Source organism: Brevibacterium sp. K11IcPPYGO002 (assembly GCF_050920635.1).
Classification (GTDB): domain Bacteria; phylum Actinomycetota; class Actinomycetes; order Actinomycetales; family Brevibacteriaceae; genus Brevibacterium.
In genome coordinates this window covers 1,838,439-1,952,744 of record NZ_CP131929.1, presented here as the reverse complement: position 1 = coordinate 1,952,744, position 114,306 = coordinate 1,838,439, and the positions used below count along the sequence as shown (strand labels likewise).

Below are 114,306 nucleotides of genomic sequence, written 5' to 3'. Positions count from 1 at the left end.
CCGCGCGGCGGACCCTGGAAATACTGCTGCAGCAGGCCCACGACCTGCGGGTTGAGGAATCCCGAGCCCAGCCCCATGGTCACGCGGGAGATATTGAGCGTCAGCGGGTCCGGGGCGATTCCTGCGACCAGCGAGGAGAGCCCGAAGAGACCGACGCCGATGACGAACAGCTGGCCGCGTCCGAAGACGTCCCCGGCCCGTCCGGCGGCGACGAGGACGACGCCGAAAGACAGCGCATACCCGGTGAGCACCCATTGCAGGGCCGAGGTGGAGGCGTCGATGCCGGCGGCGATGGAGGGCAGAACCACATTGATGCTCGAGACCGACAGCAGGGACATGAAGAGGGGGACGAGGCCGATGATGAGGATGCGCTTCTGCGTCTGCGTCATCGTCGTGCTCTCGCTCACTCAGTCTCCCCTGATGGTGACATGTCGCTTATGGTGATTCGTCTCCGATTGGTCTCATCATACGTTCGCAGCTGGTCCTACGACGGTGCCCTTCAGTGCGCACCGGCAGGCACCCATCCGAGAGCCGGTGCGACATGCTCTGCGAAGGACTCGAGGAGGTGCAGGTTGTAGTCGACGCCGAGTTGGCTGGGGATCGTGAGCATGAGGGTGTCGGCGGCCTGGATGGCCGCATCGGCCTGGAGCTCCTCGATCAGCTTGTCCGGTTCACCTGCGTAGGTACGGCCGAACGTCGAGCGTGTGTCGTCGATGATGCCGATCTGATCGCCCTGGCCGGCCCCACGCCGACCGAAATAGAGGTCGTCGAGATCGGTGGTGATCGGGAAGATGCTGCGGCTGACGGACACTCTCGGAGTCCATTCGTGCCCCGCGGCGCTCCATGCCTGACGGTACCTGGCGATCTGCTCGGCCTGCAGGTCTCCGAATGCGGCGCCGGTCGCCTCGGTGAGCAGAGTCGAACTCATCAGGTTGACACCCTGCTGTGCCGCCCATTCGGCGGTGGAGGCAGATCCGGCTCCCCACCAGATGCGGCGTTCGAAGGCAGGGGAATGCGGTTCGATGCGCAGACGCTTCCCCGGACCGAACTGCTTCGGATCGGCCGGGGCAAGTTCCTCGCCGCGGATGGCGCGGAGGAACCGATCGAACTTCTCCCTGGCCATGTTGGCTGCCTTCGGCTCGGTGGGATCCTCGTAGCCGAAGGCTTCCCATCCGCGCAGGGCCGGCTCCGGAGATCCGCGACTGATGCCCAACGCCACTCGCTGGTCGGAGAGCAGATCGAGGGCGGCGGCCTCTTCGTCTCGATGCTTGCCGAGGTCCGCTGCTTCCGTATGTTTCACACTCAAATTGTCGGCATCAGCGGCCTCAAAATGCATACGTGGTGTTCTTGAACAGTGCGTATGAATTTTGAACCCGCGGGTGCTGGCGTACCGGAGTCGGCTCCGGAGACCCTCCGGCAACGACGAAGGCCCCGTCCGTGATGGACGAGGCCTTTGCTGCTCCCCCGGCTGGGCTCGAACCAGCGACCCTTCGATTAACAGTCGAATGCTCTGCCAACTGAGCTACGGAGGAATGCCGCAGTTTCCTGCGGGCGTGTTCCAGCTTAGCAAACCTCCGGGCAGACGAACAAAACCATGGCGAGTGCTTTAGCTCACAGCGTTGAGGGCGCTTCGGCCACAGCGCGGAGGGTTTCCCCACCCGTTGCCGCAGGGTTGCCTTACAGTCAGGACAAACACAGTCCGGGGCCATCTTCGCGGCCGTCCTGCGCGATAGACTCAAAGCGATCCCCATCCCAGAACCGCACCGTCGAAACCGGAAGTCTCAACGTGACCATAGCGGCAATCGCCCTCGCCGTCCTCGCGGCCGTGGCACTGGCCTATGGCGCCTTGTATCAGCATGAAGCCGTTGCCGGGCAGGATGACTCCCACAACGGACTGAGCTGGGCACATTTCACCGACCTGCTGCGCAATCGCCGTTGGCTGCTCGGGCTGACCATCCTCGGCGTGGGAACGGCGGGCAATTTCATCGCCCTGGCTCTGGCCCCGGTGATGGTCGTCCAGCCGATCGGGGCATTCTCACTCATCGTCTCCGTACTGCTCGGCATCCGACACCGCGGTCTCAAGGTCAACAGACGACTCGTCCAGTCCGTGATCTGGTGCACCGCCGGGGTGACGGCCTTCGTCGCGCTCTCGGCCACGACCGCACAGTCGGAGGTCCACCTCGGCGCCGATGCGATGCCCCTGTTCTGGATCACCGCCATCGCCGTCGCGATCGGCCTGGTGATCGTCCTGCTCTTCCGCCATGCCCCGCAGCTGGTTCTCATCATCGCGGCCGGCCTGCTCTTCGCCTGTGTGGCGACGAATGCCCACCTGGTCAGCGTCCAGTTTCTCCGGGCCGGCCTCGACCAGGTCACCTGGATCAATGTCGCAGCATTGGTGGCGGCCGTTGCCCTCGGTTCCCTGTTCGTCCAGAACTCCTATGCGGCAGGACCCCCGGAGATGGTCATCGCCGGGCTGACAGTCATCGACCCGATCGGTGCCGTCATCCTGGGCACCATCGTCCTCGGCGAGGCGGCCCACTCCCCCGTCTGGCTGATCCTGATCATCACGCTCACCGGATTGGTCGCCTGCGCAGCCGTCGTTGTATTGTCGCGGTATCATCCCGATGTCAGAGACCGAGAAGCTCAGCGCAGGAACGCCCGCCGTTCCGACACCATGACCGACACCGAGGAGAGTTGAATCCTGTCTGCGCACCGTCCCACTCCGAAACGCCGAATCCTGATTCCGGCAGAGACGTACGCACCCGAAGTCAACGGTGCCGCGAAGTTCGCCGAACGTCTGGCCGAGGGCCTCGCCGCCCGCGGCAACGATGTCCATGTCGCCTGCCCTTCGGCGACGGGCAAACCCTCGGTCAGCGTCGAGAACGGGGTCACCGTTCACCGACTCACCGCTCACCGCTGGCCGCTGCACCCGACGTGGATGATCTGCATGCCGTGGGAGACGAAGCCCGAGCTCTCGCGACTCCTCCACAGCGTCCGCCCCGACGTCGTGCATACACAGGCTCACTTCGTCATCGGCCGCTTTGCCTTCTCCGAATCGATCAAGCGGGCTATCCCCGTCGTGGCCACGAACCATTTCATGCCCGACAACGTCCGGCCCTACCTCAGAGCTCCGAAGCCCGTTCTCGACGGCGGCACCGCCATCGCCTGGTGGGATCTGCGCCGGAAGTTCCAGTCCGCCGACTTCATCACGGTGCCCACACAGTTGGCGGCCGATCTGCTCACCGAGAACGGCTTCTCCTCTCCCATCCGAGCAGTCTCGTGCGGGATCGACCTGGAACGCTTCGCTCATCTGCGCGAACTCGACTGCGCCCAGTCACGGGCCGTCCCCCCGCGCGTCCTCTTCGTCGGACGCCTCTCCTCGGAGAAGCATGCCGCAGACATCGTCGAGGCCGTGGCGAAGACCGATCCGGAGCTGGGGCTCGAAGCCGATATCGTCGGCGGCGGTGACCAGGAGGAACCGCTGAAGCACCTGGCGGAGGAACTCGGCATCGCCGACCGAGTGCATGTGCTCGGAAAGATCAGCGACAAAGCGCTCATGGACGCCTACCAGCGCTGCACCTTCTTCTGCATGCCCTCGACCGCTGAGCTGCAGTCCATCGCCACCTTGGAGGCGCTGGCCTCGCGCAAGCCCGTGGTCCTTGCCGATGCGGTGGCCCTGCCGCACCTCGTCCGCGACGGGGTCAACGGGTATCTGTTCCCACCGCGTGACACCGATGCCCTGGCCGATCGTTTCACCCGCATCTGCCGGATGCCCGAAGCCGAACTCGATGACATGTCGAAAGCGTCGCTCGACGTCGTGGCCAAACACGATATCGAATACACGCTCGACACCTTCGAATCCATCTACGACGGAGTCATCCGAGACGCCGCCGACTCGTCGGCGGCCTGACGCACGCGCGAGCTGACGAACAGGCGGCCTGACGAGCACGCGGGCTGACGTACGCGGCCTCAGGAACCCACAGGTGGGACGAAGACCGTCGGTGCGGTCGGCATCCCGGTGAAGTCGGCACTCCTGATCATGTCGTCGACGGACCTCCACCGGGATCCGATACCGTCGAACCCCAGTGACTGCTGCATCCAGGCGAAGACGTCCTCGACGCTCCACCCGAGGCTGCGCAGCTGCTGATAGGTCACCGCGCCGTCGCGTTTGGCCAGCCGCTGGCCGCTGTCGTTGACCACCAGGGGCACATGGACCCAGCCCGGTGCGGGCAGACCCAACAGCTGTGCGAGATATGCCTGCCGCGGTGCAGAGGAGGCCAGATCGTCCCCGCGCAGGATCTCGTCGATTCCGCTCGCTGCGTCATCGACGACGACGGTGAGGTTGTAGGCGTAGACGCCGTCGCCTCGCCGCAGCACGAGATCGTCGACAAGGGCCTCCACTCGGCCCAGCAGCACATCGGCGATGCTGTGCTCTCGGTTGTCCGTGCGCAGACGCAGCGCCGGCTGCCGGTTGTTCGCCTCGAGTCTCCGCCGGGCCGATTCCCGCTCTCCCTCGCCGAGACTGCGACAGGTCCCGGGATAGGCCCCGGGTGGTGCGTGGGGTGCGCTCGGGGCCTGAGCGATGTCCCTGCGTGAGCAATAGCATTCGTAGACGAGACCGTCGGCTGCCAGCCTCGCAATCGCGTCCGAGTATTCCGCGGTGCGTTCGGACTGGACAAGGGGAGGCTCGTCGGGAACGACTCCGAGGTCGGCGAAGACCTCGAGCTGCGATTCGGCCGCGCCGGTCTGCACCCGATCGAGGTCTTCGACCCGCCACAGGAACCGGCGGCCCGTCTGCCGGGCACGCACATAGCTGAGCAGTCCGGTGCGGATATTGCCGATGTGGAGGTCACCGCTCGGGCTCGGAGCGAAACGCCCGGCTCCGCCGACTGAGTGGGTGCCGGTCACTGATGGGCTACGAGGTCGCCGTATTGCGGAAACCGTTCGAGGTAGTCCTGCACATAGGAACAGGTGGGCACGATCGATGTCCCATCCGCGCGGAGGAGGTCGAGCACCCGGGTGACGAGGGTGCGGGCGAAACCGCGGCGGGAGAAGCCTTCGGAGATGATCGTGTGCTGCAGCTCCAGGGTGTGCTCATCGATGACCTGGTAGGCGAGGAACCCGATGAACTCCTCCGGGGTCTCTTCGGAGAAGAGTTCGAAACGTTCGCGATCGATGTTCTTCACGACTCGGACCGGTGTGGGGCTGAGTTGGGGCTGTGGCATTGGTGCACTCCTTCATAGCCGACTCCTCTGTGAACGATACATGGTCGCGGCAGGGTCTGTTCGCGACTCCAGCCCCTGCCGGGACCGCGCCCGTTGCCCTCAGGCTCCGGCCGAGTGAGTGAGCTCTTCGCCTTCTCGGCGCAGCTCGACTTTGCGGATCTTGCCCGACACCGTCATCGGGAACGACTCACGAACCTCGACATAGCGTGGGATCTTGAAGTGGGCGAGCTTGCCCGAGCAGAACTCACGGACCTCGTCGGCGGTGAGCGAGTCGAAGCCGTCTTTGAGGATCACCCACGCCATGAGCTCTTCGCCGTACTTCTCGTCGGAGATGCCGACGACCTGGACGTCGCGGATCGCTGGATGGTGGTAGAGGAACTCCTCGACCTCGCGCGGATAGATGTTCTCGCCTCCGCGGATGACCATGTCCTTGATCCGTCCGGAGATGTCGACGTAGCCGTCATCGTCCATGATGGCCAGGTCGCCGGTGTGGATCCACCGGGCAGCGTCGATCGTCTCGGCCGTCTTATCCGGCTGATTCCAGTAGCCGAGCATCACCGCGTAGCCGCGAGTGCAGAATTCGCCCTTCTGGCCGCGCGGGACGGTCTGCCCGGTGACGGGGTCGACGATCTTGATCTCCAGGTGCGGCATGACCCGACCGACGGTCTCGGTGCGCTTCTGCAGGGAGTCGTCGACGCGCGTCATCATCGACACCGGCGAGGTCTCGGTCATGCCGTAGCAGATGGCGACCTCGGACATGTTCATATCGTCGATGACTCGGCGCATCGTATTGACCGGGCAGGGCGATCCTGCCATGACTCCGGTGCGCAGAGTGGAGAAGTCGAATTCTGCGAACTGCGGGTGCTCGAGTTCGGCGATGAACATCGTCGGCACACCGTAGAGCGAAGTGGCTTTCTCCTCGGTGACCGCCGCCATCGTCGCCACCGGGTCGAAGGCCGGTGACGGCAGCACGACCGCCGAGCCGTGGCTGAGCGCGGCGAGGTTGCCGATGACCATGCCGAAGCAGTGGTAGTACGGCACAGGAACGACCACGGTGTCAGCGGGGGTGTAGGAGAGCATCTCGCCGATGAAGAAGCCGTTGTTGAGGATGTTGTGGTGGCTGAGGGTCACACCCTTGGGGAATCCGGTCGTGCCGGAGGTGTATTGGATGTTGATCGGATCATCGGCCGAGAGATCGTCGATGACCTGCTGCAGCCGCACCGCGTACTTCGCTCCTTCGTCGTCGAGCATCTCGCGTCCCTGCTCGATGAGGTGAGCGAAGGATTCGCGCTCGCCCACGGTGACGCCGCCGATGAGGTCCTCCGAGACCGTGTCGAGGAATACGAGGTCGAGGCTGGGGACCTTGGCGGCCACCTCGGTGGCGATGGCGTGGAAGTCCGAGTGCGGGGGTGCGACGATCTGCGAGATCATCAGGCTCATTCCGGACTGCTCGACGACGAACTCGAGTTCGTGGCTGCGGTAGGCAGGGTTGACATTGACGAGGATCGCTCCGATCTTCGCCGTGGCATACTGCACGAGCGCCCATTCGCCGACGTTCTGCGCCCAGATGCCGACGCGGTCGCCCTTCTTCACTCCACGCTCGATCAGCCCGATGGCCAATGCGTCGGTGTCACGATCGAAGTCGGTGTACGTCCATCTCCGATTCGAATGCCGGTCGACCAATGCCAGCGCTTCGGGATTCTTCGCTGCCGTGCGTTTGATGTGCTCGGCGATGGTGATCCCGAGCAGCGGTTCCGTCGATGTTCCCGACGAGTAGGACAATTCGGACACTGCGCTGTGCTCCCTTGCATGCCAATTTTCACTGTGACTGATTGCACACTATTCCGTCACGGTCCCGCATGCAAAAGCTGGCGAGGAATTCGGCGCCCTCACCTGCGGCTTCGGGGTCGACTTGCCCGACGGGAGCCGAGTGGACGACGGCTCCGCCCTCCACCAGGATCAGCGACTCGGCCAGAGCGGTGACGTCATCGACGTCATGGGTGACGAGCAGTGCGCTGCGCCCGTTCAGCAGCCGGGACAGCACCCGACGGGTCTCGACAGCGACATCCACATCGAGTGCGGCCAGCGGTTCGTCGAGCAGCAGCAGCTTCGGTTCGACGACGAGCGCACGGGCAAGCGCGATGCGGGCGGCCTGTCCCCCGGAGACGGCGTCGGGTCTGCGGTGCGCGCACTGCCCCACGCCAAGGCGGTCGAGCATCGCCTGCGCCTGTTCACAAGCGACGCGGCGAGTCGCACCGTGAGCCCGCAGACCGAATCCGACGTTGTCGATGACGGTCAGGTGGGGGAACAGGAGGGGGTTCTGTGCGAGATGGACGATTCCGCGGTCGTGGACCGGCGGCCACAGTCCCGCAGCGATGTCGAAGACCGTGTCCTCCCCGAGGCGCAGCCGTCCCGAATCAGGCACCAGGGCGCCGGTGAGCACCTGGAACAGGGTGGATTTTCCGGCCCCGTTGCGGCCGATGATCGCGGTGGTCCCCGGCAGCGCGGAAGTCAGGTCCAGATCGATCCCGCGGGCAGTCAGCTGAACTTCGGCGCTGATGTTCTGTGCGGGTCTCGCAGGTTCCACGGACCGCGGCTCCGGTTCGGTCGCTCCCCCGCGTTTCGGGACGTCGCCCTCGACGGATGGGACCGCCTCGGTGGGGATGGTGTGCGGGGATCTCAGCCGGGGAGCGTGCGGGGACCGGTAGGCGGCGATGATGATGACCACGGCGATGACGATGAGCAGGAGCGAGAGTCCGATCGCCGCCTGCGGATCGGATTCGCGCACCAGGTAGATCTGCAGGGGCATCGTCCGGGTGACGCCGGACAGAGATCCGGCGAAGGTCAGCGTGGCCCCGAACTCGCCGAGTGAGCGGGCGAAGCACAGCACGGCGCCTGTGACGATTCCGTGTCGGAGCAGCGGCAGAGTGACCGTGAAGAACACACGGTTGGGTTTCGCACCGAGCTCGGCCGCGGTGAGTTCATAGCGGCGGCCGAGGCCCGCGGTGGCGGTTTCGACGGACATGACCATGAACGGCAGAGAGACGAAGACCTGCGCCATGATCACCGCCGAGGTGGTGTAGGCGAGACTGAGGCCCGCCGCTTCGAGTCCCCCGCCGAGGATGGCCGACCGACCCCAGGTGTAGAGCAGTGCGAGACCGCCGACCACCGGCGGCAGCACGAGAGGCAGCAGGATGAGGGTACGCACAATGCGCTGGCCGGGGAACGGCCGGGTGGCGAGCAGGTACCCGAGGGGTAAGCCGATGATGACGCTGATGAGAGCCGAGGTCACCGAGGTCTGCAGGGACAGCCTCATCGCCAGGCGGGATTCCTCGGCGGTGATGACGGCGAGCAGGCTCTGCGGGTCGACCCGAGTGAGCATGCCGATGATCGGCAGAAGCAGGAGGACGATGCCGATGACGGCGGGCACCCACAGCCAGCCGGGGATGAGCGAATCCGATCTGGGCCGCCGCGGTGGGCGGGACGGGGACGCCTCCTGACGGATCGGAGCAGGCCAGGTCATATCAGCCCGCGGCGAATCCGGCGTCGCGCAGCAGCTTCTGGGCCGTATCGGAAGCGAGGAACTTCACGAAGGCATCGGCCTGGTCCTGGTTCTCACTGGCCTTGACGGTGGCGGCCGGGTATATGTTGATGACCTTGTCGGCGCCGTCGAGATCGACCTGTTCGACCTCACCGTCTCCACGGGCGATATCGGTGACGTAGACGATCCCGGCGTCGGCCTGCCCGGCGCTGACCTTGCCGAGGACATCGGTGACCGAGTTCTCTTCGCTGACCGGATCGAGTGCGACGTCATTGAGATCGGCCCACTTCTGAGTTGCAGCACCGCAGGGCACTTGAGGCGCGCAGACGACGAGGGAGTTGCCGGAGAAGTCCTGAGAGCTCTTGATCGCCTTCGGATTGCCGTCGGCCACGGCCAGGGTGAGCGTGTTCGAAGCGAACATCTCAGGCTCGCCGGCGAGCAGATCGTCGGAGGCGAGTGTGTCCATCGTCTTCTCATCGGCGGTGGCGATGACGTCGGCGGGGGCGCCTTCGGAGATCTGCGAAACGAGGTCGGAGGAACCGGCGAAGGAGAACTTCACATCGGGTGCGTTCGGATCGGCGGCGGCGAACTCATCGGCGATGTCTTCGAAGACTTCGGTGAGTGAGGCCGCGGCGAAGACGGTGATCTCTTCCGACTGGTCCGCTTCGGCTCCCGAGTCAGATCCCGATGAACAGGCGGTCAGGGTCAGGGCTGCGACGGTGCAGAGTCCCAGTAGGGTTTTCTTCATACTCCCATTGAACCCGCAAATGCGACTCCGTGTCGACTTCAGTTCCGATTATGAGACTCTACGGTCGCGTGCTGCCCGGCACGGCCGGCCCTCACGAACTCGGAACGGTGTCGATCGACACCATCGTCGCCTTCACCGAGGCGGTCGCGAGGCTGCCCGGTTCGAGCCCGAGTTCGCGGCAGGCTTCGGCCGACATCAGCGACACCACGCGGAAGGGACCGCACTGCATGCTGACCTGGGCCATCACTCCGTCGATGCTGACATCCGTGACGAGACCGGCGAAGCGGTTGCGTGAGGAGCTGACGACTCCGCTGGGGTCCGGCAGAGCCTCGGAGGACGATTGGGCGAGAGCGGCGAGCTCACTGCCGTCGACGACCGCCCGATTCGAGGCGTCCTTGTGCTGGGAGAGTCGACCGTCGGCGACCCACCGGCGCACGGTGTCATCGCTGACGCCGAGGAATCGTGCCGCATCGCTGATCCGCAGTCCGGTCATTCGAGAGCTCCTACCCATTCGTCGCTGCCATCGCTGAAGTGCTGATGCTTCCAGATCGCCACCCGTGTCTTGACCTCGTCGATGAGTTCGCAGCAGGCGAGGAAGGAATCCCTCCGGTGGGCTGAGGCGACGACCGCGGCCAGTGCCACGTCGCCGATCTCGAGGTCGCCGACGCGGTGGACGACGGAGAGCCTGACCGAAGGGTGCCGGGCGGCGATGTCCGCAGCCACCTCGGCGATCTGGGTGGAGGCCAGGGGGTGGGATTCGTAGTGCAGACGAGCGACTCCCCGACCCTCGTCGTGGTCACGGATGACTCCGGAGAAGCTGACAACGGCACCGCAGGTGTCCGTGAGGACCTCGGGTTCGAGTTCCTGGGTCGAAATCGGGGACTCGATGACTCCCGTGGTCACGACTGTGCCGGTGCTCATGACTCTCGCGTCCAATCGCCGCTCTTTCCGCCGGTCTTCTCGACGACCTTGATGTCGCCGATGACTGCCTGGTTGTCGACGGCTTTGATCATGTCGAAGATCGTCAGCGCGGCCGTGGTCACAGCCGTCAGCGCTTCCATCTCGACGCCGGTCTTCGATACGGTCTTCACCGCGGCGGTGATGGCCACCGCGTCCTCACGGAGTTCGAACTCCACATCGATTCCCGTCAGCGGCAGCGGATGGCACAGCGGGATGAGGTCGCTGGTGCGCTTGGCGCCCATGACGGCGGCGATGCGGGCCACGGGCAGAGCATCGCCCTTGGGCAGTCCCGCCTCGGCGATGAGGTCGATGACCTCGGCACGAGTGGTGATGAGGCCGGAGGCAACGGCTCGGCGCTTCGTGACGTCCTTGTCGCCGACATCGACCATCTGGGCGGTTCCGGATGCGTCGACGTGGCTGAGTTTCATGCGATCTTCCACGTCAACAGCCTATCTCCCACAGCTGAGAACGGATCGTCTGCTCCCGCGTCCTCGGGCGAGACGAAGACGAGATGAGTGGCTTCGGCATAGCTGTGGAGCAGGTGGGACCGGGAGTCGCCGACGAATTCGAGGCCGGCGTCGGTGAGTCTGGCGCGGCGAACCTGCAGCTTTCCGGCCGGAGGGTCTTCGTCGAATCCGTGGGCCAGTCGGTGGCGGCCGGCCTCGCGGGGCGGTTCGTGGTCGACCAGACCGAGCAGGGCGGGGCGGATGAAGAGTTCGAAGCTGATGAGTGTGCTCACCGGGTTGCCCGGCAGCGCCACCCACGCATGGTCGGCCAGGCGTCCGCAGCCCTGCGGTCCTCCGGGCTGCATGGCGATCGGTTCGAAGGTCATCGCGGAGTCCGCATCGAGGTCGGCCGCGAGTTTGACGACTTCGTGCGCTCCCTTCGAGATGCCCCCGGTGGAGATGACGAGCTCCGCATCGCTGTGGCGGACTCGGTCGAGCAGCTGCTGTGGGTCGTCGGGGACGAACGCCACCTCGGTATCGACGCCGAGGCGACGCAGCCCGGCCTTCAGCGTCACGGAGTTCGCGTCGTTGATCCCGGCGGCCGCCTCGGCGGCGATCTCATCGCCCGTGCTCACGACGAGGACGCGCGGGAGACCGAGCACCGGAAGTTCATGCACGCCGCAGGCAGCGGCCACGCCGAGGTGGGCGGGCGTCAGCATGGTGCCCGCACTTAGCACGGTCTGACCGGTGCGGACGTCGGATCCGCGGCGCCGGACGAAGGTTCCCGGGCGTGGTTCGACCGAAGGAGCCAGCGTGGTGGCCTCGGCTCCGAAGCGTCCCGGGGAGGTGTCCTCGATCTTGACGACCATATCGGTGCCCGCAGGCAGCGGCGCCCCGGTCATGATCTCCACTGCGGTGTCCGGCTGCACCGGCTGTCCGTGCGCACCGGCTGCGACACGCCCGTGCACGGGAATCGGGTGCTCGCGCATCTCTTCGACGGTGGCAGAGGCCAGGGCGTAGCCGTCCATGCTCGAGTTGTCGAAGCCGGGCACATCGATCGGCGATTCCACATCGGCGGTCAGCCGCCTCGGCGTCTCCAGCAGGGAACTCAGCGGCAGGCTCACGGGACCGGTCAGGGGCGCAATCATCTCGGATATCCGCTCACGGTGCATCTTCGCAGTAGTCATGGGACGATGATATCGACACGCTTTTCAAGGAGGATGACGCCATGGAGAAGATCGGCCTGCCCATGCCGGTGCTCAGAACTCCGACGGTCGACCCGGGCGAGGAGTTCACCGCCCACACCGAGGAGGCGCTGCTCGACACCTTCGACCGCCGCGCTCGCGACCTCCGCATCTCCCTCACGGACTTCTGCAACCTGCGCTGCACCTACTGCATGCCGGAGGAAGGCGTCGAGTTCATGTCCCGCGATTCCGCGATGACCGGTGACGAGATCGTCCGCTTCGTCCGCATCGCGGTGGAGAAGTTCGGCGTCGACCAGGTCCGGTTCACCGGCGGCGAACCCCTGACGCGCAAGGACATCAACGAGATCATCGCCGGTGTCGCGGCCTTGGAGCCGCGACCGAACATCGCGTTGACGACGAACGCGATCGGTCTGGACAAACGTGCCGCACGGCTGAAGGACGCGGGACTCGACCGCATCAACGTCTCGCTCGACACGATCGATCCGGAGACCTTCGAGTCCATGACCCGACGTCCGTTCCTCAAACGGGTGCTCGAGGGCATCGACGGGGCGAAGGCCGCCGGACTCGAGCCCGTGAAGATCAATGCCGTGCTGCTGCCCGGTGTCAACGATGCACAGGCGCCGGATCTCCTGCAGTGGTGCCTCGAGCAGGATCTGAGTCTGCGGTTCATCGAACAGATGCCCCTGGATGCCGGACATTCCTGGGATCGGACGTCGATGATCACCGCCGCTGACATCTTCGCCCTCCTCGAGCCCCGCTTCGTCCTCACCCCGGATTCGGCGCCTCGCGGCGGTGCTCCGGCCGAGAAGTTCCTCGTCGCCGATCGACGTCGGCCCGATACGATCCTCGGCACCGTCGGAATCATCGCGTCGGTCACGCGTCCCTTCTGCGCGGACTGCACCCGCACGCGGCTGACCGCGGAGGGTCGTGTGCGCACCTGCCTGTTCTCTCGCACCGAGGTCGATCTGCTCACCGCGATGCGTGAGGGGGCCTCGGACGATTCGATTGCGAACCTGTGGAAGGGTGCGCATTGGAAGAAGCTCGCCGGTCATGGGATGGACACGGATTCGTTCGAGCAGCCACAGCGCCCCATGAGCGCCATCGGAGGATAAGTGCCCACCATCACCGTTCGGTTCTTCGCCGCAGCCCGGGAGGCCTTCGGCGCCCGCGAATCACAGATGAATGCCGGGTCCGTCGATGAGCTCGTCACGACCCTCGCCGAGGCGGCCGATACCCAAGCCGCGACCGTGCTGTCGCGCTCGAGTTTCCTCGTCAATTCCGTGGCCGCGACCGATCGGTCCGCGAAACTGGCCGATGGTGACACCGTCGATGTCCTCCCGCCGTTCGCGGGCGGGTAAGGTCACCCGCCTTGCTGCGAAGCCGGTTGAGAGAGATAGGCGAGGTATCCGCCGTTGACCGAGGTCACCGCGGTGCCCTGTGAGCGCAGCTGTGCTGCGGTCTTCGCCGAGCGCACCCCCGACCGACAGTAGAGTGCGATCTCTGACTGCTGCATGGGATCCGACCCGACGGGCAGTCTGCCGGGGTCGGCGAGGAGCTCCTCCATCGCAATGTGAATAGCGCCGGGGACCATCCCCGAGGCGACCTCGTCGTCGTCGCGGATGTCGACGAGGATGGAGGTTTCGTCAAGCTCCGACCAGGTGACAGTGGCCGGTCCCAGAGGACTCTCCCCTGTGTTCGTGCCGGCTGTGCTCTCGGTGCTGTCGTCGGTGCCGAGCGAGTCGAACGTGTGCTGGGCGTAATCGCTGCGATGCATCTCGAGGTCGGTGACCGGAGTTCGGCCCGGGATCGGCTGCACAGGGACGGTCTCCCAGCCGGCATCGAGGCTGCTGTGGATCGCCACGCTGTTGTACAACGGTGTGCCGATTCCGGTGAGCACCTTGATGGCTTCCATCGCCATGGCGGAGCCGATGCTTCCGCACAAGGGGCCGAGGACTCCGGCGACCGAGCAGTCGGGCACGCTGCCCGGAGCCGGAACGTCGGGATAGAGGTCGCGCAGGGTCGCGCCGTGTTCGACGTCGAAGACGGCGACCTGTCCGTCGAAGCCGAGGATCGTCCCCCACACGAGTGGGAGCCCCAGAATCTCACAGGCATCGTTGGCAAGGTAGCGGGTGGCGAAGTTGTCGCTGCCGTCGACGACGATGTCGACGCCGTCGAAGAGGTCGAGAGCGTTGTCCGCAGTGAGCAGCTGGGCAATCGTGCGCACCTCGATCGACGAGTTGATCCCGTTCATCCGCTGCCGGGCGGAATCGATCTTACGAGTGCCGACGGCCGCCTCGGTGTGGATGACCTGTCGGTGCAGATTGCTCAGCTCGACGATATCGGGATCGACCACGGTGATCGTGCCGATGCCGACGGCAGCGAGGTAGCTGAGGATCGGTGCGCCGAGTCCCCCGGCGCCGATGACGAGGACGTGCGAGTCGAGCAGCGCCGCCTGCGCGCTCTCTCCGAACCCGGACAGTCGAAGCTGCCGAGCATACCGGGCCCGGTCGGCGGGTTCGAGGGGTGACGTGGACATGGTGCCATCCTAGTCGGCTGAGTTGTTCGCGGGCTGTCTGCGCCGGTGTTCCGGCATCAGCACTCGAGGTAGTCGATGATCGTGCCCGCGCTGACCTCTTCAGAGCTTCGCGGGGAATCTGTGCGGCGCGGGATTCTGATGACCATATCGGCGGTGGCGAAATCCGGGAGTCTGGCCCGATCGGCGGCAAGGATCTCCCCCGATTCCGTGAAACTGCCGGGGCGGAAAGTGACGGCGTTTGCGTGTGGTCGCAGGTCGGGTCCGGCGAGAATGCCCTTCCGCCATCTCTGTCGCAGGCTCTTCCCCGTCAGCAGCGAGCCGACGAAGAGGTGGAACGCGACGAAGGCGCCCTGAGGTGTGCCGGGCAGATGGATGAGCGGCAGAGTGCCGAATCGCCCGCAGCCCTGCGGGGATCCGGGTCGCATGTCCAAGCGACGGAAGGTCGAGTGGTCGGGTTCCAGGGTCTGGCGGACGACTTCGAAGGCACCGGCGCTGATACCTCCGGTCGTCACCACGAGGTCGGACTCAGTCCGCATCGTCGTGAGCCTGCGGCGCAGCTCGTCGATATCATCGCTGCTCGTGGCTTCGATGGGTTCGGCACCGAAGCCGCGGACGGCAGAGGCGAGCATCGGCAGGTTCGAGTTGAAGATCGAGGCGGTGGCCGCCTCGGTGAGGGCCGCATCTGACTGATCAGCACCCTGGATTTCGTCTCCGGTCACGATCAGGCCGATGCGGGGTACGCGGGTCACTGCGATCTCGGTGATGCCGAGCATCGCGAGCGTGCCGACCCCGGCGGCGGTGATCCGCTCCCCCGCACGCAGAACCATGTCACCTCGATTCATGTCCTCGCCGACTGCACGGATGTTCCAGCCAAGAGGCACTGACTCGGGAAGAGAATCGATTCGGATGGCCTCGGGGGCCGGACCGGCCTGCTGAGCGTCGGTGAGCTCGACGGGAACGACCGCCTCGGTGTCGGTGGGCACGGGAGCACCCGTCATCACCCGCACCGCGCATCCTCTCTGCAGGGCGACGGGTCCGTGGCCGGCGGGAATGTCGCCGACGACGCGGACAGCCTCTCCGTCGCGGGCGGCGTTCAGGGCAGCGCCGTCGAGCGCGAACCCATCCATCGCCGAGGCGGCGAAGCCGGGCACCGATCGTGGCGCTGAGATGTCCGTCCCCGTGGTGCGTCCGGCGGCAGCCTGCACGGGCACCACCTCGGTGCGCTGCAATGATGCCAGTTCGGCGAAGAGCTCGGAGCAGATGAGCTCGGAGTAGTCCTCTGGGTCCAATGATGTCCTTCCCTCGCTCCGATCCTACTTGCGATTCGGAACGGCCAGGCCCGATGGTCCGGTGCGAGTCGACGCAGGTCATCCAGTGCGGGGCGGGCCGTGTTCGTCTACAGTGTGGAGCGTGGACACTGACCGAGCAGTAACCATCGAGTCCTCACAGCTGAAGTCGATCAGCTGGGAGGCTGCCGCGGCTGCTCTGCTGGCGGTCTCGGCTGTTGTGCTCTTCGGTGTGGGAACGACGTTTCCGCAGGTCCGCGCCTTCGGATACGTTCCGATGCTTGCTGCTCTGGTCACCGCGTGGAGTGTCAATCGGCGCTTCGCCAGAGACCTCAGCATCATCGCCGCCTGTCTCGCACTCATCTCGGCGATCTCGGTCGAGGCCGATATCTCCTGGACGAACATCGCCCGCATGGGTGTGGTGCTCTCCGCCGTCGTCATCGGCCCGTGGCTGGTGACCCGGTACGTCTTCCATGACCGGACGATCCGATTCCCGCTGCGGCGCGGCCAGCCCTGGTCGCGGCTGGAGTGGGCATGGCTGGTCTTCGTCGTCGTGGTCGCATGGGCGGTGCTGCCGCAGTACTTCATGCGCACCGGGGTCTACCTCAACTGGCCGCCGCTGACGAACTGGTCGGAGATCATCCGACTGTTCTTCGGGGTCAATGCCGTGGGCATCTGGGATGAGCTGTTCTTCATCTGCACGGTTTTCGCCCTGCTGCGCACACACTTCTCGTTCTGGACGGCGAACGTGTTCACCACGATCATCTTCGTCTCGTTCCTCTGGGAGCTCGGCTACCGGTCGATCGGGCCGCTGCTGACGATCCCCTTCGCGCTCGTGCAGGCCTTCATCTTCACCCGCACGAAGTCACTGCCCTATACGGTCACGGTGCACCTGCTCTTCGACGCGCTCGTGTTCCTCACGATCGTCCACGCCCACCACCCCGACGCGCTGCCCATCTTCATCGGCGTCTGACATCGTCATCAGAGTCTGAGGCGAGGCAGGCAGCCACTCGACGCCCGGCGTCCCTCGCCGGAACTCGCATATCCGACAGCTGGCCCCGCGCCCTCCTGCTGCAACGCGCTGAAGAGACACTTTCGGGCAGCGATGGTCGCCCCGGATGACGCAGGTCCCTCCGAGTCGGTGACTCAGAGGGACCTGCGTGCGGTGGTGACTGTTCGCGCGGCAGCGGACTCAGCGGATTCCGCGCAGCAGCCTCAGCATCGGCTTCGTCAGGGTGAGAGCGAGCAGGCCGAGCACGACCGTCGAACCGCCGACAGAGAGCCAGTACGGCGCCTGATTGGCAGTGTCGAAGTAGCCGCCGAGCACACCGGACAGTGCCGTTCCCACGCCCGAGGCGAGGAAGAACACGGCGATCATCTGCGACTGGAAGACCTTCGGAGCGACCTTCGTCGAGAACGAGAGTCCCACCGGCGAGATGAGCAGCTCACCGAAGACGAAGACGGCGAGGGTCAGAGCCACCCACAGCAGCGGCGTCTCATTGGGACCGGCCTCAGCGAAGGGCAGGAACATGAGGAAGCCGATGCCGATGAGCACGAGAGACAGTCCGGCCTTGACCGGTGTCGAGATCTGCTTCGGACCGAGCTTCATCCACACCGTGGCGAACAGCGGGGCAAAGACGATGACGAAGAACGCAGGGATCAGCTGGATCCAGTTGATCGGCATCTCCCACCCGAAGATCGAGCGGTTGAGCTGGGTATCCGAGTAGACGGTCAGAACACCGAAGATCTGCTGGTACATCGACCAGAAGATGACGACGGTGATGAAGAACGGGATATAGGCAATGACGCGGGAGCGCTCGTCGCCATTCGTCTGCGGCGAGGTGTACATGACGATGAAGTAGCAGGCGGCCGCACCGGCAGAGACTCCGGCGATCCACCAATCGAGGTTCTCGGGGTTGACGATCTTCGTCATCCACAGAATGACGGAGAGGAGAACGACGACCACAACGGCCACGAAGAAGAGGTAGAGCTTGTTCTTCGGCAGCGGATTGACCGCGACACGGGACTCCGGCGGCAGACTCCTGCGACCGGTGAGGTAGATGATGAGGCCCAGGGCCATGCCGACCGCGGCGGCCCCGAACCCGTAGTGGAATCCGATGTTCTTCTGCAGCAGACCAGTGAGCAGCGGGCCGAGGAGAGCGCCGATGTTCACGCCCATATAGAAGATGGTGAAGCCGGCGTCACGACGCGGGTCCTTCTCTTCGTAGAGTTCACCGACCAGTGCCGAGGCGTTCGCCTTCAGACCGCCGGAGCCGAGTGCGACGAGGATGAGGCCGACCGCCACTCCCCCATAGCCGGGGATGAATGCCAAGCAGATGTGGCCGATCATGATGATGACGGCCGAGTAGAAGAGGACCTTCTCCGCTCCGGCGAGGCGATCGGCGAGCCAAGCGCCGAGGATGGTGGCGAGGAAGACGGCACCGCCGTACGCACCGACGATCCCCACGGCCGTGCCCTGCTCCATCCCCATGCCGCCGTCGGTGACGCTGAAGTAGAGGTAGATGGCGAGGATGCCGTTCATCCCGTAGTAGGAGAATCGCTCCCACAGTTCCAGGCTGAACAGCTGCATGAGCGGCAGAGGGTGTCCGAAGAAGCGGGTATCGCTGCGAACGGCCTCGGTCGTCGAGGTGCTTGAAGACATTGTGTGCTTTCCGTAGTGGTGTGAGAGGCCACGATCCGTGGCGCACTTCACGATGGACCAGCGGACATCCTACTCCTCGGTTTTGCCGTGGTCACACCTGGCAATGCCTGGGACGCGCCGTCCCAAAAAGCGGAAAGTCAGAGTGATTCAGATCTCTTCTTCGGCCTCTGTTACGCGCCTGCGTGACGGCTTGTCAGCGTTACGATCGCGGTTCCTGCCGACGAACAGATTGAGGACACCGGCACTCAGGACGATCGCCGAGGCGGCCACCGGAACAGCCATCGCCACGGCCGTCCCCAGATCCTCGGCGAGGATGCCATTGACCGCCGAGGACACCGATTGGCCGACGATGATCGCCGACCCCGCCATCGACATCACGGTCGCCGACCGCCCGAGCGGGGCGCGTTCGGCAGCGAGGCTGAACAGGGTCACCAGGCTCGGTCCGATTCCCATGCCCATGAGCAGCAGTGCCATGACGATGACCGGCATCGACTCCGTCGACGCGAGGATGATCGACCCGGTGACCATAATCGGCGCGAAGCACAGCAGCCGGGCCCACAGCGCGAATGATGAGGGGAAGAGCGCCACCGAGATCGCCAGGACCGCCGAGCCGATGCCCATCACCCCGTAGATGAGACCGGCCTCCTCCGGTCGTCCGATGTCGTTGGTCAGCGCGGTCAGTGCGGTCAGCGTCGAACCGAACACCATTCCGACGCCGAAGACGCCGAGGATGATGACGAAGACACCTGAGGTGAACATGTCCTTGGCCGGGGCACGCTCGCCGAGGCTGCTCGACGTCCCGGTCGTCCGGGCCCGCCCCGTCGGGTGCAGTGCGAAGGCGGAGACGAAGATCAACGTCATCACGATCGCCCCGATGATGGGCGCGACCGGGGTGAAGAACGTCGCCAAGAGTCCGACGAGGAAGGGCCCGAAGACGAAGATGACCTCATCGGCGGCGGATTCGTAGGCCATCGTGGCGTTGAGCACCTTCGGCCGCCTCGGCGACGGCAGCACCGACATGACGATGTCGACGATACGTGACCGCGACATCGGGGCGACCTGGGGCGAGGTGGCACCGATCGCGAAGGCGGCGATGAAGACGACGAGATCCGGCAGCGGGCTGAAGACGACCCACGCCATGAAGGTCAGTGCCGCACAGTTGAGGATGCCGGCGATGAGCAGCACGTAGCGCTGCCCCCAACGATCGGCGGCCGCCCCGATGAAGGAACCGAACAGTGCCGTGCCGAGTCCGACCATGGCGGAGTTGATTCCGCCCAGGCTCAGGGATCCGCGGCCGGCCACAACGAGGGTGAGGACACCGACGACGATCATGGCGAACGGCATGCGGGCAACGAAGGCGATCGGAAAGTAGCTGCGTCCGACGGCCGAGAACAGAGTCGGTGAGGACTGCTGAGCGGCTGGGTGGCGGACCGAGGCGGGTATGTCGCTGTCTGTCATATCAATCCAGTTTCTGCTCCCGCTCGTCCGGGAGATCGTGCCGCCGTGGTGACCTGGATCAAATCACTCGGTAGATGCACGCTGTTGGTCTGAGAAAGTCGAACCGGAAGGCTCGTCTTCAGGCTACTGCGTTTGTCCGCCCGATTCGAGTGGCAGCGCACCCCGCGGCGTTGAGTTTCATCACCATGGCACAGACCCCATTCCCATCCGCGACTCAGAAAGAACGCAGATCGGTCTGCGAGGATGACGCATATGAACTTCTTGTCTCGCGTCATCGTCAACGCATGTGCGATCTGGGTGGCCGCCTGGATTCTGCCGGGCGTGACGATCACAGGGAACCGGGTCGTCGAGGAGCAGGCCGGGGCCATCCCGGCGATGATCATCTCCTACCTTGTCATCGGCCTCATCTTCGGGTTGGCGAACGCCTTCATCAAACCGATCCTCAGCTTCGTCTCGGCCCCCATCACGTGTCTGACTCTGGGACTGTTCTCCATCGTCATCAACGCGATCATGCTGGCACTGACGAGTTGGCTCAGCGGGTTCACTCCGTTCGTCTTCACCATCGATTCGTTCTTCTTCTCCGCCATCCTCGCCGCGATCATCGTCTCGATCGTCTCCGCGCTGCTCGGATGGCTGGTCCCGGAGCGAAGCGCCGACCACGACCGGAGATGAGCAAAGTCCTCTACGCGATGTAGACTGTTGCTGAGAGTCAGCTGACCACCAGAAACTGTGCCGGAGGAGACCATGTCCGATATCGCCGCCCCGAAGAGAACCCGCAATTCCGCATCGTTTGCCGATGTCATCGTCTTCATCGTCGCCTTCGCGCTCTTCGTATTCGGGCTCTACCTCTTCGGCGCCGCGTTCTCCTCACCCGAGGGAACCGAGTTCTGGGTGTTCTGGGGCGGTCTGCTCGCATCGAGCTTCGCTTTCCTCGTCCCGATTGTCTACCGCTGGGCTCGCGACTCCCGCCGCTGATCTAAGAAATGAGAAGGGCCGCTGCGCATCAGCGCAGCGGCCCTTCTCGTCGATTCATCGGCTTTCTCTTCGCCTTGTCACGCGCCGCATCACGCGTCGATTCGCCGGTGACAGAAATCCATGATCGCCGAGGCGGCTTCGACCGAACGCTCATAGTGCACCAGATGGCCCACCGCGCCCAATTCCACGAATTCGACATCGGAGAGTTCGGCGACGAATGCGCGGGTAGGCTCGATCGGCGCGATCGCATCCCTGTCGCCGGCGATGACGAGCATGGGCATCGTCAGGTGGTCGGCCACCTCGGTGACGGTGTGTGCGACGGATGTCGCGAACGCCTCCGACAGGGACTGCCGGTCGGCGAACGACGAGAAATGCCGCCTGTGCTGATCGTGGATGTAGCGACGCAGCCCGGGATCGCGGGTCGTGGCCATGGCCACGCTCATGGCGCGGACGATCGCAGGGCTGCTCAGCAAGGACCGGCCGGTTCGCGCGGGAAGCCGCGCACCGAGGGCGTAGTAGGCGCGGGTGACCGCGGTGAGGAACCGCGCGGGACCCTCCAGAGCGGGGCTGGTGATCGGGTTGATGAGCACGAGCTCGTCGATGACGTCTTTGTGAGATGCCGCGAGATGGCTGACCAGGATCGATCCGAAGGAGTGCCCCACGAGGATCGGAGTCAGGCCCCGCTGTCTGCCGACCTCGGCGCGCAGTCCTGTGAGGTAGTCGACGAAGGCCGACAGCGACGAGCCTGAGTCCAGCGGACCAGTGAGCCCGAATCCGGGCAGATCGGGCACGATCACCTCACGGTCGGTGATGCTGCCGGCGATCAGCTCCATTCCATGATGGTCGCCGCGGAATCCATGCACCATCAGCAGAGGACGCCGACGCCGGTCACCCGGGTGGAGCCACGCGGCTGTGCTGTGCGAGCCCAGCCGGATGTCCGTCCGCTGTGATTGTCGTGTCCGCACCTCAGTCGGTTTCGTGGGTACGCAGACGACTGACGGCCCGGCGAGGGACGACCACGACGGGGACGGGAAGCACACGCAGAAGCCGGCGGGCTCGCGCACCGACCGCGACCTTGCCGCCGCGGCCCAGGCGACTCGAGCCGATGAACGCGAGGTCTCCGGGCTGCCAGTCGATGGTCTCGGCCGCCTCTTCGATGTCGGCACCAGCCTTGGTTCTCACTGTGGCGCGGGCCGAGGTCAGCATCTCTGATGCTCGATCCGCCAGCACCGCTCCCCCGTACTGTTCGGCGAATTCGGTGATCTCGGCGACCTCGTCGTCGTAGAGCCCGTCGTTCTCGATCAGGGACAGCAGTCTGAGGTCGACGTCGAGGCCGACAGCCGATTCGATGGCGGCACCGATGAGTGCCGAGGCGCCGGGGCGAGCACCGTAGAGTGCGGTCACTCGCGAGATCGGTCCGATATCCGACCGCCCCGACGGGGCGAGCACGACGGGCACCGGCGACGAGTGCAGCAGAGACGAGGCGACCGTGCCGATGCGCAGCTGTCGCATCAAGGTGGTGGCCCGCGCGCCGATGACGATGCCCAGTGCGCCTTCCTTCTCTGCGACCTCCATGAGGCCCTTGGACTCGTTCGAAGCGATGTGGATGGAGCCTCTGGCGCGGACGTCGTCGGGAATGAGGGCCAGGGCTTCGCCAAGCCAGTCGTCGATCTGCTGGGCCACGATCCCCGCGCCGTCCTTCGGCACTGCGCTGCCGGCGAGAATGGTCGATGATTCGGGACGGATGATGGTGACCACGAGCTCGACGTCGATGGAACGCGCGATCGAAATGGCCAGCGAGATCGCATCCCGTCCCCGATCCGTGGCGATGTATCCGACGACCAGGCGTCTGGTGGTGGCGGTCTCTGACATCCTCAACTCCTCAAGCTGCGTGTCCGACTGATGCACGTCTCCTCTGATTCTACGTCGGCCCAAACAGCGCTTCGACCAACAGCTTTCACGAACTGTCTTTCTCACCCGAACAGACGAAGTGAGAATTCTTTTGAGAAAATAATGAACAAAACTCCCACGCGCGATGAAAGCTGTGCTAAATTCGACAGTGCAATTACGGATTCGCAGACACCACCCTGATTGCACCTTGACAATTGCGGACGTTGACGCCGTCCTCACGAGATCCACGACCATGAAAGGAGAGCAGTGACGATGATGAATTTTCTTGCAGGCCCTGACCTTCGAACGCCTTGGCATGAATATGCTGCCTGCCCGATTGGCGGACAAGGACTCGTCGGCTGACACAGCCGTCTCTCGCGTCTTTTCCACCGGTTGGCTTCCGGCCACCGTTGTCCTCTGAGCCACCGGTTGCCTGATATCCGGCATTCTTCACGCCTGGCTTGTGGCCAGATCACTTTCGGCATCCCTGCTGTGCTTCGGCACCGCCAGTTGCCGCACCTGATCCGGCCACCTCATGCCGACATCATTGAGCTCGGCATCCGATCAGCTGCATTCGCACGACAGCGCCGCACCTCCTTGCGCTTTCCGCTGAGCAGTCGACCGGCTCGGATTCCCCAGCGAATTCCTTTGCCATCTCAGTGAATCTGTCATTTCAACGACCTATTGCCACAATGACTATTAATCGCTTTTGTCATATGCATCCTTATGCCGACGATTCATCGTCATTGTGACGGCTTTTTCGGCAATAGTTCATTAATCGTCATTCCGGGATATCTCCTGCCCATTTGCGGATATCCCCTGCCCGAAAACCACGAGGAAGAATTGTGTCCACCACGTTCCCATTCACCTATCCACGACGCTGGGCCCTGAGCACCGGAATGAAGCTCATCCGGTGGGCGCGCCGCCCAGCCCCAACCCCCGAGACCCGCCGTCTGAAAACGGCCCGCCGTCAGCAGGCTCGCCTGCGCGAACACGCTCGCGAGGAGCGTGTACGTGAACTCCGGGAGCGGGATATCGTGCGCTACCTCAGCCAGGTCCGGCCGTTCGTCTGATCCGCCGCGGAGATTCCTCGGCGGATAGCTGACTCGCCGCGGCCCGAGTTCATCGGACTCGGGCCGCGGGGTCGTGCCCGATCAGTGCCTGAACACGGGGATCCAGCATTTCCGCCCTTGTGGCGAGCGTCACTCTCCGCCGATTTGGTCTCTCACCCACACCTGGGTAATATTGATCAGGCAAGCGGGGGTATGGCGCAGTTGGTAGCGCGTCTCCATGGCATGGAGAAGGTCAGGGGTTCGAATCCCCTTACCTCCACCGCTGAAGGGCCGGGATCCGAACAAGGATCCCGGCCCTTCTTGCTACCTGACGGGGGCCCAGCAACCTCGCGCCAGGTTGCTGGGCCCCCGTCAGGTAGTAATTAGGGGCGGGATTCCAGGGTGAGCAAGGTGCGCTTCTTCTCCTCTCCCCATGCGTAGCCGGTCAGAGATCCGTCCGCTCCGATGACGCGGTGGCAAGGGACGATGATGCTGATGGGATTCTTTCCGTTGGCCGCCCCCACCGCCCGAGCCGCCCCGGGCCGCCCCAGCATTTCAGCCAGCTGACCATAGCCTGCGGTGCTGCCGTAGGGGATCTGTGTCAGCGCTTGCCACACCGAGCGTTGGAATTCGGTCCCCTTCGCCGCCAACGGCAGATCGAACCGGGTGCGTTTTCCCGCGAAGTACTCCCCCAGCTGTTCCTCGGTGCGGTGGAAGATCTCCAGGCCGTCTGCCGGAGTCGGTTCGATGCCGAACGCTCTGTCGAGTCGAGCATCGATCGCCTCGGAGACCTCCAAGTAGAGACCCGTCAGGTGGTCCCCATCGGAGGTGAGCAGGATCGACCCCAGTTCCGTGTCGAGGATCGTCGAATACACCGGCGCCGAGGCGATCGGCAGGTCGATGCTCACGTTGAGTTCTTGTGCGGCGTCGGGTCGGGTCTGTGTTGTGGCCGAGTTGGTCATGTCAGCTTGTCCTTCGTGTGGGTAGGGCGTGAGGTCGGTCATTCATTCGTGGTGCAGGTCAGCTTTGAGCGCTGCGAGCGTGATGAGCCCACAGCAGGTGAGTGAGGTAGGAGCGCCAGGGACTGCAATTCATGGCAAGCTGCTTCCAATCGGCGGGCGCCGATGAGTCCTCATCGAGTTCGGCCATAGCCTTCTTCACGCCCAGGTCGGAGGCCATGAAGACATCGGGGTCTCCGAGGGCGCGCATCCGGATATAGCCGTTGCTCCACGGACCGATTCCGGGAAGCTCCAGCAGGTTCCGGCTCGCGTCCTCGCGGTCACTGCCGGCACCGAGGTCCACACTGCCGTCGGCCAGGGCCGCGGAGAGTGCGCGAATCGTCCTGATCCGACTCGCCGGCAGGGCCCAGTCGGAGGCGGGGACTGCGGCAATCGCCTCGGCGGTGGGAAAGACCCGCTCGACGCCGTCGGAACTCAACTCCTGCGGCAGCGATTCTCCGACTCCTGCGACGAGGCGCTCCAAGTGAGTGCGGGCAGCGGCCAAGGAGATCTGCTGGCCGAGGACTGTCCTCACCGCCAGTTCGACAGGGTCGCTGTGGCCCGGCGAACGGATTCCCGGATAGTCGTCGACGAGTCCGCGCAGGCCCGCGGACCGCAGAGTCGCGGCGATCGCCTCGGGGTCGGCATCGAGGTCGAGGAGGCGCCGAACCCGAGCGACCGCGCTGCCGAGGTCGCGGGTATCGGCCAAGCGGAGTCGACATTCGACGAAGTCCCCGGCTCCTTGCCGCACCGTGATGACTGCGGGACCGTGCGCGAGCCGCATCGACCGAGTGTAGGCGTCGTCCGCGACGTGCTCGACTCCGGTCACGGCTCTCACCGCCAAATACCCGAGCAGGTGCGAGAAGTCGAACGGCGGACGATACGCCAACCGGAGCACGACTTCGTCGGCGACCGAATGCTCGGCGCCGACTCGGCGCAGCTGTCGTGGGCTGATCGCGTACATCGTGCGGACGGTGTCGTTGAACTGTCGGATACTGGAGAAGCCGGCGGCGAAGGCGATGTCGCTCATCGGCATCGAGGTGGCCTCGATGAGTGTCCTGGCAGTGCGCACCCGTTCGGTGCGAGCCAGGGCCAGAGGTCCGGCACCGAGTTCAGCATGGAGGAGCCGCCCGAGCTGACGACTGCTGTAGCCGAGTTCGGCGGCGAGGGCCTCAACTCCCCCGCGGTCGACGGCGCCGTCGCGGATGAGACGCATGGCCCGGGCCGCGACGTCGCCACGGGTGTCCCATTGCGGCGAATTCGGACTGGCATCCGGACGGCACCGTCGGCAGGCCCTGAAACCGGCATCTGCCGCGGCCGCAGCGGTCACGAAGAAGTCCACATTCTCCCGCCGAGGAGTCCTCGCCGGACACGACGGACGGCAGAAGATCCCGGTGGTGCGCACCGCGGTGAAGAACATTCCGTCGAAGCGTCGGTCCCGGGAGGTGACTGCCTGATAGCACTGGTCGGACGTGAACATGGTTCTATTCTCCGTCGGAAGAAGACCGATTACTAGCGGATTTCGGTCACGACAGTGGCGGGCACCGGGGACGCGGGAAGACGCGGATGTGGCCGATCAGTCGGATTCGGGCCAGTAGTGGGAGTCCGGCAGCGCCCGTCGACCGAAGATGGCCTGTCCGACGCGCACGCAGTCTGATCCCTCTTCGATGGCGACCTCGAAGTCACCGGACATGCCCATCGACAGCCGGCCCGGGCCGAGGAGGTCAGGATCGGTTTCGCGAACCTGGTCACGCAGTCCGGCCAGCAGCTGGAAGCAGGAGCGGACGCGATCGATGTCCGAGGAGAAGATCGCCAAGGTCATCAGGCCCTGCACCTTGAGACTCGAGAATGCTCGCACTTCTCGGAGGAAGCCGGGAAGCTCTTCCGGGGGCATACCGAATTTGGAGTCCTCGGAGGAGGTGTTGACCTGGACGTAGACGTCGAGACTGCGCCCCTCCCCTTGGAGTCGGCGGTCGAGTGCCCTGGCGACCTTGAGCCGGTCGAGCGCCTGGAATTCACGGGCGAACGTCGCCACGTCCTTGGCCTTGTTCGATTGGAGATGCCCGATGACTGCCCAATCGATGTCGAGATCGGCCATCTCCTCGGATTTGCGGTGGGCTTCCTGCACCTTGTTCTCGCCGAACTTCGCACATCCGGCGGCAACGGCCAGACGGATGCGCTCTTGGGGAACGGTCTTGCTCACGGGCAGCAGCTCGATGTCGTTCCGGTCACGGCCGGCACGCTCGGCGGCAGCGGCGATCCGGCGCTCCACCTCGGCGATATTGGCTCGGAACTCCTCGACGGTCGTCGCCGTCGAGTACCGCTCGTCATGACTGAGTCCGCTGTCATCTCCCATATTGTCATCGTACTCAGGTTCTCGGCCCGTGCCGGTGGTATTCACGCCACGATGCGAGCCCGACGGGTCGGCCCTCGTCCGGTCATCGCTTTGGCTTCTTCCCACGCAGCGGCCAATCGCGGCCCGACCTGTTCCAATTCGGGCTCGGGCACCGTGTAGGGCAGGCGCATCCATCGATCGAGTCCACCGGCCGGGGCGAAGTTCGGTCCGGCGACGAGGCGGAGACCATGGTTCCTGGCAGCGATCGAGAGCGCCGCGGATCGAGCCTCCGGAAGTTCGGCCCACAGCGCCATTCCACCCGACGGGACGATGAGCTTCCAATCCGGCACCCATGACCTCACCTGAGCGGCAAGCAGGTCGCGGGCGGATCTGAGCCGGGAACGAGTGTCGGCGACGACTGCATCATGGCTGTCCATGAGTTCGACGGTGACGAGCTGTTCGAGCACCGGAGCTCCCAGATCGAGTCCGAGTCGGGAGGAGGCGAAATGGTCCACCCGGTGGCGGGGAATGCGCATCCATCCGATCCGCAGCCCTCCCCAATAGATCTTGCTCACGCTGCCGACCGTCACCGAGTCGGGGATGAGCGCGGACATCGGGGAGGGCATCCGACCTCCCTCCAGTCCGAGTTCGACGAGGGATTCGTCGAAGACGGGAACGACGCGATGTCGGCGAAGAGCGTTCGCGAGATCGCGGCGCTGGGCCTCACCCATCAGGGCACCGGTCGGATTGTGGAAGTCGGGGATGAGATAGGCGCTGCGCGGACGCATCTGCCCCATGAGCTGATCCATGGCGTCGGTGTCCCAATGGTGCCCCTGGGGCCCGAACTCGAGGGGGTAGGTCACGAGAGCGGCGCCTGCGCCTTCGAGCGTGGCGATCGCGTTGGGGTAGGTGGGGCTTTCGACGAGGACTCGGGAGGTCGACCGTGCCCCTCCGAGGCGCGCGGCCTCATCCGGTTCGACGTTGAGGAGGGCGCGGACGGCGATGGCCGCACCGCCGAACGCCCCGGAGGTGATGAGGATCTGGTCGGGATCGGTCGGTGCGCCGCGGCGGGTATAGCGGTCGGCGATGATCTCACGCAGGACCGGCAACCCGGACGGATAGTATCCGGTGCCGGGAAGATAGGCACCCAAACGAGACAGCGCCCTGTCATAGGCGCCGAGGATGTCCGGGGCCGCGACCGGCGCGGTGCAGGTCAGGTCGATCTCCGTGTCATCCGCGCCAGCAGGTGAGAGCAGGTGGTCGATGCGGCCGCCGGGGACTGTCGGCAGCTGCACGATGCTGCCGGAGCCACGGCGGGTGAGGATGTACTCCTGTTCCCGCAGTTGGGCATAGGCGCGACCCGTCGTCGTCCGGGACAGACCGATCACGGCAGCAAGCTCCCGTTCGCTCGGCAGTCGTGCTCCGACAGGGAGCCGCCCGTCGGTGATCGCCGCGGCAACCGCAGCGGCCAGCGATTCGAAGGCAGGCGCCCTCCACGGACCGTCGCCGATGATGCCGACGAGTCGTTTGGCTCCCAAAACCGGTGTGCTCATGGCTCAGACCTCATGGGACCACTTTCCGGCAAGTGGCTATTTCGCGCAAGACCAATTTCGGCCATGATGGAGCTGTTCCAGTGATCGCACCCCAGAGAAAGCCGCCGGATGAGCACGATGAGAGCACCGAAACGTCAGCTGGCCAATGTCGGTCCCATCACACAGCTGCGCGGCGGACGGCTGTGGCGGCGCCTCCCCCAGTTGGTCCTCGGCCTCTACCTCTTCGGCGCCTCGATGGCGATGATGGTCAACGCCGGTTTGGGCATGATGCCCTGGGACGTCCTCCACTCCGGCATCCAGAACCATGTGCCCCTGACGTTCGGCACCATCATCACCATTCTCGCGTTTCTCGTGCTCCTCATCTGGATCCCGCTGCGCCAACAGCCCGGCATCGGCACGATCCTCAACGCCCTCCTCGTCGGCCCCGCACTCGATCTCACCCGCCTGTTTCTCCCCCGCCCCGAGGAACTCGGGTGGAACATCGCACTCATGGTCACAGGAGTCGTCCTCAACGGCGCCGCCTCGGCGATGTACATCGGCTCCCAGTTCGGGCCGGGTCCGCGCGATGGCCTGATGACGGGGCTGTCCCGAGTGACCGGACGGTCGATCCGACTGGTGCGCACGCTCATCGAGGTCAGCGTCGTCGCCGTCGGTTGGCTGCTCGGTGGAGTCGTCGGCGTCGGCACGGTCCTCTATGCGCTGGGGATCGGCCCGATCACTCAGGCGCTGCTTCCCGCATTCACCGTCGAACTCCGCCCCCGGTCGACGCCTGAGACCAGCGCCGAGGATGTCCCCGAGGACTGAGCGACCGTCTGCGTGAACCTCCGAAGATCGAGGACCTCGATGAAGGGCGGAACCCGCCCTGGAGGTGACGCTCACTCCATCGAATCGAGGATGTCGGTGAGATCATCGAACGTCGTCAGCGGATTGACGATGGCGAACCTGGCGTTCGGTCGCCCCTGGTGCGAGCTGGGCACCACGAAGGCACGCTGGTCCTCGAGCAGGCGATCCGACCACGCATCATAGTCCGATCGCTGCCAACCGTCGCGTTCGAACACGACGACCGAGAGTTCGGGTTCGCGCACGAGTCGCAGATGCTCACGGTGCTTGATCTCCGTGGCGATCTCGCGGGCAAGATCGATCGAATGGCCGATCGCCTCCCGGTAGGTTTCGGCTCCATAGCTGGCCAGCGAATACCACAGAGGCAGCCCGCGCGGCCGGCGCGTGAGCTGGATGGCGAAGTCCGAGGGACTCCAGTCCTGAGCGTCGGTGAGCGTATCGAGATATTCGGCCTTCTGCGTATGCGCTCGCCGCCCCGAATTCGGGTCCCGATAGATGAGCGCGCAGGCGTCGAAGGGAGCGAAGAGCCATTTGTGGGGGTCGACGATGAGCGAATCGGCCTGCTCCACCCCGGCGAACTTGTGGCGTGCCCGCGCTGAGAGCATCGCGGCCAGACCGTAGGCGCCGTCGATATGGAGCCAGAAGTCGAATTCGTCCTTGAGCGCGGCGATGCCGGCGATATCGTCGATGGTTCCGAAGTTCGTCGTCCCCGAGGTGGCCACCACCGCGATGACGGCATCCCCGTGTTCGATCAGGGCCTCGCGCACCCCGTCGGGCCGCAGGATCCCGTCGTCGCCGGTGGGCACGGGGGCGATGTCGACGTCCATGACTTCGGCCGCGGAGGCCACCGACGAATGGGCCTCGGCGCTGCACACGATCACCCAGCGTCCCGGCCGAGCCTGGCCGAGCTTCTCCTTCCGGGCGCTGCGGGCGGCGACGAGAGCGGAGAGGTTGCCGATCGTGCCGCCTTGGACGAACACTCCTCCGGCGCCCGTCGGCAGCCCGAATTCTCCGGCCAGCCACCGCAGGACTTCGTTCTCGGCGTGGACGACTCCGGCGCCTTCGAGCCACGATCCGCCGTAGAGGGCACTGGCGGAGACGACGAGGTCGAAGGCCACCGCGGCCTTCGTGGGGGCGCTGGGAATGAACGACAGGTACTTCGGATGATCGGTGGAGATGCAGGCGGGGGCGAAGATGTGTTCGAAGATCGCCAGCGCCCGAGCTGATCCCAGCCCCTCCTCGGTGACAGTCGGCCCGGCGAGTCGACGCAGCTCGGCCTCCGATGTCGGATGGTCGAGCGGGGTGTCCTCGGCCAGAGTCCGGCGGCGCGAGTACTCGAGTACGAGATTCACGAGGTTTCGGGTCTCATCGGAGACGACGTGCATGCGGGAATGAAGACTGTCGGTCATGGGTGCTCCTCGGCGGGCTCGGTCAGGATGGGGATCTTCCACCGTGTACGACATTAACGGCATACGCACCGCCGTGGGTGAAACCACAGTCTGATCGCAAGTTTTGATTTTCAGTCACTCGATCTTGCGATCAGCGGTCGAATTGGGGTAGGTTCGCCTCATGAGCGGTGATCAGCCTCCCGAGGCGACTGCGGATCGGGCACGCCGAGCCATCGGCCGCAGCGGCCTGTCCCAGAGACGCGTTGCCACGACGATCGGCATCGACGAGACGAAGCTGTCCAAAGCCCTGTCGGGTCGTCGCCGGTTCACGGCCGAGGAGCTCCTCGGCTTGGCCACGGCCACCGGGGTGACCGTTCGGTGGATCCTCGGGGACGAGTCAGAAGTCTCCGCACTGCCGCCGAAGCAGACGACCGAGGCCGCCGATGCGTCCGAGGAGGAGACACCGAAGCGCACCATCGTCGAGGCGGCGTGGACACTGTTCGGCCGTCGCGGCTTCGATGCGGTGCGCATCGCCGACGTCGCCGAGGCCTGCGAGGTCTCGACCGCGAGCGTTCACTACTATTTTGCGAACAAATCCGACCTCTTCGACGCCGCCCTCGACTACTCGGTCAAACTCGCCTTCGACCGGCAGATCGCCTGGCTCGACGACATCGACGATCCGGCGCTGAGACTCGACCGGCTGCTCGAGCTGCAGTCGCCGCTGGGGCGCACCGAACGCGGCGAATGGTCGATCTGGCTGCAGACCTGGGCTCGCCTGTCGCTCGAGGGCTCGACGTTGTCGAACTATCCGCTCAGCTATGAACGCTGGTCGAAGACCGTGCAGACGACGATCGAGGACGGGCAGCGCACCGGCCGCTTCCGCTCCGGTGACCCGCGGGCCATGGCCGATGAACTCACCTCTCTGCTCGACGGCCTCGGCATCAAGGTGCTCACCGGAGTGATGGACACGGACACCTTCGCACAGCGTCTGCGCTCCTACCTCGACCGCTCGATCAGGCATCCGTCGCCCGGACCGGCCACACCGACCACAACAGCCACACCGACCACCCCTGAACGCCCAACCGAGACCACCGCAATGCCAGTCACCAACACCGATCGATCCAAGGAGTCATCATGAACCGCAAGGTCGTCCTCACCTGTGCCGTCACCGGCGCCGGAGACACCACCGGCAAGAGCGAGCACGTTCCCGTCACACCCGAAGAGATCGCCGACGACGCGATCGCAGCAGCACGCGCCGGCGCCTCGGTCGTCCACATCCATGTCCGCGACCTCGAGACCAGACAGGGCTCACGCGAGGTCGCCTACTACCGTGAGGTCGTCCGCCGCATCCGCGCCTCCGACGTCGACCCCGTCATCAACCTCACCGCCGGAATGGGCGGCGACCTCGTCATCGACCCGCAGGACCCTTTGACCACGATGCCGGGCACCGACCTCATCAACGCCCTCGACCGACTCCCCCATGTCGAGGAGCTGCTGCCCGAGATCTGCACGATCGACTGCGGCAGCCTCAACTTCGGCGAAGGATCGAACCTCTACGTCTCGACCCCTGACATGCTGCGCGAAGGGTCGAAGCGGATCCAGACCCTCGGCGTGCGTCCGGAGATGGAGATCTTCGACACCGGCAATCTGTGGTTCGCCAACGTCCTCGTCGAGGAGGGCCTCATCGACGCCCCGCCGCTGTACCAGCTGTGCATGGGCATCCCCTACGGTGCTCCCGCCGATCCGGGCCTGCTGGCGGCGATGGTGAATATGCTGCCCAAGGGCGCCCAATTCACGTCGTTCGCCATCGGCGCCAATCAGCTGCCGTGGGTCGCCCACTCCGTGCTCGCCGGCGGTCATGCTCGTGTCGGGCTCGAGGACAACCTCTACATGTCCAAGGGCGTCAAGGCCACGAACGCCGACCTCACCGCGCGCGCCGTCGACATCATCGAGAGCCTCGGGGCGGCCGTGGCCACCCCGGACGAGGCCCGCGAGATCCTCGACCTGCGCGTGCAGACCCCGACCATCACCGGAGGTGACCTGTGACCGATTCCACCCCCGCAGACCCCGTCACCGACTCGCCTGCCTTCCCCGACTTCGCCGCGATCGACACCGTCACCTGCGTCGGCGCGGGAACCATCGGCGGCGGTTGGGCCGCGTACTTCCTCGCTCAGGGCTTCCGGGTGAAGATCTGGGACCCCGCCCCGGACGCCGGCGACAAGTTCACACGACTCCTCGACGCGGCATGGCCGGCCCTGGCCGAGCTCGACATGGTCGAGGGAGCCGACCGGACCGCATGGTCGATCCACACCGATCTCGCCGAGGCGATCACCGGCACCGGTTTCGTCCAGGAGTCCGCTCCCGAAGATCTCGCGCTCAAGCGCGGACTGCTGGCCCAGATCGATGGGCTCTGCCCGCCGAATATCGTCATCAGCTCGTCGACCTCGGGATATTCCATGACCGAGATGGCCACCGAGGCGGCCCACCCCGAGCGCCTCGTCGTCGGCCACCCGTTCAACCCGCCCTACCTCATCCCCTTGGTCGAGGTCGTCGGCGGTCAGTCCACCTCGACGGCGGCCGTCGACTGGGCCGCTGAATTCTTCACCCACATCGGCAAGTCCGTCATCCGCATGGACCGTGAAGTCCCCGGCTTCATCGCCAATCGTCTGCAGGAGGCCCAGTGGCGGGAGGCCCTTCACATGGTCGCCCACGGTGAAGCCACGGTCGAACAGATCGACCGCTCGATCACCGACGGCCCCGGACTGCGTTGGCCGTTCCAGGGACCGATGCTCACCTTCCACCTCGCCGGCGGCGAGGGTGGAATGGCTCATATGCTCGATCACTTCGGACCTTCGCTGAAGTCTCCGTGGACCCGTCTGAGCGCACCCGAGCTCAGCCAGCAGCTGCGCGACGATGTTGTGGCCGGCTGCGATATCGAAGCCGGTGAGCGTTCGATCGCCGACCTCGTGGCTCATCGTGACGCCGGGATCATCGCGCTGCGTCGGCTGACCTCGCAGTTGCCCGCCACCGCGGTACCTGCGCCCCCGCAGTCCGCATCGACGTCGACGACCGCCTCGGAATCGCAGCTCAACACCTACAGCACCGAGGTCGCCCCCGAGTGGATCGACTACAACGGGCACATGTCCGAGGCGTTCTACGTCCTCGTCTTCGGCTTCGCCACCGATCAGGTGATGGATCAGCTCGGACTCGACGCCGGCTACCGGGAATCGCAGAAGGCATCCCTGTACACGGTCGAATCCCATATCCGCTATCTCGACGAGGCGGCGCTCGGCGATCGACTCACCGTCGTTCCGCATCTCGTCAGTGCCGGAGACAAGAAGCTGCACATCGCCTATGAGATGTATGTCGGGGACCGGCTCGTGTCCACCGAGGAGATCATGGCCCTCCACGTCGATCAGACGACGGACCGAGTCGTGCCCTTCCCGGACACCGTTGCCGACCGGATCTCACAGATCACCTCGGAGCAACCGGATTGGGTCGGTCGCTCGATCGGCTGAACCGTCACCAGCGGCTGCGAAGACAACCGATCCTTCTGCAGCCCGGGCGGACCGGCAGGATTGAGAACTGCCGGTCCGTCGCGTTCCCAGGGCGGGCGAACTCATCAGGAATCGAGAAGTCAGCACAGCCTCGGGCGGCTATTGTGAAAGTCATCGCTTCAACCGAAGCCGAGTGTCCGGCCCCGACCATCCGTTCCATGAGGAGTCACCATGACCACCACGACTGCCGACGTCACGTTCACTGCGACCACCGAGGTGCTGGGCGACCGCCCGATTCTGCGCCTGCCTCAGGATGCCAGCGATCGACTGCCCTCCCGCGGACAGGTCGCCGTCAACGGCGCCCTCGACGGCATCGAGTTCAGCACTGTCATCGAACCCGACGGTCGACGCGGCCATTGGATCAGTCTCGATGAGGAGCAGTGGGAGGCGCTCGGGGCGAAGGAAGGTGCCGAGGTCGAGGTCGGCGTGACCCCGACGAAGAACTGGCCGGAGGTGACGGTGCCCGCGGATCTCCGTACGGCTCTCGATGCCGCCGGCGATCTCGACGATGTCTGGACCGGCCTCACGCCGATGGCCCGGTGGGAATGGGTGCGGTGGATCAAGTCGACGAAGAGCGCCGATACGCGTGCACGCCGAGTCGACGTCGCGATCTCGAAACTCGAATCAGGCAAACGACGTCCCTGCTGCTTCGACCTGTCATCGTGCACGGATCCGGAGCTGTCGAAGAGCGGAAAGCTTCTCGGTCTGTCCTGACCAGACACATCCGACGGAGGGGGCGGAAGTCTCTCAGTCCGACTGCGGAGCTCGCAGCACCGCACGTGACGGATGCACTGTCAGCGTGAGGACTGCCCCGAATACTGAGACGACTGCTGCCGCGGCGAAGAGCAGCCAGAATCCGCCGACCAAAGCAACGAGTCCGGCCCCCAGGAGCGGGCCGATCAGCTGTCCGAGATTCGCGGAGCTGTTGACGAGACTGAGATCGCGAGCGTGGTCATCCGGGTCGATCAGCAGGTCCGTGGCCAGTGCGAGGCTGACCGCCATATAGGCACCGTATCCGGCGCCCATGACTCCGGCCGCCACCGCTGTCGTGGTGAGATCGGGACTGATGAGGATGATGATTCCCGAACAGGCTTGGACGAGTGCGGCGATGACTGTCCAGACGCGTCGGCTGCCTCGTCTGTCCGTGACCATGCCGACGAGCACCGAGGCGGCCACCACGAACACGGTGTAGATGACGATGAGGATGAGCAGGCTGTTCTCTGCGTCGCCGGCCGGGATCATGATTCCGTAGAGCAGGAAGAACAGCAGCAGCGACGTGCCGAAGGCGTTGCCGACATTGACGATGAATCGGCTGATGAGCAGCCGGGTGAAGCTCGGGTCGACGAGCGAGGACACCCGAGGCCGGATGAGTTCACGACGGGCGTGGAACTCGAGCACGGCTGTGTGCGGCAGAGGCGGATCGGGCAGCAGCATCGCGGTGACCGTGCCGATGACGAGGATGAATCCGGCGAGCACCGCGTACGATGCGCCGGCGCTCAGACCCAGCAGCACGATCGCGGCGACGCCGACGACGACTCCGACCGCTTGAGCCGAGCTGGCCGCCGCCGACGCCGCACCGCGCTGATCATCGAGCTGATCGGCGATGAGCGCGGTCAGTGCCGACGATGTCACGGACACACCGACCGAGGTGACCACCCAGGCGGCGCCGACCAGAAGCGGTCCCTCGGCAAGGCCGGTGAGCACGAGGCCGAATGCGGCCAGCAGCGATCCTCCGATCGCCCAGGGGCGCCTCCTGCCGAAGCGGGATCGGGTGCGGTCGGAGAGCCGTCCGGCCACAGGCGCTGCGATGATTCCGGCCAGGCCCCCGGCTGAGAGCACGAGCCCGGACCAGATGACCCCGTCGATCCAGTGTCCGCTCTGAGTGTCGAGCTGCAGGGGCAGCAGGAGTTGGATCGGTGTCAGCTGCACCGTCCAGATCGCCAGCCAGGCGAGGGTGAACCACACCATCCACCACGGTGAGACGCGTGCGCGAGAGGCGGAGCCGCCTCGGTGAGGTGGTGGGCTGAGGGTGTTCATGACCGGGCCGCGGAGATGAGATCCCGGTACCAGCGGTAGGAGGCTTTCGGTGTTCGCGTTCCGGTGTGCATATCGACGTGGACGAGACCGAAACGCTGGCTCCATCCGTCGGCCCATTCGAAATTGTCCAGCAGCGACCAGACGGTGTACCCGTCGATGCGCACGCCCGCGGCCTTCGCGTCGATCACTGCGCCGAGGTGGCCGCGCAGATAGTCGATCCGCTCGGCATCGCTGATCTCGGTTTCGGTGGTGCCCGGTTCAGGAAATGACGCCCCGTTCTCGGTGATGATGATCGGCGGGAGCGCGGATTCGTAGCGCCGGTCCATGTCGATGAGGAAGTCGCGCATCGTATCCGGGAGGATCGGCCACATGGGACCGAACCCGGTCACGGGTGCTCCGGGGGTCGGCACCATCTCGAATGGAATCGGTCCTGCACAGGCACGGACGGTGGTCGGGTTGTAGTAGTTGAAACCGTAGACCTCATTCGGTGCGGAGATGAGTTCCATATCGCCGTCCGCCACGGGCAGCTCGACGCCGAAGGCACTGAGGTCGGGATAGGTTCCCAGGAGCAGCGGGTCGGCGAAGAGCCGGTTGAGGATTCCGTCGAGCAGGCCGGCCGCGGCCAGGTCGTCGGCTGCTCGGGAAGCAGGAAGAACGAGACTGTGATTGAGCGTCGGTGCGGCCTGGACTGCGCCGTGTCCACGCAGGATGGGCGCGGCGATCCCGTGTGCCAGCAGTTGGTGGTGGACGGTGGGCAGGGAATCGAAGAGCAGATTGCGCCCGGGGTGCCAGCTCCCCCAGCGCATAGCCCTGCAGCGATGTCGATGCGGGTTCGTTGATCGTGTACCAGTGGCGGACTCGATCACCGAGGCGACCGGCCATCACCTCCGCATAGTCGCCGAAACGTAAGGCGGTGTCGCGGTTGAGCCACCCGCCGTCCGTCTCAAGTGCGACCGGCAGGTCCCAGTGATAGAGCGTCGGGTCCGGGGTGATCCCGGCGGCGAGCAGTCCGTCGACGAGCCGGTCGTAGTAGTCGAGTCCGGCCGGGTTCACCGAGGCATCCGTACCGGCGTTCGGGATGACTCGGGTCCATGAGATGGAGAAGCGGTACCGGTCGGCGCCGAGGCCGGCCAGCAGAGCGATGTCCTCGTCGACGCGGTGGTAGCTGTCGGGGCCGGGCTCGGCGGTGCTGCCGTCGATGACATTGCCGGGTGCATCGACGAAGTCGTCCCAGATGCTGCGACCGCGACCGTCTGCAGTGCGTGCGCCTTCGATCTGAAAAGCGGCCGTGGCCGCGGAGAAGTGCATTCCGGCCAAAGCACCGATATCGATCGGGAATCTCTCCACCATGAACCGAATATGTCACGGTTGGTGAGGGCCCGCAACAGATGACCCGGAGCCTGGCAGACCCGGCTTCGCTCTGCGACGTGATCCGGCATGCAGGGAGCGGCTGGAGGGGGCTCAGTCGGTGTCAGCGGCAATCGAGGCCGATGCCCACACGAGCGGGATCTGCAGCGGCAGCCTCGCACAGGCGATTGCTCGGCCCTTCGGGTTGTCCCAGTGTCTGACCACTGTGTAGATATTGGCGGGGAAGACGCCGACCATGAGCGCAGCAGATGCGGCACCGCCGAGGCGCCGGGTGGCCGGGTTGGCCAACAGTCCTGCACAGCCGAGCTCAGCGATGCCGCTGGCGTAGGTCCAGAATCGTGGATTGCCCAACCGAGGCGGGACGATGGAGTCGAAGAGGTGGGGTCGGGAGAAGTGGGCAACTCCGGCAAGGCCGAGGATGCCGGTCATGATCGCCGTCTTCGTCTTCATTCCACGTCCGTCCTCACTCTGCTCACTTCGACACGTCTCGTGCCGCAGAGCCTGGTCCCGATGGCATGAGACCTCAACGCCGGAATCGGCGTCCGACGAGGCGACCGAGCGATGTGTGGAGCTAAGGGGAATCGAACCCCTGACCTTCTCATTGCGAACGAGACGCTCTACCAACTGAGCTATAGCCCCTGACCACTGTCAGCTTACGCCTGCACCCGGCTGCAGACCAAAAACGCGCGGCCACGGTCATCTCTCGATCGGCACAGCTGTCACCTGGGGCGGATCCGGTGGAGCCTGGTGAACACTGCGAGTACAGTCGACAGAGAGTCCCCTCTACGAAAGGACCGACAATGGCAGACGAATTCGGAACAGTCGTCATCGGCGCAGGCCTCGCAGGAGGCACCGTGGTCGAATCCCTGCGCGACGCCGGCTACACGGCGCAGATCGCGCTCGTCGGCGCCGATCCTGCGGCGCCGTACTATCGGCCGGACCTGTCGAAGAAGGTGATGATCGAAGGGTCGGATCCTGCCGATTCGGCACTCCGCGGCGAAGACTGGTACTCCGCTCACGATGTCTCGACGTTCTTCGGCGCCTCGGTGGCCTCCATCGACACAGACGCTCAGTCGGTCACCCTCGATGCCGGAGATGCCGTGGCCATCCGTTCCCAGTTCGGCGACGGCAAGAAGGTCGCTGTCATCGGCGGCGGTTGGATCGGCCTCGAGGTCGCGGCGGCGGCGAAGTCCCACGGCTGCGATGTCACGGTGATCCTCCATACCGACGCTCCCCCACTCTCGTCCGTCCTCGGCCCGGTCCTCGGCGAGCACTTCGAGGACCTGCACCGAAAGAACGGAGTGAATTTCGTCAAGAACGCGGAGACGACCGCGTTCACCGGTGACTCCGCGGTCGAGGGCGTCGAGACGACCGCCGGGAGTGTTGCCGCCGATCTCGTCGTCATCGGAATCGGCGCCGATCCTGCCACCGATCTCGCCTCCTCGGCGGGATTGACGACCGACAACGGCGTGATCGTCGACGAACAGATGCGCACCTCCGATGGCAGTATCCTCGCCATCGGCGATATCGCAGATGCGCAGAACGTTCTGCGCGGTGAACGTCTGCGCGTCGAACACTGGGACAACGCGGTGCGCCAGGCCGAGGTAGCGGCCTCGACGATCAGCGGCGGGACCAAGTCCTACGACTGGCAGCCGTACTTCTACACCGACCAGTTCGACCTCGGAATGGAATACGTCGGACGCGGAGACCCCGCGGACGACGTCGTCATCCGCGGCGACAAGTCCAGCGGCGAATTCATCGTGTTCTGGCATCGCGACGGCACGGTCACCGCGGCCATGAACGTCAATGTCTGGGACTACGGCGACGAGCTCCGCGCCCTCATCGGCAATGAAGTCACCGCCGATCGGCTGGCCGACGAACAGGTGCCCGTCGACGAGCTCTGAGGCCGAAGGACTCGCGGACTCGCCGATCGTGTCTCCTCGGCTCTCGTGATCAGTCCGGAGCTCGCTCTGGCATCCTGGTAGATATGGATTCGCTCTTCGCCGATGAGGCTTTCGACCGCCGCCCGAGAATCGTCGCACCTGGCGCGGTCTGGGTGCCGGGCTTCCTCACCGCCGAAGCACAGCAGTGGATCATCGCCCGCTACGCCGAATGGCAGTCCGGTCCGGTGCCTGCCCATGCCACGACGATCGCCGGCCATCCGATGAGTGTGACGACGATCGGTCTGGGCTGGCATTGGCGCCCCGGGCGGTACGACCGCCGTGCCGTCGACGTCAACGACAAACTGGTGCTGCCCTTCCCCGATTGGATGACCCGCCTGGGCCGTCAGGTTCTGCAGGCGGCGGTCACGGCCGTCGAGGACACCGGGGATCTCGCTGCGGGGACCGCCGCCGCGTGGGGTTTCGACTCTGCCGACTACCATCCGGATGTGGCACTGGTGAACTACTACGACGACCACGCGAAGATGGGTATGCACCAGGACAAGGACGAATTCGACCCCGCTCCTGTCGTCTCACTGTCACTGGGCGATACATGCCTCTTCCGATTCGGCAATACCGACAATCGCAACCGTCCCTTCGACGATCTGCGACTGGCTTCGGGCGATGCCTTCGTATTCGGCGGACCTGCCCGCTTCGCCTATCACGGGGTCAGATCGATCCAACCGGGAACTGCACCGGCCGCGGGACGGCTGGACCACCTCGGCGGGGGCAGGATCAACATCACGATGCGCACGACCGGACGGAACTGAGTTCGAGTCACCTGCGGTCCCGGTGCGGGGCGACGGCTCAGGAGTCCTTGACGTCGGGGTCGACGTCGACGACGCCCTCCGGCGGCGCTGCCAGCCGATTGGGTGAGGTCTTGCGGAACACCGGTTGTCCCGACAGCACCGTCGATCTGGCCAGGGTGTTGCTCGCGACCGAGGACACGATGATCAGGCACAACACTGCGATGACGGCCATGATCAGCGAGAACCAGGAGAACCCGGACGAATAGAGGTCGAAGATGAAGGCCGCGATGACGATGAAGGGCATGCCCAGGCCCGTCGCCGGAGAGAACACGTTGATCCGCGACAGGGCGTCGCGAACACGGAACATCGCCAGCGCGGAGCCGAGCAGCAGCAGGGATCCGGTGATGCCGAAGATCCCGACGAGGGTCGTGGCCAGTGCTTCATTCATCAGCGGTGCCCCCTCGTGAGGATGCGCGACAGAGCGATCGTGGCGAGGATCCCCACCATGGAGGACAGGAAGACCACGTCGAGGACGATCGACGAGGCCACCATGATGCCGAGCATCGTGACGATCGCGATGGCCGAGAAGTAGATGAGGTCCGAAACCACTGCACGTGAGCCCTGATCGCGGGCCGTGAGCACGCGGATGAGGCCGATGATGATAGCGACGGCGAGGATGACCGAGCAGATGCCGGCGATGACGATCATGGATGCCCTCCCTGCAGATCGGTGTGTGGACCCGGCGCACGTCCACGGGTCATGGACAGCAGCCGCGACTCCATGTCGATGAGCCCGTCGAGGGCGGATTCCTCCGACTCCTCGAACAGGGCGTGGACGAAGATCACCGGCGGGGTCGTCGACGTGCCGGCCGCGATCGCTGTGACCAGCGTGCCGGGCGTGATGGTGATCGACGACGCGAACAGAGTGACTTCGAGGTCGGTGGCGCAGCGCATCGGCAGCTCGACGATCATCGGCTGGGCATAGTCGCTGCGGAAGAGTCGGGCGACGACGGTCGCCGACCCCGTGAGGATCGCCCGGACGATGAAGCCGACGTAGGAGATGCCGTGGATAAGACGCATCACGGTGCCATCACCGCCTCAATATAGTCGCTGTGGTCGAGCAGACCCTCGGCTCCCCGGAGCGTGAGGTCGAGCAGAGGCTCCGGGAAGCAGAAGAGCGCAACGGAGAGTCCGATCATGATCGTCGCCGGCACCAGCAGACGGGCGGGAATGCGCACGCTGCGCATGATCGGTTCGGCTGGGGCACGCCCGGTCTCTGCCGAGTCCGGACGGTAGGTCTGCATCGGCGGTCCCCAGAAGGTGTTGCGCCAGGTGCGCTGAAGCGCCAGCAGGCTGATCACTGCGCCCACGGTGATCGCAGCGACAAGGACCCATCCGACGCCGCCGCCGGCGTCCGTGGAGGCCCGGATGAGTCCGACCTTGCCCCACAGCCCCGAGGTCGGCGGAAGACCGACCAGGGAGAAGAGTCCGAGGATCATCAGGATGGTCGCCCACCGCTCGCGGGAGGCGAGCCCGGACAGCTTGCGGAAGGATCCGGTGCCGTAGGTCTGTTCGACCGCGCCCATGATGAGCAGCAGACCGGACATCGTGATCATATGGTGCATCATGTAGAAGGCACCGGCGCCGAGTGCCGCCGAGGTCAGCAGGGTGACGCCGACGAGGATGTGGCCGACGCCGGCAGTCATCTGGAATCCGAGCACATTGCGCACCCGCACCTGCCCGAAGCCGGAGACCGCACCGATGAGGATGCTCGCCACCGCGACGATGAGCAGGACCGTCGCCCACGGGGCGGGTTCACCGTAGACAGTGGTGTAGATGCGGTAGATCGCGTAGAGCCCGACCTTCGAATGCAGCCCGGAGAACAGCGACATCATGCCCGCCGAGGTGTTCGGATAGCTGCGGACGAGCCAGCCGTGGAAGGGCGCGCCGCCGGCCTTGATGAACAGCGACAGCAGCACCACGCCCAGTGCGATCCCTGCCTGGCCGGTCGGATGCCCCTGACCTGCCAGAACCGCAAGGTTGACCGTGCCGGTGGCACCATAGACGAATCCGACGCCGATGAGCAGCATCGTCGAGGTCAGCAGGTTGACCATCACATAGAGTCGTCCGATCCCGAGCCTGCGCCAGGTGCCGGTGACGGCGATGAGCGCGTAGGCGGGCAGCATCATCACTTCGACGAAGACGAAGAGGTTGAACAGATCACCGGTCAGCAGCGCACCATAGACTCCGGTGAGCATCATCATGATGAGCGCCGGAACGAACCGGTACTGATCCTCTCCGGTGGAGATGAGGAACAGGCTGCTGACGAACGCGACGAGTGAGGTGAGCACGAGCATGAGCGCAGTGAACGTGTCCGAGACGAACACGATCGCCAGACCGGGCACATAGTCGCCGACAGAATGGGCGATCACCGGGGTCGAGCCGTGCAGGCCGAGGAGCCCGATCCCGCTGCCGCCGACGAACACGGGAACAGCGAGCAGGAGCAGTCGGTCGAAGGTGCGTGAGGTGATGAGCACGCTCAACGCGGAGGCCAGGAGCGGGAGGCCGATGAGCAGGAGGAGCAGGGCTGAATTCATGAGTCGCGCTCCTCCCCCGTCTCGGGGTTGCGTTTCTGGTCGTCGTCATGGCCGAGCACGGCCAGAGCGAGCATGAAGATCGTCACCGCCAAAGTGATGACGATGGCGGTGAGGACGAATGCCTGAGGCAGCGGGTCGGCCGCTTCGGCAAGGGAACCGCGCCCGGCCAGAGGTTCGCCTCTCCAGGCGCCGACCCCGGCCGAGAGCAGGATGAAGTTCGCTGCGTGGGAGATGAGGGTGAGTCCGAAGACTCCCCGAACCATGGAGCGCTGCATCATGAGGTAGACGCCTCCGGCAGTGAGGACGCCGATCGTCAGTGCCAGGATCATGCTTCCTCCCCATCTCCGCCGGCCGGTGAGTCCCCGTGGAGGATATGCGTAGAGTTCGCCCGCACCTTCGCTTCCTCGGAATCCTCCGCACCGCGGCGGCGGCTGCGTTCGGGGCGTTCCCCGCGGATTGCCTCCATCGGACCGCTCAGCTCACCGTAGAGCAGCTCATCGGCACGTTCGCGGGTGCGTTCGACGTCGCGTCGGATGATGCCGTTGGTGAGCACGTCGTCACCGGCCGGAGTCGCCGCGGAGTCCGAGACGCCGAGGAGGTTGAACGAGAGCAGCATGAGTCCGAGCACCGCCAGGTAGACGCCGACGTCGAAGAGCATGGACGTCGTCCAATGCTGACCGGCGAACTCGGCGTGCATCGGGTGGAGGAACGAACCGGCGAACAGGAGACCGATGATGCCTGTGACCACCGCCGTGGCGACGCCGGAGCCGATGAGGTACAGGGGCGCCCGCGGCGGACCGATCGCCCGGTCCTTCGGCGTGGACAGGTAGGCCAGTCCGATGACGGCGGAACCGACGAGCGCGGCGATGAATCCGCCGCCCGGGGAATTGTGGCCACGCCAGAAGATCAGCAGTGAACTCAGCGCCAGCAGCGGGCCGAGGACCTTCAGCGTCAGCTGCAGCGGAATCACGTTCGGCCACGCCTCGTGGACGCCGCGGTACGCAGTGGTGCCCTTGGGGCGGATGGACACCCACGGAGGCCGCGGCGGTTCCGGGATGTTCTCGGCCGGCGGGTCGATGAACTTGTCTTTGACCGTCGACATCACAGCGACGATCGCGATTCCGGCCATGCCGAGGACGGTCAGCTCACCGAGGGTATCGAGGGCGCGGAATTCGACGAGGATCGTGTTGACGATGTTGTTTCCGCCGCTGATCTCCGGAGCCTTGTCGAGATAGTACAGACCGAGGTCGGAACGTTCTCGGCGGCCGTTGAGCACCAGGGTGAGTCCGGCCGCGCTGGCACCGACGATGACCGCCAAGAGAAGGCGCGGAGTCTGTTTGCGCTTCGGGTACTTCCAGAACGAACGGGGAAGTTTCTGGAGCACGAGCATGATGACGATGATCGTCATCGCTTCGACGAGCAGCTGGGTCAGGGTGACGTCGGGGGCGCCGAGAGCCAGGATCTGCACGGTGGCGAGGATGCCGATGGCAGACAGCGCCACAACGGTGGTCAGACGCGAATGCGAGGTGCACAGGACGAGGACTGCCACGGCGATGAGGATGAGCAGGATGACGTCCACCGGACGGCTGAGATTCTGCTGCAGCGGCGGCAAGTCGGCGAAGACGACGGGAATCGAGCCGAAGGCGAGCACGCTCAGACCGCCCAACGACATCGCCAGATAGGGTCCGGAGTTCATCGGGCGGACGAAGGCGGAGAGACCGTGTCCCAGACGTTCGAGACCCGTCGTCAGCGAGTCGATGACATCGGATCCGTCGAACGGCAGCGTGGCCTTGTGGAAGAAGACGAAGACGCGTGACCGACGGAGGATGAGGACCACCCCGATGGCGATGATGAGTCCCGAGGCGAGCAGTTCGATGTTGACTCCGTGCCACAGCGCCAGATGTACGTGTTCGGTGGCCTTCGGCACCGCCGCCCGCACCACCTGGTCGAGCGGAGTGTCGAGGAGGAAGAGGACGAAGCTCAGCGGAATCGAGGCCAGGACCGGCAGCGCCGCCGCGATGAGCATGACGGGAGAACCGCGGTGGATGTCACCCGACTCGGGTTCGCGCCCGTCGATGAAGCTGCCCCAGACGGTCTTCGCACAGTAGGCGAAGGTGAGCACGGAGGCTCCGACCGCGACGAGCAGAGCCACCCACCCGGCCCAGGGACCGCCCGGAGTCTCTCCCAGCGCCGTGAACAGGGCTTCCTTCGACACGAATCCCAACAGCGGCGGAATCCCGGCCATGGACGCACAGCCGATGATCATCACCGTGAACGCCCCCGGAGCGGACCGCATGAGTTTCGGGATCCGTGCGAGGTCGCGGGTGCCGGCGAGGTGGTCGACGACTCCGACCATCATGAACAGACCGGACTTGAACAGTGCGTGAGCGATGACGTGGAGGGTGGCGGCAGCGATGGCGGCCTCGGTGCCGACACCGATGACGGCAGTGATGAGACCCAGCTGTGACACCGTCGAATAGGCCATGAGCTTCTTCACGTCATGTTGGTTGAGTGCGAACCAGCCGCCCAGACATGCAGTGAGAAGTCCCGCCGTCACGAGCAGAACGTTCCAGGCCGGCGTGGCGTGGAAGGTCGGTGAGAACCGCAGCATGAGGAAGATGCCGGCTTTGACGACGGCTGCGGCATGCAGATAGGCCGAGACCGGGGTGGCGGCTGCCATCGCATCGGGCAGCCACGGGTGGAAGGGGAACTGCGCGGACTTCGTCATGGCCGCGACGCCGACGAGCAGAGCCACAAGCGTCGTGACCTCGGGCTGGCCGGCCCACACCGGGGAGCTGATCGCCTCGGCGAGGTTCGTCGTCCCGGTCACCGCGATGATCACACCGGTGGCCACCAGCAGGCTGAGGCCTCCGATGAAGGTGAACAACATCGTCCGCAGGGCCGGTGCCTGTCCGGGAGATCCGGACCTGGCGATGAGGAAGAAGGACGCCAGGGACGTCAGCTCCCAGCACACGAACAGCACGAGCACATCGTTGGTGAGCACGAGCGCGACCATGGAGAACGTGAAGATCACCATCAGCCAGTAGAAGCTCGTGTTCCGCCCCGGGCTGAGGTAGCGGGTCGAATAGATGAACACGACTGCCCCGATGATCAGGGCGATGTAGGTGAATACGACACCGATGCCGTCGGCTCGCAGAGCCAGGTCGACGCCGAGACTGGGAATCCACGGGTAGGACGTCTCGGGATTGTTCCCGGCCATCACCTCTGCGGCGGTGGGGGTGAACAGAGCTGCCACGCCCAGATAGGCGGCGGCGAGCGGCCAGCCGCTCTCCCTCCCGGCGAAACGGGTGAGGACCGGGGTGAGGACGACAAGTCCGGCCAGAGCGATTAGCGTTAGGATCATGAGCGGGCCTCAACGGCCGCGGGCACAGGTGATGATTCCTTCACTCACTGATCCTTCGTCGCAAAACACGCATTCTGACAGACACAGACTTTCGAAGAATCAGACTATCGACTCGGAGTTCCATGAGCAAAAGCACAGAGCGCCGTCAGCCCTCTCCGAGGCTGTCGGTCTTCTTCGACGCGCGCTTCACCCGCACCGATCACCACGACGGGATCTCCCGGTACGGTTCGTGTCTGCTCTCGGCCCTGCTCGAAGCCGTCGAGGGCACGGAGATCGACGTCACTGTGATCATCAGCGATCGGGCCCAGCTGGCGCTCCTGCCCGAATGCTCATGGGTCGAGTTGTCAGACCCCACCTCCCCCACCGAGGTGGCCATCGCCGGGAGGCTCAATGCCCTGGGCGCCGATGTCGTGTTCTCCACAATGCAGACGATGGGCTCCTTCGGTCGCCGGTACGGGCTCATTCTGACCATCCACGACCTCATCTACTACTCCCATCCCAAGCCGCCCGGCGATCTGCCCTTGCCGCTCCGGATGCTGTGGCGGGCGTATCACCTGAGTTTCTTCCCGCAACGGCTGCTTCTCAACCGAGCCGACGCCGTGGCGGCGGTGTCCGAGACGACGAAGGACCTCATCGCCGCTCATCACCTGACCCGCAGGCCGGTGCAGGTGGTGTCCAATGCCGCCGAGGTGGCCGCCACCGCCACGCGGACCGTGAACCGGCACGATGCGAAGACGCTCCTGTACATGGGCGCATTCCTGCCGTACAAGAACGTCGAGACCCTCATCCGCGCCCTCGAGCACCTGCCGGGGTGGACTCTGCATATCGCCAGCCGCATCGATGGACGTCGGGAAGCTCAGCTGCGGGCCCTCATCCCCGACCGAGCGAAGGTCGTCTTCCACCGAGGAGTCAGCGAAGAGGAGTATGCGCGCCTGCTCGACGAATCGACGGCTCTGGTCACGGCCTCGCGCGAAGAGGGATTCGGGCTGCCCGTGATCGAGGCGATGGCTCAAGGCGTGCCCGTGGCCGTCTCGGACATCCCGATCTTTCGGGAGATCGCCGCCGAAGCGGCCGAATACTTCGACCCCGAGGACCCGCAGTCGATCGCCGAGGCGATCACCCGGCTCACTCACGCCGAAAGCTGGGCGGGGAAGTCCGCGGCCGGACAGGTGCAGTCACAGACCTTCGATTGGGCGAGATCGGCGGACTTGCTGGTCGAGCTCATCAGGTCCGTCGCAGCGACCCGGACGACGGAGAACTGAGTCGGCAGGGTCGCGGGCCGCCGTCTCAGCGGGAGGACGCGCCCCAGCTGCGCAGCACCCAATTGTCGCCGGTGAATCCGAATACTCCGTGACCGCAGTTGCCGAGGACGCCGAGCCGGCCGGTCCCGTTCATCTCCAGCAGGATTTCGGCGGCTGCCCGCAGGACCGCACCGTGGGCGACGATGGCGATCGTCTCGGCGTCGGTCGACCCCACGATCTCGGAGATGGCATCTGCGACGCGGTGGCCGGACTGGGAACGGGACTCTCCGCCGGGCGGACTGACATCGGCGCCGGAGGCCCATTCGGCGAGTTCGTCCGGCCAGGTTTCGGCCACCTCGGCGCGGGTGCGTCCTTCCCACTCACCGAAAGCGGTCTCGCGCAGGCGATCGTCGCGCAGGGATTCACGACCGACGAGCGTCGCCAGGCTGTCGGAGGTCACCGCTGCACGGGAGAGGTCGGAGGAGACGATGAGTTCCGGATCGAGTTCGGCGAGGCGCCGGGCGGTCTGTTCGGCTTGAGCTCGGCCAGTGTCGTTGAGGGGGACGTCGGACTGTCCCTGGAAGCGACCGGCGACGTTGAAGTCCGTCTGTCCGTGACGCCAGAACAGAACCGTCTTCGTCATTCGTTCGAGCCGGGTTCGGGCAGCTGCAGGTCGATGACCGGAACGTCTTTCCACAGCCGCTCGAGCGCATAGTATTCGCGCTGTTCGGCGGAGAAGACATGGACGACGATCTCTCCGAAGTCGAGCAGCACCCAGTCCCCTCCCCGACCTTCGCGGCGCAGCGGGGTGCGGTCGTGGACGAGCTGCAGCTCTTGTTCGATCGCGTCGATGATCGCACCGATCTGGCGTTCGTTGTCGGCGGAGACGATGAGGAACGCGTCGGTGATGTAGAGCGTGGAGCTCACATCGAGGCCGATGATGTCGGTTCCGAGCTTCTCGTCCGCGGCTTTGGCGGCGGTTCGAAGCAGCTGGGTGGATTCGGCGATCTCGCTCACAAGATCCTTTCGCATGGATGCGGTTGTTCAGATGGTGTGTCCCCGTGTGCTGCTCAGAGGAACATGACGAGGGCGATGACGATGAGGGCCAAGGCGAAGAACGCGGCGACGCCGAGGACGATATAGGGCATCTTCGAGGGCTCTTCGCCCATGAGGATCTGTCCGTCCTGACCGGTGACCGAGCTGGCACGGATGCGTGATCCGGGAGGATTCTCGGTCTCTTCGTCTTCGTAGTCGGCATTCGGCAGCGACCAGGCTTCGGGCACTGCGTCCATCGGGCGGGTCTCCGGGTTGGCGGCCAATGCGCGTGCCGCGTCATCGGAGCCGGCGTCACCCGGCGACTGATCTGCACCGTCGGACGCCGTGCCGGTCTGCGACTCTTCGCCGCGGACAGAGTCCGGGGTCTGCTGTCGCTGAGTTTCGCTCCCGCGCGCATCCTCGACTTCGGGGATCTGAGCCGACGCGGTGGTGACGACGCGCACTCCGGACGTCGAGGGAGGCTGCACGATCGGCATCCGCCGCGAACGGGACGCGGGCTCTGGCTCGCTTGCGGCATCTGCCTCGGGCGTCGCAGCTGGCTCGTCCGCTGGAGCAGGTTCGTCCGCGGGAGCAGGTTCGCCTGCGGGAACGGCACCAGCGGCAGCTTCCGAGTCTGCCTTGTCGGCCGAGCCGCTCTGATCCGCCGAATCGGTCTGGTCCGCGGCATCAGCGAACTTCTCAGTCTCGGACTCGTCTCCGAGCGCCGGAGCATCTGCGTCGAGGGCCGAGTACGGCATCGACAGCGCGTCGTAGGGCTCGCTGTCCACGGTCGTCGGCCGCGGTGCCGAGTCAGCAGTGACAGGGGCCTCGAAATCACGGGCGGCGACCTCTTCGGTGTCTCCCCCGAAACCGGCGGTGTCATAGGATTCGTGCTCGGTGCCCGCGGCATTCGCATCCGGGCTCGACACGGACGAGGCATCTGCAGCGTCGGCTGCGGCGTCCGTGTCGGCTGCGTCTGACTCGACGGCGTCCGAGCCGGTGGCTTCCGACTGTGTGGCCTCCGAGTCCGGGACCTCCGGGATCGGACCGGTCAAGCGACCCTCGGCAGCGGCCTGGCGTTCGGCCAGTTCCTGCTCATCGGCCACAACCGGCATCGCGCCGGTGGACAGATCGCCGTTCAGCGAGAGTCCGTGCTCGCGCAGGTACCGCTTCTTCTCGGCTCGGGTCTGGAAGTGCGGCAGCGGAGTCCGAGTCGGGTCGAGACGGTCCTCGGCATGGACCGGGGGCCGCGACTCCTGCGGGTGGTCAGATGCCAGGGCACCGCGTTCGTGGCTGGTCCGCGGCGAAGGATCGGGGTCGATACGCGAGGCGGTGTCATCGCTGGTCTCGGCAGCGGGTTTCGCATCGGGCTTCTTCGGGGGCAGCGGACTGAGGAGACCCGCGCGAGAGTTCGGAGCCTCCTTCGGCGGCTCAGGAACCTCTCGTGCTTCGAACGCCTGTTCCGCCGCCAGCCGCTCGGCTTCTCGCCGTGCTCGACGTGACGTGAACTGCTCCTCAGCCATTCTCACTCCTGTACAACTCGTATTTCGCGATGTACTGCACTACGCCGTCCGGCACGAGGTACCAGACGGGTGCACCATCCATCACCCGTTGTCTGCAATCCGTGGACGATATCGCCAGTGCAGGGATCTGCACGAGACTCAGCCGATCGACCGGCAGTCCTTCACCATGGAGTTCGTGCCCGGGTCGACTGACCCCGACGAAGTGGGCCAGGGAAAACAGCTCATCCACATTCTTCCACGTCAGAATCTGAGCCAAAGCGTCCGCGCCGGTGATGAAGAACAACTCGGTATCGGCACCATAGCTGCGAGCGAGGTCCCGCAGCGTATCGATCGTGTACGTCGGGCCCGGTCGGTCGACATCGGCTCGTGAGACGGTGAACCGGGGATTCGATGCCGTCGCGATCACTGTCATCAGGTACCGGTGCTCGGCGCTGCTGACCTCTTCGACGTCCTTCTGATACGGCCGTCCTGTGGGGACGAAAACCACCTCGTCGAGGTCGAAGGTCGCCTGAACCTCACTGGCCGCGACGAGGTGGCCGTTGTGGACGGGGTCGAAGGTGCCGCCCATGACACCGACTCTGCGTCTGTGCTCTGCCATATCAGTGGCGGTGCGAGATGCCCTTCCACGACCGAGACACAAGGCCCATCGTGATGAAGATCGCCAGGGTGATGAGTCCGTACCAGATCGGATCCATCGGCAGCTCGACGTGGGCGGCGTGCTCCCCGCCCTCGGCTGCGGCGGCCATAATGGCTGCGTTCACGTCTATTCTCCTTACTCAGTGTCCGACGCGCACAAGCGCATCGGCGTCATTACCTTCTCAGTTTCTCATGAACGACCCAGGAATCCGGCATCGACATGACATCTTCCTCTTCCGACGGCTCCCCCTCATCCGGAGGTCGCCAACCGCTTGGTCGGGTGTCGGAATCGCTGGAGATTCAGGAACGGACCTGGCCGTTGCCCATCATCACCCACTTCGTCGTCGTCAGCTGTTCGAGCCCCATGGGACCGCGCGCATGCAGCTTCTGGGTGGAGATCCCCACCTCTGCGCCGAAGCCCAGTTCTCCCCCGTCGGTGAAACGGGTGGAGACGTTGACCCCCACCGCTGCGGCATCGATGGCGGCGACGAAGGTGTCCGCGTTGTCGAGGTCCTTCGTCACGATCACTTCGGTGTGGCCGGAGCTGTAGGCGCGGATGTGGTCGATGGCCTCTTCGATCCCGGAGACGAGTTTGATCGCGATCTCCAGTCCCAGGTACTCCTTGGCCCAGTCGCGTCGCGACACCCGGCGAACCTTCATCCCCGCGGGGGCCATTGCTGAGACATCCGAGTCGGCGTGGACGATGACGCCGGCGCCGTCGAGCCGCTCGAGGATCTTCGGCAGCACACGCTTCGCGGCTTTCTCATGGACGAGGAGGGTCTCCAGCGAGTTGCACACGCTGGGACGCTGCGTCTTCGAATTCAGGACGAGGTCGACGGAGGTCTTCACGGTGGCCGTGGAGTCGATGAACATGTGCACATTGCCCACCCCGGTTTCGATGACGGGCACGATCGATTCCTGCACGACCATGTTGATCAGATCGGCGCCGCCTCGGGGAATGAGCAGATCGACGTAGTCGCGGGCGTTCATGAGCACGTGCGCACCCTCGCGTCCGTACTGGTCGATGCCGCTGATCGAGTCGGCCGGCAGTCCCGCCGATTCGACTGCGCGGCGGAGGATGGAGATGATCTCCGTGTTCGAGTTCTGGGCCGCCGACCCGCCGCGCAGGACCGAGGCATTGCCGGACTTGAGGGCGAGGACGGCGATGTCGACGGTGACGTTCGGACGGGCTTCGTAGATCGCGCCGATGACACCCATGGGCACGCGATTCTGGGTGAGCCGGATGCCGTTGGGCAGAGTCCGGCCGACGACGACATCGCCGACGGGGTCAGCCAGGTCGATGACGTCCTCGACGGAATCGGCGATCGCGGCGATGCGATCGGCGTCGAGGCGGAGACGATCGAGAAGAGCGTCGCTCATCCCGTTCTCGGTGCCGGCTGCGATATCGGCATCGTTGGCTTTGACGATGCGGTCGGTGCTGCTGCGCAGAGCGTCGGCGATGGCACCGAGCGCTGCATTCTTCTCCGCGGTCGAGGTCGTCGCCAACAGACTCGACGCGGCCTTGGCATTGCGTACGATGCGGGTGACTCCGCGCACGGTCTTCGGGTGGATCTCGGCTGCTGCTGTCATGGGCTATCTCCCCCCGCTCACGTGTGTGAGAACGAGATCGTTTCGATGGATGACCTCTTTACGGTAGTCACTTCCCAGACGGGTGCCAAGTTCCTCGGTCGTGGACCGGAACATCAGCGGCAGCTCCGCCGAGGAGAAGTTCGACATACCGCGAGCGATGACGTCACCGGCAGGGTTGCGGATCTCGACCGGATCACCGGCCTCGAACTCTCCGCTGCACGCGGTGACACCGGCCGCGAGCAGGGAGGTTCCACGGGAGAGCACAGCGGCCTCGGCTCCGTGGTCGATCGTGATCGAGCCGAAGGTGCGAGCGAGATGGCGCAGCCACAGAAGACGGGTGCCCCGACGTTTGTGTGTGACCGTGAAATACGTGCCGACATTCTCGCCGGCCAGCGCCGAGGCGGCCTGCGGTGCCGAGGTCAGCACGGCCGGAATACCGGAATCGGCGACCATGATGGCGGCCTCGACCTTCGTGGCCATTCCTCCGGTGCCCGTGCCGGCGGTCCCGACGCCGCCGATGGCGAGTTCGTCGAGGTCACGTGGACCGTGGACGCTGTCGATCAGCCGAGAGCCGGGCTGATCCGGAGGACCAGAGTAGAGCGCGTCGACATCCGACAGCAGCACCAGCGCATCGGCGTGGGCGAGGTGGGCGACCAGCGCGGCCAGGCGGTCGTTGTCGCCGAAGCGGATCTCTTCGGTCGCCACAGCGTCGTTCTCATTGACGATGGGCAGCGTACCCAGGGCCAGGAGTTTGTCGATCGCACGCTGGGCGTTCTTGTACTGGGTGCGGCGGATGAGGTCGTCGGCGCTCAGCAGCACCTGACCGGGAACGAGGTCGTAGCGCCCCAGAGCCCGCGTATAGGCGGCCATGAGCAGTCCCTGGCCGACTCCGGCGGCCGCCTGCTGGCTGGCCAGATCCCTCGGGCGCTTCCTCAGTCCCATGGGTTCCAGCCCAGCAGCGATCGCACCGGAGGAGACGAGGATGACTTCGTGACCGGCCGACCGGTGGGCACCGATCACATCTGTCAGGGCGATGAGTTTGGCTTCGTCGAGTCCGCCGTCGATGGTCGTCAGCGAGGAGGAGCCGACCTTGACGACGACACGACGGGCACGCGCGATATCTTCACGGACGGACGCTGCGGAGGAGTCCGACTGAACTGCGGCGCTCACTCTTCGCCGGCTCCCTCGGCAGACTCCGTCGCAGGTGCACCGTCAGCGCTCTCACGGTGTGCACGTTCGGCCAGGCGCTCCTGTTCGAACTCCGCCCGAGTCGCGGCCTTCGCATCCATCTTCTCGTGATAGGCGGCTTTCCGCTCCTTGCGAGTGGCGCGCGACTCCTCGTCGAGCCGGGCGTCCGATCCACGCGAGCCCAGCAGCTCGGCACCGCCGACGGTCGTGGGATCCCAGTCGAAGACGACTCCATCGTCTCCGCCGACGACGATTGTGTCACCGGGTTTGGCACCGGCTTTGAACAGGGCCTCTTCGACACCGAGGTGCTCGAGCCGGTCGGCGAGGTAGCCGACGGCCTCGTCGTTGCCGAAGTCCGTCTGCTGCACCCATCGCCGAGGCTTGTCGCCGAGGACACGGAACAGCGGACCGTCGGCACTGCGTTCGGAACGGACTTCGAATCCGCGATCGTCGACGGCTTTCGGACGGATGACGACGCGCTGCGGTGTCGCTTCCAGCTCGGCGCGGCGCTCCCGCTCGGCGAGCACGAGTTCGGCCATGGCGAACGAGAGTTCCCGCAGGCCGGCATGGCTGACAGCGGAGATCTCGAAGACCCGGTAGCCGGCAGCCTCGAGGTCGGGTCGGACGATATCGGCGAGGTCACGTCCGTCGGGGATGTCGACCTTGTTCAGTGCCACGAGCTTCGGTCGCTCGGACAGCGGGAGGAGTCCGCTGCCGTCGTCGAGGTCGACGGCATAGGCGGCGAGTTCGGATTCGATGATCGTGAGGTCGGAGACGGGATCGCGTCCGGGCTCCCACGTGGCCATGTCGATGACATGGACGAGTCCCGCGCAGCGTTCGACGTGGCGGAGGAACTCGAGGCCGAGTCCCTTGCCCTCCGATGCTCCGGGGATGAGCCCCGGAACGTCGGCGACCGTGTAACGCGTCTCGCCGGCCTGAACGACCCCGAGGTTGGGCACGAGCGTGGTGAACGGGTAGTCGGCGATCTTCGGCTTCGCGGCCGAGAGAGCGGCGATGAGGCTCGACTTGCCCGCCGATGGGTAGCCCACAAGGGCGATATCGGCGATCGTCTTGAGTTCGAGCACCAGGCTCAGCGTCTGTCCGGGCTCGCCGAGGAGCGCGAAGCCGGGGGCCTTGCGCTTCGTCGATGCCAGTGCCGCATTGCCCAGACCGCCGCGGCCTCCGGCGGCAGCGGTGAACTCGGTTCCGTCATCGACGAGGTCGGCGATGACATCGCCGTTGGTGTTCTTCACGACCGTGCCTTCGGGAACGTCGACGATGAGGTCTCTTCCGTCGGCGCCGTGTCTCAGGTCGCCCTTGCCGATCCCGCCGTCATCGGCACGCACGTGCGGACGGTGGTGGAGGGGAAGCAGGGTCGTGGTCTGGCGGTCGACACGGAAGATGATGTTCCCGCCGTTGCCGCCGTCGGCGCCGTCGGGTCCGCCGAGCGGTTTGAACTTCTCACGCCTGATCGAGGCACACCCGTTCCCACCTGCGCCTGCGGCGAGATGAACGGTGACACGGTCTACGAACTCGGTGGCCATAATGTCCTTATATCAGATGAAGGGTGAGTCGTTCGACTCACCCTTCATGCTCCCTTGACTCAGGGAGAGATCATATTGACGACGGAACGGATCCGGGGAGGATCAGGCTCCGACGATGTTGACGATCTTGCGACCGTTGCGGGTGCCGAATTCGACGGCTCCGGCTGTCAGAGCGAAGAGGGTATCGTCTCCTCCACGGCCGACATTGGCTCCGGGGTGGAACTTGGTTCCGCGCTGGCGGACGATGATCTCGCCGGCCTTGACGGCCTGGCCGCCGAAGCGCTTCACGCCGAGGTACTGTGGGTTCGAGTCGCGACCGTTGCGGGTCGAGCTGACTCCCTTTTTGCTTGCCATGTGAGAAGACTCCTCTTACTTGATGTTCGTGATCTTCAGACGGGTGAGGTCCTGGCGGTGGCCCTGACGCTTCTTGTACCCGGTCTTGTTCTTGTACTTCTGGATCACAATCTTGGGACCGCGGAGTTCACCGGCGACCTCAGCGCTGACCGAGACCTTCGCCAGAGCGTCGGGATCGGTCGTGACCGTCTCACCGTCGACAAGAAGTACGGCATCGAGTTCGACGCTGTCTCCAGCCTTCGCCTTCATGCGGTTGACTGTGATGATATCGCCGACGCTCACCTTTTCCTGGTGGCCCCCGGCACGGACGATGGCATAGACCATGCTCGAACCCTCTTTCTGCTAAAACACAAACGAACGGCGGTTGTCCCTTGGCTGACTCGGGACGAACCCGCAGACATCCCATTGAGAGGAATCACCAGCCGTGGCGCGTCACGCGCACCGACGGTCAAGTCTAATCGAGAGCACACGGCATCGGCAAACCCACGCCCCATCGGCAGGCGGACGATCTGCGTATTGTGAGTCATCTCTCGTCCATCCGCAGAAAGGGCGTGATCCTCGCATCTGCGACTCAGCTCTCGCGCGACTCCGCAATGCGTTCGTGCCGACGGATGACCTCGGCGACGATGAACGCCAGGAACTTCTCCGCGAACTCGGGATCCAGGTGGGACTCCTCGGCGAGCTCTCGCAGCCGGGCGACCTGCCTGGCCTCCCGGGACTCGTCGGCCGGAGGCAGACCGTGGTCGGCCTTGAGTTCACCGACGCGCTCTGTGAGCTTGAAGCGCTCGGCGAGGAGATGGACGAGGGAGGCATCGATATTGTCGATGCTGCCCCGCAGCTCCTGCAGCCGTTCGACTGCGCGTGTTCTGTCGTCTCTGTTCTCATCCACGCGCCCATTCTATCGACGGCCCGGCATGCCTGTGCGCCGCGTCCGAATGGGCGCGGCGCACAGGCATCCTTGATCGAGGCGGCCTCTTCCGGTCGAGGACCCCGTCCGGTTGAGGTGGCTCAGATTCAGGCGGGCTGGTCGACCGGGACCGCGTCGACCGTGTCCGGGTCGTTCAACGTTCCGGCCCTGCGGTCGGCGAGGTACTTCTTCATCTCCTTCTTGACCACCGGCATGAGCATGTAGAGGCCGAGGATGTTGATGAAGGCACACATGAAGAGTGCGGCATCCGCGAACTCGACGACCTTCGAGAAGGTCGCCACACAGCCGACGACGACGAAGAGGCAGACCAGTGTGCGGAAGACGGTGACGCTGGCCTTCGCATTGCCGAACAGGTAGCTCCATGCCTGCTCTCCGTAGTACGCCCAGGTGATGAGGGTCGAGAAGGCGAACAGCGCGACAGCGATGGCCAGCAGGATCGGGTACCACGAGGCCACGGTGGAGAAGGCGTCCGAGGTCAGGGCCACTCCCCCGATCTCACCGGCACCGAGGTCCTCTCGGTAGGAGGCCTGATTGGCGACGATGATGGTCAGCGCTGTCATGGTGCAGACGACGACCGTATCGATGAAGGGCTCGAGGAGTGCAACGAATCCCTCGGAGATCGGACGGCGGGTCTTGACCGCCGAATGGGCGATCGGTGCCGAGCCGATGCCGGCCTCGTTGGAGAACGCCGACCGCTGGAAGCCGATGATCATGACTCCGACGATGCCGCCGGCCACACCCTGCGGGTTGAACGCCCCGGCGAAGATCTCACCGATGGCGCTCGGGATGTTCGTGAAGTTGAGCCCGAGCACGAGGAGGCATGAGATGACGTAGAAGATCGCCATCCCGGGGACGAGCTTGTCAGTGACCTTCGCAATCGAACGGATGCCGCCGAGGATGACCAGGGCGACGAGCGCCGCGAAGATGATTCCGAAGATCAGCGAGGCGAAGGGCCCGGCGAGGAACCCGTCGTCGCCGCCCGTGGCCGTGCGGACCTGGGCAAAGGTCTGATTGGCCTGGAACATGCCGCCGCCGACGACGCCGAAGATGAGGATTGCGATGGCGAACAGTCCGGTGAGCACCGTTGCCACCGGCTTGGAGAAGCGGCGGAAGGCCACAGGGAGGTACTTGAATGGTCCGCCGTGGACCACGCCGTTCTCGTCGATCTCACGGTATTTCACTCCGAGAGTGCACTCGACGAACTTCGTGCACATGCCCAAGAGACCGGCGATGATCATCCAGAAGGTCGCTCCTGGACCTCCGAGGGCGATGGCGACACCGACACCGGCGATATTGCCGAGACCGACGGTTCCCGACAGTGCAGAGGCGAGGGCTTGGAAGTGGGTGACCTCACCAGGGTCGGACTTCGAGGAGAATTTCCCGCGGATGATCTCGAGCGACAGCTTCGCCCCTCGAGCTTGGATGAAACCGAAGTAGACAGTGAAGACCCCGGCCGCGAAGATCAGCCACAGGACGACGAAGGGAAACGAGATCGATCCGATGGTGATCGGAAAGAAGATGACGCTGCCGAACCACGTCGCGATCGGATCGAACCATGAGTTGATGGCATCGTCGACCGGAGAGACCGGCGCTGCTGAGATATGAAGATTGTTCATAGTGTGACAACTTACTGAGACTTGCGTCACATTCAAGCGTTCCACCTTATGGAACGCTTTCAGTTATCGAACCGTTACGAAACAGGGGGCTCTGCGGCCATCTGAGATTCGCGTCTCATCAACTGGCCTAAACTGGGAACATGACTCAGAACCCTCAGCAACCAGGTCAGCGGCCGCCTCGAACCCCCAACTCATCCGCCGATCGAGGCCCGATTCCCAGCGGAGATCCGAGCACTCACATCCAATCCGGCCACGGTCAGCCTTCGGCATACCCCGGTGCGGAGGCAGTGACGAACCCCAACGGGCACTATGGGTCCCAGGGCGCTCAGTCCGGGTCGATCGGAGGTTCGGAGTCGACGGCACAGTATGGTCCGCCCGCTGGAGCTCAAGCGAACACCGGTGCCCCGCCGCACCACGGTGAAGGCTCACCTCTGCCGGCGGCACGACGGAGTCGGCACCCCGAACAGGGTCCTGGTTCAGGTCCGGGGCCGAATTCCGGCGCTGGACCCGCCGCATCGCCGACACCGGCCCGCGGGCCCCGACGCTCACCTGTGCAGGCGCCGGACTCCGGTCGGCCTCCCTCAGGGCCAGGACAGCCCAACTCGGCCCCCACGCGCATCGTCTCCCCCGACGGTGAACGCGTGCGCGAGAAGCCGGCCGGCGGGGTCTCGGGCTATTTCGCTATCGTCGGTGCCATCGCCCTGCTCCTCGCCGCTGTGCTCATGGGCATCATCGGCTTCGTCATGAGCTTCGCCCAGGTCGCCGTCGGCGTCGTCCTCTTCATCGTCGCCGTGCTGTGCTTCATCGCCTCGATGTTCCTGTTCAGAGGATGCACCTCGGTGGCGCCCGGACATGCCGTCGTCCTCCAGCTCTACGGCAAGTACGTCGGCACGGTCAGACAATCGGGACTGCGATTCGTCAATCCCTTCTATACGAAGGACCAGATCTCGACGCGCATCCGCAATCATGAGACCTCGACTCTGAAGGTCAACGATCTCGACGGCAATCCCATCGAGATCGGCGCCGTCGTCGTCTGGCAGGTCAGGGACACCGCGCAGGCGATGTTCGAGGTCGATGACTTCGAGGAGTTCGTCGCCATCCAGGCGGAGACCGCCGTTCGGCACATCGCGAACTCCTACGCCTACGATTCCTCGGATCCACGCCGCATGTCTCTGCGCGACAACGCCGACGAGATCACCTCGCGACTCTCCGATGAGGTCGCCGCCAGAGTCATGGCCGCCGGCGTCACCGTCATCGAATCGCGCATCACCCAATTGGCCTATGCTCCGGAGATCGCGCGTGCCATGCTCCAGCGCCAGCAGGCCACAGCCGTTGTTGCCGCTCGTCAGCTCATCGTCGAAGGCGCGGTCGGCATGGTGGAGACAGCGATCGAAGAGATCGAAGGACGTCAGATCGTCAGGCTCGGGCAGTCCGAACGCAGCGATCTCGTGTCCAATCTGATGATCGTTCTCTGCGGTGATCAGGCGGCGCAGCCGACGATCAGCACCACCCGCAATCAGCAGTCGGCAGGCTGACCGGTCCGAGCCGCGCCTGCCGAACACGACAGCGCCCCGTCGACGGATGTCGACGGGGCGTTTGCCGTTTCAGCGAAGGACAGGTGTCAGTCCTGACCGATGATGACGAACGAGGTCGGCAGCTGTTCCTGCTTGGGGGCAGGAGACTTCTTCACCGATTCGCTCTTCTTCGCCGGAGCGGCCTTGACCGGTGCGGCGGCAGCGACCTTCGTCTCACTGTCCGCGCCGATCATCAGCGGCAGGTCCTGCGGCTCTTCGGCGGCCGGTTTCGTATCGGGCGCAGGCTTCCGTTCGGCAGCCGGCGCCTGTTCGTCGCTGCTCGACTTATCTGCGTTCGACTTCTCGTCGGTCTTCTCCGACTGTGAATCGTCGTTGCGGTCCGAACGGGACCGGCGGCGACCGTTGCGTGAACGCGAGCGGGATTTGCCGGTCTCGTCGCTGCTCGACGAGTCGGCAGACTGAGACGAAGCGTCGGACGTCGTCGACTCGGCCGATTCGGTGTCGTCCTTCTTCAGCGTGGCTTTCGCGATCGCGGCGACGGCCGACCGGGACGCATCCGATGACACGGTCTCCTCGGTCGACTCGGACTCGTTGTGCTTGGCCTTCGATCCGGAGCCACTCCGACGCTTACGGTCACGGCGGTTGTCGTGATTGGACCGGTTGCCGCGGTGAGCCTTCGAACCGTCTTCTTCCGATCCGGGCAGCAGCAGTCCTCGCCCGGTGAGGTCCTCACCGGCGCTGACCAGGGATTCGGCGAGTCCGGTGCCGATGCGTTTGCGCGTCATCTGTACGAGACCCAGCGACGTCACCTCGGCGACCTGATGCTTCGTCCGGTCTCGACCGAGACACTCGACGAGGCGGCGCACCACGAGATCCCGGTTGGATTCGAGCACCATGTCGATGAAGTCGACGACGATGATGCCGCCGATGTCACGCAGACGGATCTGCCGAATGACCTCCTCGGCGGCTTCGAGGTTGTTGCGGGTCACCGTCTCTTCGAGATTGCCTCCGGAACCGGTGAATTTGCCGGTGTTGACGTCGACGACCGTCATCGCTTCTGTGCGGTCGATGACGAGGGACCCTCCCGAGGGCAGACTCACCGTCCGCTGGAGCGCCTTCTGGATCTGCTCTTCGATCCGGTAGTGGTCGAAGATGTCCTCGTCCTCGTTGTAGCTGTGGACGCGTTCGAGCAGGTCCGGGGCCACCGATTCGACGTACTCGTGGATCGTGTCCCATGCACTGTCGCCGTCGATGACGAGCGAACTGAAGTCCTCGTTGAAGACGTCTCGGATGATGCGCACGATCATGTCGGGCTCACTGTAGAGCAGCTGCGGCGCCAGCACCTTCGTCGACTTCGACTTCTTCTCGATCGTCTCCCACCGCTTGGCGAGACGTTCGACGTCACGCGAGAGATCGGAGTCGGTGGCGCCTTCGGCGGCGGTGCGCACGATGACGCCGTTCGAATCGCCGACGAGCTGTTTGAGCAGCTTCTTCAGGCGTGCCCGCTCATTGTCGGGCAGCTTCCGTGAGATTCCGGTCATCGAGTTGCCGGGCACGTAGACGAGGAAGCGCCCGGGCAGTGAGATCTGACCGGTCAGCCGGGCACCCTTGTGCCCGATCGGATCCTTCGTCACCTGCACGAGCACGGCATCACCGGGACTCAGCGCGGTTTCGATGCGGCGCGCCTTGCCGTCCATGCCGAGTGCGTCCCAGTTGACTTCACCGGCATAGAGCACGGCGTTGCGGCCCTTGCCGATGTCGATGAACGCCGCTTCCATGCTCGGCAGCACGTTCTGGACCTTGCCCAGGTAGACGTTGCCGATCAGCGATGACTGCTGACGGTTCTCCTTGAGGTAGTGCTCGACTGCGATCCCGTCCTCGACGACGACGAGCTGTGTCTGGTCGCCGCTCTCCCGCACCAGCATGGTGCGGTCGACGGACTCACGCCGGGCGAGGAACTCGGCCTCGGTGATGATGGGACGACGACGTCCGGCCTCGCGCCCCTCCTTGCGCCGCTGGCGCTTGGCCTCGAGCCGGGTCGATCCCTTGAGCGAGGTGACCTCGTCGCGATCGGTGCTGCGAGTGCGGGAACGACGGCGGCGGCGCCGGCGCGCACCGGAGTCGGAGTCATCGTCGTCTTCGTCCGAATGGGAATCGTCGGAGTCCTTGTGGTCGGAGTCCTTATGATCCGACTTCGACTGCGAGTCATCGCCGTCCGCATCGGAGCTCTGCTTCGAACCGCGTCTGTTCGACCGTGATCCTCGCTTCGACGACTTCGAACTCTGCCCTTCGGCGGCATCCGAGGTCTCGTCCTCGGAATCCTTCGAATCATCGGCGGAGTCCGCGGAATCGTCGTGTGAGTCATCGCGATTGCGCGAACGACGCCCGCGGCCGCCCCGGCGCCGGCGCGGACCGCCTGCGGACTCATCCTCATCGTTGTCGTTCTGCCTGTTCTCCTGTGGGGACGAGGAGTCGTCATCGGAGTCGCGGGAATCGTCCCAGTCGGCGTCGGAGTCGTCCTCGATCGTGACGACCTCGGCATGTTCGGCCTTCGGCACCTGGAAGATCAGGCCGCCGTCATAGGGCACCGCAGGGGCAGTGCGGGGTTCGGGGGCGGCAACCGGCGGGGCAGGTGCCGCGAAGGGATTGCGCGGGTCGAAGCTCGGCGAAGCCTGAGCCGTCTCCGGCGCGCGACCGGAGTCCCCGTCGTCAGAGTCCCGGTCATCAGAGTCCCCGCTGCCATCGGAATCGTCGTCGCTGTCGTCAGACGAGTCACTTCGGACGAACTCCTCGAAGACGAGCCCGCGATTGGCCACGGCTTCACGTGCTGACTTCGGCCCGCCTCGGCGAGGGGCGGGTTCGTCCGCATCGCCGTCGTCATCGGCATCGCCGATGCGCAGCGATTCGGCTGCCTCGGCGATGTCATCGAGACGTGCACGCACGGTGTCGTCGACATCATCGTGTTCGGCGTTCTTGGCACTGACCGTCTGCTGCAGATTCGCGAGGTCCGCGAGAATGCCTTCGGTCGGATCTGTCGACTCTGTACCGTCGTTCGACGTATCGTTCATCGTATCTCCCTGTCCGAAGACTCCGTCCACACCGTACGGATCTTCGGATCCTTGCATGGTCCGCGATGGACCGAAACCTGTGGATGGCACGTGAGGCTCGCGCTCAGCGCGTAGGCCCTCCGTGCTGCCTCATCTTGTTGTCGACCTGCGAGGTCATACCCTCGACTCGGTGGAGGCACTTCTCCTGTTCGGTGTGAGAACAGGTATCCGTCAGACCATTATGTCACAGAAGTGCTTCTGCGCTGAGGTTTCTCGTGGTACGGGGTTTGCTGCGCTGGACACGGCGAGGCATTCTTGAGGGGTGAACACCACATTGACTCCTCCCGATGATCGTCAGACCGCCGGCACCACCTCGTCGTGGGTGGTCAGATCCGCTCCGTTCGGGATCTTCCTCATCATCGCCTCGGTCATCGGCTTCCTCGCCTCGTTCTCGCTGTCGGCGGAGAAATACGACAAGCTCGCGAATCCCGACGTCGTGCTCTCCTGCGACCTCAACCCCTTCTTCTCGTGCGGTTCGGTCATGGAACATGCCGAAGCAGAGCTTCTGGGCTTTCCCAATCAGCTCATGGGCATCGCGGCCTTCGTCATCCCACTGCTGCTCGGAGTGCTCATTCTGTCCGGGACCCGCCTGCCCCGGTGGGTGATGATGGGGCTGAACATCGGGCTGGGCTGCGGCGTGGCGCTGGTGATGTTCCTCTTCTATGTCTCGATATACAAGATCGGAGTCGGCTGCCCGTGGTGCATCATCGTGTGGACCGTGACGATCCCGATGTTCATGGCCGTCACTGCCCGCAATCTCCTCACCGGAGTCTTCGGCCGCCGGACAGCCGACAATGCGGTGCTGAGGGTCCTGGCCAAGGAGAACATCGCCCTGTCCGTGCTGTGGATGCTCATCATCTTCGCGTGCATCGTCGTACAGTTCTGGGCGTTCTTCTCCAATCTGCTCTGATACGACGCACGCAATCGGGATCCGAGCCGGCAGATGCCGGCGTGGTCTCGATGTGTGAAATCAGTGAGGGCGCCCTACCGAGTGGTGGGGCGCCCTCACTGCATCCGACCGGCGCGGCTCGGATTTCGGCCGTGCGCGAACTTCGCCCGGCCGTCAGTCGTCGGCCGGGTACCAGATCCCGATCTCGCGTTCGGCCGATTCGGTCGAGTCGGAACCGTGGACGAGGTTCTTCTGCACGTTCTCACCCCAGTCGCGGCCGAGGTCGCCGCGGATCGTGCCGGGAGCCGCAGCCGTCGGGTCGGTGGCTCCTGCCAGCGACCGGAAGCCGGGGATGACACCGTGTCCGGAGGCGATGATCGAGACGATCGGTCCCTCGGACATGAAGTCGACCAGCGGCTGATAGAAGGGCTTGCCTTCGTGCTCGGCGTAATGGGCTGCCAGTTCGGCGGCGGTGGCCGAACGGAGATCCAAGGCGTCGATCGCATAGCCCTTGGCTTCGATGCGGGCCACGATCTGTCCGACGAGTCCGCGAGCGACTCCGTCGGGTTTGATGAGGATGAGCGTACGTTCCATTCCGGTCCTTCCGATTGCGTGTGGACGTCGGTGGACAGTCTACCCGGGCGCCCAGGCGGTGCTCGCCTCGGCGCCCTCACAGGTCAGCCCCGCGCTGCGACCTCACGATCGATACGCGCCGACCAGTAGACGGCCACTGCCCACAGTGCGATGAAGAGAGCTGCGACGAAGAACATCGAGGTGAGCACGAAGCCGGAGGCCAGCAGCAGTCCCTGGACGACCCAGCCGATGATCACGCCGGGGCGTCTCTCACCGATCCGACGCGGCAGCAGGATGACGGCGATGATCGCCAGCACAGCGACGATCGAGGCTCCGATGAGCAGCTGGGCCAGGGTCAGGGTCTGCGCAGACTTCACCGACAGGCCGAATGTCGTGAGCACGGCGAAGTAGACGACGACGAGTTCGCAGATGAGGATCGATCCGCACAGGACGGGATACTTCGATTTCACTGCTCCTCCCCCCGTCCGAGTAGCAGACGGGCCTCGGCCACTGTATAGATGGAACCTGTGACGACGATCCCGGGGCTCTTCGCGTCGACGCTGTTGGCCAAGTCGATGGCCTTCATCAGGGCGGCATTGAGATCGGAGGCGACGATGACCGAATCCTCGTCGACCCATTCCCTGACCGCCTCGGCGAGCTCGCCTGCCGGCAGCGACCGGGAGTTGAGATTCTCGCTGACGACGAACACATCGGCGCTGCGGTGAAGCTCTTCGATGACACCGTCGCTGTCCTTGTCGGCCAGCATCGCCAGCACTATGACGACGTAGTCGAAGTCGAACGCCTCGGTGAGGGTCTCGGCGAGCACATGGGCGGCATCCGGGTTGTGGGCGCCGTCGACGACGACGCTGGGCCCGGTGCGCACGAGCTCGGCACGGCCCGGCGAGGACACCCGGGCCAGCCCCTCGGCCACGGTCTCCTGGTCGAGCGGCTTGTCTTCGGCGCCGAGGAAGGCTTCGGCCGCGACGATCGCGACCGCGGCATTGTGAGCTTGGTGGATGCCGTGCAGGGGAAGGAACAGGTCGGAGTAGACGCCCCTGCGGCCCTGCACGGTGATGAGCTGACCGTCGACAGCTCGCTGCCGATCGAGGAGACGGAAGTCCCGGTCCTCGGTGGCCAACGGAGCCCCGCGACGAGCGGCTTCCTCATCGAGGACGGCCTGGGCGGCTTCGTCCTGGACGGCAGACACGGCGACGGGGTCCGGGGCCGGGCTGTCTGCGACGCTGCGATCGAGGATGCCGGCTTTGGTTGCGGCGATCTCCTCGATGGTGTCGCCGAGGAACGCCTGATGATCGAGTCCGATCTTCGTGAAGACGCACACCTGAGCATCGGCGACGTTCGTCGAATCCCAGGCTCCGCCCATGCCGACCTCGGTGACGACGACATCCACGGGGGCATCGGCGAACACAGCGAAGGCCAGGACGGTCAGCGCTTCGAAGTAGGTCAGCGTCGCACGGCCTTCGGCCTCGAGCTGGGCATCGACGATCTCGAGATACGGGGCGATCTCGTCATAGATGCGCACGAAGGTGTGAGCCGACACGGGGGCACCGTCCACGGAGATCCGTTCCGTCACCGAATGCAGGTGAGGGCTGGTGAACCGGCCGACTCGGAGCTCGTGAGCGGTGATGAGCGAATCGATCATCCGCGCCGTCGAGGTCTTCCCGTTGGTTCCCGTGATCGTGATCGTCGGGGCCGCGGTGTGGACATCGCCGAGGATCTCACATGCCCGCCGGGTCGCGTCGAGGCGCAGTTCGACCTGGGTCTCCCCCGCCCGGGCCAGCAGCAGAGCGTAGACGCGGGCGAGTTCGGCGCGAGTGGCCTCATCGACGACCGGCTCCGGGACGGGCTCCGGCTCCGTTTCGTCACCGGACTGCGGAGCTTCGACAGCGGCCAGCAGCTCCTCGGCTGCAGTCAGCGGATCCTCGGCTGAGGTGTCGTCGCTCATGCGCGCTTCACCGCCAGACGGGTGCCGCCGGGAAGCTCTTCGGGACTGAAGACCGCGGCGTCGGACTCGGCCGGGCCGAAGGCCAGCGACGTCGTCAGTGTCTCGCCGGCGATGAGGTCGGCGTGGGGTTCGAGGGCGGCGACCGCCTCGGGGCCGGCTTCGACGGTGACGGCGATCCGGTCGGAGATGTCGAGGTCGAGCTGCTTGCGGATGCCCTGGATGGCACGCACGGCATCTCGGGCCATGCCTTCGGCTTCGAGTTCCGGGGTGACCCGCGTATCGAGGGCGAGGAAGCCGGAGTCGAGAGCTGCGAGCTCCATGCCTTCGGTGCCGGACTCGGCGACCGATTCGAGGGTGTATTCGCCGTCGACGAGCTCGATTCCGCCGCTGATGACGGTGCCGTCGGCAACGGACCAGTCTCCGGTCTTCGAGGCCTTGATGACCTGCTGGACCTGCTTGCCCAGACGGGGCCCCGCGGCACGGGCGTTGACGACGAGATTCTGCGACAGGGAGAATCCGGCGGCCTCCGCCTCGGCGACGTCGAGGACCTCGACGGTTCGCACATTGAGCTCATCGGCGATGATCTCGGTGAAATCGGAGCTCAGGTCCGTGTCGGTGGCGACGGTCAGCTGCGACAGCGGCAGACGCACGCGCAGCTGATTGGCCTTGCGCACCGAGGAGGCCGTAGAGCAGATATCGCGGGTGAGATCCATGGCCGCGACGAGGTCGGCGTCAGCGGGGAAGACATCGGCATCCGGATAGTCGGCCAAGTGCACCGACCGTTGCCCGGTCAGACCCCGGTAGATCTCTTCGACCGTGAACGGCAGCAGGGGTGCAGCCACTCGGCAGAAGGCCTCCAGGCAGGTGTAGAACACGTCGAAGGACTCGTGCGTCTCGGCACCACCGTCCCAGAACCGGCGGCGCGAACGGCGCACGTACCAGTTCGTGAGCATGTCGAGGTAGCTGCGGACGAGTTCGCATGCCGCCCAGATGTCCAGGTTGTCCATCGCCTCGGCGAATTCGCTGATGAGGTCGTGCGTCTTGGCCAGCAGGTACCGGTCGAGGACCTGAGACGAGTCGTAGCGGGACTGTGCCTGGTAGCCGGTCTTCGCCCCCGCCGGACCGTCGGCCGCGTTGGAGTAGGTGGCGAAGAACTGCCATGTGTTCCACAGCGGGAGCACGACCTGGCGGACACCGTCGCGGATGCCCTGTTCGGTGACGACGAGGTTGCCGCCGCGCAGGATGGACGAAGCCATGAGGAACCAGCGCATGGCATCCGAGCCGTCGCGGTTGAAGACTTCGTTGACATCGGGGTAGTTGCGCAGAGACTTCGACATCTTCTGCCCGTCGGAGCCCAAGACGATGCCGTGGGAGATGCAGTTGGTGAATGCGGGCCGGTCGAAGATCGCTGTGGCCAGGACGTGCAGAAGGTAGAACCAGCCGCGGGTCTGTCCCACGTATTCGACGATGAAGTCGGCCGGGAAATGGTTGTCGAACCATTCGGAGTTCTCGAACGGGTAGTGCACCTGGGCGTAGCTCATCGAGCCGGAGTCGAACCAGACGTCGAAGATCTCCGGGATGCGCTGCATCACGGAATTGCCCGTGGGGTCGTCCGGGTTCGGGCGGGTGAGGTCGTCGACCCACGGGCGGTGGAGGTCGACCTCGCCGGAGTCGTTGCGCGGCAGACGTCCGAAATCGGCTTCGATCTCGGTCAGAGAACCGTAGACATCGGTGCGCGGGTAGGCCGGGTCGGAGGAGATCCACACCGGGATCGGCGAACCCCAGAAGCGGTTGCGGGAGATCGACCAGTCGCGGGCGTTTTCGAGCCATTTGCCGAACTGTCCGTGCTTGACGTTGTCGGGCACCCAGTTGATCTGCTCGTTGAGTTCGACCATGCGGTCCTTGAACTCGGTGACGCGGACGAACCAGGACGACACGGCACGGTAGATCAACGGATTCCGGCAGCGCCAGCAGTGGGGGTAGGAGTGTTCGTAGGACTCGTGGCGGACCAGCAGCGCATTCCGCGACTCCATCGGTCCTGTGTGGTTGCGCAGGTCCTTGATGATCGCCTTGTTCGCGTCGAAGACCTGCTGCCCGGCGTAGTCGGCAACGGTCGTGTCGAAGCGACCGGCGTCGTCGACCGGACGGGCGGCGGTGATTCCGAAGGAGTCGGTGAGCTCCTTGTCCTCTTCACCGAAGGCCGGCGACTGGTGGACGATTCCGGTGCCGTCGTCGACGGTGACGAAGTCCGCGGCGAGGATCGTGTGCATCTTCTCGCCGAATTCGTCCTGCCGGTCCTCGAAGTAGGGGAAGGCAGGTTCATAGGCGGCGCCGACGAGTTCGCTGCCGGGGAAGGTGCGCAGAACCTGGGGTTCGGCACCGAGCTCACGGGCGTAGGCGCCGAGCCGCGCCTCGGCGAGGATGAGCGTCTTGCCCTGGAGCTCTTCTGCTCCGTCTTCTCCGGGAACGACCGCGACGAGCGGGATCTCCGGGTTGACGGCCACTGCTTGGTTCGACGGAACCGTCCATGGCGTCGTGGTCCAGATCAGGACCCATTCGTCGGAGTCCTTGAGCTTGTAGCCGATGGTCACGGCCGGATCCTGACGCATCTTGTACACGTCATCGTCCATGCGCAGCTCATGGTTCGACAGCGGCGTCTCGTCCTTCCAGCAGTAGGGAAGCACGCGATAGCCCTCGTAGACGAGGCCCTTGTCCCACAGCTGTTTGAACGCCCAGATGACGCTTTCCATGTATTCGACATTGAGCGTCTTGTAGTCGTTGTCGAAATCGACCCACCGACCCTGACGGGTCACGTACTCTTCCCACTCCTGGGTGTAGCGCAGCACCGAGGAGCGGCAGGCGTCGTTGAAAGCGGCCAGACCCATGCGGCCGATCTCGGACTTGTCTGTGATGCCCAGCTGACGTTCGGCTTCGAGCTCGGCCGGCAGACCGTGGGTGTCCCAGCCGAACCGGCGGTCGACCTTCTTGCCCCGCATCGTCTGGAAGCGCGGGACGACGTCTTTGACGTAGCCGGTGAGCAGGTGACCGTAGTGCGGCAGGCCGTTGGCGAAGGGCGGGCCGTCGTAGAAGACGAACTCGTTCTCGCCGTTGACACCGGCGTCGCGCTGGGCGATCGACTCCTTGAAAGTGTCGTCCTCCTGCCAATAGCGCAGCACAGCGTCTTCGATGGCAGGGAAGTTCGGGGACGACGAGAGGCCGAACGTCGAGGTCGACACCTTGGGATAGAGAGGCTGAGTCATGAGCGTCCTTCTGGGTCACTGCGGTCACTGTCACGAGGACGACAGTCTGCCGCGGTACCACCTCGCTTATCCGCAGGTCTGGCCGTTGAGGTCAGTCTGAGGATCGCTCATTGACTAAGACGATGACGGGTCCACCCGTCCGGGTCTACTGAGAACGCAGCGATCAGGACGCTGGTTCCGTTCTTCCGGATGCTCCCCGGTGATGGCCGGATCGACGCAAGACAATCGTATACCGTCGACTCCGCCCGAGACCACCCGGCGGGCTACTGCCGAAGTTCAACCCCGAGGCGGCCGCGGGCAGAAGCCGTGAGCGCTCACAGTCCCCGATTGCGGGCGACCTTGTGCTGGGCGGCCTGGGCGATGGGCCTGATGACCATGAGATCGACGTTGAAGTGGTGAGGCCGGGTGAGCGTATACACGATGGCATCGGCGACGTCGTCCGCGGTCAGCGGATTCTCGACTCCTTCGTAGACCTTCGCGGCCTTCGCTTCGTCACCGCCGACACGTTTGTAGGTGAACTCATCGGTGGCGACCATTCCGGGGGCGATCTCGATGACGCGCACGGGTTCGCCGGCGAGTTCGAGTCGCAGGGTCGCCGCAACGGAGTGGGTGCCGTGCTTCGCAGCGACATAGCCTCCGCCTCCCTCGTAGGCCTGATGACCCGCGGTCGAGGACATGACCACGATGTCTCCGCGGCCGGAGTCGATGAGCGCCGGAAGCAGGGCCTTGACCACGCGCAGCACACCGAGGACGTTGATATCGAACATGTCGCGCCACCCGTCGACCGATGCCTCGGCGACGGTGTCTGTTCCGAAGGCGGCCCCGGCATTGGCCACGAGGGAGTGGACGACTCCCCCGGCGAGCACCTGCTCGGCCATGGACGCCACGGCGGCGTCATCGGTGAGGTCGGCGACGATGTAGTCGGCTCCGGTCTCCTCGGCGAGAGCCTTGAGCTTGTCCTCACGGCGGGCTACCGCCACGACGTCCCAGCCCTGATCTCGCAGCTGTCTGACCGCGGCGGCACCGATTCCGGAACTGGCTCCTGTGACGACTGCTCTGAGCGTTTCCATCTGAGTTCTCCTCTGTCGGGTCTGTCGGTGGGTGATGAGTCGGGATTCCGGTGACGGGATCTCCTGTCCGGATCTCAGTCTACGGAGTCGGCTCTCGTCCGGCAGCGGTGTCGTCTGAGCCGAGATCGCTGTCGGCAGGTCGTCTCCGGGCAGGATCGGGCGAGTCGGGTGCGACCGGGGTCATCGGCGTGCTCGGTCGGGGGTGCGGATTGCGCGGCCCGCCTTCGCCGAAGACGGCGCGCAGACCTGGGATCTTCACGGCCAGCCAGGTGAATGCGGCGCAGACGAGCGCGTAGGCGATCGGCATGATCACGGCGTGGAGGACGACGCCGGGCACGGTGTCCGGCAGGCCCATGGCGTTGCGCACCGGGTAGAGCAGGACCGGATGGAGGAGGAACACTCCGAAGGAATACGGGTAGAACCGGTGCAGCGGTCCGAATCCAGTGCGCATATGGAAATGCAGAAGGAGATACGCAGCGATGGAGGCGATGACGACTCCGGGGGCGAGATATTCGTAGGGGAACATCCACGGCTTCTCCCCCGGTCCCAGACCGGCCCAGACGGCGGTTCCGGCGGCCGCGAAGATGAAGCTCGCCCAGGCCACGATGGCACCCCTGGCCGAGAGGACGATATCGCGCAGCACCCACCCGAGGATGTAGAAACCGGCCATCGGCAGGAACCGAGTCGCGATATTGGCTTCGCCGACGTCGAAGATCATCGACACCCACTGGTCGGTCATGCCGATGCCGAGGAAGATCAGCCCGGTCCCCCACTGCAGACGGCGAGAGCCGTGCACGCTCAGGAGGCGGAAGAACGGGGTGAGCAGTGTCAGCCCGGCGAGAACGTAGAGGAAATAGAGCTGGACGAAGGGCGAACCGGTGAGGATCGCGATGCCCGGATTCCACGCCTGGTCATCAGGCTGGAGGTAGAACCGGCGGAACAGAACATAGACGATGGTCCAGAACACGAGAGGGATGCCGATCCGCCAGACCCGCTTGGACAGGAACGTGCGCGGCTTGCCGCCCCGGTCAGGATCGAGGGCCAGCGCGCCGGAGATCATGATGAACACCGGCACCGACCACCGGCAGGCGGAGTCGACGGCGTTCGCCAGCCACCAGTCGGGGCCCATTCCTGCGAAGTTCTCTTCGACGACGGTTCCCAGGGAATGGATGGCCACGACGGCGATGATCGCGATCGAACGTGCCGGATTCATCCACGCGGTCGACGTGGGCGGCGGATTCTCTGTCGGAATTCGGTCCAGGGGCGCCATGCGTCCATCATGTCATTGCCTGCGGCGCAGTCGACTCACTGCGCTTTCAGGGTGTGAGCTCTCCCATGCCGCCGGCCGAGGCCCGGCTGCAGGCGCGAGTGCAGCGCTTGTGCTCCGGTGAGGCTTCGCCCGGCTGCAGGCGCGAACCGGTTTGGCCGATCGCGGACCGAGTGAGAAAATCAGCAATTATGAACACACCTGCCTTTTCGGACTCGACGCACGAGTCAGTGAACCTGCCTGACAAACCGGCCCTCGAGGGCCTGCGGGACAAATGGGACGCCGCGTGGAGCGAGCAGAACGTCTACGCCTTCGACGTCGACACCGATCGCGAGCAGGTCTACTCGATCGACACTCCCCCGCCCACAGCATCGGGGTCGCTGCACGTGGGACACGTGTTCTCGTACACGCAGACCGACATCATCGCCCGCTATCAGCGGATGACCGGCAAGAACGTGTTCTACCCGCTGGGATGGGATGACAACGGCCTGCCCACCGAACGACGGGTGCAGAACTACTACGGAGTCACCTGCGATCCCAGTCGGCACTACGATCCGGACTTCCATCCGCCGGAGAAGGCACCGAAGAATTCGCGCGACTTCGTCAAGGTCTCTCGCCAGAACTTCATCGAGCTGTGCGAGAAGCTCTCGGCCGAGGATGAGAAGGTGTTCGAGGACCTCTTCCGCTCCACCGGGCTGTCGGTGGATTGGAAGTACACGTACCGCACTATCGATGACGATTCTCGTGCGGTGAGCCAGCGGGCGTTCCTCACCGACCTGCAGAACGGCCATGCCTATTCGCAGGACGCCCCGACCATGTGGGACGTCACCTTCGGAACTGCTGTGGCTCAGGCCGAACTCGAAGATCGTGAACGCGAGGGTGCCTATCACAAGGTGAAGTTCTTCCCCGAAGGCGCCGACGGCCTGGCCGACACCTCGGCGGAGCCGATCATCATCCTCACCTCGCGTCCGGAGCTCATTCCTTCGGTCGTGGCGCTCGTCGCCCATCCCGATGACGAACGCTACGCCTCCATGTTCGGCACGAACGTCGTCTCGCCGCTCTTCGGTGTCAGCGTCGAGATCCGCGCCCATGAGCTCGCGAAGTCCGATAAGGGCACGGGCATCGCCATGGTCTGCACCTTCGGCGACCTCACCGACGTGACCTGGTGGCGAGAGCTGGATCTGCCGACCCGTGCGGTGATCAACCGCGGCGGCCGCCTCAACCTCGAGGTGCCCGAGTGGATTGCTCAGTCGCCGAAGTCTGACGCTGTGGCCAACTATGAGGCACTGGCCGGAAAGACGACGTTCTCGGCGCGCAAGGACATTGCGCAGATGCTCGTCGACTCCGGTGACCTCATCGGTGAGATCGAGCCGATCACGCACCCGGTCCCGTTCTATGAGAAGGGCGACAAGCCGCTCGAGGTCGTCACCAGCCGTCAGTGGTACATCCGCAACGGCGGCCGTTCGGCCGAGCTGCGGGATGCGCTCATCGCCCGCGGCCGCGAGATCGAATGGCACCCGGCGTACATGCGCTCCCGCTACGAGAACTGGGTGGAGAACCTCAACGGCGATTGGCTGGTCTCCCGGCAGCGCTTCTTCGGCGTCCCGATACCCCTGTGGTACCGACTCGATGCCGACGGCCAGCCCGACTACGAGAACCCGATCGTTCCGGAATCGCTGCCCTGCGACCCCATCGCCGAGGCTCCTGCCGGGTTCACGGAAGACCAACGCGATGTGCCCGGCGGGTTCACCGCAGATCCGGACGTGCTCGACACCTGGGCGACGTCGTCGCTGACCCCGCAGCTGCTCGGCGGCTGGTCGCGGGACGAGGAGTTCTTCGACAAGGTCTTCCCGTTCGACCTGCGCCCACAGGGCCACGACATCATCCGCACGTGGCTGTTCTCGACCGTCGTCCGGGCGAACTCGCTCAATGATGCGGCACCGTGGAGACATGCCGGTCTCTCGGGCTGGATCCTCGATCCGGACCGGAAGAAGATGTCGAAGTCGAAGGGCAATGTGGTCGTGCCCTCCGACATCCTCGCCGAGGCGAAGCCCGGCTTCGGTCCGGACGCCGTGCGCTACTGGGCCGCCAGTGCGAAGCTCGGCGCTGATACCGCCTATGACGTCACGCAGATGCAGATCGGACGCCGTCTGGCCATGAAGCTACTGAATGCGTCGAAGTTCGCTCTCGCGCAGGGCGTGCACGCCGGTCTCATCGGTCAGCTCGGGGCCGTCACCCACGACCTCGATCGGGCCCTGCTGGCGAAGCTGGCCGACGTCGTCGCACAGGCGGGAACGCATATGGCCGCCTACGACTACGCTCACGCTCTGCGTGTGACCGAGAGCTTCTTCTGGGAGTTCACCGACGACTACGTCGAACTCGTCAAGGATCGCTCCTACGGCTCCTCGGGCACCGACGATCAGATGTCCGCCCATGTCACCCTGGCTACGGCCCTGGACGTGCTGCTGCGTCTCTTCGCACCGTTCACACCGTTCGTCACCGAAGAGGTCTGGTCCTGGTGGCGCACCGGTTCGGTCCACCGTGCACAGTGGCCGGCCGATGAGGCTCTGAGCCACCCCGGCTCGACCGTCGATCCCGAGCTCCTGGCTGCGGTGGCTGCGGCACTGACCGAGATCCGCCGCACGAAGACCGAGGCCAAGGTCTCACAGAAGACCGAGGTCGCCTCGGTGACCATCCAGGCACCGGCCTCCGTCGTCGCCGCGATCAAGTCGGCAGAAGGCGACCTCAGGGCCGCGGGCCGTATCAAGTCCCTGAGCACCGAGGAAGCCGGTGAGGAGATCGCCATCGCCGCGATCAGCTTCGTCGAACAGAACTGAGCCGAGGACGAGCCGGACCTCCGAGCCGGTCTGAGTCCCGGTCGGGTCGTACAGAGCCCCACGACACCCGCTCCTCCGCAGAATCGGAGCAGCGGGTGCCGTGGGGCTCGTCGCATGTTCCGGAACGGACACACGGACGGAAGGGGTTCTGCGGTCTCTGCCCAGTAATATGGTTCTCGACCACCGACGCACCATCGCAGTCCTCCTTGAACGAAAGGCTCCCAGAACCGTGAGAAGCGAACTGTTTTCCAAGCGCAACGCCGAGATCCAGAACCAGGAGCGGTGGACGCTCCAGTCGAACAAGATGCTGCGTTCGGTGGTCACGCCGAACGCTCCGATGATCGCCACCAAGGGCGCCATGGTCGCCTACCAGGGAGATGTCCACTTCACCCACCAGGGGTCGAAGTCGGTCGGCCAGTTCATGAAGAAGGCGGCCACCGGGGAGGGCGGCAATGTCATGCGCGTCGAGGGACACGGTGAAGTGTTCTTCGCCCGGGAGGCGTCGAACATCTTCATGATGGCGCTCGAAGGACCACAGGACGCGCTGACCGTCAACACCGCTAATCTGCTCGCCTTCGACGACGCTCTCAATTGGGAGATCAAGCGCATCAAGGGCGGAGTCGGTGCCATGGTCAGCGGGTCCGGACTGTTCAACCTCGAACTTGCCGGGCAGGGCACCGCCGCCATCTGCTGCAAGGGCGAGCCCATGGTCCTCGACTGCTCGCAGCAGCCGACCTTCGTCGACCCGCAAGCCGCTGTGTGCTGGTCCTCGGCACTGGCCCCGCAGATCAAGACCGACGTCGGCGTCGGCACCTTCTTCGGTCGCGGTTCCGGTGAGTCCGTGCAGCTGGCCTTCCACGGTCCCGGCTTCGTCGTCGTCCAGCCCGCGGAGAACGCCGTCTACTCGGCTGCCACCAGCTGACACGCCAGGCGGCCGTCCGCGGCCTGACCACGCACCCTCGACCTGCTGCTTCGGCAGCGGGTCGGGGGTGTCGTCGTCTCTCCCGCGCAGCTCCCCGTGTCGCCGCATCGCTCACCCCTCACCCGTCGTCTCTGAACCCACCGGTGCAATAGGGTGTTTTGTCAGGACGGGTGAGGGATACGGCAGCACCGGGAGGTTCTACCGCTGTCAGTGTGGCGTGAGAGCAGCGGTGGGTGTTGCTGTGGCAGATGTGCTCCCGCCTGGACATCGCGGCAGAAGATCAGGCGGTGGGGACAGTGTGCTCGTGCCCGCCGCGTTCGACCCGATACTTTCGGAATGTCGGAAAGATTGCCGCGCAGGCGAGCACGAGAACGATGACGGCAATGCCGCCGCCCGCCGAGGCGACCGTGGTGTCGGTGACGGCCGCGACGGAGCCGTGGAGGACGTCAGCAATACGAGGTCCGCCGGCGACGACGACGATGAACACTCCCTGCATCCGACCGCGCATCGCATCGGTGGCGGCCTCCTGGAGCATCGTCTGCCGAAAAGCACCGGAGACGATATCGGCTCCTCCGCCGACCGCCATCGCAGCCAATGCGACGACGAGCGCGGTCAGCCAGAACCCCGCCGCCAGCTCAAGCGACAGCCCGAAGACCGTCATGGCCGCGCCCCAGACGACGATGGCGACGATGACGGCGAGCCCCTGACGCTGCACGCGGGAGACCCATCCGGAGAAGATCCCGGCCAAGGCGCTGCCGCCGGCCAGAGCGGCGAAGAGCAGCGAGAACACGATGCCGCCTTCGGGTGGGCCGTCGAAGGTCTCGGCCGCGATCTGCGGAAACAGTGCCCGCGGCATTCCGAAGACCATCGCAATGATGTCGACCAGCAGAGAGACCATGACGACGGTGTTCGTCCGCAGGTACCGGAATCCATCGACGATGCCTTTGAGTCCCGACCGTGTATCGGGCTGTTTCTGCGGCAGCAGCGACGGCAGTCGGACCACCGCATAGAGCGTGGCGAAGAGGAACACGGCATCGATGACGTAGAGCAGCTGGTACCCGAACAGCGGAATCAGCGCTCCGCCGACGACAGGGCCGACGACGGCGCCCACAGTCATCACGGTCATATTCAGAGAATTCGCCGCCGGCAGCAGATCGAGCGGGATGATCGAGGGCAGCAGAGCACCCCTCGCCGGCTGGTTCAGACCGAAGAATGCCTGCTGCATTGAAAACACCGACAGCAGCAGCCAGACGTTGTCGACGCTGAGCACCGCGATGAGTGCGAGTATCGCGCTCGTGACGATCAGCCCGACGGTCGAGATGACGAGCATCCTGCGACGGTCGATGACATCGGCCAGGGACCCGCCCCACAGCCCGAAGACGATGAGAGGCACCAGACCGAACGCACCGGCGAGCCCGACGTAGCCGGACGATCCGGTGATATGGAAGATCTGCGCGGGAATCGCCACCACCGTCATCTGCGCACCGATGACGGTGACGATATTGGCCGACCACAGCCGTCGAAAGGACGCGTACCGCAGCGGGCGCGTGTCAGCCAGGAGTCTCATGCGTTGAGAGACTCAGGCAGACTTCTTATTCGTCCTGTTCCGTGACTTCGGCACGAGGGTCGGGGCGACGTTCGATTCGACGACGTCCTTGGTCACGACCACCTCGGCGATGTCCTCGCGCGAGGGCACATCGAACATGACCGGCTGCAGGACCTCCTCCATGATGGAGCGCAGTCCGCGCGCACCGGTACCGCGCAGAAGAGCGAGGTCGGCGATGGCCTCGAGCGCCTCGGTCTCGAAGGTCAGAGACACATTGTCGAACTCGAACATCCGCTGATACTGCTTGACCAGCGCGTTCTTCGGCTCGGTGAGAATCGACATCAGTGCGGCACGATCGAGGTTCGACACGGTGGCCAGCACCGGGAGGCGACCGATGAATTCGGGGATGAGTCCGAACTTGAGCAGATCCTCCGGGAGGATGTCCGCGTAGAGGTCCTCTTCGTCGTTCTTCGACTGCAGAAGGGCACCGAAGCCGATCCCGTGCTTGCCCTTACGGCCGGCCACGATCTCTTCCATTCCGGCGAACGCGCCCGCCACGATGAAGAGCACGTTGGTCGTGTCGATCTGCAGGAAGTCCTGATGCGGGTGCTTGCGTCCGCCCTGCGGCGGAACCGACGCCTGGGTGCCTTCGAGGATCTTCAGCAGCGCCTGCTGCACGCCCTCGCCGGACACATCACGGGTGATCGACGGATTCTCCGACTTGCGGGCGATCTTATCGATCTCGTCGATGTAGATGATGCCGTGCTCGGCGCGCTGGATGTCGAAGTCCGCGGCCTGGATGAGCTTGAGCAGGATGTTCTCGACGTCTTCGCCGACGTAGCCGGCCTCGGTCAGCGCGGTGGCGTCGGCGACCGCGAAGGGGACGTTGAGACGTTTGGCCAGCGACTGGGCGAGGTAGGTCTTCCCCGACCCGGTGGGTCCGACGAGCAGAATGTTCGACTTCGCGATCTCAACCTCGGAGTCGCTGGAGCCGAGGGTCTTCTCGTCACCCGACTGCAGCGATCGGATGCGCTTGTAGTGGTTGTAGACGGCTACTGACAATGCCTTCTTCGCCGGTTCCTGACCGACGACGTATTCCTGGAGGAAGTCGAAGATCTCGCGGGGTTTGGGCAGTTCGAGCTCGGCCTGCTCCGGGCTGGATTCGCTGAGTTCCTCTTCGATGATCTCATTGCACAATCCGATGCATTCATCGCAGATGTAAACACCAGGTCCGGCGATGAGTTTCCGAACCTGCTTCTGAGACTTCCCACAGAAGTTGCATTTGAGCAGGTCTGCTCCGTCCGCACTGCGAGCCACTGTCACAACCTTTCGCCAGGACGCTTGGTCCCAACTCTACCGCTCGTGTTTCCTGTACCTCAATAGCTTCCCATACGTGGCGGACACGAGCCCCCAGCCACGTCTCGGTGTGTCGGCGGGCAGAACCGGGAACGGGTCCGCACGATCGCAATCGCACGGACCCGTTCTCAGCGCTGATCAGCGCTGACAGCGGTGATCAGTTCGCGTCCTTGCGCGAAGAGAGCACCTGATCGACGAGACCGTAGTCCTTGGCCTGAGCGGCCGTGAGGAAGAGGTCGCGTTCGATGTCGTTCGAGATCTGCGTGGCTTCCTTGTTCGAGTGCTTGGCCAGAGTTGCCTCGAGCCATTCGCGCATCCGCAGCACCTCCGCGGCCTGGATCTCGAGGTCGGAGGCCTGTCCCTGCCCCTGGCCCTGCATCGCGGGCTGGTGGATGAGCACACGCGCATTCGGCAGTGCGAGTCGCTTACCAGGAGTTCCTGCGGCCAGCAGCACGGCGGCGGCGGAGGCGGCCTGCCCGAGGCAGACGGTCTGGATCTCGGGCTTGACGTACTGCATCGTGTCGTAGATGGCCGTCATCGCGGTGAACGAACCACCGGGCGAGTTGATGTAGAGAGTGATGTCGCGGTCCGGATCCTGCGATTCGAGCACCAGCAGCTGAGCCATGACATCGTCGGCGGACGTGTCATCGACTTGGGCGCCCAGGAACACCACACGATCGTCGAAGAGCTTGGTGTAGGGATCCTGGCGCTTGAAGCCATAGGGTGTGCGCTCTTCGAACTGCGGCATGACGTAGCGCGACTGGGGCATGTTCGACGCCGTCGAACCCGGCATAAAGTTCATTGCATTCATTCTTCCCTCACTCCTGCTCAGTTGTTCTCGACGTCGGACGCGCGGGTGACCATCTTGTCGATGAAGCCGTATTCGAGCGCTTCCTCAGCGGTGAACCAGTGGTCACGATCGTTGTCCTTGAGGATCTGCTCGAGCGACTTGCCGGTCTGCTGAGCGGTCAGTTCCGCCATCTGCTTCTTCATGTGCAGGATCAGTTCGGCCTGGATCTTGATGTCGGTGGCCGTTCCGCCGATGCCGCCCAGCGGCTGGTGCATGAGGATACGGGCATGCGGGGTGGCGTAGCGCTTTCCCGGCGTGCCCGAGGACAGCAGGAACTGTCCCATCGAGGCGGCCATGCCCATGGCCACGGTGGAGACATCGGGCTTGATGTACTGCATCGTGTCGTAGATGGCCATACCCGCGGTGACGGAACCGCCGGGCGAGTTGATGTAGAGCGAGATGTCCGCGTCAGGATCTTCGGCGGCAAGCAGCATCATCTGCGCACAGATGGCGTTGGCGTTGTCGTCACGCACCTCCGAACCGAGCCAGATGATGCGCTCCTTGAGAAGGCGATTGAAGATGTGGTCGTCCAGACCCATTCCCCCACCGGCGTCGAGGCCGACGGGAGCTGTCGTGTCGTATGCGCTCACGTTTCACTCCTGTGTTCTGTGGATGGCTTGATATGGACTCTAACCGCTCTCCCCCGGGTTTTAGTCCGCGGCGAGGCCAGTGTTCGCCCTCAGCGTGATCGGGACCTGGGCAGATGCAGAGACGGTGGGTACGGATCGCGATCCGTACCCACCGTCTCATCAGGATTCCATCGCCGAGGCGGCTGACCCTCAGTTCTCTTCGGCGGCCTCTGCAGGTGCTTCGGCGTCAGCTTCCGCGCTCTGCGCATCAGCGTCTGTGTCCTCGGCATCGTCTCCGGCGGAGGTGAAGGCCTCCATGTCGACGACGTTTCCAGCGGTGTCCTTGACCGTGGCACCGGCGAGGACGGCGGCAAGAGCCTTACGGCGCGAGACCTCGCCGACGAGGGCGTTGACCTGGCCGGAGCTGTCGAGCATCTGGGCGAACTCGTTCGGGTTCATTCCGTACTGCTGCGACGCGGAGATCAGGTACTCGATGAGTTCGGGCTGGCTGACCTCGACATTCTCGGCTTCGGAGACGGCGTCGAGGATGAACTGGGTGCGCAGGTTGCGCTCGGTCTCCTCGGTGACCTCCTTGCGGTGCTCGTCATCGTCCGAACGGTTCTCGGACTCGAGGTGACGCTCGACCTCGTCGGTGACGATCTTGGCCGGGACCGGGACTTCGAGGGTCTCGATGAGGTGTTCGAGGACCTTGTCGCGTGCCTGCACGCCCTGCTCGGTCTCCTTGGCCTTGCCGGCCTGGACGCGCAGGTCCTCGCGCAGTTCGGCGATCGTGTCGAACTCGCTGGCCAGCTGAGCGAAGTCGTCATCGGCCTCGGGCAGTTCGCGTTCCTTCACAGCGCTCAGGGTGATCTTCACGGTGCCCTGTTCGCCGGCGTGCTCGCCGCCGGCGAAGGTGGTCTCGAAGGTCGTGGTCTCTCCAGCAGAGAGTCCGTCGAGGGCCTCGTCCATGCCTTCGAGCATCGTTCCGGCACCGACCTGGTAGGAGATGTCGGAAGCGGTGTCGATCTCCTCGTCACCGATGGTGGCGACGAGGTCGAGGGTGACGAAGTCGTCCTTGGCCGCGGGGCGGTCCACGGCGACGAGGGTTCCGAAGCGGGTGCGCAGCTGCTCGAGCTCGGCATCCACATCGGCATCGGTGATGTCGATCGGGTCGACCTCGATGGTGATCGAGTCGTAGGCAGGCAGTTCGACTTCGGGACGCACGTCGACCTCGACGGTGAAGCCGAGTTCGCCGTCTTCGGTTCCGTCGAGACCGGGAACCTCGGAGATCTCGACCTCGGGCTGGCCCATCGGCTTGAGGTCATGCTCGTCGACCGCGTTGCGGTAGAACTCGTCAAGACCGTTGTTGATGGCTTCCTGGATCACGGCAGGACGGCCGATGCGCTGATCGATGATGCGCGCGGGGACCTTGCCCTTGCGGAAACCGGGGACGGTGACCTGGCCACCGATGGTCTTGTATGCCTCGTCGACGCTCGGTTTGAGTTCGGCGTATGGGACTTCCACGCTGATCTTGACCCGGGTGGGGTCGAGTTGCTCGACGGAGCTCTTCACAGTGTGACCTTTCAGATTCGACAGTCATGCATTTTCGGTCATCTCCGACCTGATCATCCGGGTTCGTGACCGCTGGCGGCCATCTCACAGCCTGATCGGTCATCTCGTGACCTTAGAGGGAGCGAAAGTCCACGAATAGTTCGCGCACGTCCGCAAGACGCAATCACCTATGTTACGCGAAACCCCGCCCGTTACGCGAAACCGGGGTGATTTCACGGGGCCGCTCCACCTCGGTGCCCGTAGAGCTCGTCGAGGGTGATGATGACGTTGGCCGCCGTCCATGACAGCGGGGCCACGGAGACCGGGTTGCCGTCCGCGCTGATCTTCTCCGGCAGAGACCCTGCGCTGGTGCGGTGTTCCGTCAGCCAATCGAGGACCGATTCGGCCCGGTCACTGAGTCCGAGGCGCGCGAAGCCGAGGCCCATGAGGGACGTCGACGGCGTCCAGCTTGAGCGGTCGATGATCCACCCGTGCCCGGGCTTGATCCCGCCGGCCGGCTGCTCGAGACGATCCCAGACTCCGGCGAGGAGCTCGGGGTCGAGTGCGTAGATCCCGTCCGCCGTGTCCGGCACGAGTCCGGCGGCGGGCAGGTAGGCGATGGCCGAATCGGATCCGCCCGAGGTGGGATACCGCTGCATCCCGTTGGCGCCGAAGGTCCGAGCGAAGGTGGCACGATAGTCCTCGACGGCGCGCCGGACATCAGCCTCTCCCCCGCCGAGGCGGCTCCACAGCCCCGGATCCGCCTTCGTCAGTGCGGTCAGTGAGTTCATCCCGACCAGAGTCGGTCCGGCCAAGCCGAGTGTGACCTGTGATTCTCCGACCTCCCAATAGTCGGGTCCGACCGGAGGCAGGCGGCGACCGCGGGCGGTGAGGTCGATCAGGCGCGAACTGGTCCGCCGCAGCAGGTCATCGAATCCTCCGAGACCGGAGCGGCCGGTCGTCACCGTGGAGACGGCATGCACCTCGGAGACCGCCCAGAGGACGAGGCCGAGAGAGTCGAACTGCGACTCACGATCGTCCGGTGCCAGTCCGGACACCGGGTCGACGCGAGCGGCGAACGACCCATCGGGCGCCTGCACGGACTGAAGGTAGTGCAGATGGCTCCACGCCAGGTCCGAGAGCCCGACTCGCGCCAGAGCCACTGCACAGAAGGCGGTATCCCGCGGCCAGACATAGCGCCACGCACCCGCCCACCCGGCGACCGGGGCGGGCAGCTCGTCACTGAGCACCCACAGGTCGAGCAGAGCCGAGACCGCGAGTTCTCGGCGGTAGGCGGGCAGGGACCCCAGCCACGGTTCGCAGCCGTCGAGGAACTCCTGCTGCCTCCGCGCCGGGCCCGGATCGTCACGATTCGGCATGACTCGCGACTGCGCGGGCAGGATCTGCGCGGATTCGGCGTTGAGAGCCTCCCGCAGACCCGAACGAGTGTAGGCGGCGGTGAGCGAGCGGATGGGATCCGGTTGGGCCGCCTCGGCGAGGGCTGCGGTGATCGCCGAACCGAGACCGATCGCACCGATCCCGGCGACCGCTCCGGTGAGTATCGCCCGCCGACTGGGCCGGGCTGTGGCACGCTCATCGCGCGGGAGCGTGCCGCGTGGCGTCCGAACGGCAGTGGTCATGAGGAGGATCCTACCCGCCCGGACATGAGAAAACCGGCCTGACCATCTGGTCAGACCGGCTCGTGGAGGGGATGACGGGAATCGAACCCGCACCATCAGTTTGGAAGACTGAGGCTCTACCATTGAGCTACATCCCCGTGTTGCGAGTTCGACTATAGTCGAGAACTTCCTCGACCGCCAAATCGACATTCGGTGACCTGCGTCACCTGCCCGGTCACCCACCTGACGGAACTGTGAGGTGTGTCGCATCGACGGGTTTGCCTGATTCGCAAGGTGCGAGTCGCGACCCGCCTGTGGTTAGATAGGAGCCGTCGCGGGATGTGGCGCAGCTTGGTAGCGCATCTGTTTTGGGAACAGAGGGTCGCAGGTTCAAATCCTGTCATCCCGACAGACTCCAGCCGCCCGGACCAATCGGTCCGGGCGGCTTCTTCATGCCCTGTTTCGTCTGAGGGTCGTAGACCGAAGGTGCGCGTCAGCACTCGCGGGTTCAAAATTCATACGCCTTGACCAGAATCACCTCATATGAATTCTGAAGCCGCTCGTGCAGACCATTCGGCCGCTTGCCTAGGCTCCGAAGTCGATGACCTGTCGGACCACGGTTCCGTCGGAGAGCGCGTCGAAGGCCTCGTTGAGCTCGCTGAGCTCGATCGTATCGGAGATGAGTTCCTCGACGGGCAGCTTGCCCTCCCGCCACAGCTGGGCGTAGACGGGGATATCGCGACTCGGCACCGCCGACCCCAGATAGGAGCCGATCACGGTCCGGGCCTCAGCGGTCAGGGTCACCGGGGTGATGTGGGACTGCGCATCCGGGGCAGGCAGACCCACGGTCACGGTCGTCCCGCCGACTGCGGTGGCAGAGAACGCCGTCTCAAAGGCACGCGCATGTCCCACGCACTCGATGACGATCGGAGCCTTCCTCTCCCCCAGCTGTTCGGGGGTGAAGACCTCAACGGCACCGAGCTCCTTCGCCCGCACGAGCTTGTCAGGATTCGCGTCGACGCCGATGACTCCGGCGGTCTCAATGGACAGCGCCGTGATGAGTGCGGCAATACCGACCCCGCCGAGACCGACGATCATCACTTCATCGTCCGGTCCCGGCCGTCCCGCGTTGAGCACCGCTCCCCCGCCGGTGAGCACGGCACAGCCGAGCACCGCGGCGATCGAGGCGGGAACATCCTCGTCGACGGGGACGACGGATGCTCGGTTGACCACCGCGTGAGTGGCGAACACGGAGGCACCGAGGTGGTGGAGCACCTCGGCGCCGGTGTCGTCGTGGAGTCGCACCTTGTGACCGTCGAACGGCAAGGTTCCGGCCCCGTTCGTCGCGCTGCCGGGGGTGCAGGGAAGTTTGCCGTCGGTGCGGCAGTTCGGGCAGTCCCCGCAGCGGGGCAGGAACACTGTGACGACCTGTTGGCCGATCTCGAGGTCATCGACGCCGTCGCCGAGCTTCTCGACGATTCCCGCTCCTTCGTGCCCGAGCAGCATCGGCAGCGGGCGGGGACGGTTGCCGTCGACGACGGACAGATCCGAGTGGCAGACCCCGGCGGCCGTCATCCGGATGCGAATCTCCCCGGGACCCGGCTCATCGAGTTCGAGCGTCTCAATCGTGATCGGCTGCGACTGAGCGAAGGGCCGAGGCCGTTTCATCTCCCGCAGCACAGCACCGTCGATCTTCACAGCCTCAGCCCTTTCCGTCCTCGGCAGGTCACAGAGCCTGCTGGCCCTGTTCCTCGTATTTCGCCATGATGTCGATGCGGCGTTCGTGACGCTCATCGCCGGAGAACGGCTCGGCAAGGAAGGCGTCGACGATCGCGATCGCTTCGGCTTCGGGATGCTGACGGGCACCGACGGCGACGATCTGCGCGTTGTTGTGCGCACGAGCCAGTTTGGAGATCTCCGGATTCCAGGCCAAAGCAGTGCGGGCGCCCTTGACGAGGTTCGCAGCCATCTGTTCGCCGTTGCCCGAACCGCCGATCACGACGCCGAGGGCATCGACGCCGGCGGCCTGATCATCGACGACGGCCTGGGCCGCGGCGATGCAGAACGCTGGGTAGTCATCGAGGGCGTCGAATTCGTGAGCGCCGTGGTCGACGATGTCGTGCCCAGCCGCCTCGAGGTGAGCCTTGAGGATCTCTTTGAATTCGAATCCGGCGTGGTCGGTGCCGAGGTGAACCTTCATGTGTCTGCCTTTCGGTGGGATCTGTAGTTCGGTTGCGCCCGCTGCGCGAACGGATCGCTGAGTCGAAGCCGCTGATTCGGCCCGACTGGCTCAGTCGAAGATCGGGCCCTGGTCGCGGGTGCGCTTGAGCTCGAAGAAGCCCGGCGTCGAGGCGACCGCGAGGACTCCGTCGAAGAGCCGTCCGGCGTCCTCTCCCTTCGGAGCGGGGGTGACGACAGGACCGAAGAACGCGGTTCCGGCGACACGGCAGATCGGTGTGCCGACGTCGTCGCCGACCAAGCTCAGTGCCTCATCGTGGGAAGCCTGGAGCCGTGCGTCATAGTCCTCGGTCTCGCCGTACTTCATGAGATCCGCCGGCAGGTCGAGCTCGGCCAGCGCCTCGGAGACAGCCTTGTCGAAGTCCTTCTCCCCACCCGGGTGGATGCGATTGCCGATCGCGGTGTACAGCGGTTCGGCGATCTCGTCTCCGTGTTCGGCGATCGCGGCGGTGACGATGCGCATCGGGGCCAGTGCCCGGTTCATCAGTGCCCGGTAGTCGTCCGAGATGTCCTTGTCACGGTTGAGGAAGTTCAGGCTCATCGGGTGGAACTTCACCTCGACGTCGCGGACCTTCGCCACTTCGAGTCCCCACCGTGAGGTCATCCATGCCCACGGGCAGGCCGTGTCGAACCACAGATCGAGTGTTTCTCTGCTCACTGTCTCTCCTCTGTCATAGGCGTGCGGGCCCCATGCCGGGTACCCATCGTGTCGGTGTTCAATCTATCAAGAGCGGCCGAGAGCGGGGAGAGCGGTCGAATCCCGATCAGTGGTGCCGATATCGCACGAGGAGCGAATGTCCATGAAAGAATGACCGAGTACACCCGGTTCCCGAAGCAAAGGTCGCCTCACAGTGCCGCAACACAACCTCACCCGCGACGAAGCACGCGAACGCTCCGCCATCGTGGACGTTTCGAGCTACGAGCACACCCTGATCCTCACAGGAGTTGGTGAGAGCTTCCGCGTCCGCTCACGTATCCGCTTCACTGCAGCACCGGATTCGACGACGTTCATCGATGCCATCACCGCCAGTGTCGAGCGCGTCCGCCTCAACGGCACCGACCTCGACCTCGCCGAGGTGGTCGCACCGGCCCGTATCACCCTTCCCGGCCTCGCCGCTGAGAACGAACTCATCGTCGACGCCCACTTCACCTATATGAACACCGGAGAGGGCCTGCACCGGTTCGTCGACCCGATCGATGACGAGGTCTACCTCTACTCCCAGTTCGAGGTCCCCGACGCTCGCCGTGTCTTCCCCGTCTTCGAACAGCCCGATATCAAGTCTCCGTACTCCTTCACCGTCGTCGCACCGGAGAAGTGGACCGTCGTCTCGAACTCGCCCACTCCGACACCCAGCGACCCGAAGGAGACCTTCACCGAACTCGGAGAGGCCCAGCAGGACGGCATGGCGGTGTGGCAGTTCGCCCCCACCACACCGATCTCGTCATATATCACCGCGATCATCGCCGGCCCGTACGAGTCCGTGCATTCGCAGCTGACATCCTCCGACGGGTCGATTGTGCCGCTGGGCCTCTACTGCCGCGCATCCCTGCTCGAACACCTCGATGCGACGAAGCTGTTCCGGATCACGAAGGCCGGCTTCGAGTTCTTCGAACGCGAATTCGGCGTCTCCTACCCGTTTGAGAAGTACGATCAGCTCTTCGTGCCCGAGTTCAATGCCGGAGCCATGGAGAATGCCGGTGCCGTGACGATCCTCGAGAACTACGTGTTCCGCTCCCGCCCCACAGAAGCACTGGTCGAACGCCGCACGGTCACAATCCTCCACGAACTCGCTCATATGTGGTTCGGCGACCTGGTGACCATGCGCTGGTGGAACGATCTGTGGCTCAACGAATCCTTCGCCGAGTTCATGTCGACCCTGGCGACGGCCGAAGCCACCGAGTTCGCCGATGCGTGGACGACCTTCGCCACGATCGAGAAGTCCTGGGCCTACCGACAGGATCAGCTGCCGAGCACACACCCCATCGTCGCCCCGATCGAGGACCTCGCCGACGTCGAGGTCAACTTCGACGGGATCACCTATGCCAAGGGCGCATCGGTGCTCAAGCAGCTGGTGGCCTGGGTCGGTCGGGACGAATTCTTCGCCGGACTGAGGAGCTACTTCGACAAGCATGCGTGGTCGAACACCGAGCTCTCCGATCTCCTCACCGAGCTCGAGGCCACCTCGGGCCGGGATCTGGAGCGCTGGTCGAAGCTGTGGCTCGAAGAATCCGGGGTCAACCTCCTCGAGGCCGTGATCACCACCGCGGACGGTGAGCCGGCAGCAGAGGAATCGGGGGCGGACGAACAGACGATCGCGACCCTCCAGGTGACTCAGCGGCCCTGGTCGATTCCGGGACAGCCCACCCCGTCCCTGCGACCTCACCGGCTGGCCGTCGGCTTCTATTCGGACAACGGGCAGGGACGTCTCGAGCGCACCCATTCGTTCCCCCTCGACATCGACGGGGAATCCGCCGACGTGGACGAGGCCCGAGGCCTGCCCCGGCCGGATGTCATCGTCGTCAACGACGCGGACCTCAGCTATGCGAAAGTCCGCTTCGACTCCCGCAGCATGGATACGGCGGCTCGCAGGCTGGGCGACTTCGACGATTCGCTCACCCAGCTGCTCGTTCTGGCCACCCTGTGGGATGAGGTCCGTGACGGTGAACGTCCTGTTCAGGATTACATCGACACGGTGCTCACCCACCTTCGAGCCATCACCCATTCGTCCGGACTGCTCACGCAGATGCGACAGCTCGACACTGCGGTCGCCTCCTATCTGCCGCCACAGGAGCGGGAGACGATGCACGCCGAGGTGGCTGACCGTTTCATCGAGGTGCTCGAGACGAGCGAAGAGGGAACGGATCAGGCCTTCCAGCTCGTACGCGGGTTCATTCGCCATGCGACCACACCCGGTCAACTGGACCGTCTGAAGTCCTGGCTGCGGCCGGAGACGGAACGCGTCTGTGGGATCGCTCTGGACACCGACCTGACGTGGGAGATCATCATCGGGCTGTGCTCGAACGACGCAGTCGACGATTCCGCAGTCGAAGAGATTAGCCGGAAGGACCCCAGCGCCACCGGTGTGCGCCACGCCGCGACCGCACGGGCCAGTCGCCCCACCTCGGCGTCGAAATCGCGAACCTTCACCCGCATCCTCGACGATGCCGACCTGCCGAACTCCGAACTCGGGGCACTCGCACTCGGCTTCGGAACCGGCCTGCAGACGGCCTCCGGCGAGCTCATCGCCGCCGAGGCACCGCTGAGGACCTTCACCGAGGAGTACTTCGCCCGGGTGGCCGGCTGGTGGGAGACGCGCACGCTGGAGATGGCGCAGACGATGACTCTGCGGCTTTACCCGCCGGTGAGTTCTGCCACAGTCGACGCCACTTCCCTGTGGCTCGACGATCATCCTTCCGCGCCGAAGGGCCTGGTGCGGCTGATGCGGGAGAACCTCGCCGACGCCCAGCGCGCACTGGAAGTTCAGCGTGTGTCCAGCACTTCCAAGCGATCATTGAACCTTCACAGCTAGTCTCGAAAAATCATGACAACCGATGCAATAGATTCCACTGTTCAGAATGCAAGTGACTTCGACTGGGGAACCTTCCTCCTCGGCGCGCCGCTGAAGATCACCGTCATCATCATCGGCGCCATCGTCGTCAACCTCATCATCCGACTCTTCATCCGCCGGTTCACCACCGCGGTGGCCAAGGGCACCGTCGGCAGCGAGAAGGCCGAAAGCGCCGGCCGGACGAAATTCTCGGCCACAGCGCTCGAGGCGCAACGGACCGGGATCGACGAGCAGACGATCAAGCAGCGCCGAGCTCAGCGGGCGAAGACCGTGGGTCGGATGCTCTCATCGGTGACGACGATCCTCGTCAGTGTCATCGCGATCCTCATGATCCTCGATGCGCTGAGCTTCAACATCGCCCCGATCCTCGCATCCGCCGGCATCGCCGGTGTGGCCATTGCCTTCGGTGCTCAGGAGCTCGTCCGCGACTACCTGTCCGGATTCTTCATCGTCATCGAAGACCAGTACGGAATCGGTGACACCGTGGACCTCGGCGAAGCCGTCGGCGAAGTGGAGGACGTCGGCCTGCGTCGCACTCAGATCCGTGACCTCACCGGCACCCTGTGGCATGTGCGCAACGGTGAGATCCTGCGTGTGGGCAATCTGTCCCAGGGGTGGGCTCGCGCCGTCCTCGACATCCCCATCGACTACCGGACCTCGATGGATGAGTACCGTACGATGACCGCTGACATCACCCGCTCTCTGCGGAAGGATCCCGAGCTGTCCAATGCGATGCTCGAGGATCCGGAGATCGCCGGAGTCCAGTCGCTGTCGGGCTCCCACCGAGTCATCCGCACCATGGTCAAGACCAAACCGAACCTGCAGTGGATGGTCGAGCGTGCCTTCCGCGCCGAGCTGATGACCCAGCTGGCCAAGCGCGGCGGACAGATCGGTATGGTGCAGGAGACGGTTCTGCGCACTCTGCCCTCCGAGGAGAAGACGATGGGTCCCGCGGTCGCCACCGACTCCGAGAATCCTTCGCCGCTGCCGGGTGACCAGGAGATCCGCAGCACCGTCCAGGAAGACTCCCCCAGTGAAGGATCGAGTGATGTCGCAGACAACTGACGGTTCCATCTTCGAAGCCGTCGGCGGGCATGACACGTTCACCCGCCTCGTCGACGTGTTCTACCAGCACGTCGACGCGGATGCCGAGCTCATTGCGATGTATCCGGACGGCCATGAGCTGGAGGGAGCCAAGCATCGTCTGCAGATGTTCCTCGAACAGTATTTCGGCGGTCCGTCGACCTATCAGGAGCAACGAGGTCACCCGCGACTGCGGATGCGGCATTTCGACTATCCGATCGATTTCGATGCCCGGGACCGCTGGCTGCGCTGCATGCGCGCAGCGCTCGACGATGTGAGCCTGCCGCCGCTGTACGACGAGATGTTCTGGGACTACTTCCAGCGGGCGGCGACCGCGATGGTCAACACGAATCCGAACATCCGCTGATCACCGGCTCCGAGCGCGTGTGAGCAGATGACCGCCCGGGGCGACGAGGCGCAGCCAGCCTCCGGACTCCATGATGCGCAGCTGCCGATCGTCATCGCGACCAGCGGGCGGGATGAAGCGCAGAGCAGCGGCGGCGAAGGCCAATCCACCGGGCATCGCGGTGGACTGCTCACCGAGCATCTCGCGTGACCACACTCGAGAGCGCAGGGCCTTGACCGCGTGCCCTCCGGATCCCTCGGGCGCACCGGTGCTGATCTCTGCGATCCCTGCCTCCGCCGTCTCGTGGAGCCGTCCGACCGTGGTCGTGTCGTATTCGCCCCAGCCTCCGCGCGGAGGTGCGATCCCCGTCCACGACACGAGGACGGAGTTCGGCGGCACCGGCAGAGTGGTTCCGTTCTCGTCGCGTGCAAAGCGATCGAGGAGATTCGACAGCGGCACCGCCTCGTCGAAGCCGTCCTGTTCGTGGTCGTCCAGGCGCAGCATCCGCATGGCCAGCACCAGCGGCGTCGAGTCGCCGAGCCCGTGTGGGTAGAGCGGGGCCACCGTGGCGGCAAGGACGTCGGAGACGACCTGCAGGCGCATCGCGCCGTCGGCATCCGCCCGGTGCGCCAGCGAAGCGAACGCGGAGAGATCTCGCATCGCCAGCGGGTCGTTGATGTGCAGATCAGTCATCGGCCTGCCCTCCGCAGCGGCGCGGGCGTGCCGAGCACCGACTCCATGGCCGCGGTCTCGACATCGCTGAGTCGTCGGGGCCGGCCGCTGCTGATATCGATGAAGACGATGACGGTTTCCGCGACCGTGTAGGTGCGCGAACCGTCCGGTTCGCAGATGACATAGCCCACCGTCACCGAGGCGGGTCGCACATCGCTGATGACGAGATCGACGGCGATGGGTCCGGTGCGATAGGGAATCGGAGCGCGGTATTCGATCGCATGGGACGCGACGAGCAGTTCGGTCGTGGCCGAGGCGGCGGCGAAGATCGTCGGGATCTCGACTCCGCTGACCGTCGCGGACACCCCGTGCTGCCCCGGCGTAATCGGCGCGTCGGAGCTGTGGGTGGGAGAGCCGAGGGCCCGGACTCTCGCCTCCTCCAATAATTTGAGCTGAGTGACGTTGTTCACGTGGCCGTAGGCATCCATATCACCCCATCTCAGTTCCAGCAGAACGCGGGTGAATTCGTCGAGAAGGGGGTTGGTGGCGCCTGAATGCATGCAACCCATCATGCCACCTTCATCACGCCGATGCCGCACGCGATAGGATCGTGACTCGTACGCACGATTGGCCCAGTCATCCGAGGGAGAAGCCCATGACCGACGAAGCATCCACCGAAGCGGAGGCGAACGTAGCGACCTTGCACGAGATCCTCGCCCTGCGCAGGCTCGAGTTCACCGCGGCCTCCAGCGAAACGGATTTCTTCATCGGTCACAGCCAATACAAACCAGACGGTCGGGTCTTCGGCGGGCAGGTGCTCGCACAGTGTGTCGTGGCGGCCGCTGCCACGCTTCCCAGCGACCGCCTGATCCATTCGCTCCACGGATATTTCCTGCGCGCCGGCGATGTCAGCGAACCCATCGAGTTCGGAGTCGAGCGGCTGCGCGACGGCCGTTCGTTCTCGGCCCGCCGAGTCCACGCGTATCAGAAGGGTGCGCCGATCCTGTCGCTGAGCGCGTCTTTCCAGGACGAGCAGCCCGGCCTCAGCCATGCCGAGCAGATGCCGACCGATCTGCCGGCTCCCGAGGACTGCCCGGAACTGCTCGACTACCTCGGCGACGAGGATTCTCCGCTCGTCAGCGATTGGCTGAAGAAGCGTCCTTTCGAAGTCCGTCCGATCGAGCCGTCCCTGCACACGTCGGGCGTGTCCGATCCCTCCATCACCGAACAGCATTCCTGGTTCCGGGCCGGCGCGAATTTCGGAGACGATCCCGTGCTCAATGCCGCCGCTCTGGCCTATGCCAGTGACTTCAATCTGCTCGAGCCGGTGCTGCGTCACCACGAACTGACCTGGCGGACCCCGGGTCTGCGCGTGGCCAGTCTCGACCATGCCATGTGGTGGCACCACCGAGTGCGCGTCGACGAATGGATGCTCTATGTGCAGGAGTCTCCTGCTGCGCAGGGCGGACGCGGGCTCGGCTACGGGCGCATCTTCGCTCAGGACGGAACCCTGCTGGCCACCGTGGCCCAGGAGGGCATGGTCCGGGTCAAGGACGTTCCGTGACGCGTCAGGAGCCGACGATGATGGATATCATCGGCACCATCCTCAGCCGACTGGTCAACGTGGCGCTGTTTCTCGTCATCGGGCTGCTCAGCCTCGTGGCGTTCATGGGACGCACGGATCTGCATGTGGCGATCTGCGGGCTGCTCGCCGTTCTGTGCGGAGTCATCGGCACGATCCTCCTGCGTCTCCTGTTCAGAGGGATCGCGCGCCTCGGCGGACTCACCAGCCGCTCGCAGGACTGACTCACAGCCCGGCTCGCCCGCACGGCCTCGTCGAACCCGGGCGCACAGACGGGTCGGCCTGGTTCGGGACTCAGGTTCCGCGGACAGCCCCAGAGTTTGTGGACAGCCCCAGCGTACGCGGGGAATCGAATCAGCACAGGCACAGTGATGCCCCGGTCGGATCGACCGGGGCATCACTGTGCCTGCGAAGGACGAGTCGGAACCCAAGCGGCTCAGACCGGACTGAGATCAGTCTCGGGTGAGACGGCGGTGGGTGACTCGATGCGGACGGGCTGCGTCTTCGCCGAGTCGTTCGACCTTGTTCTTCTCGTAGGCTTCGAAGTTGCCTTCGAACCAATACCAGTTCGCCGGGCTCTCCTCAGTGCCTTCCCACGCGAGGATGTGGGTGGCGACGCGGTCGAGGAACCAGCGATCGTGCGAGACGACCACGGCACAGCCGGGGAACTCGAGGAGTGCGTTCTCCAGAGAGCCGAGGGTTTCGACGTCGAGATCGTTCGTCGGCTCATCGAGCAGGAGCAGGTTTCCGCCCTGTTTGAGTGTGAGCGCGAGGTTGAGGCGGTTGCGCTCACCGCCCGAGAGGACTCCCGCCTTCTTCTGCTGGTCCGGGCCTTTGAATCCGAACGCGGAGACATAGGCGCGGGAGGGCATCTCCACCTTGCCGACCTGGATGAAGTCGAGTCCGTCGGAGACGACTTCCCACAGGTTCTTGTCCGGATCGATTCCGCCGCGGGACTGATCGACGTAGGAGATCTTCACAGTCTCTCCGACCTTGAGGTTTCCTCCGTCGAGCTCTTCCATACCGACGATCGTCTTGAACAGCGTCGACTTGCCGACGCCGTTGGGGCCGATGACACCGACGATGCCGTTGCGCGGCAGTGAGAAGCTGAGCCCGTCGATGAGTGTGCGCCCGTCGAAGCCCTTTTCGATCTTGTCCGCTTCGATGACGACATCACCGAGGCGGGGGCCGGCTGGAATCTGGATCTCTTCGAAATCGAGCTTCTGCGTCTTCTCCGCTTCGGCTGCCATCTCTTCGTAGCGCGCCAGACGGGCCTTCGACTTCGTCTGCTTCGCCTTCGGGTTCGAACGGACCCATTCGAGTTCGTCCTTGAGTCGCTTGGCGAGTTTCGCGTCCTTCTTGCCCTGGACCTGGAGGCGCTCCTGCTTCTTCTCGAGGTACGTCGAGTAGTTGCCCTCATATGGGTAGAGGTGTCCGCGGTCGACTTCGGCGATCCATTCGGCCACGTGGTCGAGGAAGTACCTATCGTGCGTGATCGCGATGACAGCGCCCGGGTAGGTCTTCAGGTGCTGCTCGAGCCAGAGCACCGATTCCGCGTCGAGGTGGTTGGTCGGCTCGTCGAGGAGCAGCAGGTCGGGCTTCTCGAGAAGCAGCTTGCACAGCGCCACCCGGCGGCGTTCGCCACCGGAGAGAACAGAGACGTCCGCGTCCGGCGGTGGGCACCGCAGAGCGTCCATCGCCTGTTCGAGCTGGGAGTCGAGATCCCAAGCATCTGCGGCGTCGATGGCCTCCTGCAGTTTGCCCATCTCTTCCATGAGGGCGTCGAAGTCCGCATCGGGGTTGGACATCTCCTCGGAGATCGCGTTGAAGCGGTCGACTTTCGCCTTGATCTCGCCGACGCCTTCTTCGACGTTGCCGAGGACGGTCTTCTCCTCGTTCAGCGGCGGTTCCTGCATGAGGATGCCCACCGAATACCCGGGGCTGAGTCGAGCTTCACCGTTGGAGGGCTGCTCGATTCCCGCCATGATCTTGAGAATCGTTGATTTGCCGGCGCCGTTGGGGCCGACCATACCGATCTTCGCTCCGGGATAGAACGACATCGATACATCGTCGAGGATGACTTTGTCACCGTGCGCTTTGCGCGCCTTGTGCATGGTGTAGATGAATTCGGCCATAGTGCACTCAGGCTATCGGTTCGGCGCACCCCAGCGCTACTTGGCGCTCGGCAGACCCCGGGGTTGTTCACCAGCCGCCGAGGCGGTGCATCGACCGTGTGGGACTGTTCAGCCGCCGCCGAGTGAGGGGGCTTCGCCGGAGGAGTCGCCCTCGTTCGAGGTCTCCCCGGATCCGCCTTCCCCGGATGTCCCGTCGGTGCCTTGGGAACTGTCCGAACCCTCGGCCCCTTCGGAGCCCGCAGTCCCTTCCGCTCCCCCGGTGCTCGCCGACTCAGAGTCGTCACCGCTCGGCGTTGGACTCTCGGTCTCACCATCTTCGCCGTTGATATCCTCGCCGGGCAGGTGGCCGGCACCGTTGGAGTCACCGTCTTCGTCGCGCTTCTCACCCTTCGGCGCTTTGACTCCCTTCGGCCGTTCGACCTCGCCGAACAGGCAGGAGCCGGTCGATTCGGTCGGCTGGACGAGGTCGGCGGTGGCTTTGCCCTTGCGTATCTCGCCGACGACACAGCCTTTGTCGGTCTTGACGCCGAACATCTTCGAAGGAACCTCATTGCCCAGGGGAGATTCGTCGATCGTCGCCTCGAGCTGCTCGGGGTCATATCCGGCGTCGAGCATCGTGGTGAAGAACTTCTTCGTCGACGGCACCGCTTCCTTGTCGCCCGTCAGCGGCTTGAGTGCCTTGAGCACCTTGTCGACTTCGGCAACGGGCTTCGCCTGGGTCTGTTTCGGCTGCGGCTGCGAGTCATCGGCGCCGAAGCCGAGAAGTGAACAGCCTGACAGTGCCAGAGTCAGTGCTGCGGCACCCAGCACAGGAACGAGACGCATCTGAATCCTCGGCGAGAGGGGACGATTGACAATCTCACTGTAGCGGATCGCGCGTACCGAGCGCGGCAGCAAGTCGACCTCGGACCGTCGAGTCCATGTGGTCAGAACGGCGCTGCGGCGTTCGCAGTCTCACGTGCGATCGGATCGTCTTCGTCTCCCGTCTTGCTGTCTGACCCCACAGCTTCCGGGGAATCGATGGTGACGTCGCGTTCGGTCCCGCCATCGGCTTCGGTCCCGCGATCGTCCTCCCCGCCTGTCCCGGTCGCCCTGTCCGGCCCCCGCGGGGCGAGGCTCTCGCTGTCTCCGGTGCCGGTGTCCGGCGGGGAGGGTTCCAAGACGTCCCAGACCGCACCGGGCGAGCCGGCCGACGCGGTGGTCGTCTGTGTGGCAGGCGGCTGTGAGCGATCGGTTGCCTTCGCCCGCTTGTAGTGAGCAGTTCCGTATCTCAGATCGGGGCCGATGTGCTCGGCAACCACAGTCGGCGAGATTCCGCTGCGCTCCTCGGTGGCCCATTCCCGGTTCCTCAGACTGCCCGTCACGATCACCGCAGCCCCGGTGGTCAGCGACATCGCGGAATTGCTGGCCAGCTCGCCGTAGCAGTCGACGCCGAACCACGAGGTTCCGTCGTCGATGAATTCGCCTGTGCTCTTATCGACTCTCCAATGATTGACGGCCAGCCTGAAGGAGGCGCAGGCACGTCCGGAGGGAAGTGTGCGTGCGGTCGGTTCTGTGGCGATGGTGCCGGTGACGGTGATCGGGATTGCGGACATCGGTGTCTCCAAATCGGTGTGATGAAACCATGCGGTCTGCGGTGTCCGCATGGATCTCCAGTCAGCCCGATCCTCCGGTCCGCTGTCCAGGGTCAGAAAATGCCCTGTGGACAGTGGTTCTGTGTCCACAGGGCATCAGGGTCGAAGTCGCACACGTTGTGTGTTCGAGTCGAAGGTGCGTGTCTGCGACTCAGTCGAGCATCTCGTAGGCCCGTCGATGCTCTCCGATGACGGTCTTCACCGGATTGAGATACGAGCTCTGAGCGACGCCACCGACCGCGTCTCGCAGCCTGCCGTCGACTTCGGCGGCGGCCTCTTCGGCACCTCTGGCCCGCGCGGACTTCGCCATCAGCGAAGTCACGAAGGAGCCGATGCAGCCGATCACGAACAGACCGCAGCTGACGATCCAGCACCATGCCGGCAGGGCACCCGACCCGATCGCGGCGACGAGTGCGGAGACGATGATGCCGAGGAGACCGATGAGCGAGGCGACGAAGAAGATGATCTGCAGGGTATGTGCCAGCGACCACCAACCGGGACTCTGCCGGGTGATCTCCACAGCTGTCACGGCCGAGTCGAGGTTCTGAGACAGTTCGTCCGTGCTCTTCTTCTCCGCCGCCGCGGCCTCGTTCTGCCAGGCCTGCGGCATGGTCGACACGGATTCTGCGATGAGTTCGTGAGCCATGAGACGGACATGGGAGCTCTGGGCCCTCGTCGTCGCCGGCACCGAGGCGCGGACGAGCTCGTCCCGGTCCTGACCGTGCTTGGCACCCAAAGGGTCGGGCGCGTTGCGCTGTGCCCATGCGAGGACAGGGTAGCCTGTCTTCCGATAGGCACGGCGGATGTAATCGTCGTGCACCGTCTGCGCCACAGCTTCGACACCGGCGGCTTCCGACATCGTCTCGACCAGTCGGGACGCGCCTGCCAATTCGTCCGGGGAGGAGACCGGTTCTCCGAGTTCCTTCCGGATCCGTTTGGCCATCGCCTGCATATCGGCCAGCAGCCTCTCGGCCGCGGCATCGTTGGAGTCGACGGTATCGGCGAGGATGCTGCGGATCTCCGGGATGCCTTCTCGGGACACTGCCGAGGAGATGCGCACGTTCGTCTCGCTCAGCCCATCTTCGTTGAGCAGCTGGCGCAGATGATCGGTTGCGGCTTTCTGCTCCTCCGGACTGAGTTTGTCGATCTGGTTGAGGACGACGACCATGTTCGCACTGTTTTCGGCGAGTTTGGTCAGGTACTCCGAATGCAGTGAGAAGTCGGCGTACTTCTGTGGGTCGACGACCCAGAACACGACGTCGACGAGTCCCACCAGGCGATCCGACTCGACACGGTGCTCGACAGCCGTGGAGTCGTGGTCCGGCAGGTCGAGCAGGATCAGTCCGTGCAGGCGTCTCTGATCGTCGCCATCGAGTGCCGATTCGCGCCAGGTGCGGCTGCGTTCGGGCACGTGCAGCCAGTCGAGGACATCGTTGCCGCCTTCGCCCCAGACGCATGCGGTCGGGCGTGAGGTCGTGGGTCGACGCACGCCGACACGGGCGATCTCGAGACCGGCTACCGCGTTGAACAGCGAGGACTTGCCGGAGCCTGTCGACCCGGCGAACGCCACGACCGTGAAGTCCTCGCCCAGACCCAGCCGGTCTTCGGCCCGGTCGAGCAGATTCTGGGCATCGGTGCGAACGTCCCCGGCCAGCTTGTCTTCACTCAGTGACAGCGCATGTCGGATTCCATCGGCGAGGCGCCGGATCTCGGTCTGTGCAGAACTGTTCACAATGCCACCTCAAGTCGTTCACCGGAGGCGCGCAGGGCGCCCGCTTGCCGCGCCGGTACCGCGGATAGTCTCAGTGCGTTGTCGAAGGGAGTCCGACAGCCCGTGACGATCCCGACAGCGGCATCGAGGAAGCGCTGACGGATCGATGCGATGAGTCCGGCGGCCTCGTCCGCTCCGAAGATCGTCTCTGCGAGATTGAATGCGACTCCGGCTCCCTGCCGAGTGGTCTGCCCGGCACCGTCGGTGCGCTGCGGATCCCAGAAGGCCGCGTATTCGACGACAGCGCACACGCCTGCAACGCCGAAGGAGAGGATTCGAGCCTTGGACTTCTTACCCTGACCGATATCGCGCACAAGCGCATTGACCTCGTCGGACCACGTGCTCACTGCCGACTTCACCGCATCTTCGAGTCCGGCACCGACCGTGCGCAGTTCAGGCTGGTCTTCGATGAGGGCCGCGCCCGCAGCCGTATTGCGCCACTCGGCATTGACCTGATCGACCGCGTCGATGGCCTGTTCCCGCAGGGAGACCGCCGCACTGCGCAGAATCGCCACGTGCAGAGGTGTGGCCGCGTCATGTTTGCCGGTCACCGCAGCGGAGATGCGATCGCGCATCCGAGCCATCGTCGGCTCCAGACCGCGGAACAGCTGTCCGGTGCCCACGAAGTCCTGCCAGCGGGCATTGACTTCTCCGTGCAGGACGCGTCCGTCGGAGAAGACGTCGACGAGTCCCGATTGCGCGGCTCGGAAGCTCTTCTCCAATGAACCGGCCAGAGCGTTGTGGGCCGATTCCTGATTCTCAGCGAAATCGGCGAGTTCGCGAACTCGTGCGGGCAGGGCAGAGATCGCGCCTGTGAGCGTGCGACTGCGGATGCGCTCGAGGGAGGTACCCTCCGTTCCGACCTGAGAGATCCACGAGCGAATCGGATAGATCGCCGCATGAGGGAGCAGCCCCTCTTCGAGTTCGAGCTCGGCGACGGAGAAGATCGGTGAGTTCGCCAGTCCCGCATCAGAGAGCAGACTGGACAGATGATGCCTGACTTCGCGGTTGGCTTCGGGCGGAACCCGATCGAGGACGATGGCGACCGAGGTGCTTCGCGCCGCGGCTGTCTTCAGCAGAGCCCACGGGGCGGCATCGGCGTACCGGTTCGCCGTCGTCACGAACAGCCACAGATCTGCGCTGAGCAGCACCCTGCGCGAGAGTGCACGGTTCGTCTCCGAAACGGAGTCGATATCGGGGCAGTCGAGGACGGCTGTGCCCGCTTCGATGTTCTCATCGGCGATGAGGACGACTCCGGGCACGCTCGACTGCGGATCGGAGCTGCGCGGCAGATCAGGCAGATAGTGCTCCGATTCGAAGAACTTGGCGTCGGCGGGATTGAAGATGACGACCGGGTTTCCCGTCGTCGGTCGACGCACTCCGGCGGGGCTGACGTTGCGGCCCACGAGGGAATTGACCAGAGTCGATTTGCCTGCGCCGGTCGAACCGCCCACTGCGATGAGGAACGGAGTCCGTGAACGGTTGATCCGCGGCAGCACGTAGTCGTTGAGTTCGGCGCTCAGTGTCGAGTGTGCTGTGCGAGCGTCGGCGAAGTCTTCGCTGCGCAGGGTGAAGCGCGTCTCCGACACTCGCTTGACGATATCGTTCAACGCTTGGCCGACCGGCGGCGTCACGGCGCTCTTGCTCTCAGTCATCACGCCTCCACTCTCTATGTTTTCCCAGCTCCGCACCAACTGCCACGCCGTATCGGCGCGGAATTGCTCAGCGGCTGAGCAGACCGGTCGAATCCGCCCGATAGCCGGCCGCGGGCATGAGAAGCGCCCCCGGCGGGGCTCGAACCCGCGACCTACCGCTTAGAAGGCGGTTGCTCTATCCGACTGAGCTACGGAGGCTCAAATATCGTAACCGATGCCCGGATGAGAACAGAAAGCGGCCCCGGCTCGGTGGGGACTGTCTCAGTCGCCGCCGCGAACCGGGGCCGGATCGCTGCCGTGGAAGCTCGGCAGGAGAACCTCAGTAATGACGGGCCGCGTTCTCCATCGATCTGCGCACTGTCACGAAGGACACGGCGACCACTCCCGTCATCGCCAGGATGACTGCTGCGGCTTCGACGCCGAACGCGAAGTCGACGATGATCGGAAAGAATCCCGCGAGCATGAAGCCCACCAACGCGACGAGCGTGAGTGCCGTGGCAACAGAGAAGAGCTTTGCACCATTCATTGTCCATCTCCTTCGATCGATGCATCCGATGGAGAAAGACTAACGCCAGATGAGACTCACGTCACTGAGAATTTCGGAAGAATCGGACTCAGGACTCCCCGCGGGCGTCGACCGCCTTCTCCAGACGCTCGAGTTTGCCGTCGATCTCTCCGTTGTAGCCGGGTCTGATATCGGCCTTGACCACCAGCGACACCCGAGTGCCGAACTCACCGACCGCCTCGGCGGCGTCTTTGATGACCGCGAAGACTTCGTCCCATTCGCCTTCGATGGTCGTGAACATCGAGTCCGTGCGGTGCGGCAGTCCGGACTTGCGGACGATCTCGACGGCTGCGGCCACGGCGTCGTGGACCGACGCATCGGCCCCTTCTCCCCCGCTGGGCGCGACTGAGAATGCTGCGAGCATGGTGGTCCTTCCTATCCTGCGCGGCGGGGAGCAGATCGACTCCCCGCCACATCATGTCTCTGACTGCGAGTGAACGGTTCTGCTCAGGCCCGAGCAGGCACTGTGACGATGAGCGAATCACCCTGCCCACCGCCGCCGCAGAGCGCGGCGATACCGGTGCCGCCGCCTCGACGCTGGAGCTCGAGGGCAAGCGTGAGGACGACTCGGGCACCCGAGGCACCGATCGGGTGGCCCAGCGCAACGGCGCCTCCGTTGACATTGACCTTGTCCTCGTCGATGCCGAGATCCTTCGCGCTGGCCAGACCGACAGCGGCGAAGGCTTCGTTGATCTCGTAGAGATCGAAGGAGTCGGCCGCAACTCCCTCGCGTTCGGCGGCGGCCTTGATGGCCTGGGAGGGCTGATGCTGGAGAGTCGAGTCCGGTCCGGCGGTCCATGCATGCGACCGGATCTCTGCAAGGATCGGAGCGCCGAGCTCCTCGGCCTTCTCACGCGACATCACCACGACGGCGCAGGCTCCGTCGGAGATCTGCGAGGCGTTGCCGGCGGTGATCGTTCCATCCTTGCGGAAGGACGGACGCAGCTTGGACAGCGACTCGACCGTCGTGTCCGGGCGCACCCCCTCATCGGCGGAGACGGTGACATCGCCCTTGCGCGAGCTGATGGTCACGGGAACGATCTCATCAGCGAAGGCACCGGTCTCCTGTGCCGCCGCAGCGCGCTGGTGCGAACGAGCGGAGAAGGCGTCCTGCTCGGCGCGGGAGAACTCGCGGTCACCGGCGTTGGCTTCTTCGGTCAAACCGCCCATGGCCTGATCGGTGAAGGCGTCCCAGAGACCGTCGTAGTCCATGTGGTCTTTGACGACGACATCGCCGTACTTATAGCCCGAACGGGACTTCATGAGCATGTGCGGGGCCTGGCTCATCGACTCCTGACCGCCCGCGACGACGACGTCGTACTCGCCGGCGCGGATCAGCTGAGCGGCCTGAGTGATCGTATTGATCCCCGACAGGCACAGCTTGTTCACCGACACGGCCGGAACAGACATGGGGATGCCGGCCTTGACTGCAGCCTGTCGACCGGGACCCTGACTGTCCCCGGCCTGGAGAACCTGACCCATGATCACGTAGCCGACGTCGGAGCCCTGGATGCCGGCGCGATCGAGAGCACCGGCGATGGCTTCGGCGCCGAGCTCGACGGCGCTGAGTTTCGACAGCTCGCCCTGCAACCGCCCGAACGGTGTCCGTGCTCCGGCGACGATCACTGCATCAGCCATATTTCCTCCTCGGATTTCCGTGCTGGCGACTCGTGTCCGCAGCACGTATGCGTTTCGACGTCCTCCAGCCTAGTCGAGGCCCATGTGGCCTGCATCACTGGGTCCGCACAGCCCTGGCTGCGGCCCCTGTCCACACTCGCGCATTCGCACCCAACACTCATGGAGTCTCCGTTAGAGTAGGACGAGGACAGCCCAAGTACACCCCCTTTCCACGATGACAGGAGTTCGCTTCAGTGACGCCCACCGAAGAATTCCGCACAGCGATGCGCGGCTACGAGAAGAGTGAAGTCGATTCGCGTCTGCAGCAGCTGCGCACCGAGGTCGAATCGGTCCGCAAGGCTCTGGCCGATGCGCGCAGTCAGGTCATCAATGCAGATCGGGCGAAGCTGCAGATCGCCGGAGAGCTGTCCGAAGCCAAGGCACAGCTGAAGAAGGCTGCCAACGACAACGCGGAGGCCGCCGGCCCTCCCGGAAGCCGCATCGATCATCTGCTCAAGATCGCCGAATCGCAGGCCCGTGAGACCCTCGCCCAGGCCAATTCCGACGCTGAGACGATCCGGAACAAGGCTCGCGCCGAGGCCGCCTCCGCACGTGCGCGCATGCACACCGAGAGCAACGACACTCTGTCCAATGCCCGTTCGGAAGCCGATGCGATCACGTCCTCGGCCGAGCTGCGCGCCGAAGAGACGATCAAGGCCGCTGAGAAGCGCGCTGCCGAGCTCAGCGCGACCACCGAACGCGAGACCAACCAGGCCAAGGAAGCGAATGCCGCTTCTGCGAAGGAAGCTCGCGAGAGTCTGGATCTCGAGCTCTCCGAGCTGCGAGCGACCGCCGAGAAGGAAGCTGCCGACCTGCGTGCCGAGGCCAAGACCGAGGCAGAAGAGACAGTGGCCGCTGCACAGGCACAGGCCGATGAGCTGCTCAAGGCCGCAAAGGCCCGTGACGAGGCGTCGAAGAAGGCCGGAAATGACTTCGACGTCGAACTCGCGAACAAGCGCAAAGAAGCCGAGTCCGAACGCAAGAAACGCTACGAAGAGGCACAGGCCGAGAACAAGAAGCTCGTCGAGGAGGCTCAGGCCCGTGCGGCGAAGGCCGACACCGAGGCCAAGGAAGCTGCCGAGCGTGCCGAGCAGACTCGCACCGACGCAGTGAAGAAGGCCGACGAGATCATCGCCGACGGAAAGTCCCGTGCGCAGACACTCATCGCCGAAGCTCGGGCCACCGCCGAGGCGACCATCGAGGAGTCCGCGGCAGAGGCCAAGCGCAATGTCGCCTCCGCCCAGTCGCAGGTCGATCTGCTCACGAAGCAGCGCAAGACGATCACCGCTCAGCTCGATCAGCTCCGTTCGCTGTTCGCAATGCCCGGGGTCATGGGCGGCGACTCAGTGGATCCGGCGAAGGCAGAATCGGCGTCTCACGCCACCGAGCAGATCGCCGACGGCCAGGAGCTCGAAGACCTGCTGGCCGACGACGACTCTTCGAATGCGACGACGGCCGACGAATCGGCGAAGTCGACCGGTGACGAGAAGTCCGACGATTCCGCGAAATCGACCGACGACGCATCGTCGACAGACACCACTGCCGAGTCTTCGAAGACCGAATCCACGAGCTCGACCGGACCTGCGAAGAAGGGTCAGACGGGACCTCAGGACAGCAGCTCAGCGAAGACGTCCGCTCAGTCGGCCGAAGGGACGAAGTCGACTCCTGCTTCGAAGAACGCTCCGGGATCGGATGCCGACTCCGCCGATGATGCCGAGGACACTGCGAGCGAGGACCTGCCCAACGGTGCCACCGACGAGGACACCATCTCGATCGATGCGCAGGTCTCCGGCTCGAAGAACAACAACTCGAAGACCTCACGCTCGCGCAACTCGCTGCGCTGAGGCCGACTGAGACGATCATGACGAAGGGACCCGCTGTTGCGGGTCCCTTCGACGTTTCCGGCGTGGCACCTCGGTCGCCGGCGACCGTTCGTCCGACCGACTGCAGGTGGCATGAGATCACCGGAAGCGGTCGAAGCAGTGCTGGTGCCAGTGGCGTCTGCTCTCGACCCCGATCTCGATTCCGTGCGGGGCGTCCTGCCGCCAGGCGACGATATGGCTCGAGGCGGCACTGACGTCGCGGCTGCAGCCGGGGCAGACATAGACCTTGCCGGATTCGTTTCCATTCACGGTCTGCACAGACCAGGTTCCGTCCGGCAGAGAACGGCTCGTCCTCATACCTGACACGGAGTCGGACAGATCGCGAGGTGCCTGCTGCCATTTGTTCTTGCGACGCGAGGATGAAGATCGTGGCATTGAGTCATTGTCTCACGTAGGCTGAAGCGCGTGCGTCTAGTCATAGCCCAATGCTCCGTTGATTATGCCGGTCGTCTGACCGCCCACCTTCCGATGGCCACCCGCCTCATCATGCTCAAGTCCGACGGCTCGGTGCTCATCCATTCCGACGGCGGTTCCTATAAGCCGCTGAACTGGATGACGCCCCCGTGCACGGTTCGTCATATCGAGCCCGATGCCGAGCAGGCAGAGGCCGGCCTGACCGAGCTGTGGGAGGTCTCTCAGACGAAGACCGGCGACCGGCTCGTCATCTCCATCGCCGAGGTCCTCGCAGACGACACCTATGAGTTCGGAGTCGACCCGGGACTGGTCAAGGACGGTGTCGAAGCACATCTGCAGGAGCTGCTCGCCGAGCACATCGAGACCCTCGGCGAGGGCTACAGTCTGGTTCGCCGCGAATACATGACGGCCATCGGTCCGGTGGACATCTTGGCTCGTGACGACGGGCAGAAGTCAGTGGCCGTGGAGATCAAACGCCGCGGCGACATCGACGGCGTCGAGCAGCTCACTCGCTATCTCGAACTGATGAATCGCGATCCACTGCTGAGCCCAGTCAACGGAGTCTTCGCTGCTCAGGAGATCAAACCGCAGGCACGTACTCTCGCTGAGGACCGCGGCATCCGCTGCGTCGTTCTCGACTACGATGCTCTCCGCGGAATGGACGACCCCGAGACACGCCTGTTCTGACCCAGGCCTGCCCTATGCGCAGGAAGAGATCGGCGAGAACAGATCCCTCACCGGGCACGGAAGGGCTCCACCGGACTCGGACGCCGACGACTCCTCGACGAGGAGCGTTGCGTGGGAAGCTCAGCCGAAGTTGAGAATGTCTCGCTTCTCGACCCGCTGGACGTCGACACCGAGGCTGCGCAGGTTATCGACGAAGTTCTCGTAACCGCGTTCGATGTGGTCGATTCCGGACACTTCGGTGACTCCCCCGGCGCGCAGTGCGGCCATGACCAAGCCAGCTCCCGCCCGGATGTCGGAGGCCTCGACTTCGGCGCCGGAGAGGCTCTCGCTGCCGGTGACAAGCGCGTGGTTGCCGTCGATGCGGACCTTCGCACCGAGGCGGGCGATCTCCTGGACGAAGCGCCAGCGTGCTTCGAACAGGTTCTCCGAGAGCAGACCGATTCCGTCGGAGACCGAGTTCAATGCGATGACGAACGGCTGCAGGTCGGTCGGGAATCCGGGAAACGGCATGGTGGCGACCCGGATGGCGTGAGGACGCTGAGCGCCGATGACACGGAACCCCTTGCCTTCGGTCCCATCCCCGAGGATGATCTCGCCGAGGTCTTCGACCGTGGCGCCCGAATCGCGCAGCTTCATTCCGATGTTGGGCATGATGTCGAGCCCGACTCCGCGCACGGTCACGTCACCTGCGCTCAAGGCGGCGCCGAAGGCGAAAGTCCCGGCGACGATGCGATCGCCGACTGTGCGATGGATCACCGGCTGCAGCGATTCGACACCGGTGATGGTGAGGTCGGACGTGCCCACTCCTTCGATCTGCGCACCCATCTCGACGAGCATCGTGCAGATGTCGACGATCTCGGGTTCGCGCGCCGCATTGGCGATGGTGGTGGTGCCCTGAGCGAGGGTTGCCGCCATGACGAGGTTCTCAGTGGCGCCGACGGAGGGGAACTCGAGGACGATCTCGGTGCCGCGCAGACCGTTCGGAGCCTCGGCGACGAAGTAACCGTGGTCAAGATGGACGACTGCTCCCAGAGCCTCGAGCCCGGCCTGGTGCATGTCGAGTCCGCGGGAGCCGATGGCATCTCCGCCGGGAAGTGCCACATGCGCGGCGCGCATCCGTGCGGTCAGCGGCCCGAGGACGGAGATCGACGCCCGCATCGCACGGACGAGTTCGTAGTCGGCCTGGATGCCGACTTCGGCAGGGACGTCGATGCTGACAACGCCGTCTTCAGCGTCATAGTCGACCGTGCAGCCGAGGCGGACGAGCAGTTCGACCATGATTCGCACGTCGAGGATGGCCGGGACGTTGGTGATGGTGGTGCGTCCCACCGCGAGGAGGCTCGCGGCCATGAGCTTGAGGACGCTGTTCTTGGCGCCCCTGACATCGATGGTTCCCGCCAACTGTGCGGGCCCGGTCAGGCGGAAGACATCCATTAGGTGAACCGTCCCATCGTCGGATTGAAGCCAGGGGGTGATGATTCGAGCCACGAAGCCATCGTGGACAGAGATTCGGTGTCCATTGCCAGGGACACCGAACGCGGACGACCGTCCGCCTTGCCGTACGAGCAGTCGACGACGACCGCTTCGGGCAGAACCGAGTACTGCTCACCGGAGGTGGGCTTGCGCCGGACGAGGATATCCAGATCCGCGCGCGGCAGTCGGAATGCGGCACGGCGCGTCAGTGCGAAGACCGGATACCAGTCCAGGGACGTGACCGAGAACACCGCCACACCCAAACGCCAACGTGGGCGAGAAGAGTACTCCTCGCCCACGTTGATGGAACAGTCAAAGGCACCCGAGAGCTTCGAGATCGACCTGCGTCGGATCGTGACGACCACGATCAGAGCAAGCGCGAGTCCTACCAACGAGAGCAGAACGATCAGCAGGACAGAAGGGTTCACGGTTGCCAGTGTAACGCGCAGATCAGAGAAGTTCGGCCTGATCAGCGGCAATGATCACACGGTTGTTCTCCACCGAGAGGAATCCACCATCGGCTTTGACCCTGATGGTGTCCTCTCCCGGGGTGAGAATCCGTGCCTCGCCGTCGGCGACGACACCCAGCACGGGCTCGTGACCCGGCAGGATGCCGATCTCGCCGTCGAGGGTACGGGCGATGACGCGCTTGGCCTCACCCGCCCATACCTCGCGATCAGCAGCCACGACATTCACTTCGAGTGTCGCCATGGCTTACTTCTGCATCTCTTCGTAGTTGCGCATGACATCGTCAAGGCCACCGACGTTGAAGAATGCCTGCTCAGGGATGTGGTCGACTTCGCCGGAGCAGATCTTCGAGAAGCCTTCGATCGTGTCGGCCAGCGGCACGGTCGAACCGGGAACCTGCGTGAACTTCTCCGCGGTGTAGGTGTTCTGCGAGAGGAACTGCTCGATGCGACGTGCACGGTGAACGACGAGCTTGTCCTCTTCACCGAGTTCATCGACACCGAGGATGGCGATGATGTCCTGCAGTTCCTTGTTCTTCTGCAGAATCGCCTTGACCTCATTGGCCACGCGGTAGTGCTCGTCACCGACGATCAGCGGATCGAGGATGCGCGAGGACGATGCGAGCGGGTCGATCGCCGGGTACAGACCGCGCGAGGCGATGTCACGGCTGAGTTCCGTGGTCGCGTCGAGGTGGGCGAATGTCGTCGCCGGAGCCGGGTCGGTGTAGTCATCGGCGGGAACGTAGATCGCCTGCATCGACGTGATCGAGTGACCACGCGTCGAGGTGATGCGCTCCTGCAGCAGACCCATCTCGTCAGCCAGGTTGGGCTGGTAGCCCACGGCAGAGGGCATGCGACCCAGCAGGGTCGAGACCTCGGAGCCGGCCTGGGTGAAGCGGAAGATGTTGTCGATGAACAGCAGCACGTCCTGGTTCTGCACATCGCGGAAGTACTCCGCCATGGTCAGCGCCGACAGCGCCACGCGCAGACGGGTGCCTGGGGGCTCATCCATCTGGCCGAACACCAGCGCGGTGTCCTTGAAGACTCCTGCCTCATCCATTTCCATGATGAGGTCGTTGCCCTCACGGGTACGCTCGCCCACACCGGCGAACACCGAGGTGCCAGAGTGGTTGTGCGCGATGCGGAAGATCATCTCCTGGATGAGCACGGTCTTGCCGACGCCGGCGCCGCCGAACAGACCGATCTTTCCACCCTGGACATAGGGGGTCAGGAGGTCGATGCTCTTGATGCCGACTTCGAGGATCTCGGTCTTCGACTCGAGTTCGTCGAAGGACGGTGCCGGACGGTGGATGGGCCACCGTTCGGAGATCTCCAGCTCCTCGCCGTCGGCGAGGTTGAGGCAGTCACCGGTGGTGTTCCACACGTGGTGCTTGGTCACGTCTCCGACGGGAACGGAGATCGGTGCGCCGGTGTCGACGACGTCCTGTCCGCGGACGAGGCCGTCGGTCGGCTGCAGCGACACGGCGCGGACGAGTCCGTTGCCCAGGTGAAGCGCGACCTCGAAGGTCAGCTTCCGGGTGCCTTCGGACAGTTCCACCGACGCGGTCAGTGCATTGTAGATCTCGGGCACGGAGTCGAGCGGGAACTCGATGTCGACAACCGGGCCGATGACTCGGGAAATCCGGCCGAGGGCAGTGCCCTGTGCCGGAGAGGTTTCCGTTGCTGTGGCAGTCATGGTCTCTTTCTCTCTGCTCTCGCCGGTCAGTCGCCGGCTGCCGATGCCGCGAGGGCATCCGCCCCACCGACGATCTCGGTGAGTTCCTGGGTGATTTCCGCCTGGCGAGCCGTATTGGCCAACCGGGTGTAGGTCTTGATGAGATCATCCGCGTTGTCCGTGGCTGTCTTCATCGCCGCCTGTCGCGATGCCTGCTCGGATGCTGCTGCACTGAGCAGCGCCGACAGAATGCGCGAATCGATGTATCGCGGCAACAGAGCGTCGAGTACAGCCTCCGCACTCGGTTCGAACTCGTAGAGTGGGAACGCGGGGGCGTCGGACGATCCGCCGGCCTGTCCGCCGGCCGATGCCTCTTCGGCGTCGACGACCTCCAGCGGAAGCAGACGCCGGTATTCCGGGTCGTGCGTGACGCTGGAGACGAAACGGGTGAAGACGATGTAGATCTCGTCGATCCCGGAGTCGTCCGACTCCGGATCGAAGTTCTCCAACAGCGCCTCACCGATCTCGCGGGCGTGCTCGGCCAACGGGTTCTCGGAGATGCCTGTCCAGGACTTCTCGATCTTGCGATCGCGGAAGGTGTAGTAGTTCTTGGCCTTGCTGCCGACCGTGAACAGATCCACACTCTTGCCCTCGTTGCGCAGCAGCCGAATGAGTTCCTCGGCCTCGCGCAGCAGGTTCGCCGAATAGGCCCCGGCGAATCCGCGGTCGGGACCGATCACCAGGACGGCAGCACGCTTGACGTTGTCCGATTCCGTGGTGAGAACGTGGTCGACGTTCGACTCGCTGGCCACTGCCGACACGGCCCGGGTCAGGGCGTTCGCGTACGGGCTTGCCGCCTGCGAGCGGGCAATGGCCTTCTGGATCCGCGAAGCAGCGATGAGCTCCATCGCCTTGAAGATCTTCCTCAAGGACTGAGTCGAGCGGATCTTCTGTTTGAAGACCCTCTGCTGGGCTCCCATCAGTTCTTCCTTTCGCCGTTACGGAACAGGTTCAACGCTTCTGCCGAACGATCTGCTCCTGCTCGACCTCGTCAGAGGAAGCGGCTGCGGTGTCTTCGCTTCCGGCCTTCGATCCGCTCTGGTCAGAGCTGGCGAAGTTCTGGGTGAACTCGGCCAGGACGTTCTTCAGCTCTTCGGTCGTGTCGTCGTCGAGCTTCAGCGTCTCACGGATGGTCGTGAAGATGCCGGTCTTGCGCTCGATGTGATCGTGCAGTTCGGTCTCGAACCGGAGCACGTCGCCGACCGGGATCTCGTCGAGGTAGCCGTTGGTTCCGGCGAAGATCGACACTGTCTGCTTCTCGAACGGCATCGGAGCGTACTGACCCTGCTTGAGCAGTTCGGTCAGTCGCGCACCGCGAGCCAGGTCACGCTTGGTCGCATCGTCGAGGTCGGATGCGAACATCGCGAACGCCTCGAGCGAACGGTACTGAGCCAGCGAGATCTTCAGTGTGCCTGAGACGCCCTTGAGGGCCTTCGTCTGAGCGGCACCACCGACTCGAGACACGGACACACCGACGTCGACAGCGGGACGCTGACCGGCGTTGAACAGATCGGACTGCAGGAAGATCTGTCCGTCGGTGATCGAGATGACGTTGGTCGGAATGAACGCACCGACGTCGTTGGCCTTCGTCTCGATGATCGGCAGACCGGTCATCGAACCGCCGCCGAGGTCATCGGAGAGCTTCGCGCAGCGTTCCAGCAGACGCGAGTGCAGGTAGAAGACGTCACCGGGGTAGGCTTCACGGCCCGGCGGACGACGCAGCAGCAGGGACACGGCGCGGTAGGCCTCGGCCTGCTTCGACAGGTCGTCGAACACGATGAGGACGTGCTTGCCGTCGTACATCCAGTGCTGACCGATTGCCGAGCCGGAGTAGGGAGCCAGGTACTTGAAGCCGGCAGGGTCCGAGGCGGGCGAGGACACGATGGTCGTGTACTCGAGCGCTCCGGCTTCTTCCAGCGAACGGCGGACGCCGGCGATGGTCGAGCCCTTCTGGCCGACGGCCACGTAGATGCAGCGGACCTGCTTCTTGGGGTCTCCGGTCTCCCAGTTGGCCTTCTGGTTGATGATCGTGTCGATCGCCAGAGCGGTCTTGCCGGTCTTGCGGTCGCCGATGACCAGCTGACGCTGGCCACGGCCGACGGGGATCATCGCGTCGATGCTCTTGTAGCCGGTCTGGAGAGGCTCACGCACTTCCTGGCGGTCCATGACGCCGGCGGCCTGGAGCTCGAGCTCGCGGCGGCCGACGGTCTCGATATCGCCGAGTCCGTCGACGGGACGACCCAGCGGATCGACCACACGGCCGAGGTAGCCGTCGCCGACCGGGATCGAGAGGACCTCTCCGGTGCGGTAGACGTTCTGCTCTTCGGCGATGCCGGAGAACTCGCCGAGGATGACGACACCGATCTCGCGTTCGTCGAGGTTCTGTGCCAGGCCCAGGGTGCCGTCTTCGAACCGCAGAAGTTCGTTGGCCATGGTGCCGGGCAGACCCGAGACGTGAGCGATACCGTCACCAGCGGTGACGACCTTGCCGACTTCGGTCTTTTCCGAGCTCTCCGGGTTGTACGAGTCAACGAACTTCCCGAGAGCGTCCCGGATCTCTTCCGGGCGAATTGTCAGTTCCGCCATCTGGTTTCCCTGCTTCCTTTACTCAAATCTTGCGTCCGGCGACCGGTGGGCCGCCGATGCCGGAGAAGCCGGCCACTAGTGTCAACCTGCGAGCTTGCGCTGCACATCGGCCAGTCGATCGGCCACGGTCGAGTTCATCATCTCGTCGCCGACCTGCACCCGGACTCCCCCGAGCACTTCGGGGTCGACCTGCACATTGAGGACGAGTTCGCGACCATAGCTGGCCGACAATGCCGCCTGCAGCCGTTCGGTCTGCGACTCGCTCAGAGGCTTGGCGACGGTGACGTCCGCAACCGACCGCTGCTGCCGGGCGGCGAGGATATCGCTGTACTGGTCGAGCGCCTTCGCCACGCGGAGACCCCGCGGGTGCTGAGCAGCTTGTTCGACCAGCTTGATGGTGTCGGGCTGTGCCTTGCCGGCGAGCAGGTCCGTCACGAGAGCGCGTTTGCTCTCGTCGGTGGCCTGCGAATCGAGCGCGCGGGACAGCTCGTGGTTGGATTCCAGCAGACGCGCGAAGCGGAAGATCTCCTCTTCGACCTGTCCCAGCTTCGCGTCGGCCTGTGCGGCAGCGGCGATCGCTGTCACCCCGGCGACTTCGAGGCTGGTGACGAGGTCCTGGGTCCGCGCCCAGCGACGGCCGACTGCCTGATCGCTGATGCGCAGAACCGCATCCGTGATCCGAGTCGAGAACAGAGTCCGCAGCAGCTGCTGCTTCCTCTCGGCCGACTCGGAGGAGTCTGCCAGAGCCTTGCGCAGTCCGACATTCTCGGCGAGGAGGCCGACGACTGCCAGAGTCTCCTCTCCGATCTGTCGGGGGTCTCCCCCGGAGATCTCGGAGTTCGCGGTCTCGAGGACGGCCTGCAGGGACAATCTGCTCGACTGGAGCATCACGCCCCCTTGACCGGCTGCGCGGACGAGTCGGACTCGAGATCGGAGATGAAGCGATCGACCACATTGGCCGAACGCTGGTCATCGGTGAGGGACTCACCGACGATGCGCGAAGCCAGGTCTGTCGCGAGAGTGCCGACCTCGGAACGCAGCTGCACCATGGCGGACTGACGTTCGGCGTCGATCTGAGTCTGTGCCTGAGCGATGATGCGATCAGCCTCGGTGTGAGCCTGGGCTTTCATCTCGGCGATGATCTGGGCGCCCTCTTCCTGAGCCTCGGCGCGCAGTCGTGCAGCTTCGGCACGACCGTCGGCGAGCTGCTTCTGATACTCGGCCAGAGCCTGATCGGCTTCGGCCTGCACCTTCTCGGCCTTCTCAATTCCACCCTGGATGCGCTCAGCACGCTCGTCGAGGGTCTTGTTGAAGGCGGGAAGGACGTACTTCCAGACAACCAGGAAGACGATCAGCAGACAGACGGCACTCCAGAGGATGTCGTAGGCCGCCGGGAGAAGCGGGTTCTCCGCGGAGGCGACGATGTTTACCGGAGTCATCTTTCAGTCCTCTTCGAGATCAGGGCAGGAAGAACGGGGTGGCGATACCGATGAGGGCCAGGGCCTCGATCAGAGCGATACCGAGGAACATGTTTCCGCGCAGGGCGCCGGCCATCTCGGGCTGACGAGCGGTTCCTTCGATGGTCTTGCCGATGACGATTCCGACACCGACACCGGGACCGATTGCGGCGAGGCCGTAACCGATCGTCGAAACGCTACCTTCAACTGCGGCGAGCATATCCATAGGATGCTTTTCCTTTCATAATGAAGCCGGGTGGTTGGCCCGACCGTGCAACTCGTGAGTTACGGATCTGGGGGTGCGAACTCAGTGGTCGTCCGAGATCGCGGCATTGATGTACACACAGGACAGTAGAGCGAAGATATAGGCCTGCAGCACGACGATGAGCATCTCCAGGACGAAGACGAACATGCCGCCGGCGAAGGTGACGATGCCGAAGAACTGGAATCCGTTGGCAGCGTCGAAGAGGAAGAAGCTCGTGGCGGAGAAGCAGAGGACGAGCAGGAGGTGGCCGACCATCATGTTCGCGAAGAGTCGGATCGCCAGAGTGAACGGCTGAGTGACGAACTTCGTGATGAACTCGATCGGGATGAGCAGGATGTGCATCGCCGGCGGAACGCCGGGCAGGATGAGCGCGTCCTTGAGGTAGCGGCCGAGGCCCTTCTCTGCGATGCCGGCCCAGTGGTAGGTCACATAGACCACGAGGGTCAGCACGATCGGCATGCCGATGACGCCGGTGCCCGGCATGTTGAGGAACGGAATGAGCTTCGTGACGTTCCAGAAGAGGATGCCGAAGAAGATCGCCACGATGAGCGGCATGAATTTCTTGGCCTTCTCCTTGCCCATCGTGTCCTCGGCGATGCCGACGGTCACGAATTCCATGGCGAGTTCCATGCTCGACTGGAAGCGGGAAGGAATGAGCTTCATGCGCTTGGCCCAGACGGCCAGAAGCACAACGACAGCGACGGTGGCGATGATGCGGATGAGCATCACGCGGTTCATTTCGAACGGTGTGCCCTCAAAGAGGAATGAGGCTGGAAAGAATTCAGCCATCGACGGTGCGTGGAAGCCGCCTTCTGCAGCACTGACTGTTGTGTTCGCGGCGTTGAGTGTTCCCACGTTTTTACTACTCTCCCATGGTCAAGGGCCCTGATGGCCTGGCCTTGGCCCCGCACTGAAGGCGAGGCTTGAGGTTCAGGAGCGACAAAGGGCGAAGATCCGCCCAAGCACCGGGTCTACTCTACCAACTGTAGAGAGTGACCGACAAATTCATCAGGCTTCTCTGTGCAATTTCTGTCAACGATTTTATACGACACGTCATTCGTCTCTGGCCCCACTTCTCGACGTGTCTCCGAACTGCGCGGCGACGAGGCTTCCAGCGCCTATCTCGCCTCCGGA

108 protein-coding genes, 6 tRNA genes and 1 pseudogene (2 of these 115 running past the window's edge) are annotated in these 114,306 nt (G+C 64.7%); 29 read left to right on the top strand and 86 right to left on the bottom strand.

Going from position 1 to position 114,306, the window contains the following annotated elements; translation table 11 throughout:
- The 3 genes from QYM46_RS08890 to QYM46_RS08880 form a co-directional block, all read right to left on the bottom strand.
- A protein-coding gene (locus tag QYM46_RS08890; protein ID WP_432791727.1) for an MFS transporter crosses the window boundary here: on the bottom strand, nt 1-389 show its 5' end (the start). Its footprint begins 1,033 nt before the window's first position; 389 of the gene's 1,422 nt are visible here — the first part of the coding sequence; it begins with the start codon at nt 387-389; its stop codon lies off the left edge, out of view.
- A gap of 110 nt (nt 390-499) precedes the next feature.
- Nucleotides 500-1,300 (bottom strand): LLM class flavin-dependent oxidoreductase, encoded by an 801-nt coding sequence (locus tag QYM46_RS08885; RefSeq protein ID WP_432791617.1) that lies wholly within the window; start codon nt 1,298-1,300, stop codon nt 500-502.
- 159 nt (nt 1,301-1,459) lie between these two features.
- Nucleotides 1,460-1,532 (bottom strand) — tRNA-Asn (locus QYM46_RS08880).
- 254 nt (nt 1,533-1,786) lie between these two features.
- Here QYM46_RS08880 and QYM46_RS08875 point away from each other — a divergent pair.
- Nucleotides 1,787-2,698 carry a DMT family transporter gene (locus QYM46_RS08875; RefSeq protein WP_432791616.1) on the top strand — a complete coding sequence of 304 codons (912 nt, stop codon included), beginning with the start codon at nt 1,787-1,789 and terminating at the stop codon, nt 2,696-2,698.
- Nucleotides 2,699-3,910 (top strand): glycosyltransferase, encoded by a 1,212-nt coding sequence (locus tag QYM46_RS08870; protein ID WP_432791726.1) that lies wholly within the window; start codon nt 2,699-2,701, stop codon nt 3,908-3,910.
- A gap of 59 nt (nt 3,911-3,969) precedes the next feature.
- Here the strand turns inward: QYM46_RS08870 and gluQRS are convergent, their stop codons facing one another.
- The 9 genes from gluQRS to QYM46_RS08825 all read right to left on the bottom strand — a co-directional run bounded on the left by gluQRS (nt 3,970) and on the right by QYM46_RS08825 (nt 12,107).
- Entirely contained in the window at nt 3,970-4,908 is a 939-nt protein-coding gene (gene gluQRS, locus QYM46_RS08865) for a tRNA glutamyl-Q(34) synthetase GluQRS (RefSeq protein ID WP_432791615.1), read from the bottom strand.
- Nucleotides 4,905-5,225, bottom strand: a complete 321-nt coding sequence (locus QYM46_RS08860) for a GNAT family N-acetyltransferase (RefSeq protein WP_432791614.1) — start codon at nt 5,223-5,225, stop codon at nt 4,905-4,907. Before QYM46_RS08860 ends, gluQRS begins: the two co-directional genes overlap by 4 nt.
- Nucleotides 5,226-5,324: 99 nt before the next feature.
- A complete protein-coding gene (locus QYM46_RS08855) occupies nt 5,325-7,016 on the bottom strand; it encodes an AMP-binding protein (RefSeq protein WP_432791613.1) in 1,692 nt (563 codons plus the stop codon).
- A gap of 28 nt (nt 7,017-7,044) precedes the next feature.
- Nucleotides 7,045-8,748, bottom strand: a complete 1,704-nt coding sequence (locus QYM46_RS08850) for an ABC transporter permease (RefSeq protein WP_432791612.1) — start codon at nt 8,746-8,748, stop codon at nt 7,045-7,047.
- 1 nt (nt 8,749) lies between these two features.
- A complete protein-coding gene (gene modA / locus QYM46_RS08845; RefSeq protein ID WP_432791611.1) occupies nt 8,750-9,514 on the bottom strand; it encodes a molybdate ABC transporter substrate-binding protein in 765 nt (254 codons plus the stop codon).
- Nucleotides 9,515-9,605: 91 nt separating this feature from the next.
- Nucleotides 9,606-10,007, bottom strand: a complete 402-nt coding sequence (locus QYM46_RS08840) for a TOBE domain-containing protein (RefSeq protein ID WP_432791610.1) — start codon at nt 10,005-10,007, stop codon at nt 9,606-9,608.
- On the bottom strand, nt 10,004-10,435 hold the full coding sequence (locus tag QYM46_RS08835; protein WP_432791609.1) for a molybdenum cofactor biosynthesis protein MoaE: 432 nt from the start codon (nt 10,433-10,435) through the stop codon (nt 10,004-10,006). The genes QYM46_RS08840 and QYM46_RS08835 overlap by 4 nt, the downstream gene beginning before the upstream one ends.
- Nucleotides 10,432-10,902, bottom strand: a complete 471-nt coding sequence (gene moaC / locus QYM46_RS08830) for a cyclic pyranopterin monophosphate synthase MoaC (protein ID WP_432791725.1) — start codon at nt 10,900-10,902, stop codon at nt 10,432-10,434. Before moaC ends, QYM46_RS08835 begins: the two co-directional genes overlap by 4 nt.
- Entirely contained in the window at nt 10,899-12,107 is a 1,209-nt protein-coding gene (locus QYM46_RS08825; RefSeq protein ID WP_432791608.1) for a molybdopterin molybdotransferase MoeA, read from the bottom strand. The genes moaC and QYM46_RS08825 overlap by 4 nt, the downstream gene beginning before the upstream one ends.
- Before the next feature lie 41 nt (nt 12,108-12,148).
- On the opposite strand from QYM46_RS08825, the gene moaA reads away from it, so the two are divergent.
- Nucleotides 12,149-13,237 carry a GTP 3',8-cyclase MoaA gene (gene moaA / locus QYM46_RS08820; RefSeq protein WP_432791607.1) on the top strand — a complete coding sequence of 363 codons (1,089 nt, stop codon included), beginning with the start codon at nt 12,149-12,151 and terminating at the stop codon, nt 13,235-13,237.
- A complete protein-coding gene (locus QYM46_RS08815; RefSeq protein ID WP_432791606.1) occupies nt 13,238-13,483 on the top strand; it encodes a MoaD/ThiS family protein in 246 nt (81 codons plus the stop codon).
- A 2-nt stretch (nt 13,484-13,485) separates the two neighbouring features.
- Here QYM46_RS08815 and QYM46_RS08810 read toward each other — a convergent pair whose 3' ends face one another.
- Both QYM46_RS08810 and QYM46_RS08805 read right to left on the bottom strand, forming a co-directional pair.
- Nucleotides 13,486-14,661 (bottom strand): ThiF family adenylyltransferase, encoded by a 1,176-nt coding sequence (locus QYM46_RS08810; RefSeq protein ID WP_432791605.1) that lies wholly within the window; start codon nt 14,659-14,661, stop codon nt 13,486-13,488.
- A 56-nt stretch (nt 14,662-14,717) separates the two neighbouring features.
- Nucleotides 14,718-15,950, bottom strand: a complete 1,233-nt coding sequence (locus QYM46_RS08805; RefSeq protein ID WP_432791604.1) for a molybdopterin molybdotransferase MoeA — start codon at nt 15,948-15,950, stop codon at nt 14,718-14,720.
- 112 nt (nt 15,951-16,062) lie between these two features.
- Here QYM46_RS08805 and QYM46_RS08800 point away from each other — a divergent pair, with 112 nt between their 5' ends.
- Nucleotides 16,063-16,920 (top strand): CPBP family intramembrane glutamic endopeptidase, encoded by an 858-nt coding sequence (locus QYM46_RS08800; RefSeq protein WP_432791603.1) that lies wholly within the window; start codon nt 16,063-16,065, stop codon nt 16,918-16,920.
- 219 nt (nt 16,921-17,139) lie between these two features.
- Here the strand turns inward: QYM46_RS08800 and QYM46_RS08795 are convergent, their stop codons facing one another.
- Together QYM46_RS08795 and QYM46_RS08790 are read right to left on the bottom strand one after the other, a co-directional pair.
- Nucleotides 17,140-18,609: a peptide MFS transporter gene (locus QYM46_RS08795; RefSeq protein ID WP_432791602.1), complete on the bottom strand. Its 1,470-nt coding sequence runs from the start codon at nt 18,607-18,609 to the stop codon at nt 17,140-17,142.
- Nucleotides 18,610-18,756: 147 nt separating this feature from the next.
- Nucleotides 18,757-20,067 carry an MFS transporter gene (locus tag QYM46_RS08790; protein ID WP_432791601.1) on the bottom strand — a complete coding sequence of 437 codons (1,311 nt, stop codon included), beginning with the start codon at nt 20,065-20,067 and terminating at the stop codon, nt 18,757-18,759.
- Nucleotides 20,068-20,319: 252 nt separating this feature from the next.
- Between QYM46_RS08790 and QYM46_RS08785 the strand changes: the two genes are divergently transcribed.
- Entirely contained in the window at nt 20,320-20,739 is a 420-nt protein-coding gene (locus tag QYM46_RS08785; protein WP_025780928.1) for a phage holin family protein, read from the top strand.
- 72 nt (nt 20,740-20,811) lie between these two features.
- Complete coding sequence (locus QYM46_RS08780) at nt 20,812-21,042, top strand: hypothetical protein (protein WP_432791600.1); 231 nt, start codon at nt 20,812-20,814, stop codon at nt 21,040-21,042.
- 89 nt (nt 21,043-21,131) lie between these two features.
- Here the strand turns inward: QYM46_RS08780 and QYM46_RS08775 are convergent, their stop codons facing one another.
- Nucleotides 21,132-21,875, bottom strand: a complete 744-nt coding sequence (locus tag QYM46_RS08775) for an alpha/beta fold hydrolase (protein ID WP_432791599.1) — start codon at nt 21,873-21,875, stop codon at nt 21,132-21,134.
- 133 nt (nt 21,876-22,008) lie between these two features.
- A complete protein-coding gene (locus tag QYM46_RS08770; protein WP_432791598.1) occupies nt 22,009-22,914 on the bottom strand; it encodes a universal stress protein in 906 nt (301 codons plus the stop codon).
- A gap of 863 nt (nt 22,915-23,777) precedes the next feature.
- On the opposite strand from QYM46_RS08770, the gene QYM46_RS08765 reads away from it, so the two are divergent.
- Entirely contained in the window at nt 23,778-24,005 is a 228-nt protein-coding gene (locus QYM46_RS08765) for a hypothetical protein (RefSeq protein WP_432791597.1), read from the top strand.
- Nucleotides 24,006-24,191: 186 nt separating this feature from the next.
- Nucleotides 24,192-24,264: transfer RNA gene (locus tag QYM46_RS08760), tRNA-Ala, on the top strand.
- 103 nt (nt 24,265-24,367) lie between these two features.
- Here QYM46_RS08760 and QYM46_RS08755 read toward each other — a convergent pair.
- The 4 genes from QYM46_RS08755 to QYM46_RS08740 form a co-directional block, all read right to left on the bottom strand.
- Nucleotides 24,368-24,946, bottom strand: coding sequence for a methylated-DNA--[protein]-cysteine S-methyltransferase (locus QYM46_RS08755; RefSeq protein WP_432791596.1), 579 nt, complete (start codon nt 24,944-24,946; stop codon nt 24,368-24,370).
- Between the two features lie 58 nt (nt 24,947-25,004).
- The gene (locus QYM46_RS08750; protein WP_432791595.1) at nt 25,005-26,462 is read right to left on the bottom strand and encodes a DNA-3-methyladenine glycosylase 2 family protein; all 1,458 of its coding nucleotides are present in this window, start codon (nt 26,460-26,462) and stop codon (nt 25,005-25,007) included.
- A 96-nt stretch (nt 26,463-26,558) separates the two neighbouring features.
- Nucleotides 26,559-27,338: a YggS family pyridoxal phosphate-dependent enzyme gene (locus QYM46_RS08745; RefSeq protein WP_432791594.1), complete on the bottom strand. Its 780-nt coding sequence runs from the start codon at nt 27,336-27,338 to the stop codon at nt 26,559-26,561.
- Between the two features lie 41 nt (nt 27,339-27,379).
- The gene (locus QYM46_RS08740; RefSeq protein ID WP_432791593.1) at nt 27,380-28,870 is read right to left on the bottom strand and encodes a PLP-dependent aminotransferase family protein; all 1,491 of its coding nucleotides are present in this window, start codon (nt 28,868-28,870) and stop codon (nt 27,380-27,382) included.
- Nucleotides 28,871-28,978: 108 nt separating this feature from the next.
- Here QYM46_RS08740 and QYM46_RS08735 point away from each other — a divergent pair, with 108 nt between their 5' ends.
- Nucleotides 28,979-29,674, top strand: coding sequence for a YczE/YyaS/YitT family protein (locus tag QYM46_RS08735; RefSeq protein ID WP_432791592.1), 696 nt, complete (start codon nt 28,979-28,981; stop codon nt 29,672-29,674).
- A gap of 71 nt (nt 29,675-29,745) precedes the next feature.
- On the opposite strand, the gene QYM46_RS08730 is transcribed toward QYM46_RS08735, so the two are convergent.
- Nucleotides 29,746-31,119: a pyridoxal phosphate-dependent decarboxylase family protein gene (locus QYM46_RS08730; protein WP_432791591.1), complete on the bottom strand. Its 1,374-nt coding sequence runs from the start codon at nt 31,117-31,119 to the stop codon at nt 29,746-29,748.
- Nucleotides 31,120-31,279: 160 nt separating this feature from the next.
- Between QYM46_RS08730 and QYM46_RS08725 the strand changes: the two genes are divergently transcribed.
- The 4 genes from QYM46_RS08725 to QYM46_RS08710 all read left to right on the top strand — a co-directional run bounded on the left by QYM46_RS08725 (nt 31,280) and on the right by QYM46_RS08710 (nt 35,369).
- A complete protein-coding gene (locus tag QYM46_RS08725) occupies nt 31,280-32,236 on the top strand; it encodes a TetR family transcriptional regulator C-terminal domain-containing protein (RefSeq protein ID WP_432791590.1) in 957 nt (318 codons plus the stop codon).
- Complete coding sequence (locus QYM46_RS08720) at nt 32,233-33,144, top strand: 3-keto-5-aminohexanoate cleavage protein (protein WP_432791589.1); 912 nt, start codon at nt 32,233-32,235, stop codon at nt 33,142-33,144. Before QYM46_RS08725 ends, QYM46_RS08720 begins: the two co-directional genes overlap by 4 nt.
- Nucleotides 33,141-34,616 carry a 3-hydroxyacyl-CoA dehydrogenase NAD-binding domain-containing protein gene (locus QYM46_RS08715; protein ID WP_432791588.1) on the top strand — a complete coding sequence of 492 codons (1,476 nt, stop codon included), beginning with the start codon at nt 33,141-33,143 and terminating at the stop codon, nt 34,614-34,616. Before QYM46_RS08720 ends, QYM46_RS08715 begins: the two co-directional genes overlap by 4 nt.
- A gap of 210 nt (nt 34,617-34,826) precedes the next feature.
- The gene (locus QYM46_RS08710) at nt 34,827-35,369 is read left to right on the top strand and encodes a YdeI/OmpD-associated family protein (RefSeq protein WP_432791587.1); all 543 of its coding nucleotides are present in this window, start codon (nt 34,827-34,829) and stop codon (nt 35,367-35,369) included.
- A 33-nt stretch (nt 35,370-35,402) separates the two neighbouring features.
- Here the strand turns inward: QYM46_RS08710 and QYM46_RS08705 are convergent, their stop codons facing one another.
- From QYM46_RS08705 to QYM46_RS08685, 5 genes and pseudogenes are all read right to left on the bottom strand, one after another.
- On the bottom strand, nt 35,403-36,692 hold the full coding sequence (locus QYM46_RS08705; protein WP_432791586.1) for an MFS transporter: 1,290 nt from the start codon (nt 36,690-36,692) through the stop codon (nt 35,403-35,405).
- Nucleotides 36,689-37,498 (bottom strand): glycoside hydrolase family 1 protein, encoded by an 810-nt coding sequence (locus QYM46_RS08700; protein WP_432791585.1) that lies wholly within the window; start codon nt 37,496-37,498, stop codon nt 36,689-36,691. Before QYM46_RS08700 ends, QYM46_RS08705 begins: the two co-directional genes overlap by 4 nt.
- A 55-nt stretch (nt 37,499-37,553) precedes the next feature.
- Nucleotides 37,554-38,000 (bottom strand): annotated as a pseudogene (locus QYM46_RS08695) (family 1 glycosylhydrolase); the annotation flags it as partial.
- A 153-nt stretch (nt 38,001-38,153) separates the two neighbouring features.
- Nucleotides 38,154-38,510, bottom strand: coding sequence for a DoxX family protein (locus QYM46_RS08690; protein WP_432791584.1), 357 nt, complete (start codon nt 38,508-38,510; stop codon nt 38,154-38,156).
- 116 nt (nt 38,511-38,626) lie between these two features.
- Nucleotides 38,627-38,699, bottom strand: a tRNA-Ala gene (locus tag QYM46_RS08685).
- A gap of 161 nt (nt 38,700-38,860) precedes the next feature.
- Here QYM46_RS08685 and QYM46_RS08680 point away from each other — a divergent pair.
- Both QYM46_RS08680 and QYM46_RS08675 read left to right on the top strand, forming a co-directional pair.
- The gene (locus QYM46_RS08680) at nt 38,861-39,964 is read left to right on the top strand and encodes an NAD(P)/FAD-dependent oxidoreductase (protein ID WP_432791583.1); all 1,104 of its coding nucleotides are present in this window, start codon (nt 38,861-38,863) and stop codon (nt 39,962-39,964) included.
- Between the two features lie 83 nt (nt 39,965-40,047).
- Nucleotides 40,048-40,770, top strand: a complete 723-nt coding sequence (locus tag QYM46_RS08675; protein WP_432791582.1) for an alpha-ketoglutarate-dependent dioxygenase AlkB family protein — start codon at nt 40,048-40,050, stop codon at nt 40,768-40,770.
- A 37-nt stretch (nt 40,771-40,807) separates the two neighbouring features.
- On the opposite strand, the gene QYM46_RS08670 is transcribed toward QYM46_RS08675, so the two are convergent.
- From QYM46_RS08670 to QYM46_RS08645, 6 genes are read right to left on the bottom strand one after another with little or no spacing between them, the layout of a single operon-like run.
- Complete coding sequence (locus tag QYM46_RS08670) at nt 40,808-41,197, bottom strand: cation:proton antiporter (RefSeq protein ID WP_432791581.1); 390 nt, start codon at nt 41,195-41,197, stop codon at nt 40,808-40,810.
- A complete protein-coding gene (locus QYM46_RS08665; protein WP_025776775.1) occupies nt 41,197-41,457 on the bottom strand; it encodes a monovalent cation/H+ antiporter complex subunit F in 261 nt (86 codons plus the stop codon). The genes QYM46_RS08670 and QYM46_RS08665 overlap by 1 nt, the downstream gene beginning before the upstream one ends.
- On the bottom strand, nt 41,454-41,828 hold the full coding sequence (locus QYM46_RS08660; protein WP_432791580.1) for a Na+/H+ antiporter subunit E: 375 nt from the start codon (nt 41,826-41,828) through the stop codon (nt 41,454-41,456). The genes QYM46_RS08665 and QYM46_RS08660 overlap by 4 nt, the downstream gene beginning before the upstream one ends.
- The gene (locus QYM46_RS08655; RefSeq protein WP_432791579.1) at nt 41,828-43,345 is read right to left on the bottom strand and encodes a monovalent cation/H+ antiporter subunit D family protein; all 1,518 of its coding nucleotides are present in this window, start codon (nt 43,343-43,345) and stop codon (nt 41,828-41,830) included. The genes QYM46_RS08660 and QYM46_RS08655 overlap by 1 nt, the downstream gene beginning before the upstream one ends.
- Nucleotides 43,342-43,674, bottom strand: a complete 333-nt coding sequence (locus QYM46_RS08650; RefSeq protein WP_432791578.1) for a sodium:proton antiporter — start codon at nt 43,672-43,674, stop codon at nt 43,342-43,344. The genes QYM46_RS08655 and QYM46_RS08650 overlap by 4 nt, the downstream gene beginning before the upstream one ends.
- Nucleotides 43,671-46,709 carry a DUF4040 family protein gene (locus tag QYM46_RS08645; protein WP_432791577.1) on the bottom strand — a complete coding sequence of 1,013 codons (3,039 nt, stop codon included), beginning with the start codon at nt 46,707-46,709 and terminating at the stop codon, nt 43,671-43,673. Before QYM46_RS08645 ends, QYM46_RS08650 begins: the two co-directional genes overlap by 4 nt.
- Nucleotides 46,710-46,831: 122 nt before the next feature.
- Between QYM46_RS08645 and QYM46_RS08640 the strand changes: the two genes are divergently transcribed.
- Nucleotides 46,832-47,971, top strand: coding sequence for a glycosyltransferase family 4 protein (locus QYM46_RS08640; protein WP_432791576.1), 1,140 nt, complete (start codon nt 46,832-46,834; stop codon nt 47,969-47,971).
- A gap of 25 nt (nt 47,972-47,996) precedes the next feature.
- Here QYM46_RS08640 and QYM46_RS08635 read toward each other — a convergent pair whose 3' ends face one another.
- The 12 genes from QYM46_RS08635 to QYM46_RS08580 all read right to left on the bottom strand — a co-directional run bounded on the left by QYM46_RS08635 (nt 47,997) and on the right by QYM46_RS08580 (nt 58,364).
- The gene (locus QYM46_RS08635) at nt 47,997-48,593 is read right to left on the bottom strand and encodes a histidine phosphatase family protein (protein ID WP_432791575.1); all 597 of its coding nucleotides are present in this window, start codon (nt 48,591-48,593) and stop codon (nt 47,997-47,999) included.
- Complete coding sequence (rsfS, locus tag QYM46_RS08630; RefSeq protein WP_432791574.1) at nt 48,590-48,967, bottom strand: ribosome silencing factor; 378 nt, start codon at nt 48,965-48,967, stop codon at nt 48,590-48,592. Before rsfS ends, QYM46_RS08635 begins: the two co-directional genes overlap by 4 nt.
- A 53-nt stretch (nt 48,968-49,020) precedes the next feature.
- Complete coding sequence (locus QYM46_RS08625) at nt 49,021-50,508, bottom strand: hypothetical protein (RefSeq protein ID WP_432791573.1); 1,488 nt, start codon at nt 50,506-50,508, stop codon at nt 49,021-49,023.
- Complete coding sequence (gene nadD / locus QYM46_RS08620) at nt 50,501-51,076, bottom strand: nicotinate-nucleotide adenylyltransferase (protein ID WP_432791572.1); 576 nt, start codon at nt 51,074-51,076, stop codon at nt 50,501-50,503. Before nadD ends, QYM46_RS08625 begins: the two co-directional genes overlap by 8 nt.
- 31 nt (nt 51,077-51,107) lie before the next feature.
- A complete protein-coding gene (locus QYM46_RS08615) occupies nt 51,108-51,269 on the bottom strand; it encodes a hypothetical protein (RefSeq protein ID WP_155807341.1) in 162 nt (53 codons plus the stop codon).
- Nucleotides 51,270-51,444: 175 nt separating this feature from the next.
- Nucleotides 51,445-52,734 (bottom strand): glutamate-5-semialdehyde dehydrogenase, encoded by a 1,290-nt coding sequence (locus tag QYM46_RS08610; RefSeq protein ID WP_432791571.1) that lies wholly within the window; start codon nt 52,732-52,734, stop codon nt 51,445-51,447.
- 3 nt (nt 52,735-52,737) lie between these two features.
- Nucleotides 52,738-53,904, bottom strand: a complete 1,167-nt coding sequence (gene proB / locus QYM46_RS08605; RefSeq protein ID WP_432791570.1) for a glutamate 5-kinase — start codon at nt 53,902-53,904, stop codon at nt 52,738-52,740.
- On the bottom strand, nt 53,901-55,466 hold the full coding sequence (obgE, locus tag QYM46_RS08600; RefSeq protein WP_169252150.1) for a GTPase ObgE: 1,566 nt from the start codon (nt 55,464-55,466) through the stop codon (nt 53,901-53,903). The genes proB and obgE overlap by 4 nt, the downstream gene beginning before the upstream one ends.
- Before the next feature lie 102 nt (nt 55,467-55,568).
- Nucleotides 55,569-55,820 (bottom strand): 50S ribosomal protein L27, encoded by a 252-nt coding sequence (gene rpmA / locus QYM46_RS08595; RefSeq protein ID WP_025776788.1) that lies wholly within the window; start codon nt 55,818-55,820, stop codon nt 55,569-55,571.
- Between the two features lie 15 nt (nt 55,821-55,835).
- Nucleotides 55,836-56,144 carry a 50S ribosomal protein L21 gene (gene rplU, locus QYM46_RS08590; RefSeq protein ID WP_025776790.1) on the bottom strand — a complete coding sequence of 103 codons (309 nt, stop codon included), beginning with the start codon at nt 56,142-56,144 and terminating at the stop codon, nt 55,836-55,838.
- Between the two features lie 247 nt (nt 56,145-56,391).
- Nucleotides 56,392-56,709, bottom strand: coding sequence for a chorismate mutase (locus tag QYM46_RS08585; RefSeq protein ID WP_167195869.1), 318 nt, complete (start codon nt 56,707-56,709; stop codon nt 56,392-56,394).
- Nucleotides 56,710-56,834: 125 nt separating this feature from the next.
- Nucleotides 56,835-58,364 carry an alanine/glycine:cation symporter family protein gene (locus QYM46_RS08580; protein WP_169252149.1) on the bottom strand — a complete coding sequence of 510 codons (1,530 nt, stop codon included), beginning with the start codon at nt 58,362-58,364 and terminating at the stop codon, nt 56,835-56,837.
- A gap of 641 nt (nt 58,365-59,005) precedes the next feature.
- Here QYM46_RS08580 and QYM46_RS08575 point away from each other — a divergent pair.
- The gene (locus QYM46_RS08575; protein ID WP_432791569.1) at nt 59,006-59,899 is read left to right on the top strand and encodes an SPFH domain-containing protein; all 894 of its coding nucleotides are present in this window, start codon (nt 59,006-59,008) and stop codon (nt 59,897-59,899) included.
- 86 nt (nt 59,900-59,985) lie between these two features.
- On the opposite strand, the gene QYM46_RS08570 is transcribed toward QYM46_RS08575, so the two are convergent.
- The gene (locus QYM46_RS08570) at nt 59,986-62,967 is read right to left on the bottom strand and encodes an Rne/Rng family ribonuclease (RefSeq protein ID WP_432791568.1); all 2,982 of its coding nucleotides are present in this window, start codon (nt 62,965-62,967) and stop codon (nt 59,986-59,988) included.
- A 301-nt stretch (nt 62,968-63,268) separates the two neighbouring features.
- On the opposite strand from QYM46_RS08570, the gene QYM46_RS08565 reads away from it, so the two are divergent.
- Nucleotides 63,269-63,916 (top strand): vitamin K epoxide reductase family protein, encoded by a 648-nt coding sequence (locus QYM46_RS08565; RefSeq protein ID WP_169252147.1) that lies wholly within the window; start codon nt 63,269-63,271, stop codon nt 63,914-63,916.
- Nucleotides 63,917-64,069: 153 nt separating this feature from the next.
- On the opposite strand, the gene ndk is transcribed toward QYM46_RS08565, so the two are convergent.
- The 6 genes from ndk to QYM46_RS08535 all read right to left on the bottom strand — a co-directional run bounded on the left by ndk (nt 64,070) and on the right by QYM46_RS08535 (nt 72,031).
- Complete coding sequence (ndk, locus tag QYM46_RS08560; protein WP_169252146.1) at nt 64,070-64,489, bottom strand: nucleoside-diphosphate kinase; 420 nt, start codon at nt 64,487-64,489, stop codon at nt 64,070-64,072.
- 83 nt (nt 64,490-64,572) lie between these two features.
- Entirely contained in the window at nt 64,573-64,938 is a 366-nt protein-coding gene (locus QYM46_RS08555) for a DUF4233 domain-containing protein (protein ID WP_025776799.1), read from the bottom strand.
- Nucleotides 64,935-66,431 carry a bifunctional folylpolyglutamate synthase/dihydrofolate synthase gene (locus QYM46_RS08550; protein WP_432791567.1) on the bottom strand — a complete coding sequence of 499 codons (1,497 nt, stop codon included), beginning with the start codon at nt 66,429-66,431 and terminating at the stop codon, nt 64,935-64,937. The genes QYM46_RS08555 and QYM46_RS08550 overlap by 4 nt, the downstream gene beginning before the upstream one ends.
- Complete coding sequence (gene ileS / locus QYM46_RS08545) at nt 66,428-69,691, bottom strand: isoleucine--tRNA ligase (protein WP_432791566.1); 3,264 nt, start codon at nt 69,689-69,691, stop codon at nt 66,428-66,430. Before ileS ends, QYM46_RS08550 begins: the two co-directional genes overlap by 4 nt.
- Before the next feature lie 314 nt (nt 69,692-70,005).
- A complete protein-coding gene (locus QYM46_RS08540) occupies nt 70,006-70,761 on the bottom strand; it encodes an SDR family oxidoreductase (protein WP_025776802.1) in 756 nt (251 codons plus the stop codon).
- A gap of 79 nt (nt 70,762-70,840) precedes the next feature.
- Complete coding sequence (locus QYM46_RS08535) at nt 70,841-72,031, bottom strand: acyltransferase (protein ID WP_432791565.1); 1,191 nt, start codon at nt 72,029-72,031, stop codon at nt 70,841-70,843.
- A gap of 188 nt (nt 72,032-72,219) precedes the next feature.
- Between QYM46_RS08535 and valS the strand changes: the two genes are divergently transcribed.
- Nucleotides 72,220-74,865 (top strand): valine--tRNA ligase, encoded by a 2,646-nt coding sequence (valS, locus tag QYM46_RS08530; protein ID WP_432791564.1) that lies wholly within the window; start codon nt 72,220-72,222, stop codon nt 74,863-74,865.
- Nucleotides 74,866-75,094: 229 nt separating this feature from the next.
- Nucleotides 75,095-75,787, top strand: a complete 693-nt coding sequence (locus QYM46_RS08525; protein WP_432791563.1) for an AIM24 family protein — start codon at nt 75,095-75,097, stop codon at nt 75,785-75,787.
- Nucleotides 75,788-76,067: 280 nt separating this feature from the next.
- On the opposite strand, the gene QYM46_RS08520 is transcribed toward QYM46_RS08525, so the two are convergent.
- The 7 genes from QYM46_RS08520 to QYM46_RS08490 all read right to left on the bottom strand — a co-directional run bounded on the left by QYM46_RS08520 (nt 76,068) and on the right by QYM46_RS08490 (nt 83,436).
- Complete coding sequence (locus QYM46_RS08520) at nt 76,068-77,354, bottom strand: MFS transporter (RefSeq protein ID WP_432791562.1); 1,287 nt, start codon at nt 77,352-77,354, stop codon at nt 76,068-76,070.
- Nucleotides 77,355-77,366: 12 nt separating this feature from the next.
- The gene (gene clpX, locus QYM46_RS08515) at nt 77,367-78,650 is read right to left on the bottom strand and encodes an ATP-dependent Clp protease ATP-binding subunit ClpX (protein ID WP_169252138.1); all 1,284 of its coding nucleotides are present in this window, start codon (nt 78,648-78,650) and stop codon (nt 77,367-77,369) included.
- A 196-nt stretch (nt 78,651-78,846) separates the two neighbouring features.
- Nucleotides 78,847-79,491, bottom strand: a complete 645-nt coding sequence (locus QYM46_RS08510) for an ATP-dependent Clp protease proteolytic subunit (RefSeq protein WP_169252137.1) — start codon at nt 79,489-79,491, stop codon at nt 78,847-78,849.
- Between the two features lie 26 nt (nt 79,492-79,517).
- Complete coding sequence (locus QYM46_RS08505) at nt 79,518-80,078, bottom strand: ATP-dependent Clp protease proteolytic subunit (protein ID WP_169253834.1); 561 nt, start codon at nt 80,076-80,078, stop codon at nt 79,518-79,520.
- 240 nt (nt 80,079-80,318) lie between these two features.
- Nucleotides 80,319-81,680: a trigger factor gene (tig, locus tag QYM46_RS08500; protein WP_432791561.1), complete on the bottom strand. Its 1,362-nt coding sequence runs from the start codon at nt 81,678-81,680 to the stop codon at nt 80,319-80,321.
- A 212-nt stretch (nt 81,681-81,892) separates the two neighbouring features.
- The gene (locus QYM46_RS08495) at nt 81,893-83,299 is read right to left on the bottom strand and encodes a hypothetical protein (RefSeq protein WP_432791560.1); all 1,407 of its coding nucleotides are present in this window, start codon (nt 83,297-83,299) and stop codon (nt 81,893-81,895) included.
- Nucleotides 83,300-83,362: 63 nt separating this feature from the next.
- Nucleotides 83,363-83,436, bottom strand: a tRNA-Gly gene (locus tag QYM46_RS08490).
- Between the two features lie 177 nt (nt 83,437-83,613).
- On the opposite strand from QYM46_RS08490, the gene QYM46_RS08485 reads away from it, so the two are divergent.
- Nucleotides 83,614-83,687, top strand: a tRNA-Pro gene (locus QYM46_RS08485).
- A 176-nt stretch (nt 83,688-83,863) separates the two neighbouring features.
- On the opposite strand, the gene QYM46_RS08480 is transcribed toward QYM46_RS08485, so the two are convergent.
- The 3 genes from QYM46_RS08480 to QYM46_RS08470 all read right to left on the bottom strand — a co-directional run bounded on the left by QYM46_RS08480 (nt 83,864) and on the right by QYM46_RS08470 (nt 86,174).
- Nucleotides 83,864-84,976, bottom strand: coding sequence for an alcohol dehydrogenase catalytic domain-containing protein (locus QYM46_RS08480; protein WP_432791559.1), 1,113 nt, complete (start codon nt 84,974-84,976; stop codon nt 83,864-83,866).
- Nucleotides 84,977-85,004: 28 nt separating this feature from the next.
- Nucleotides 85,005-85,478: a ribose-5-phosphate isomerase gene (locus tag QYM46_RS08475; protein ID WP_432791558.1), complete on the bottom strand. Its 474-nt coding sequence runs from the start codon at nt 85,476-85,478 to the stop codon at nt 85,005-85,007.
- Nucleotides 85,479-85,568: 90 nt separating this feature from the next.
- On the bottom strand, nt 85,569-86,174 hold the full coding sequence (locus QYM46_RS08470; RefSeq protein ID WP_169252132.1) for a mycothiol-dependent nitroreductase Rv2466c family protein: 606 nt from the start codon (nt 86,172-86,174) through the stop codon (nt 85,569-85,571).
- A 193-nt stretch (nt 86,175-86,367) separates the two neighbouring features.
- On the opposite strand from QYM46_RS08470, the gene pepN reads away from it, so the two are divergent.
- Genes pepN through QYM46_RS08455 form a run of 3 tightly spaced genes read left to right on the top strand, consistent with a single transcriptional unit; the run spans nt 86,368 to nt 90,535 of the window.
- Nucleotides 86,368-89,046, top strand: coding sequence for an aminopeptidase N (gene pepN / locus QYM46_RS08465; protein ID WP_432791557.1), 2,679 nt, complete (start codon nt 86,368-86,370; stop codon nt 89,044-89,046).
- Between the two features lie 12 nt (nt 89,047-89,058).
- Nucleotides 89,059-90,150 carry a mechanosensitive ion channel family protein gene (locus QYM46_RS08460; RefSeq protein ID WP_169252130.1) on the top strand — a complete coding sequence of 364 codons (1,092 nt, stop codon included), beginning with the start codon at nt 89,059-89,061 and terminating at the stop codon, nt 90,148-90,150.
- A complete protein-coding gene (locus QYM46_RS08455; RefSeq protein ID WP_169252129.1) occupies nt 90,134-90,535 on the top strand; it encodes a globin in 402 nt (133 codons plus the stop codon). The genes QYM46_RS08460 and QYM46_RS08455 overlap by 17 nt, the downstream gene beginning before the upstream one ends.
- Here the strand turns inward: QYM46_RS08455 and QYM46_RS08450 are convergent, their stop codons facing one another.
- Nucleotides 90,536-91,207, bottom strand: coding sequence for a hypothetical protein (locus tag QYM46_RS08450; protein WP_169252128.1), 672 nt, complete (start codon nt 91,205-91,207; stop codon nt 90,536-90,538).
- Nucleotides 91,204-91,746, bottom strand: coding sequence for an acyl-CoA thioesterase (locus QYM46_RS08445; RefSeq protein WP_432791556.1), 543 nt, complete (start codon nt 91,744-91,746; stop codon nt 91,204-91,206). Before QYM46_RS08445 ends, QYM46_RS08450 begins: the two co-directional genes overlap by 4 nt.
- 95 nt (nt 91,747-91,841) lie before the next feature.
- On the opposite strand from QYM46_RS08445, the gene QYM46_RS08440 reads away from it, so the two are divergent.
- Nucleotides 91,842-92,750, top strand: coding sequence for an acyl-CoA thioesterase (locus tag QYM46_RS08440; RefSeq protein WP_432791555.1), 909 nt, complete (start codon nt 91,842-91,844; stop codon nt 92,748-92,750).
- Nucleotides 92,747-92,992: a hypothetical protein gene (locus tag QYM46_RS08435; protein WP_169252126.1), complete on the top strand. Its 246-nt coding sequence runs from the start codon at nt 92,747-92,749 to the stop codon at nt 92,990-92,992. The genes QYM46_RS08440 and QYM46_RS08435 overlap by 4 nt, the downstream gene beginning before the upstream one ends.
- Before the next feature lie 228 nt (nt 92,993-93,220).
- On the opposite strand, the gene ettA is transcribed toward QYM46_RS08435, so the two are convergent.
- The 9 genes from ettA to QYM46_RS08390 all read right to left on the bottom strand — a co-directional run bounded on the left by ettA (nt 93,221) and on the right by QYM46_RS08390 (nt 102,166).
- Nucleotides 93,221-94,903 carry an energy-dependent translational throttle protein EttA gene (gene ettA / locus QYM46_RS08430; RefSeq protein WP_169252125.1) on the bottom strand — a complete coding sequence of 561 codons (1,683 nt, stop codon included), beginning with the start codon at nt 94,901-94,903 and terminating at the stop codon, nt 93,221-93,223.
- A gap of 108 nt (nt 94,904-95,011) precedes the next feature.
- Nucleotides 95,012-95,728 (bottom strand): DUF6993 domain-containing protein, encoded by a 717-nt coding sequence (locus tag QYM46_RS08425; RefSeq protein WP_169252124.1) that lies wholly within the window; start codon nt 95,726-95,728, stop codon nt 95,012-95,014.
- Nucleotides 95,729-95,829: 101 nt separating this feature from the next.
- Nucleotides 95,830-96,498 carry a single-stranded DNA-binding protein gene (locus tag QYM46_RS08420; RefSeq protein WP_432791554.1) on the bottom strand — a complete coding sequence of 223 codons (669 nt, stop codon included), beginning with the start codon at nt 96,496-96,498 and terminating at the stop codon, nt 95,830-95,832.
- Nucleotides 96,499-96,688: 190 nt separating this feature from the next.
- Complete coding sequence (locus QYM46_RS08415) at nt 96,689-98,269, bottom strand: GTPase (RefSeq protein ID WP_432791553.1); 1,581 nt, start codon at nt 98,267-98,269, stop codon at nt 96,689-96,691.
- Nucleotides 98,266-99,963 (bottom strand): dynamin family protein, encoded by a 1,698-nt coding sequence (locus QYM46_RS08410; protein WP_432791552.1) that lies wholly within the window; start codon nt 99,961-99,963, stop codon nt 98,266-98,268. The genes QYM46_RS08415 and QYM46_RS08410 overlap by 4 nt, the downstream gene beginning before the upstream one ends.
- Nucleotides 99,964-100,087: 124 nt before the next feature.
- Nucleotides 100,088-100,161: transfer RNA gene (locus tag QYM46_RS08405), tRNA-Arg, on the bottom strand.
- 121 nt (nt 100,162-100,282) lie between these two features.
- The gene (locus QYM46_RS08400) at nt 100,283-100,489 is read right to left on the bottom strand and encodes a hypothetical protein (protein WP_432791551.1); all 207 of its coding nucleotides are present in this window, start codon (nt 100,487-100,489) and stop codon (nt 100,283-100,285) included.
- Nucleotides 100,490-100,577: 88 nt separating this feature from the next.
- The gene (locus tag QYM46_RS08395) at nt 100,578-100,892 is read right to left on the bottom strand and encodes a thiamine-binding protein (RefSeq protein WP_432791550.1); all 315 of its coding nucleotides are present in this window, start codon (nt 100,890-100,892) and stop codon (nt 100,578-100,580) included.
- 83 nt (nt 100,893-100,975) lie between these two features.
- Entirely contained in the window at nt 100,976-102,166 is a 1,191-nt protein-coding gene (locus QYM46_RS08390) for an acetyl-CoA C-acetyltransferase (RefSeq protein WP_169252118.1), read from the bottom strand.
- A 233-nt stretch (nt 102,167-102,399) separates the two neighbouring features.
- Between QYM46_RS08390 and QYM46_RS08385 the strand changes: the two genes are divergently transcribed.
- Nucleotides 102,400-104,049 carry a cell division protein gene (locus tag QYM46_RS08385; RefSeq protein WP_432791549.1) on the top strand — a complete coding sequence of 550 codons (1,650 nt, stop codon included), beginning with the start codon at nt 102,400-102,402 and terminating at the stop codon, nt 104,047-104,049.
- A 117-nt stretch (nt 104,050-104,166) separates the two neighbouring features.
- Here the strand turns inward: QYM46_RS08385 and QYM46_RS08380 are convergent, their stop codons facing one another.
- Entirely contained in the window at nt 104,167-104,463 is a 297-nt protein-coding gene (locus QYM46_RS08380; RefSeq protein ID WP_432791548.1) for a hypothetical protein, read from the bottom strand.
- Nucleotides 104,464-104,493: 30 nt separating this feature from the next.
- Here QYM46_RS08380 and nucS point away from each other — a divergent pair, with 30 nt between their 5' ends.
- A complete protein-coding gene (gene nucS / locus QYM46_RS08375) occupies nt 104,494-105,189 on the top strand; it encodes an endonuclease NucS (protein ID WP_432791547.1) in 696 nt (231 codons plus the stop codon).
- A gap of 120 nt (nt 105,190-105,309) precedes the next feature.
- Here nucS and murA read toward each other — a convergent pair whose 3' ends face one another.
- The 11 genes from murA to QYM46_RS08320 form a co-directional block, all read right to left on the bottom strand.
- Complete coding sequence (murA, locus tag QYM46_RS08370) at nt 105,310-106,623, bottom strand: UDP-N-acetylglucosamine 1-carboxyvinyltransferase (protein WP_432791546.1); 1,314 nt, start codon at nt 106,621-106,623, stop codon at nt 105,310-105,312.
- Complete coding sequence (locus QYM46_RS08365) at nt 106,623-107,090, bottom strand: DUF2550 domain-containing protein (protein ID WP_025776910.1); 468 nt, start codon at nt 107,088-107,090, stop codon at nt 106,623-106,625. Before QYM46_RS08365 ends, murA begins: the two co-directional genes overlap by 1 nt.
- A gap of 22 nt (nt 107,091-107,112) precedes the next feature.
- Nucleotides 107,113-107,373 (bottom strand): F0F1 ATP synthase subunit epsilon, encoded by a 261-nt coding sequence (locus QYM46_RS08360; RefSeq protein WP_025776911.1) that lies wholly within the window; start codon nt 107,371-107,373, stop codon nt 107,113-107,115.
- A 3-nt stretch (nt 107,374-107,376) separates the two neighbouring features.
- Entirely contained in the window at nt 107,377-108,825 is a 1,449-nt protein-coding gene (gene atpD / locus QYM46_RS08355) for a F0F1 ATP synthase subunit beta (RefSeq protein ID WP_432791545.1), read from the bottom strand.
- Between the two features lie 26 nt (nt 108,826-108,851).
- Nucleotides 108,852-109,784: a F0F1 ATP synthase subunit gamma gene (locus QYM46_RS08350; RefSeq protein ID WP_169252113.1), complete on the bottom strand. Its 933-nt coding sequence runs from the start codon at nt 109,782-109,784 to the stop codon at nt 108,852-108,854.
- A gap of 31 nt (nt 109,785-109,815) precedes the next feature.
- Nucleotides 109,816-111,450: a F0F1 ATP synthase subunit alpha gene (gene atpA, locus QYM46_RS08345; RefSeq protein ID WP_169252112.1), complete on the bottom strand. Its 1,635-nt coding sequence runs from the start codon at nt 111,448-111,450 to the stop codon at nt 109,816-109,818.
- Between the two features lie 81 nt (nt 111,451-111,531).
- On the bottom strand, nt 111,532-112,338 hold the full coding sequence (locus QYM46_RS08340) for a F0F1 ATP synthase subunit delta (RefSeq protein ID WP_169252111.1): 807 nt from the start codon (nt 112,336-112,338) through the stop codon (nt 111,532-111,534).
- Complete coding sequence (locus tag QYM46_RS08335) at nt 112,338-112,889, bottom strand: F0F1 ATP synthase subunit B (RefSeq protein ID WP_025776916.1); 552 nt, start codon at nt 112,887-112,889, stop codon at nt 112,338-112,340. Before QYM46_RS08335 ends, QYM46_RS08340 begins: the two co-directional genes overlap by 1 nt.
- 19 nt (nt 112,890-112,908) lie before the next feature.
- On the bottom strand, nt 112,909-113,133 hold the full coding sequence (atpE, locus tag QYM46_RS08330) for a F0F1 ATP synthase subunit C (RefSeq protein ID WP_039210675.1): 225 nt from the start codon (nt 113,131-113,133) through the stop codon (nt 112,909-112,911).
- An 81-nt stretch (nt 113,134-113,214) separates the two neighbouring features.
- Nucleotides 113,215-114,027 (bottom strand): F0F1 ATP synthase subunit A, encoded by an 813-nt coding sequence (gene atpB, locus QYM46_RS08325; protein WP_432791544.1) that lies wholly within the window; start codon nt 114,025-114,027, stop codon nt 113,215-113,217.
- Between the two features lie 263 nt (nt 114,028-114,290).
- Nucleotides 114,291-114,306: the end of a hypothetical protein gene (locus QYM46_RS08320; RefSeq protein WP_432791543.1), read on the bottom strand. 431 nt of this gene lie beyond the right edge of the window; the window shows 16 of its 447 coding nt (coding positions 432-447); the start codon falls outside the window, past its right edge; it ends in the stop codon at nt 114,291-114,293.

Coding starts and splice junctions, on each gene's coding strand:
- QYM46_RS08860 (WP_432791614.1), bottom strand. CDS start 5,225: ATGCCACAGCCCCAACTCAGCCCCACACCGGTCCGAGTCGTGAAGAAC.
- QYM46_RS08850 (WP_432791612.1), bottom strand. CDS start 8,748: ATGACCTGGCCTGCTCCGATCCGTCAGGAGGCGTCCCCGTCCCGCCCA.
- modA (WP_432791611.1), bottom strand. CDS start 9,514: ATGAAGAAAACCCTACTGGGACTCTGCACCGTCGCAGCCCTGACCCTG.
- QYM46_RS08840 (WP_432791610.1), bottom strand. CDS start 10,007: ATGACCGGACTGCGGATCAGCGATGCGGCACGATTCCTCGGCGTCAGC.
- QYM46_RS08835 (WP_432791609.1), bottom strand. CDS start 10,435: ATGAGCACCGGCACAGTCGTGACCACGGGAGTCATCGAGTCCCCGATT.
- moaC (WP_432791725.1), bottom strand. CDS start 10,902: ATGAAACTCAGCCACGTCGACGCATCCGGAACCGCCCAGATGGTCGAT.
- QYM46_RS08825 (WP_432791608.1), bottom strand. CDS start 12,107: ATGACTACTGCGAAGATGCACCGTGAGCGGATATCCGAGATGATTGCG.
- moaA (WP_432791607.1), top strand. CDS start 12,149: ATGGAGAAGATCGGCCTGCCCATGCCGGTGCTCAGAACTCCGACGGTC.
- QYM46_RS08810 (WP_432791605.1), bottom strand. CDS start 14,661: ATGTCCACGTCACCCCTCGAACCCGCCGACCGGGCCCGGTATGCTCGG.
- QYM46_RS08795 (WP_432791602.1), bottom strand. CDS start 18,609: ATGTCTTCAAGCACCTCGACGACCGAGGCCGTTCGCAGCGATACCCGC.
- QYM46_RS08790 (WP_432791601.1), bottom strand. CDS start 20,067: ATGACAGACAGCGACATACCCGCCTCGGTCCGCCACCCAGCCGCTCAG.
- QYM46_RS08785 (WP_025780928.1), top strand. CDS start 20,320: ATGAACTTCTTGTCTCGCGTCATCGTCAACGCATGTGCGATCTGGGTG.
- QYM46_RS08780 (WP_432791600.1), top strand. CDS start 20,812: ATGTCCGATATCGCCGCCCCGAAGAGAACCCGCAATTCCGCATCGTTT.
- QYM46_RS08775 (WP_432791599.1), bottom strand. CDS start 21,875: ATGGAGCTGATCGCCGGCAGCATCACCGACCGTGAGGTGATCGTGCCC.
- QYM46_RS08770 (WP_432791598.1), bottom strand. CDS start 22,914: ATGTCAGAGACCGCCACCACCAGACGCCTGGTCGTCGGATACATCGCC.
- QYM46_RS08755 (WP_432791596.1), bottom strand. CDS start 24,946: ATGACCAACTCGGCCACAACACAGACCCGACCCGACGCCGCACAAGAA.
- QYM46_RS08750 (WP_432791595.1), bottom strand. CDS start 26,462: ATGTTCACGTCCGACCAGTGCTATCAGGCAGTCACCTCCCGGGACCGA.
- QYM46_RS08745 (WP_432791594.1), bottom strand. CDS start 27,338: ATGGGAGATGACAGCGGACTCAGTCATGACGAGCGGTACTCGACGGCG.
- QYM46_RS08740 (WP_432791593.1), bottom strand. CDS start 28,870: ATGAGCACACCGGTTTTGGGAGCCAAACGACTCGTCGGCATCATCGGC.
- QYM46_RS08735 (WP_432791592.1), top strand. CDS start 28,979: ATGAGCACGATGAGAGCACCGAAACGTCAGCTGGCCAATGTCGGTCCC.
- QYM46_RS08730 (WP_432791591.1), bottom strand. CDS start 31,119: ATGACCGACAGTCTTCATTCCCGCATGCACGTCGTCTCCGATGAGACC.
- QYM46_RS08725 (WP_432791590.1), top strand. CDS start 31,280: ATGAGCGGTGATCAGCCTCCCGAGGCGACTGCGGATCGGGCACGCCGA.
- QYM46_RS08720 (WP_432791589.1), top strand. CDS start 32,233: ATGAACCGCAAGGTCGTCCTCACCTGTGCCGTCACCGGCGCCGGAGAC.
- QYM46_RS08710 (WP_432791587.1), top strand. CDS start 34,827: ATGACCACCACGACTGCCGACGTCACGTTCACTGCGACCACCGAGGTG.
- QYM46_RS08705 (WP_432791586.1), bottom strand. CDS start 36,692: ATGAACACCCTCAGCCCACCACCTCACCGAGGCGGCTCCGCCTCTCGC.
- QYM46_RS08700 (WP_432791585.1), bottom strand. CDS start 37,498: ATGCGCTGGGGGAGCTGGCACCCCGGGCGCAATCTGCTCTTCGATTCC.
- QYM46_RS08690 (WP_432791584.1), bottom strand. CDS start 38,510: ATGAAGACGAAGACGGCGATCATGACCGGCATCCTCGGCCTTGCCGGA.
- QYM46_RS08680 (WP_432791583.1), top strand. CDS start 38,861: ATGGCAGACGAATTCGGAACAGTCGTCATCGGCGCAGGCCTCGCAGGA.
- QYM46_RS08675 (WP_432791582.1), top strand. CDS start 40,048: ATGGATTCGCTCTTCGCCGATGAGGCTTTCGACCGCCGCCCGAGAATC.
- QYM46_RS08670 (WP_432791581.1), bottom strand. CDS start 41,197: ATGAATGAAGCACTGGCCACGACCCTCGTCGGGATCTTCGGCATCACC.
- QYM46_RS08665 (WP_025776775.1), bottom strand. CDS start 41,457: ATGATCGTCATCGCCGGCATCTGCTCGGTCATCCTCGCCGTCGCTATC.
- QYM46_RS08660 (WP_432791580.1), bottom strand. CDS start 41,828: ATGCGTCTTATCCACGGCATCTCCTACGTCGGCTTCATCGTCCGGGCG.
- QYM46_RS08655 (WP_432791579.1), bottom strand. CDS start 43,345: ATGAATTCAGCCCTGCTCCTCCTGCTCATCGGCCTCCCGCTCCTGGCC.
- QYM46_RS08650 (WP_432791578.1), bottom strand. CDS start 43,674: ATGATCCTGGCACTGACGATCGGCGTCCTCACTGCCGGAGGCGTCTAC.
- QYM46_RS08645 (WP_432791577.1), bottom strand. CDS start 46,709: ATGATCCTAACGCTAATCGCTCTGGCCGGACTTGTCGTCCTCACCCCG.
- QYM46_RS08640 (WP_432791576.1), top strand. CDS start 46,832: ATGAGCAAAAGCACAGAGCGCCGTCAGCCCTCTCCGAGGCTGTCGGTC.
- QYM46_RS08635 (WP_432791575.1), bottom strand. CDS start 48,593: ATGACGAAGACGGTTCTGTTCTGGCGTCACGGACAGACGGACTTCAAC.
- QYM46_RS08625 (WP_432791573.1), bottom strand. CDS start 50,508: ATGGCTGAGGAGCAGTTCACGTCACGTCGAGCACGGCGAGAAGCCGAG.
- nadD (WP_432791572.1), bottom strand. CDS start 51,076: ATGGGCGGCACCTTCGACCCCGTCCACAACGGCCACCTCGTCGCGGCC.
- QYM46_RS08610 (WP_432791571.1), bottom strand. CDS start 52,734: ATGACAGCAGCAGCCGAGATCCACCCGAAGACCGTGCGCGGAGTCACC.
- obgE (WP_169252150.1), bottom strand. CDS start 55,466: ATGGCCACCGAGTTCGTAGACCGTGTCACCGTTCATCTCGCCGCAGGC.
- rpmA (WP_025776788.1), bottom strand. CDS start 55,820: ATGGCAAGCAAAAAGGGAGTCAGCTCGACCCGCAACGGTCGCGACTCG.
- rplU (WP_025776790.1), bottom strand. CDS start 56,144: ATGGTCTATGCCATCGTCCGTGCCGGGGGCCACCAGGAAAAGGTGAGC.
- QYM46_RS08580 (WP_169252149.1), bottom strand. CDS start 58,364: ATGAACAATCTTCATATCTCAGCAGCGCCGGTCTCTCCGGTCGACGAT.
- QYM46_RS08570 (WP_432791568.1), bottom strand. CDS start 62,967: ATGAACGATACGTCGAACGACGGTACAGAGTCGACAGATCCGACCGAA.
- ndk (WP_169252146.1), bottom strand. CDS start 64,489: ATGGAACGTACGCTCATCCTCATCAAACCCGACGGAGTCGCTCGCGGA.
- QYM46_RS08550 (WP_432791567.1), bottom strand. CDS start 66,431: ATGAGCGACGACACCTCAGCCGAGGATCCGCTGACTGCAGCCGAGGAG.
- ileS (WP_432791566.1), bottom strand. CDS start 69,691: ATGACTCAGCCTCTCTATCCCAAGGTGTCGACCTCGACGTTCGGCCTC.
- QYM46_RS08540 (WP_025776802.1), bottom strand. CDS start 70,761: ATGGAAACGCTCAGAGCAGTCGTCACAGGAGCCAGTTCCGGAATCGGT.
- QYM46_RS08535 (WP_432791565.1), bottom strand. CDS start 72,031: ATGGCGCCCCTGGACCGAATTCCGACAGAGAATCCGCCGCCCACGTCG.
- valS (WP_432791564.1), top strand. CDS start 72,220: ATGAACACACCTGCCTTTTCGGACTCGACGCACGAGTCAGTGAACCTG.
- QYM46_RS08520 (WP_432791562.1), bottom strand. CDS start 77,354: ATGAGACTCCTGGCTGACACGCGCCCGCTGCGGTACGCGTCCTTTCGA.
- QYM46_RS08510 (WP_169252137.1), bottom strand. CDS start 79,491: ATGAACTTTATGCCGGGTTCGACGGCGTCGAACATGCCCCAGTCGCGC.
- QYM46_RS08505 (WP_169253834.1), bottom strand. CDS start 80,078: ATGGGTCTGGACGACCACATCTTCAATCGCCTTCTCAAGGAGCGCATC.
- QYM46_RS08495 (WP_432791560.1), bottom strand. CDS start 83,299: ATGACCACTGCCGTTCGGACGCCACGCGGCACGCTCCCGCGCGATGAG.
- QYM46_RS08475 (WP_432791558.1), bottom strand. CDS start 85,478: ATGAAGGTTCACCTCGGCACCGACCACGCCGGATTCGAATTCAAAGAG.
- QYM46_RS08460 (WP_169252130.1), top strand. CDS start 89,059: ATGACAACCGATGCAATAGATTCCACTGTTCAGAATGCAAGTGACTTC.
- QYM46_RS08455 (WP_169252129.1), top strand. CDS start 90,134: ATGTCGCAGACAACTGACGGTTCCATCTTCGAAGCCGTCGGCGGGCAT.
- QYM46_RS08450 (WP_169252128.1), bottom strand. CDS start 91,207: ATGACTGATCTGCACATCAACGACCCGCTGGCGATGCGAGATCTCTCC.
- QYM46_RS08445 (WP_432791556.1), bottom strand. CDS start 91,746: ATGCATTCAGGCGCCACCAACCCCCTTCTCGACGAATTCACCCGCGTT.
- QYM46_RS08440 (WP_432791555.1), top strand. CDS start 91,842: ATGACCGACGAAGCATCCACCGAAGCGGAGGCGAACGTAGCGACCTTG.
- ettA (WP_169252125.1), bottom strand. CDS start 94,903: ATGGCCGAATTCATCTACACCATGCACAAGGCGCGCAAAGCGCACGGT.
- QYM46_RS08425 (WP_169252124.1), bottom strand. CDS start 95,728: ATGCGTCTCGTTCCTGTGCTGGGTGCCGCAGCACTGACTCTGGCACTG.
- QYM46_RS08420 (WP_432791554.1), bottom strand. CDS start 96,498: ATGTCCGCAATCCCGATCACCGTCACCGGCACCATCGCCACAGAACCG.
- QYM46_RS08410 (WP_432791552.1), bottom strand. CDS start 99,963: ATGACTGAGAGCAAGAGCGCCGTGACGCCGCCGGTCGGCCAAGCGTTG.
- QYM46_RS08400 (WP_432791551.1), bottom strand. CDS start 100,489: ATGAATGGTGCAAAGCTCTTCTCTGTTGCCACGGCACTCACGCTCGTC.
- QYM46_RS08395 (WP_432791550.1), bottom strand. CDS start 100,892: ATGCTCGCAGCATTCTCAGTCGCGCCCAGCGGGGGAGAAGGGGCCGAT.
- QYM46_RS08390 (WP_169252118.1), bottom strand. CDS start 102,166: ATGGCTGATGCAGTGATCGTCGCCGGAGCACGGACACCGTTCGGGCGG.
- QYM46_RS08380 (WP_432791548.1), bottom strand. CDS start 104,463: ATGCCACGATCTTCATCCTCGCGTCGCAAGAACAAATGGCAGCAGGCA.
- murA (WP_432791546.1), bottom strand. CDS start 106,623: ATGGATGTCTTCCGCCTGACCGGGCCCGCACAGTTGGCGGGAACCATC.
- QYM46_RS08360 (WP_025776911.1), bottom strand. CDS start 107,373: ATGGCGACACTCGAAGTGAATGTCGTGGCTGCTGATCGCGAGGTATGG.
- atpD (WP_432791545.1), bottom strand. CDS start 108,825: ATGACTGCCACAGCAACGGAAACCTCTCCGGCACAGGGCACTGCCCTC.
- QYM46_RS08350 (WP_169252113.1), bottom strand. CDS start 109,784: ATGGGAGCCCAGCAGAGGGTCTTCAAACAGAAGATCCGCTCGACTCAG.
- atpA (WP_169252112.1), bottom strand. CDS start 111,450: ATGGCGGAACTGACAATTCGCCCGGAAGAGATCCGGGACGCTCTCGGG.
- QYM46_RS08340 (WP_169252111.1), bottom strand. CDS start 112,338: ATGCTCCAGTCGAGCAGATTGTCCCTGCAGGCCGTCCTCGAGACCGCG.
- QYM46_RS08335 (WP_025776916.1), bottom strand. CDS start 112,889: ATGACTCCGGTAAACATCGTCGCCTCCGCGGAGAACCCGCTTCTCCCG.
- atpE (WP_039210675.1), bottom strand. CDS start 113,133: ATGGATATGCTCGCCGCAGTTGAAGGTAGCGTTTCGACGATCGGTTAC.